Annotated in this window: 98 protein-coding genes, 2 pseudogenes and 2 riboswitches; of the genes and pseudogenes, 61 read left to right on the top strand and 39 right to left on the bottom strand. The window is 34.5% G+C overall.

The window, feature by feature from the left end:
• The 4 genes from AC4NPH_RS27025 to AC4NPH_RS27010 form a co-directional block, all read left to right on the top strand.
• Nucleotides 1-279 (top strand): hypothetical protein (locus AC4NPH_RS27025; protein WP_491939291.1); only part of this gene is annotated, 279 nt, incomplete at its 5' end.
• 119 nt (nucleotides 280-398) lie between these two features.
• Complete coding sequence (locus tag AC4NPH_RS27020) at nucleotides 399-1214, top strand: hypothetical protein (protein ID WP_098197711.1); 816 nt, start codon at nucleotides 399-401, stop codon at nucleotides 1212-1214.
• Nucleotides 1215-1230: 16 nt separating this feature from the next.
• Nucleotides 1231-1422 (top strand): hypothetical protein, encoded by a 192-nt coding sequence (locus AC4NPH_RS27015; RefSeq protein ID WP_098197710.1) that lies wholly within the window; start codon nucleotides 1231-1233, stop codon nucleotides 1420-1422.
• Between the two features lie 562 nt (nucleotides 1423-1984).
• On the top strand, nucleotides 1985-2839 hold the full coding sequence (locus AC4NPH_RS27010; protein WP_098315209.1) for an Rpn family recombination-promoting nuclease/putative transposase: 855 nt from the start codon (nucleotides 1985-1987) through the stop codon (nucleotides 2837-2839).
• Between the two features lie 45 nt (nucleotides 2840-2884).
• On the opposite strand, the gene AC4NPH_RS27005 is transcribed toward AC4NPH_RS27010, so the two are convergent.
• Nucleotides 2885-3361 (bottom strand): hypothetical protein, encoded by a 477-nt coding sequence (locus AC4NPH_RS27005; RefSeq protein ID WP_491939289.1) that lies wholly within the window; start codon nucleotides 3359-3361, stop codon nucleotides 2885-2887.
• A gap of 489 nt (nucleotides 3362-3850) precedes the next feature.
• Nucleotides 3851-5254: an amino acid permease gene (locus AC4NPH_RS27000; protein WP_098315211.1), complete on the bottom strand. Its 1404-nt coding sequence runs from the start codon at nucleotides 5252-5254 to the stop codon at nucleotides 3851-3853.
• A gap of 433 nt (nucleotides 5255-5687) precedes the next feature.
• Nucleotides 5688-5794: riboswitch (glycine riboswitch) on the top strand.
• Between the two features lie 2 nt (nucleotides 5795-5796).
• A riboswitch (glycine riboswitch) is annotated at nucleotides 5797-5915 on the top strand.
• A 95-nt stretch (nucleotides 5916-6010) separates the two neighbouring features.
• On the opposite strand from AC4NPH_RS27000, the gene glyA reads away from it, so the two are divergent.
• The 9 genes from glyA to AC4NPH_RS26955 all read left to right on the top strand — a co-directional run bounded on the left by glyA (nucleotide 6011) and on the right by AC4NPH_RS26955 (nucleotide 15060).
• The gene (gene glyA, locus AC4NPH_RS26995) at nucleotides 6011-7261 is read left to right on the top strand and encodes a serine hydroxymethyltransferase (RefSeq protein WP_491939288.1); all 1251 of its coding nucleotides are present in this window, start codon (nucleotides 6011-6013) and stop codon (nucleotides 7259-7261) included.
• Between the two features lie 12 nt (nucleotides 7262-7273).
• A complete protein-coding gene (locus AC4NPH_RS26990; RefSeq protein WP_491939287.1) occupies nucleotides 7274-7789 on the top strand; it encodes a serine dehydratase beta chain in 516 nt (171 codons plus the stop codon).
• Nucleotides 7789-8670, top strand: coding sequence for an L-serine ammonia-lyase, iron-sulfur-dependent, subunit alpha (sdaAA, locus tag AC4NPH_RS26985; protein ID WP_491939294.1), 882 nt, complete (start codon nucleotides 7789-7791; stop codon nucleotides 8668-8670). The genes AC4NPH_RS26990 and sdaAA overlap by 1 nt, the downstream gene beginning before the upstream one ends.
• 14 nt (nucleotides 8671-8684) lie before the next feature.
• Complete coding sequence (gene gcvT / locus AC4NPH_RS26980; RefSeq protein WP_098315214.1) at nucleotides 8685-9800, top strand: glycine cleavage system aminomethyltransferase GcvT; 1116 nt, start codon at nucleotides 8685-8687, stop codon at nucleotides 9798-9800.
• 159 nt (nucleotides 9801-9959) lie between these two features.
• Nucleotides 9960-10355, top strand: coding sequence for a glycine cleavage system protein GcvH (gcvH, locus tag AC4NPH_RS26975; protein ID WP_098315215.1), 396 nt, complete (start codon nucleotides 9960-9962; stop codon nucleotides 10353-10355).
• Between the two features lies 1 nt (nucleotide 10356).
• Entirely contained in the window at nucleotides 10357-11709 is a 1353-nt protein-coding gene (gene gcvPA, locus AC4NPH_RS26970) for an aminomethyl-transferring glycine dehydrogenase subunit GcvPA (RefSeq protein ID WP_098315216.1), read from the top strand.
• A complete protein-coding gene (gcvPB, locus tag AC4NPH_RS26965) occupies nucleotides 11702-13186 on the top strand; it encodes an aminomethyl-transferring glycine dehydrogenase subunit GcvPB (RefSeq protein WP_098315217.1) in 1485 nt (494 codons plus the stop codon). The genes gcvPA and gcvPB overlap by 8 nt, the downstream gene beginning before the upstream one ends.
• A 233-nt stretch (nucleotides 13187-13419) precedes the next feature.
• Nucleotides 13420-13725: an iron-sulfur cluster biosynthesis family protein gene (locus AC4NPH_RS26960; RefSeq protein WP_098315218.1), complete on the top strand. Its 306-nt coding sequence runs from the start codon at nucleotides 13420-13422 to the stop codon at nucleotides 13723-13725.
• A gap of 342 nt (nucleotides 13726-14067) precedes the next feature.
• Nucleotides 14068-15060, top strand: a complete 993-nt coding sequence (locus tag AC4NPH_RS26955) for an NAD(P)/FAD-dependent oxidoreductase (RefSeq protein WP_098315220.1) — start codon at nucleotides 14068-14070, stop codon at nucleotides 15058-15060.
• 511 nt (nucleotides 15061-15571) lie between these two features.
• Here AC4NPH_RS26955 and AC4NPH_RS26950 read toward each other — a convergent pair.
• From AC4NPH_RS26950 to AC4NPH_RS26935, 4 genes are all read right to left on the bottom strand, one after another.
• Complete coding sequence (locus AC4NPH_RS26950; protein ID WP_257141736.1) at nucleotides 15572-17134, bottom strand: BCCT family transporter; 1563 nt, start codon at nucleotides 17132-17134, stop codon at nucleotides 15572-15574.
• Between the two features lie 513 nt (nucleotides 17135-17647).
• The gene (locus AC4NPH_RS26945) at nucleotides 17648-18802 is read right to left on the bottom strand and encodes an aromatic ring-hydroxylating oxygenase subunit alpha (RefSeq protein ID WP_098315221.1); all 1155 of its coding nucleotides are present in this window, start codon (nucleotides 18800-18802) and stop codon (nucleotides 17648-17650) included.
• Nucleotides 18803-18888: 86 nt separating this feature from the next.
• Nucleotides 18889-20040, bottom strand: coding sequence for an N-methyl-L-tryptophan oxidase (gene solA / locus AC4NPH_RS26940; RefSeq protein ID WP_098315222.1), 1152 nt, complete (start codon nucleotides 20038-20040; stop codon nucleotides 18889-18891).
• 31 nt (nucleotides 20041-20071) lie between these two features.
• Nucleotides 20072-22498 carry a GcvT family protein gene (locus AC4NPH_RS26935; protein ID WP_491939285.1) on the bottom strand — a complete coding sequence of 809 codons (2427 nt, stop codon included), beginning with the start codon at nucleotides 22496-22498 and terminating at the stop codon, nucleotides 20072-20074.
• A gap of 575 nt (nucleotides 22499-23073) precedes the next feature.
• Between AC4NPH_RS26935 and AC4NPH_RS26930 the strand changes: the two genes are divergently transcribed.
• The 3 genes from AC4NPH_RS26930 to AC4NPH_RS26920 are packed head-to-tail and all read left to right on the top strand — an operon-like array spanning nucleotide 23074 to nucleotide 25333.
• Nucleotides 23074-23958 (top strand): carbon-nitrogen hydrolase family protein, encoded by an 885-nt coding sequence (locus AC4NPH_RS26930; RefSeq protein WP_098315224.1) that lies wholly within the window; start codon nucleotides 23074-23076, stop codon nucleotides 23956-23958.
• Between the two features lie 12 nt (nucleotides 23959-23970).
• Nucleotides 23971-24705 carry a GNAT family N-acetyltransferase gene (locus AC4NPH_RS26925; RefSeq protein ID WP_491939284.1) on the top strand — a complete coding sequence of 245 codons (735 nt, stop codon included), beginning with the start codon at nucleotides 23971-23973 and terminating at the stop codon, nucleotides 24703-24705.
• Nucleotides 24662-25333, top strand: a complete 672-nt coding sequence (locus AC4NPH_RS26920; RefSeq protein ID WP_491939283.1) for a GNAT family N-acetyltransferase — start codon at nucleotides 24662-24664, stop codon at nucleotides 25331-25333. Before AC4NPH_RS26925 ends, AC4NPH_RS26920 begins: the two co-directional genes overlap by 44 nt.
• 805 nt (nucleotides 25334-26138) lie before the next feature.
• Here AC4NPH_RS26920 and trxB read toward each other — a convergent pair.
• The 7 genes from trxB to zwf all read right to left on the bottom strand — a co-directional run bounded on the left by trxB (nucleotide 26139) and on the right by zwf (nucleotide 32508).
• Complete coding sequence (gene trxB / locus AC4NPH_RS26915; RefSeq protein WP_098315227.1) at nucleotides 26139-27089, bottom strand: thioredoxin-disulfide reductase; 951 nt, start codon at nucleotides 27087-27089, stop codon at nucleotides 26139-26141.
• 44 nt (nucleotides 27090-27133) lie between these two features.
• The gene (gene trxA, locus AC4NPH_RS26910) at nucleotides 27134-27451 is read right to left on the bottom strand and encodes a thioredoxin (protein ID WP_179879721.1); all 318 of its coding nucleotides are present in this window, start codon (nucleotides 27449-27451) and stop codon (nucleotides 27134-27136) included.
• A gap of 148 nt (nucleotides 27452-27599) precedes the next feature.
• Complete coding sequence (locus AC4NPH_RS26905; protein ID WP_098315229.1) at nucleotides 27600-28142, bottom strand: peroxiredoxin; 543 nt, start codon at nucleotides 28140-28142, stop codon at nucleotides 27600-27602.
• A gap of 124 nt (nucleotides 28143-28266) precedes the next feature.
• Nucleotides 28267-28512: a hypothetical protein gene (locus AC4NPH_RS26900; RefSeq protein ID WP_098315230.1), complete on the bottom strand. Its 246-nt coding sequence runs from the start codon at nucleotides 28510-28512 to the stop codon at nucleotides 28267-28269.
• A 43-nt stretch (nucleotides 28513-28555) separates the two neighbouring features.
• Nucleotides 28556-29893 carry a glucose-6-phosphate isomerase gene (locus tag AC4NPH_RS26895; protein WP_098315231.1) on the bottom strand — a complete coding sequence of 446 codons (1338 nt, stop codon included), beginning with the start codon at nucleotides 29891-29893 and terminating at the stop codon, nucleotides 28556-28558.
• Nucleotides 29894-30018: 125 nt separating this feature from the next.
• Complete coding sequence (gnd, locus tag AC4NPH_RS26890; protein WP_098315232.1) at nucleotides 30019-30927, bottom strand: phosphogluconate dehydrogenase (NAD(+)-dependent, decarboxylating); 909 nt, start codon at nucleotides 30925-30927, stop codon at nucleotides 30019-30021.
• 135 nt (nucleotides 30928-31062) lie between these two features.
• Nucleotides 31063-32508, bottom strand: coding sequence for a glucose-6-phosphate dehydrogenase (zwf, locus tag AC4NPH_RS26885; RefSeq protein ID WP_491939293.1), 1446 nt, complete (start codon nucleotides 32506-32508; stop codon nucleotides 31063-31065).
• 245 nt (nucleotides 32509-32753) lie between these two features.
• Here zwf and hxlR point away from each other — a divergent pair, with 245 nt between their 5' ends.
• The 3 genes from hxlR (at nucleotide 32754) to hxlB (ending at nucleotide 34798) form a co-directional block, all read left to right on the top strand.
• A complete protein-coding gene (hxlR, locus tag AC4NPH_RS26880; protein WP_098315234.1) occupies nucleotides 32754-33116 on the top strand; it encodes a transcriptional activator HxlR in 363 nt (120 codons plus the stop codon).
• Nucleotides 33117-33582: 466 nt separating this feature from the next.
• On the top strand, nucleotides 33583-34224 hold the full coding sequence (hxlA, locus tag AC4NPH_RS26875) for a 3-hexulose-6-phosphate synthase (RefSeq protein WP_491939282.1): 642 nt from the start codon (nucleotides 33583-33585) through the stop codon (nucleotides 34222-34224).
• Nucleotides 34225-34240: 16 nt separating this feature from the next.
• On the top strand, nucleotides 34241-34798 hold the full coding sequence (hxlB, locus tag AC4NPH_RS26870; protein ID WP_098315239.1) for a 6-phospho-3-hexuloisomerase: 558 nt from the start codon (nucleotides 34241-34243) through the stop codon (nucleotides 34796-34798).
• A gap of 178 nt (nucleotides 34799-34976) precedes the next feature.
• On the opposite strand, the gene AC4NPH_RS26865 is transcribed toward hxlB, so the two are convergent.
• Complete coding sequence (locus AC4NPH_RS26865; RefSeq protein WP_098315236.1) at nucleotides 34977-35174, bottom strand: IDEAL domain-containing protein; 198 nt, start codon at nucleotides 35172-35174, stop codon at nucleotides 34977-34979.
• Between the two features lie 1168 nt (nucleotides 35175-36342).
• Between AC4NPH_RS26865 and AC4NPH_RS26860 the strand changes: the two genes are divergently transcribed.
• The 3 genes from AC4NPH_RS26860 to AC4NPH_RS26850 all read left to right on the top strand — a co-directional run bounded on the left by AC4NPH_RS26860 (nucleotide 36343) and on the right by AC4NPH_RS26850 (nucleotide 39508).
• Entirely contained in the window at nucleotides 36343-36540 is a 198-nt protein-coding gene (locus tag AC4NPH_RS26860) for an IDEAL domain-containing protein (protein WP_029325294.1), read from the top strand.
• A 672-nt stretch (nucleotides 36541-37212) separates the two neighbouring features.
• Nucleotides 37213-38313: a spore germination protein gene (locus tag AC4NPH_RS26855; RefSeq protein ID WP_491939281.1), complete on the top strand. Its 1101-nt coding sequence runs from the start codon at nucleotides 37213-37215 to the stop codon at nucleotides 38311-38313.
• Nucleotides 38297-39508: a Ger(x)C family spore germination protein gene (locus tag AC4NPH_RS26850; RefSeq protein WP_098197767.1), complete on the top strand. Its 1212-nt coding sequence runs from the start codon at nucleotides 38297-38299 to the stop codon at nucleotides 39506-39508. Before AC4NPH_RS26855 ends, AC4NPH_RS26850 begins: the two co-directional genes overlap by 17 nt.
• A gap of 95 nt (nucleotides 39509-39603) precedes the next feature.
• Here the strand turns inward: AC4NPH_RS26850 and AC4NPH_RS26845 are convergent, their stop codons facing one another.
• The 4 genes from AC4NPH_RS26845 to aimA all read right to left on the bottom strand — a co-directional run bounded on the left by AC4NPH_RS26845 (nucleotide 39604) and on the right by aimA (nucleotide 43563).
• The gene (locus tag AC4NPH_RS26845; RefSeq protein WP_029325297.1) at nucleotides 39604-39876 is read right to left on the bottom strand and encodes an HU family DNA-binding protein; all 273 of its coding nucleotides are present in this window, start codon (nucleotides 39874-39876) and stop codon (nucleotides 39604-39606) included.
• A 144-nt stretch (nucleotides 39877-40020) separates the two neighbouring features.
• Nucleotides 40021-41367, bottom strand: coding sequence for a branched-chain amino acid transport system II carrier protein (brnQ, locus tag AC4NPH_RS26840; protein WP_491939279.1), 1347 nt, complete (start codon nucleotides 41365-41367; stop codon nucleotides 40021-40023).
• 284 nt (nucleotides 41368-41651) lie between these two features.
• Entirely contained in the window at nucleotides 41652-41879 is a 228-nt protein-coding gene (locus tag AC4NPH_RS26835) for a hypothetical protein (protein ID WP_097813550.1), read from the bottom strand.
• 49 nt (nucleotides 41880-41928) lie between these two features.
• Nucleotides 41929-43563: a glutamate/serine transporter AimA gene (gene aimA, locus AC4NPH_RS26830; RefSeq protein ID WP_029325300.1), complete on the bottom strand. Its 1635-nt coding sequence runs from the start codon at nucleotides 43561-43563 to the stop codon at nucleotides 41929-41931.
• 643 nt (nucleotides 43564-44206) lie between these two features.
• Here aimA and AC4NPH_RS26825 point away from each other — a divergent pair.
• The 3 genes from AC4NPH_RS26825 to AC4NPH_RS26815 all read left to right on the top strand — a co-directional run bounded on the left by AC4NPH_RS26825 (nucleotide 44207) and on the right by AC4NPH_RS26815 (nucleotide 45435).
• Nucleotides 44207-44491: an AbrB/MazE/SpoVT family DNA-binding domain-containing protein gene (locus tag AC4NPH_RS26825; protein ID WP_035439552.1), complete on the top strand. Its 285-nt coding sequence runs from the start codon at nucleotides 44207-44209 to the stop codon at nucleotides 44489-44491.
• Nucleotides 44492-44596: 105 nt separating this feature from the next.
• Entirely contained in the window at nucleotides 44597-44788 is a 192-nt protein-coding gene (locus AC4NPH_RS26820) for a hypothetical protein (protein WP_240530908.1), read from the top strand.
• A 236-nt stretch (nucleotides 44789-45024) separates the two neighbouring features.
• Nucleotides 45025-45435 carry a PCYCGC motif-containing (lipo)protein gene (locus AC4NPH_RS26815; protein ID WP_098197770.1) on the top strand — a complete coding sequence of 137 codons (411 nt, stop codon included), beginning with the start codon at nucleotides 45025-45027 and terminating at the stop codon, nucleotides 45433-45435.
• Between the two features lie 132 nt (nucleotides 45436-45567).
• On the opposite strand, the gene AC4NPH_RS26810 is transcribed toward AC4NPH_RS26815, so the two are convergent.
• Nucleotides 45568-46749, bottom strand: coding sequence for a YhgE/Pip domain-containing protein (locus tag AC4NPH_RS26810; RefSeq protein ID WP_098197771.1), 1182 nt, complete (start codon nucleotides 46747-46749; stop codon nucleotides 45568-45570).
• Nucleotides 46750-46938: 189 nt separating this feature from the next.
• On the opposite strand from AC4NPH_RS26810, the gene AC4NPH_RS26805 reads away from it, so the two are divergent.
• The 11 genes from AC4NPH_RS26805 (at nucleotide 46939) to AC4NPH_RS26755 (ending at nucleotide 56940) form a co-directional block, all read left to right on the top strand.
• Nucleotides 46939-47547 (top strand): TetR/AcrR family transcriptional regulator, encoded by a 609-nt coding sequence (locus AC4NPH_RS26805; RefSeq protein ID WP_053488337.1) that lies wholly within the window; start codon nucleotides 46939-46941, stop codon nucleotides 47545-47547.
• Nucleotides 47548-48334: 787 nt separating this feature from the next.
• On the top strand, nucleotides 48335-48667 hold the full coding sequence (locus tag AC4NPH_RS26800) for a carboxymuconolactone decarboxylase family protein (protein WP_043980830.1): 333 nt from the start codon (nucleotides 48335-48337) through the stop codon (nucleotides 48665-48667).
• 40 nt (nucleotides 48668-48707) lie between these two features.
• On the top strand, nucleotides 48708-50477 hold the full coding sequence (locus AC4NPH_RS26795; RefSeq protein WP_097813553.1) for a fatty acyl-AMP ligase: 1770 nt from the start codon (nucleotides 48708-48710) through the stop codon (nucleotides 50475-50477).
• Between the two features lie 81 nt (nucleotides 50478-50558).
• Nucleotides 50559-51596 (top strand): flavin-containing monooxygenase, encoded by a 1038-nt coding sequence (locus tag AC4NPH_RS26790; protein ID WP_335447915.1) that lies wholly within the window; start codon nucleotides 50559-50561, stop codon nucleotides 51594-51596.
• Nucleotides 51597-51629: 33 nt separating this feature from the next.
• Nucleotides 51630-51896 (top strand): acyl carrier protein, encoded by a 267-nt coding sequence (locus tag AC4NPH_RS26785; RefSeq protein ID WP_098197774.1) that lies wholly within the window; start codon nucleotides 51630-51632, stop codon nucleotides 51894-51896.
• Nucleotides 51893-53062, top strand: coding sequence for a LuxE/PaaK family acyltransferase (locus tag AC4NPH_RS26780; RefSeq protein WP_491939277.1), 1170 nt, complete (start codon nucleotides 51893-51895; stop codon nucleotides 53060-53062). Before AC4NPH_RS26785 ends, AC4NPH_RS26780 begins: the two co-directional genes overlap by 4 nt.
• A 1-nt stretch (nucleotide 53063) precedes the next feature.
• Nucleotides 53064-53468 carry an iron-sulfur cluster assembly scaffold protein gene (locus AC4NPH_RS26775; protein WP_098197776.1) on the top strand — a complete coding sequence of 135 codons (405 nt, stop codon included), beginning with the start codon at nucleotides 53064-53066 and terminating at the stop codon, nucleotides 53466-53468.
• A 2-nt stretch (nucleotides 53469-53470) separates the two neighbouring features.
• Nucleotides 53471-54640, top strand: a complete 1170-nt coding sequence (locus tag AC4NPH_RS26770) for a cysteine desulfurase family protein (protein ID WP_098197777.1) — start codon at nucleotides 53471-53473, stop codon at nucleotides 54638-54640.
• A 44-nt stretch (nucleotides 54641-54684) separates the two neighbouring features.
• Nucleotides 54685-55155, top strand: coding sequence for a DinB family protein (locus tag AC4NPH_RS26765; RefSeq protein WP_098792900.1), 471 nt, complete (start codon nucleotides 54685-54687; stop codon nucleotides 55153-55155).
• Nucleotides 55156-55308: 153 nt separating this feature from the next.
• On the top strand, nucleotides 55309-55638 hold the full coding sequence (locus AC4NPH_RS26760) for a nucleoside triphosphate pyrophosphohydrolase (protein ID WP_098197779.1): 330 nt from the start codon (nucleotides 55309-55311) through the stop codon (nucleotides 55636-55638).
• Between the two features lie 468 nt (nucleotides 55639-56106).
• A complete protein-coding gene (locus AC4NPH_RS26755; protein WP_308334444.1) occupies nucleotides 56107-56940 on the top strand; it encodes a DUF8832 domain-containing protein in 834 nt (277 codons plus the stop codon).
• 310 nt (nucleotides 56941-57250) lie between these two features.
• On the opposite strand, the gene AC4NPH_RS26750 is transcribed toward AC4NPH_RS26755, so the two are convergent.
• Nucleotides 57251-58495 carry a glutamate-5-semialdehyde dehydrogenase gene (locus AC4NPH_RS26750; RefSeq protein ID WP_335447418.1) on the bottom strand — a complete coding sequence of 415 codons (1245 nt, stop codon included), beginning with the start codon at nucleotides 58493-58495 and terminating at the stop codon, nucleotides 57251-57253.
• 565 nt (nucleotides 58496-59060) lie between these two features.
• On the opposite strand from AC4NPH_RS26750, the gene AC4NPH_RS26745 reads away from it, so the two are divergent.
• The 13 genes and pseudogenes from AC4NPH_RS26745 to AC4NPH_RS26685 all read left to right on the top strand — a co-directional run bounded on the left by AC4NPH_RS26745 (nucleotide 59061) and on the right by AC4NPH_RS26685 (nucleotide 76606).
• Entirely contained in the window at nucleotides 59061-59657 is a 597-nt protein-coding gene (locus AC4NPH_RS26745) for a TetR/AcrR family transcriptional regulator (RefSeq protein ID WP_097812952.1), read from the top strand.
• 540 nt (nucleotides 59658-60197) lie between these two features.
• The gene (locus AC4NPH_RS26740) at nucleotides 60198-61439 is read left to right on the top strand and encodes an SCP2 sterol-binding domain-containing protein (protein WP_335483234.1); all 1242 of its coding nucleotides are present in this window, start codon (nucleotides 60198-60200) and stop codon (nucleotides 61437-61439) included.
• Nucleotides 61440-61679: 240 nt separating this feature from the next.
• Nucleotides 61680-62834 carry a YhgE/Pip domain-containing protein gene (locus AC4NPH_RS26735; protein WP_098197640.1) on the top strand — a complete coding sequence of 385 codons (1155 nt, stop codon included), beginning with the start codon at nucleotides 61680-61682 and terminating at the stop codon, nucleotides 62832-62834.
• Nucleotides 62835-62953: 119 nt separating this feature from the next.
• Nucleotides 62954-63670 (top strand): annotated as a pseudogene (locus AC4NPH_RS26730) (SDR family NAD(P)-dependent oxidoreductase); the annotation flags it as partial.
• A gap of 270 nt (nucleotides 63671-63940) precedes the next feature.
• Nucleotides 63941-65176 carry a beta-ketoacyl-ACP synthase II gene (fabF, locus tag AC4NPH_RS26725; protein ID WP_097812948.1) on the top strand — a complete coding sequence of 412 codons (1236 nt, stop codon included), beginning with the start codon at nucleotides 63941-63943 and terminating at the stop codon, nucleotides 65174-65176.
• Nucleotides 65177-66258: 1082 nt separating this feature from the next.
• Nucleotides 66259-67290, top strand: a complete 1032-nt coding sequence (locus tag AC4NPH_RS26720) for a LacI family DNA-binding transcriptional regulator (RefSeq protein ID WP_098197637.1) — start codon at nucleotides 66259-66261, stop codon at nucleotides 67288-67290.
• A gap of 336 nt (nucleotides 67291-67626) precedes the next feature.
• Nucleotides 67627-68418, top strand: a complete 792-nt coding sequence (locus AC4NPH_RS26715; protein WP_176533045.1) for an SDR family NAD(P)-dependent oxidoreductase — start codon at nucleotides 67627-67629, stop codon at nucleotides 68416-68418.
• Between the two features lie 19 nt (nucleotides 68419-68437).
• The gene (locus AC4NPH_RS26710; protein ID WP_098580539.1) at nucleotides 68438-69406 is read left to right on the top strand and encodes a sugar phosphate isomerase/epimerase family protein; all 969 of its coding nucleotides are present in this window, start codon (nucleotides 68438-68440) and stop codon (nucleotides 69404-69406) included.
• Nucleotides 69407-69463: 57 nt separating this feature from the next.
• A complete protein-coding gene (locus AC4NPH_RS26705; RefSeq protein ID WP_097812944.1) occupies nucleotides 69464-70894 on the top strand; it encodes a sugar porter family MFS transporter in 1431 nt (476 codons plus the stop codon).
• A 517-nt stretch (nucleotides 70895-71411) separates the two neighbouring features.
• Complete coding sequence (locus AC4NPH_RS26700) at nucleotides 71412-72419, top strand: LacI family DNA-binding transcriptional regulator (protein ID WP_335460096.1); 1008 nt, start codon at nucleotides 71412-71414, stop codon at nucleotides 72417-72419.
• A 782-nt stretch (nucleotides 72420-73201) separates the two neighbouring features.
• Entirely contained in the window at nucleotides 73202-74221 is a 1020-nt protein-coding gene (locus tag AC4NPH_RS26695) for a Gfo/Idh/MocA family oxidoreductase (RefSeq protein WP_098197634.1), read from the top strand.
• A 146-nt stretch (nucleotides 74222-74367) separates the two neighbouring features.
• Complete coding sequence (locus AC4NPH_RS26690; protein ID WP_098197633.1) at nucleotides 74368-75210, top strand: sugar phosphate isomerase/epimerase family protein; 843 nt, start codon at nucleotides 74368-74370, stop codon at nucleotides 75208-75210.
• Between the two features lie 52 nt (nucleotides 75211-75262).
• Nucleotides 75263-76606, top strand: coding sequence for a sugar porter family MFS transporter (locus tag AC4NPH_RS26685; RefSeq protein WP_335448486.1), 1344 nt, complete (start codon nucleotides 75263-75265; stop codon nucleotides 76604-76606).
• Between the two features lie 243 nt (nucleotides 76607-76849).
• Here AC4NPH_RS26685 and AC4NPH_RS26680 read toward each other — a convergent pair whose 3' ends face one another.
• Nucleotides 76850-77272: a MaoC family dehydratase gene (locus tag AC4NPH_RS26680; protein ID WP_098197631.1), complete on the bottom strand. Its 423-nt coding sequence runs from the start codon at nucleotides 77270-77272 to the stop codon at nucleotides 76850-76852.
• 441 nt (nucleotides 77273-77713) lie between these two features.
• Nucleotides 77714-77857: a hypothetical protein gene (locus tag AC4NPH_RS26675; RefSeq protein ID WP_016766111.1), complete on the bottom strand. Its 144-nt coding sequence runs from the start codon at nucleotides 77855-77857 to the stop codon at nucleotides 77714-77716.
• A gap of 427 nt (nucleotides 77858-78284) precedes the next feature.
• Here AC4NPH_RS26675 and AC4NPH_RS26670 point away from each other — a divergent pair, with 427 nt between their 5' ends.
• The 3 genes from AC4NPH_RS26670 (at nucleotide 78285) to AC4NPH_RS26660 (ending at nucleotide 82897) form a co-directional block, all read left to right on the top strand.
• Entirely contained in the window at nucleotides 78285-79220 is a 936-nt protein-coding gene (locus tag AC4NPH_RS26670) for a bifunctional helix-turn-helix transcriptional regulator/GNAT family N-acetyltransferase (RefSeq protein WP_057237712.1), read from the top strand.
• A gap of 1001 nt (nucleotides 79221-80221) precedes the next feature.
• On the top strand, nucleotides 80222-81448 hold the full coding sequence (locus AC4NPH_RS26665) for a Ger(x)C family spore germination protein (protein ID WP_491939273.1): 1227 nt from the start codon (nucleotides 80222-80224) through the stop codon (nucleotides 81446-81448).
• Nucleotides 81449-82390: 942 nt separating this feature from the next.
• On the top strand, nucleotides 82391-82897 hold the full coding sequence (locus AC4NPH_RS26660) for a DUF3189 family protein (protein ID WP_097813453.1): 507 nt from the start codon (nucleotides 82391-82393) through the stop codon (nucleotides 82895-82897).
• 361 nt (nucleotides 82898-83258) lie between these two features.
• Here the strand turns inward: AC4NPH_RS26660 and AC4NPH_RS26655 are convergent, their stop codons facing one another.
• From AC4NPH_RS26655 to AC4NPH_RS26640, 4 genes are all read right to left on the bottom strand, one after another.
• On the bottom strand, nucleotides 83259-83726 hold the full coding sequence (locus AC4NPH_RS26655) for a YsnF/AvaK domain-containing protein (RefSeq protein ID WP_097813452.1): 468 nt from the start codon (nucleotides 83724-83726) through the stop codon (nucleotides 83259-83261).
• Between the two features lie 165 nt (nucleotides 83727-83891).
• On the bottom strand, nucleotides 83892-84344 hold the full coding sequence (locus tag AC4NPH_RS26650) for a YsnF/AvaK domain-containing protein (protein WP_097813451.1): 453 nt from the start codon (nucleotides 84342-84344) through the stop codon (nucleotides 83892-83894).
• Between the two features lie 304 nt (nucleotides 84345-84648).
• The gene (locus AC4NPH_RS26645; RefSeq protein ID WP_097813450.1) at nucleotides 84649-85170 is read right to left on the bottom strand and encodes an undecaprenyl-diphosphatase; all 522 of its coding nucleotides are present in this window, start codon (nucleotides 85168-85170) and stop codon (nucleotides 84649-84651) included.
• Nucleotides 85171-85397: 227 nt separating this feature from the next.
• Nucleotides 85398-85949 carry a YhcN/YlaJ family sporulation lipoprotein gene (locus AC4NPH_RS26640; RefSeq protein WP_098197201.1) on the bottom strand — a complete coding sequence of 184 codons (552 nt, stop codon included), beginning with the start codon at nucleotides 85947-85949 and terminating at the stop codon, nucleotides 85398-85400.
• A 193-nt stretch (nucleotides 85950-86142) separates the two neighbouring features.
• On the opposite strand from AC4NPH_RS26640, the gene AC4NPH_RS26635 reads away from it, so the two are divergent.
• The 3 genes from AC4NPH_RS26635 (at nucleotide 86143) to AC4NPH_RS26625 (ending at nucleotide 87418) form a co-directional block, all read left to right on the top strand.
• Nucleotides 86143-86358: a hypothetical protein gene (locus tag AC4NPH_RS26635; protein ID WP_098197200.1), complete on the top strand. Its 216-nt coding sequence runs from the start codon at nucleotides 86143-86145 to the stop codon at nucleotides 86356-86358.
• Nucleotides 86359-86606: 248 nt separating this feature from the next.
• The gene (locus AC4NPH_RS26630) at nucleotides 86607-86816 is read left to right on the top strand and encodes a cold-shock protein (RefSeq protein ID WP_097813447.1); all 210 of its coding nucleotides are present in this window, start codon (nucleotides 86607-86609) and stop codon (nucleotides 86814-86816) included.
• A gap of 329 nt (nucleotides 86817-87145) precedes the next feature.
• Nucleotides 87146-87418 (top strand): AbrB/MazE/SpoVT family DNA-binding domain-containing protein, encoded by a 273-nt coding sequence (locus AC4NPH_RS26625; protein WP_097813446.1) that lies wholly within the window; start codon nucleotides 87146-87148, stop codon nucleotides 87416-87418.
• 528 nt (nucleotides 87419-87946) lie between these two features.
• On the opposite strand, the gene AC4NPH_RS26620 is transcribed toward AC4NPH_RS26625, so the two are convergent.
• The 6 genes from AC4NPH_RS26620 to AC4NPH_RS26595 all read right to left on the bottom strand — a co-directional run bounded on the left by AC4NPH_RS26620 (nucleotide 87947) and on the right by AC4NPH_RS26595 (nucleotide 92982).
• Complete coding sequence (locus tag AC4NPH_RS26620; RefSeq protein WP_491939270.1) at nucleotides 87947-88351, bottom strand: hypothetical protein; 405 nt, start codon at nucleotides 88349-88351, stop codon at nucleotides 87947-87949.
• 243 nt (nucleotides 88352-88594) lie between these two features.
• Complete coding sequence (locus tag AC4NPH_RS26615) at nucleotides 88595-89071, bottom strand: hypothetical protein (protein WP_097812887.1); 477 nt, start codon at nucleotides 89069-89071, stop codon at nucleotides 88595-88597.
• A gap of 971 nt (nucleotides 89072-90042) precedes the next feature.
• Nucleotides 90043-91194, bottom strand: coding sequence for a suppressor of fused domain protein (locus AC4NPH_RS26610; RefSeq protein ID WP_098197199.1), 1152 nt, complete (start codon nucleotides 91192-91194; stop codon nucleotides 90043-90045).
• Nucleotides 91195-91224: 30 nt separating this feature from the next.
• The gene (locus AC4NPH_RS26605; RefSeq protein WP_098197198.1) at nucleotides 91225-91692 is read right to left on the bottom strand and encodes a DUF6985 domain-containing protein; all 468 of its coding nucleotides are present in this window, start codon (nucleotides 91690-91692) and stop codon (nucleotides 91225-91227) included.
• 359 nt (nucleotides 91693-92051) lie between these two features.
• Nucleotides 92052-92501: a YrhA family protein gene (locus tag AC4NPH_RS26600; RefSeq protein WP_491939269.1), complete on the bottom strand. Its 450-nt coding sequence runs from the start codon at nucleotides 92499-92501 to the stop codon at nucleotides 92052-92054.
• A gap of 259 nt (nucleotides 92502-92760) precedes the next feature.
• A complete protein-coding gene (locus AC4NPH_RS26595) occupies nucleotides 92761-92982 on the bottom strand; it encodes a hypothetical protein (protein WP_098197197.1) in 222 nt (73 codons plus the stop codon).
• Nucleotides 92983-93120: 138 nt separating this feature from the next.
• Here AC4NPH_RS26595 and AC4NPH_RS26590 point away from each other — a divergent pair, with 138 nt between their 5' ends.
• From AC4NPH_RS26590 to AC4NPH_RS26575, 4 genes are all read left to right on the top strand, one after another.
• A complete protein-coding gene (locus tag AC4NPH_RS26590) occupies nucleotides 93121-94386 on the top strand; it encodes a Y-family DNA polymerase (RefSeq protein WP_335483328.1) in 1266 nt (421 codons plus the stop codon).
• A 13-nt stretch (nucleotides 94387-94399) separates the two neighbouring features.
• Nucleotides 94400-94732 (top strand): YolD-like family protein, encoded by a 333-nt coding sequence (locus tag AC4NPH_RS26585; protein WP_491939268.1) that lies wholly within the window; start codon nucleotides 94400-94402, stop codon nucleotides 94730-94732.
• A 51-nt stretch (nucleotides 94733-94783) separates the two neighbouring features.
• Nucleotides 94784-94933, top strand: coding sequence for a hypothetical protein (locus tag AC4NPH_RS26580; RefSeq protein WP_170959627.1), 150 nt, complete (start codon nucleotides 94784-94786; stop codon nucleotides 94931-94933).
• A gap of 73 nt (nucleotides 94934-95006) precedes the next feature.
• The gene (locus tag AC4NPH_RS26575; RefSeq protein WP_491939292.1) at nucleotides 95007-95183 is read left to right on the top strand and encodes a DUF8096 family protein; all 177 of its coding nucleotides are present in this window, start codon (nucleotides 95007-95009) and stop codon (nucleotides 95181-95183) included.
• A gap of 278 nt (nucleotides 95184-95461) precedes the next feature.
• Here AC4NPH_RS26575 and AC4NPH_RS26570 read toward each other — a convergent pair whose 3' ends face one another.
• From AC4NPH_RS26570 to AC4NPH_RS26545, 6 genes are all read right to left on the bottom strand, one after another.
• A complete protein-coding gene (locus AC4NPH_RS26570) occupies nucleotides 95462-96283 on the bottom strand; it encodes a pyruvate, water dikinase regulatory protein (RefSeq protein ID WP_097812917.1) in 822 nt (273 codons plus the stop codon).
• A gap of 616 nt (nucleotides 96284-96899) precedes the next feature.
• Nucleotides 96900-98162, bottom strand: coding sequence for a ribulose-bisphosphate carboxylase large subunit family protein (locus AC4NPH_RS26565; protein ID WP_097812916.1), 1263 nt, complete (start codon nucleotides 98160-98162; stop codon nucleotides 96900-96902).
• Between the two features lie 21 nt (nucleotides 98163-98183).
• Nucleotides 98184-99596, bottom strand: a complete 1413-nt coding sequence (locus AC4NPH_RS26560) for a four-carbon acid sugar kinase family protein (RefSeq protein ID WP_491939267.1) — start codon at nucleotides 99594-99596, stop codon at nucleotides 98184-98186.
• Nucleotides 99597-99760: 164 nt separating this feature from the next.
• The gene (locus AC4NPH_RS26555) at nucleotides 99761-100552 is read right to left on the bottom strand and encodes a FadR/GntR family transcriptional regulator (RefSeq protein ID WP_491939266.1); all 792 of its coding nucleotides are present in this window, start codon (nucleotides 100550-100552) and stop codon (nucleotides 99761-99763) included.
• A gap of 86 nt (nucleotides 100553-100638) precedes the next feature.
• Nucleotides 100639-101619 (bottom strand): 2-keto-3-deoxygluconate permease, encoded by a 981-nt coding sequence (locus AC4NPH_RS26550; RefSeq protein ID WP_025751483.1) that lies wholly within the window; start codon nucleotides 101617-101619, stop codon nucleotides 100639-100641.
• 263 nt (nucleotides 101620-101882) lie between these two features.
• Complete coding sequence (locus tag AC4NPH_RS26545) at nucleotides 101883-102959, bottom strand: zinc-dependent alcohol dehydrogenase (RefSeq protein ID WP_491939265.1); 1077 nt, start codon at nucleotides 102957-102959, stop codon at nucleotides 101883-101885.
• A gap of 502 nt (nucleotides 102960-103461) precedes the next feature.
• On the opposite strand from AC4NPH_RS26545, the gene AC4NPH_RS26540 reads away from it, so the two are divergent.
• Nucleotides 103462-103920 (top strand): DinB/UmuC family translesion DNA polymerase, encoded by a 459-nt coding sequence (locus AC4NPH_RS26540; protein ID WP_491939264.1) that lies wholly within the window; start codon nucleotides 103462-103464, stop codon nucleotides 103918-103920.
• Nucleotides 103921-104328: 408 nt separating this feature from the next.
• On the opposite strand, the gene AC4NPH_RS26535 is transcribed toward AC4NPH_RS26540, so the two are convergent.
• Nucleotides 104329-104514, bottom strand: a complete 186-nt coding sequence (locus tag AC4NPH_RS26535; RefSeq protein ID WP_097812912.1) for a hypothetical protein — start codon at nucleotides 104512-104514, stop codon at nucleotides 104329-104331.
• A 407-nt stretch (nucleotides 104515-104921) separates the two neighbouring features.
• On the opposite strand from AC4NPH_RS26535, the pseudogene AC4NPH_RS26530 reads away from it, so the two are divergent.
• Nucleotides 104922-105028 (top strand): annotated as a pseudogene (locus tag AC4NPH_RS26530) (cell wall hydrolase); the annotation flags it as partial.

Below are 105028 nucleotides of genomic sequence, written 5' to 3'. Positions count from 1 at the left end.
TTCTTCTTTTCATTTAAAAATGAAACTCCATTTTATGACTTGCATAGCAAGATAGCACATTCAAATATACGTTTTTTAAAAAGTGAATTTCCGTTTAAACCACATGTCACTTTATGTACTAGATCTTCTATAACGGAAGCAGAGATGAAGAAATTACTTGCAATCAAACTAGATGAAGAATTTATAATTGATACTCTATCAGTCTGTTCTCTTGAAGTATCCAATAATAAAATAAAGGACCATTTGCTTTATAAGGTTAAATTAAATGGGTACCTATAATGTGTTTTATGTTAACTAATATACTTTCCTGAATTTTCTAACAAAATATACATTATTTACATTTAAATGTAAATGATGTATATTTTTTATTGTTATAGTAAAATATAGGGGGAAGTAATATGCTTAAAAAGATTACTAGTTTAACAGTAAGTGGTGCTTTAGGAGTAAGTTTATTATTTGGTATTGGTTCATCGGCATCTGCTGAGGAACAAAATGATGGTAAGATAAGTGTAGAAAATAGGGAAGAAAACTTAGTTAATTATTTAAAAGATGTTCCAGAGAAAACAGATATTAATAGTGCTATAGATAATTATCTTGAAGAGCATCCTGTTGAATTGAAAGTAACTAATACTGAAGAAGCTGATAATACTTCTTTAGATAATGTTGAAGATGTTCCTGAGTATATTGATGAACAAATTGATGAAGGAAATTTTAGAGCTTACGACGTTAATGATGATACTCAATTAATCTTCACAGATAGCGATACTTTCTTTGTTTCAGAAACTGAGGAAGGTACTGAAGAACCGGCTAGTGATTCAGAACTTACTTCTTCTAATACTTTAATGATGGCTGCAGCAGCTACTTCTTCTAAGAAAAAGCATGTTTATAATTCTTATACAGCTAAAAACTGGACAGGCTTAACTTTATGGAAAGCATATGTTTCTGGCTGGTTTACTTACAACGGTACTAAAGTAACTGCTAAAGAAGATTATAGTTACCTTAAAAGAGGAAACGTAAGTGTTTGGAATATAAGCATGCTTAAAAGTGGAGGCAAGAGTATATCAACTAAAACTGCAGAGCTGTATGTTCAAGGAAATGCATCATGGGGATACTATATCGCTGGACAAGGTATTACAATGCAAGAGAAATTTGTAAAAGTATATTTAAGAGGTGACAGTAAAGGGAATGTTTATAAGTATAGAACTATAAAATAAATTGGAGGTGATTTAATTGAAAAAAACAATTCTATGGTTTTTAATACCAATTGTTATCGTTTTATTATTCTCATCCACTCAGTTTATGACACCAGTTACAATTAAGGAAATTAGTTTAATGATTATTGGATCAATTGCTTTAGGAAGTTTCATAGGAGCAGTTTTATATGGCTTAAACAAATTTTTTCAAAAGTTGACAACAAACTAACTAAAAGCCCTTTGAAGTAATAGTAATAAGAAAAACTTCAAAGGGCTTTTTTAGTTTGTATAAAATAGAAACGCATAAATTTAAATAGAATAAAAGAACAACTTTAAGTTGATTTAAATTACCTTAAGGCAATTACTTTGTTTTTAACGAGTAAAGTTATGTCCTTGATCCTTGAATCTATTTATAGTTGTACTTCTTACCCGTCTCAATTGGTGTCTTTGTTGTGCTTGTTCTTCATTATATTCTTATCAGAGTAATTTCAATTAAAAATAAATAATTATTATATTTTATGAACAAAAGTAAATGTATAAACTGCGTTATAAAAAATAAAGTTTATATATTTACTTTAACTGACGACAAATAGAACCTTTTTCTACAATACGTTATTCTTGAGAATTAGTTCTGATCTGATATAAATCATTTGATGAAAGTAAGGAGAATAGCTTCGTTTTAGTCTAGTCCTGTTACTATGAATTAGATTGACAGTAAAACGCATTGCATAGGAATAAGAGAACGCTCATGATATAATAAGAAGAAAGAAGATGAAATGACGGAGGACGTTATGACAAAACGATTAGATTTACGTGTTGATTTTGCTTTCAAGTCCCTTTTTGGGACCCATGGAAATGAGTCAATTTTAGCTGCCTTTTTAAATGCTGCTCTCCGTTTTCCAGATGAGAAAAAGATTTATAAGGTTCAGTTACTGGATCCTCATTTCAATAAAGAAAATCAAGAAGATAAACGTTCGATCTTAGATGTACATGCGCAACTTGAGGATGGAAGCCGTGTAAATATTGAGATTCAACTTAATAATAAACATGATATGGAAAAACGAACACTCTATTACTGGTCCAAAATGTATAGTAGCCAAATGAAAGAAGGCATGGACTACGGGGAACTTTGTAAAACCATTACCATTAATATTGTGAATTTCCGTTATTTATCACATATGCATGATTATCATTCCACTTTTCAATTATATGAACGAGAACAGAAATTACTTTTAACCGATATGCTGGAAATTCATTTTATGGAGCTACCTAAGTTATTAATTAAGTGGCGTAACAAAGAGGTAGATCCTCGAGAAGATCAACTGGTAAGATGGTTACTGTTACTGGAGGCATCGGAAGACGAAGAAATCACTCAGGTATTGGAGGAGATTGCGATGCAAGAAGATCAAGTATTAAAAAAAGCGATGGATGAATGGGAACGTGTAAGTCAGGATCCTGAAGTGCTATTAGCATATGAAGCTCGAAGAAAAGCGTTATTAGATGAAAAATCTGCATTAAAAAGAGCTGAAAAAAAAGGTATTATAAAGGTAGCTCTAGGGATGATTCAAAAAGGAATAGATGAAGAGACTATTATCGAACTAACAGGACTTACAAAAGAAGAAATACAAGAACTTCGTCGACAATAAGTGGAAAGAAATAAAAAGAGCATTGTTATTAGTACAATGCTCTTTTTATTTCTTTCCTGTTAATAACCTGTTTTCTAGCTTTAATACCCATTTATAATATCCTAACGCAATAAGTAGAAGTACAGGATCAATGATAGCTGAATACCATAAATTCCACCAACCATAGTGGAAGTATCCCCAAGGTTCGGGAATTAATGTAATCATTTCATAAAGCAAAATGGCTACCATCCAAAAGATAAAATAGCAACCCTTGTGAATGATTGACATTTTAAAAGGATACCAATTAAGAAATATCATATTAGCAGGTGGGAGTAATACAGTATGAGTAAGAACTCCCCTCCAATCTGCGTTTTCTGTAAAATACCAATAGGCATGATATTTGAGATCTATAAAGACATCAAACATATGTTGAAAAGCAATTGTAAACATCCAAATATGAAGAATTTGATTTGCTGTTAGTCTTTTATTTGTTTTAAATGCAATAAAATTAAATACAATAATGGCAATAGCAAGGCCTATCATGGTTTTTTCCTTTTTGATTAAATATACCATATTATTCTAAATAATGAAATTAAAAACTATTAATGAATTTTATTGCTTTAGGTCTTCCTATCCTAAAAACAATTTATGTAAATATTAAATTACCTTTAATCAGTAACAAAAATTAGTCGTTTTTGTTACTGATAACTCAAAAGTACAAGGAAGCTCTGAAATCCTTAATCCCTTTACAGTGATTTATCAAGGATATAATACATAATCTATGATTAAGGCTGTCTAATGTAAATAATCTAAAAACGTATACCTTGACGGACTTTTATTGGTTCTTGTAATACTTATTATGTTAACTTCGCTTGTATCTCATATACAGCCGAAAAAACCATTGCTCCTGAACAATGGTTTTTTCGGCTTACACTTGGTTTTATACGGAATGATGATTCACAACCATCTTGAGTAGTTTGCTCTGGTTACAATGTTTTAATTCATATAAATGTAGCAAGGTTTATCTTCATACTATTTAACCTCAGGTATATCATCCTCAACAGTGTTAGTATGAATCATTTTTTGTCTTGTAAATTTTGCTTTAACTACATAGAGAATGACTACAACAATTACACTAAATATACTCAATACTAATTGGGATCGGGTCTCAGAGTTAAAGCCCATAGTTCCAATGATCATAGTGATTGCAATAATTGATGCGATGGTGATATAAGGATAACCCCACATGCGAAATTTAAGAAGATGAGGCGTTTCATTTTCAATCTTTCTACGAAGAATTAACTGGGAAATGGAGATCAGTAAGTATACAAAGAGAGCAATTGCCCCTGAAGAATTTAATAAGAATTGAAACACTGTATCCGGTGATATAAAAGACATAATTACGGATAAAAAACCGAATACTGTACATGTAAGAATAGCTTTTAAGGGAACTCCTCGTTTCGTAACATTAAGCATCCATTTCGGGGCATCTCCTTTAGCACTTAAAGCGAATAACATCCGAGATGCAGTGTACACCCCTGAGTTTAAACAAGAGAGTACTGCTGTGACAACGACTAGATTCATAATTATGTCGGCACCGGGAATACCAATGACTTTAAGAGCGCTAACGTAGGGGTTTTTAAGGGATACAGCATCGTTCCATGGAATAATAGTTACAATTAAAAAGACAGAACCTACATAGAATAGTAATATACGGACGATAACTGAGTTTACGGACTTTACTACGGCCTTTTCCGATTCATCTGATTCTGCTGCAGCAATAGTTACAATTTCAGAACCAACAAAGGAAAAAATAATTGTGGCTATAGCGACGAAGACTGCACCTGTACCAACTGGTACAAACCCACTATGCATCGTTAAATTAGAGAAATTCATTGTGGTACCTGGTAATAGACCTAAAATGTACGCTCCACCGATAAAAAGAAATAAAGTGATTGTAACAACTTTAATCAGGGAAAACCAATATTCAAACTCACCATAAGCTTTAACAGAGAGGAGATTAGTCAATGTTAATGCCGACAAAAGAATTAGATTCAATACCCAGAGTGGAGTATCAGAGAATATCCAATCTTTTAATATTGTAGCACCTGCAATTGCTTCTACAGCAATAACGATAACCCAGAAATACCAATATAGCCAACCAACTGTGAAACCGGCCCAGTTCCCAAGGGCTTCTCGAGCGTAATCTGAAAATGAACCTAAACTAGGCTTTGCTACAACCATTTCCCCTAGCATTCTCATAATAAGAATAACTAATGTTCCAGCCATTAGAGCCGTCAAGACTGCTGCTGGTCCAGTAGCTTGAATGATAGCGCCACTGCCGACGAACAAGCCAGCCCCAATGGAACCTCCAAACGCAATCATCATCATATGACGCATTCGAAGAGTTTTCTTTAATGATTCTTTCTGATTCATATGAAATAACTCCTTAATATAAATTGGTAATGTTTCGTTGTTCCACTTTACTCAGATAGTAAGTTTTCCCACATCCAATTACATCAGCTCCGACGATAACTACGTTCTTTTTTATAACTGCAAATTCAACTCCTTCTTGTCAACTAAGTATTAAATTTGTGCTGGTGGACTTATTATATTTATAATTTTCTGTTTTTTTAAAGGTTTTTGTGAGGTTTTATGACATATTTTTCTTTATGGTTAGAATAAAGCTTTATTTTTTCTTAAGGTATACTTTTAGTTACTATGTGTTATAAAAGTGCTTACTTTTTTTTATCTAAATTCTAATTCATAATAAATTTATATCAAACAAACTCTCTTTACCGTAATAAATTAAAAATTTATAGATTATTCTCTATTATTTCAAATTGTCAAATTAACTGTATATAAGCGAATGATGATTGTGGGAGAGACCGAAGAAAATCAATTCGGCACCGAAGGAGCAACCCCCAAAAAATCCTTGGGGTATAAACTCTCAGGTAAAAAGACTGCAATTGGACGCACCTCTGGAGAGAGCTGCAAAGCCACCAAAGGGGAACTCTTTTACATGAAACATTTTAAGAAATCATTTTCTTAAAATGTTTCATGTAAAAGGTAATCTCTCAGGTAAAAGGGACAGAGGAAGGGTAAGATCAATATCTTGCCTTTCCTCTGTCTTTTTTGTTGGGGAAGGTAAGGAAACGTAAAATTTTGAAAAAATCAAAGGAGGATATAACGATGAGTCTAAGAAACTATGATCGCGATATTTATATTGCTATCGAAAATGAAAAAACACGACAACTAAACACATTAGAGTTAATCGCATCAGAGAACTTTGTGAGTAATGAAGTAATGGAGGCAATGGGATCCGTGTTCACTAATAAGTATGCAGAAGGTTATCCGGGAAAGCGTTACTATGGCGGTTGCGAGTTTGTTGACGTGGCAGAACAATCAGCTATGGAGCGCCTCACCAAGCTGTTTGGTGCCAAGTATGCAAATATTCAACCACATTCGGGTGCCCAAGCCAATCTCGCTGTTTTTTATGCATTGCTACAGCCTGGTGATAAAGTGATGGGGATGAATCTCTCGCATGGCGGTCACTTAACTCATGGCAGCCCTGTCAGCATTTCAGGAAAATGGTTTGAAATCGTATCTTATGGTGTAAGAGAAGATACTCACTTGATTGACTATGACGAACTAGAAATAATTGCAAAAAAAGAAAAACCAAAATTGATTATTGCAGGAGCAAGTGCTTATCCAAGAACCATTGATTTTGCACGCTTTAGGAAAATTGCTGATCGAGTCGGGGCAAAATTCATGGTAGACATGGCTCATATTGCAGGGCTTGTTGCAACAGGCCTCCATCCATCACCAATCCCCTATGCAGATGTAGTGACGAGTACCACACATAAAACATTACGTGGACCGCGCGGTGGCATTATTTTGACTAATGATGAGGAAATGATCAAAAAAATTAATAAAGCTGTATTTCCTGGTATCCAAGGTGGACCCCTCATGCATGTTATTGCAGCAAAAGCAGTTTCTTTCAAAGAAGCCTTGCAATCAGATTTTAAAGAATACGCAAAACAAATTATTAAAAATGCGGAAGTATTGAGTGAAACATTAAAGAAAGAAGGAGCAACTCTGGTCTCCGGCGGAACCGATAATCATATTGTCCTCTTAGATGTACGTCCGTGGGACTTAACTGGAAAAGAAGCAGAGAAACTACTAGAGAAATCAGGAATTACGGTTAATAAAAATACAATTCCTTACGACCCTGAAAGCCCATTTGTGACAAGTGGAATACGCATGGGAACAGCAGCCTTAACAACACGAGGTATGAAGCAAAAAGAGATGGTTAAAATTGGTAAAATAATTGCATCTGTTCTTAAGAGTAAAGGAGATTCAACCATTCTTGAACAAGCAAAAGAAACAACAAAAGCGATTTGTGATGGGTATCCATTATTTCAACAGCCAATCACTATATAAGAAAGGGGCCTCATGATGGAATTTCAAAGTTGTTTTGACATTATTGGTCCAATCATGGTAGGACCATCTAGTTCTCATACGGCTGGTGTTGTATTGATTGGGAAGTTCATTCATGAATTGATAGGTGGACGCCCGAAAGAAGCAACGATTATTCTCTATGATTCTTTTTCCGAAACACACCAAGGTCATGGAACAGATAAAGCCCTTCTTGGGGGATTGCTTGGAATGGATACAGATGATTCACGGATTAAACATTCAATCGAGATGACCTTACAATACGGACTGTCCTATGAATTTCAGCTTGAAGACAGTTGTCCATATTTTGAACATCCGAACACAACAATTGTTACAGTAAAACGAGGAAATTGTGTGGCAAAAGTAGGTGGAGCATCACTTGGCGGCGGTTTATCTAAAATCTTTATGATTAACGAAGCAATGGTAGATATTCGTCTAAGCGCTGATGTTGACTTTACAGCTCTTGTGAGTCGTTATCAGTCAAGAAAGAAATCATTGGTGAGTCTATTATGATGAAAATTCAGTCCATGACAGAGCTTGTTCAGGTTTGTGAGAGTGAAGGAAAAACAATTGGTGAAATAATGTTGATGATGGAAGCAAAAAATTCAGGAAAAGGAGAAGAAACCATTATCGGCATGATGGAAGAGCGATTGATTAAAATGAAGGAAGCCGTTGATAGAGGAATAAAAGATGGATCAACTGCACCAAGTGGTATTTCTGGTGGCGATGCTGTAAGAATGTATGGCTACGTAAATCAGGGTAAATCGCTGTCGGGACATTATATAAGCAATGCGATGACTTTCTCATTAGCCACGTCTGAAAGCAATGCTCGAATGGGGATCATTGTGGCTACCCCAACAGCTGGAGCTGCTGGCATTTTACCTGGAGTATTGTTTTCCCTTCATAAAAATGATGGCACTCCCTATAAGGATTTAGTTATGGGCTTGTTTACGGCCAGCATGCTTGGTTATGTGATTGCCAACGGTTCCTTTATTTCAGGAGCCGCGGGAGGTTGCCAGGCAGAGGTTGGTTCAGCGACAGCCATGGCAGCTGGAACAATCGTGGAATTAAAAGGAGGAACTCCTAAACAGGCAGTGAATGCCACAGCTATTGCTATGAAATCACTATTAGGCCTAGTATGCGATCCAGTCGCAGGACTAGTTGAGGTGCCTTGTATTAAGCGAAATGTTATTGGCACATCGATTGCTTTCTCAGCTGCTGATTTATCCCTTTCCGGTATTGAAAGCCGCATTCCATGCGATGAAGTCATTGAAGCGATGTATAAGGTCGGAAAAGATATGCCTAGGACCCTTCGGGAAACCGCACTTGGGGGTCTTGCAATGACCCCAACAGGTAAAAAGGTAAAAGAACAGTTGTTTCATAAGAAACCTTAATTGGAGGTGTGTCAATGAGTACAAATACATTATTAAAGAGAACGTCGCTTTTTGAAACATATAAAAAATACGGTGCAAAGGTCATTGATTTTGGGGGCTGGGAACTTCCAGTCCAGTTTTCCAGCATTTTAGAAGAGCATGAAGCTGTCCGAAAGAAAGCAGGACTCTTTGATGTTTCTCATATGGGAGAGGTGCTGGTTACGGGGAGAAGTGCAGAAAGCTATATTAACTACCTTGTAACAAACGATGTAACAAAACTTAGTATCAATCAAGCCCTATATACAGCTATGTGTTATCCAGACGGCGGTACGGTCGATGACTTACTTGTTTACAAGTTGGCTAATGAAAAATATTTACTTGTGATTAACGCGGCAAATATTAAAAAAGATATCGAGTGGATGGAGAAACACGTAAGAGGAGAAGTGAAGCTTCAGAATGTTTCAGGTGACATTGCGCAGCTTGCTATACAGGGTCCAACGGCAGAAGTCATCTTACAAAAGTTAACGGAAATAGACCTAAAGAAAATTAGTTTTTTCCATTTTGCTCAACATGTCAATTTGGATGGGATTACAGACGTTCTTGTATCACGTACAGGTTACACAGGAGAGGACGGATTTGAACTTTATTTAACAACAGATAAGGCAGAAGCTCTTTGGGAGAAGCTTCTGAAAGTGGGAAAGGAACATGGGTTAAAACCATGTGGACTTGGTGCACGTGACACTCTTCGTTTTGAAGCGAGGCTTGCATTATATGGTCAAGAGCTCACAAGTGATATCAGCCCACTTGAAGCAGGAATCGGTTTTGCTGTTAAAACGAACAAAGAAAGTCATTTTATCGGCAAAGACATTCTTACAGCTCAAAGAGAAAGAGGCTTAACACGAAAATTGGTAGGGATTGAAGTAAAAGGAAGGGGTATTCCTCGTCATGGTTACAAAGTGTTTTCATCGAAAGGAGAAGAAATTGGTTGTATTACATCTGGAACCCATTCCCCGTCTTTAAAGAAAGGCTTAGGTCTTGCGCTCGTATCAGTAGAGTATGCTGAGTTGGGTACGCAACTAAAAGTTGAAGTTCGCAAAAAAATGATTGATGCCATTGTGGTGAAAACACCATTCTATAAAAAAGATTTATGACATTTTTAATAGAGTTATAACGATAATCGTTTGCTGATAGGAAAATATCAGTCATCTCTTTAAAGTACAACAGATTAATAAGTACGTTATAAGTGAAGTTTTTCTATTAATTTTCAAACTATAAAAATATTAAAAACAAAGATGAAGGGAAGAAAAACAATGACAAATGCAACAGCCAATTTATTATACAGCGAGGAACATGAGTGGGTACTACAATTAGACGAAAATCGTGTGCGAATTGGAATCTCTGATTATGCTCAAAAGCAGTTGGGGGATATTGTATTTGTTGAAAACCCGGTAGTGAACGATGAAATAACAGCTAATGAATCAATGGGAACAATCGAATCAGTTAAAGCCGTTTCTGAACTTTATGCTCCAGTATCAGGATCAGTTACTCGTGTAAACGAGGAATTAAACGATACTCCTGAGGCCATTAATAAAAATCCGTATAAGGAAGGTTGGTTAATAGAAGTGGAAATATCTAATCCAGAAGAGTTAGAGTTGCTTTTAAATCAAGATGAGTATGAAGCGTTTATCGACGAAGGAGAGGAATAACATGACAAACACTTATAGATATCTTCCTGATACGAAACAAGATCAAGAGGAGATGCTTGCTTTTTTAAATATGTCTTCCATAGATGAGTTATTTGAAGACATTCCATCTGATATTCGTTTAGCTGGTGAGTTAAATATTCCGAAAGCCATTCCTGAACCACTTCTTTTGAAAAAAATGCAGAGGCTTGCTTCACAAAATAAAAATGCTAACTACTACCCGACTTTTCTTGGTGCGGGTACATACGATCACTACATTCCCAGTTTGGTGAATCATATGATTTCACGTTCTGAATTTTACACGGCTTATACACCTTATCAGCCGGAAATCAGTCAAGGTGAGTTACAAGCTATTTTTGAATTTCAAACAATGGTTTGTGAGCTGACGGGAATGGATGTGGCCAATTCTTCTATGTATGATGGCTTTACATCTCTTGCAGAAGCTGCATCACTTGCGGTTGCATCAACAAGACGCTCAAAAGTACTTGTATCAAGGGCCGTTCATCCTGAATCACGTGCTATCTTAAATACGGTAGCTGACGGACAAGGGTATACGGTGAAAGAAGTAAATCTTGCTGCTGATGTGACAGACCTAGAAAATCTGCAAGAACAAATTGAACAGGATACTGCCGCCATTATTGTTCAATACCCAAACTTCTTTGGTTCTATTGAAGATTTAGCAGAGATAAAGAAAATTGCGGAGACAACAGGAGCGCTTTTCATCGTCAGTGCCAACCCACTGTCACTAGCACTTCTGCAAGCACCAGGGAAACTCGGAGCAGATATTGTGGTTGGTGATATGCAGCCATTAGGAATACCGATGGCCTTTGGAGGTCCGCACTGCGGTTATTTTTCAGTTCATAAAAAATTTATGCGTAAAGTACCGGGACGCATTGTGGGACAAACGACAGATGACCAAGGAAAACGTGGGTTTGTATTAACCCTGCAAGCACGTGAGCAGCATATTCGCCGTGATAAAGCGTCATCAAATATTTGTTCTAATCAGGCATTAAACGCTCTTGCATCTGCTGTCTGCATGACCGCACTTGGAAAGCAAGGAATTTGTCATATGGCACAACTAAATGTTGAAAAAGCCGATTACATGGCAAATTCTCTTCAAAAGAAAGGCTTTATTGTTAAGAATGAAGCACCATTCTTTAATGAATTTGTGGTGGAACTTCCTTGTCCGATTAAGGAGGTCAACGCTAAATTGCTTGAGGAAGGAATCATTGGAGGATTTGACTTAGAAAGTGATTACGGTTTTAACAATCAAATGCTCATTGCGGTGACCGAACAGCGTACAAAAGAAGAAATTGATCAATTTGTAGAAGTATTGGAGGCGGTTGTAAATGGTTGAATACAATGAGTTAATCTTTGAAATCAGTCGTCCAGGGCGTGTCGGTTCAAACTTGCCGGAAAGTGACGTAGAAGGTATTTATTTACATGATAAATTTCCGAAACATTTGATTCGTGATTTGCCAGCAGATCTTCCTGAAGTATCAGAGCTTCAGCTTGTGCGCCATTACACAGCACTTTCAAATAAAAACCACGGGATTGATAATGGGTTCTATCCACTTGGATCTTGTACAATGAAATACAATCCGAAAATTAACGAAGATGTGGCACGTTTCGAGGGTTTTAGCCGCATTCATCCGTATCAGCCAGCTGATACAGTACAGGGCGCACTAGAGCTTTTATATGAATTGCAGGGAGAATTAGCTGAGATTACAGGCATGGATGCTGTAACGTTACAGCCTTCTGCGGGGGCTCAAGGAGAATGGACCGGTTTAATGATGGTGAAGGCTTATTTTGAACACAAAGGAGAAAAAAGAACGAAGGTACTGGTTCCGGACTCAGCGCATGGTACAAATCCTGCCAGCGCTACTGTCGCTGGTTTTAAAACGGTCACCATTCCATCCAATGAAAATGGTTTGGTGGACTTAAAAGAATTAAAGAAGCATGTTGATGATGATACAGCTGCATTGATGCTAACAAATCCTAATACACTTGGGTTGTTTGAAAAAGAAATTTTGGAAATTGCCAAAGTTGTTCATGAAGCAGGCGGAATATTGTACTACGATGGCGCGAATGCTAATGCCATTTTAGGTAAAACAACACCAGGTAAAATGGGATTTGACATCGTGCATTTAAATCTTCATAAGACGTTTACAACACCTCATGGTGGAGGGGGACCTGGAGCTGGCCCAGTTGGTGTAAAAAAGAAGCTCATGCCATATTTACCAGTGCCACGCATTGAAAAAGACGGTGAGAAATATGTGTTGAACTCTAATCAACCATTGTCTATCGGCCGTGTAAAAGGGTATTATGGAAACTTTGGTATTTTAGTTCGTGCATACACGTATATTCGCACAATGGGACCTGAAGGATTGCGTCAAGTATCCGAGGGGGCAGTGCTTCATGCGAATTACCTTCGTAAAAAGCTTGAGCCGTACTTTGATGCCCCATATTCCCAAATTTGTAAGCATGAATTCGTGTTATCCGGATCTAGACAGAAAAAGCTGGGTGTAAGAACACTTGATATGGCCAAACGTCTTCTTGATTTCGGCTATCACCCACCGACTATCTATTTCCCTTTAAATGTAGAGGAATGTTTAATGATTGAACCGACAGAAACCGAATCGAAAGAAACACTCGATGCTTTTGCAGATGCGATGATTCAAATTGCAAAAGAAGTAGAAGACACCCCAGACGCCATTTTAAATGCACCTCATACAACAATAATTGGTCGACTCGATGAAGTACAGGCAGCTAGGCAACCAATATTACGATATATTAAAGAGACAGAGTTAGAAAAAGAAATAATAAAATTATAAGCTACTTGATTATTAAACATTTAATATCAGAAATTGAGGTGAAAAAAGCCTTATTTTATTTCTAGTAGTTTCAATAAATTAGAATTCAAAGTAGATAAAACTATCGTAAATATGATAGCTTTAATCAAATTTTATATTTCATTTGTAAAGGTGAGAGTGCTTAACCAATCAACTATTCATCTATGTAAGTTAGAATAGATTAAATTTAAATATAAGAGAAAGGAGAAAGAGCAATGCTTCTCAAATTAACAGAAGCAGCTTTCAGACAATTAGAAACAATGGAGTTACAGAAAGGGCAAACTCCTCGTATTGAAGCTGATATAACTGGAGGATGCGGGATATCTATCAAATTTACGCTTGTAATCGATGAACCAAGGCGAAACGATATACTTTTAACATATGAAAGTTTTCAAATTCATATAGATCAGTTTACAAAAAGGTATTTAGACGAAGAGATTAAGATTGATTATAGGGATAAAGAAGGTTTTCTTGTTGGAGAAAGTTTCGCATCAAATGCATGTGCTTTTGAATTCAATTAATTGAGTATATAAAATTTAAGTTCGCGAATTATCACTCTAAAGAACAGGAGAAGATTATGAACGGGTCAAACCTTGTATCCCATATCAATAACAATGTATTGGCTATCCTTTGGATATGGCTTTTCCTTAAAAGTAAGGGGGAGAATAGTTTAAGAATTGGACATATCATGTTGCTTATTTTTGCATTTATTATACTAGCTAATTCAATGTATAAGGTTTTCGTAGTATTTATTAGGATCTTTTAATTAAATCTAATTTTGTAGTAATAAATGAGTCGCTAGCACTAGATGCTTTCTTTAAAGGTGTAAAAATAAAGACAATGTATATTTAGAGGTGATAAACATGACAAATGAGAAGGATATTTATGATATTACAATCATTGGGGGAGGCCCAACAGGTTTATTTACAGCTTTTTATGGAGGAATGAGGCAGGCAAGAGTTAAAATTATTGAAAGTCTGCCTCAACTAGGTGGCCAGCTCACAGCTCTATATCCGGAAAAATATATTTATGATATCGCTGGATTTCCAAAAATTAGAGCACAAGAATTGGTTTCTAACTTAAAAAAACAGATGGAACCATTTGATCCTACAATTTGTTTACAAGAATCCGTAGAACAACTAGAAAAACACATCGACGGAACTTTTAAATTAACAACTAATTCTAATGTTCATTACTCTAAAACGGTTATTATTACAGCTGGAAATGGAGCCTTTCAGCCTCGAGAGTTAGACGTTAAAAAAGCTCACCCATTTAAAGAGTCAAATCTTCATTATTTTGTGGAAGATATAAAAAAGTTTGCTGGAAAAAAAGTTGTTATTTTTGGTGGAGGGGATTCGGCTGTTGACTGGGCGCTTATGCTAGAACCTATTGCTCAACAAGTGACATTAGTACATCGTCGTGATAAATTTCGTGCCCATGAACATAGTGTAGGGAATCTACTAAAATCCTCAGTTGAGATTAAAACCCCTTATGTCCCTTCTCAACTTATAGGGGAACAAGTCATTACTCAAGTAGTACTTGAGCATGCAAAAAATGGACAGAAAGAAGTATTGGATATAGACGATGTTATTGTAAATTATGGATTTATCTCCTCGCTAGGTCCTGTTAAAGAATGGGGTCTTGAAATTGAGAAAAACTCTATTGTAGTCAACTCTAAACAAGAGACCAATATTCCAGGTATTTATGCAGCTGGAGACATTTGCACTTACGAAGGAAAAGTGAAATTGATTGTGGCAGGGTTTGGAGAAGGTCCAACAGCCGTTAATAATGCTAAGACATATATAAATCCAAAAGAGAGAGTCCAACCTCTCCATAGTACCTCCTTATTTAGTTAATAAATGAATAAAATAAAAGAATAATAGATTTAAGGGGAAGATACTTCTTAGAATCCTAAATCTATTATTCTTTTAAGTCACTAACTTATGAAGCTCACGCAAGTACATGGTGGATAAGCTTCTTATCTATCGTTATGATGATTCCGGAGTTGGAAACGTAAAAAGAGCCAAGTCTTTTGAAAAAAGTACTTGGCTAGTTAGTTTACTTATACAAAGATTAGAGGTATGTTTGTAGTTTGTTGACTTAAAATGATATCGTACTCTTTCTTCTAGCTGAGTCTCTTATATCTTACTAAATTCATAATACTTAAATATTTCATTCCCCTCCAGTATTTTACATATATAAAACGAGCTTAAGTTATATTCAGGTATCAGATGGTGGTATGATAATATTCCCTAAACCTTCATTTCCATAATTATCATAAAAATTGATAGAACAGAAGTATGACTGTATCCAATTATTAAGAAGTATTCCAGGTATTTTGAGCATGTTATTAGGGAATCAAATTGGCTACAAGGATACTCTTTTTTCTTTTCTATTATCAAGTTTCAAATTATCCTTATACTCTGTATTACTCCTCATTTCAGCGTATTCATTCTTCAATTCCTTCAATAATGACCAGCATACAAATATTAAAATAAGGGCTAATGGAAATGCAGCTATAAGAGAAGCAGTTTGAAGTATATTCAAGCCACCAATTAGAAGTAAAACAGCTGCAGCTATTGATTGAATAAGACCCCAAGTAATTTTAATTTTAGTAGATGGATTTAGCTTTCCTCCTTCACTAATCATACCTAATACAAAAGTTGACGTATCAGCAACTGTGATATAATAAATGATAACAACTACAAACCCGATGAAGCTTAACATAGAACTTGCAGGCAGATAATCAAAGAAATTAAAAATAGATAAATCTATATTGGAAGTGATTTGTTTTGCTAATTCGCGATGACCTAGATTTTCAATAATATGGAGGGCTGATCCTCCAAAAATAGAAAACCAAGCACATGTACCAATTGTAGGAACGATTAGAACCCCAATTATAAATTCACGAATGGTTCTTCCTTTAGAAATTCTTGCAATAAACATACCTACGAAAGGGCACCACGCAATCCACCAGGCCCAATAAAATAAAGTCCAATTTCCAATCCATTTACTGTCACTGAAGGGTGCAAGCTGTAAGCTCATATTAATATAATCATTTAAATAACTTCCTACTGAATTAGAAAAGATTTTAAAAATTTCGAAAGTGGGACCGAGTAATAAAACTAGTAGCATAATCATAAAGGATAAGAGAATGGCTGCATTAGATAAATACTGAATTCCTTTTTCTAATCCAGTATTTATAGAGATGATAAATAAAACTGTTCCTACTCCAATGACGGAAAGTTGTAGGGAGACTGTATTGGGGATATTTAACAATACGTGAAAACCTGCTGAGATTTGCAGAGCCCCTAGGCCCAAAGATGTTGCAATTCCGAATACAGTAGCAACTACTGAAAAGATATCAATGGTCTTTCCTATTGGGCCATTGATTCGATCCTTAAGAATAGGATAGAAGAGGGAACTAATTGTGGCAGGTAGACCTTTTTTCACCTGAAAATAAGCAAGTGCTAAGCTAATAACAGCATAAATGGCCCAGGGTTGTAACCCCCAATGAAAAAAGGAATATTTCATCGCCATGTTAGCTGATTCAGCTGTATAACCCTCGCCATGTGGAGGATTCACATAATGAGTAACGGGCTCAGCCACTCCCCAATAAATAATGCCTACACCCATTCCAGCACCAAATAGCATAGCAAGCCAAGAACCTGTTTTAAATTCTGGTTTCTCATTTTCTTTTCCTATTCTAATATTTCCATATTTCGAAAATAATAAGTAGACTGAAAAGGCTACTAAAAAAAAGGTAATGTCCATGTAGACCCAGCCTAAATTATTAATAATTAAATTATAAATGGAAGTTGTAACTTTCGTGAAATTCTTTGTGAAAACTCCTCCCCAAACGATAAAAGTAACGGTTAAAAAGATTGATATATAAAATACACTATGTCTACCCAATATTTTATTCAGCATGGCTACTAAGTTCTCCTTTCCTATTTTTGGATCAATATTGCCTCTACTATCATAACTGCTCTTATTTGATCAAAAAGGTATGAATAAACGATACCTAAAGTAGTTACTACGATATAGAAAAGAGTTGAGTTCGGAAACTAGAAGAAGAGATAGTATGACCATCGCAACTTTTTATAATTCCAAACTAACAATAAGAAATAAACCTCGAACATATAGAATTACATATTTTTAATAAGTTAGCTTGTTGGATCTTATAAATTCATTTAAAAATTGATTTTCCCTTTCCAAACATCCCGATTAAAACAAAGTAATTGGTATTAAAAATAGAACATGCTATGTTTTACCCTGTATTTATCCTAAAGCCTTTCAACTAAATATTTTTAAATATAGTTAATACGAATAATAACTTTTCTAAACCAGATACCATATCAAAAATTTCCTCTTCCTTACTTTTCTCAGTATAAAGGAAGAGAAAATTTCGATATGTAGAGCATGGCAAGTAAATTTTATTTATTACTCAACTTTCATTTTCATACCTATGGCTTCTAGTACATAATTATAAAAATGAGAAACGTGCTGTTCAATTGGTACTAGGATACCACCTTCCTTATAAGCTTTTGAGCCCATATTTTCTTGGCACCACTCACAAGCCTCAAAATCTTGGAGATTTACGCGGTGAAACAATTCTACGGCATCTCTTGGATCAAACTCCGGTTTAGCCATTTCTTCTGGATCAAATAACCATTCACAAATTACTTTTGATTTCTCTGCACTAATAGGAATAATTCGATGAATAATAACATGATCTGGTGTTAGATTGATAAATACAAGTGGAAGAATGGTCATTCCAAAATATGTTCGATCATCCTCCGGAAGCAGACCTTTTAACATCGGACGACTACCTTTACCGTTGATTGAAAAAGCTTCTAGTGTATCATCAAATTTAGCTCCAATACCAACAGAATTTTGCGTCCCAACTCCTGAACGGAATTCTGGAAGAGCAGCTGTAAGTTCAGGGTGAATAGAAGAACAATGGTAACATTCTTGGAAATTCTCTACAATAAGTTTCCAGTTTGCCTCTACCTCATAATCTTTACGATGTGCTACCTCTAAATTTTGAATTTCGTATCTTGAAAAGGTATTAAGCTCTCCAAATCGTTCAAGAATTTGTGTGTCTAAGCTTTCTTCAATTGATAAAGGATTTTCAGATAAGTTTATCCAAATCATTCCATGCCAAACTTCAAGATGAACAGAATCCAGTCCATAGTTTTCGTTATGAACCAATTCTTCTCGACAATGACTTGTATTAGGTACTCCAATTAAAGAACCATCCAAACTATAACTCCATGAATGATAAGGGCAGCGAATAGCGCCTGTTTTTCCAGATGAAGCACTACAAAGTTTGGCCCCTCGATGACGACACACATTTAAGAAAGCTCGTAGGACGGAATCCTTCCCTCTAACAATTAAGATATTTTCATCTTCCACTCTTGTTGTGATATATTGACCTGGCTTGGCTACCTCATATGCAAAGCCAACCAAAATCCATGACTTAGAAATAATGTGTTCTTTTTCTAGGTTGAAAATTGTTGGAGATGTATACAATTCACCCTTTAATGTAGACTTAATTTTTCCTTTATCGTTTATAATACTGTGATCCATTACCATATATATATTCCTCCTTTATCCTGTGGAAAAATTTCAAATAGAACATCCTAAAGATTTTGTAAATAAATCGATATCTTAATGAAAATTTACTGATAGACAAAACGTTTCGGACTAAACAAATCAATTGGATGATTTGTTTCTCCTTTCATCACTAAATCTGCTAAAATCTCTCCTACTACACTTGCAAATTTAAATCCATGCCCTGAGAATCCAGCTGCAACAGCTACTTGTGGATGATTCGGATGGAGTGAAACAACAAAATGTTCATCCGGTGTATTTGTATACATACAAGTTTTCCCTTGTAAGAATCGACCATTTAGCTGAGGAATACCGTTGGCTAGATATTCTCGCATCATTTCTACTTCATCTTCATATATATTTCGGTCAATGTTTTCTGGGGTACATAATTTCCCCTTCCGGAAAAAGGCAACTTTTGCTCCCTCAGCACGTAACCCATGAGAAGGGAAACCATATAATTGCACATTATCATCTGCTTCCCATATATAAATGGGATGTTTTCCTACACGGAAAGGTTCTATGCCTTGAGTTGGCTCAAAAAACATCTGTATATGACGTTCTACTTGTAAGTTTACTCCTAATTCTTTTAATAGCTGTGGTGCCCAAGCTCCCGCAGAAATAATAATTTTTCCAGCTTCATATGTTCCGTTAGATGTCACAACGCGTACACCCTCACCAGAAGGATGTGCTTCCCACGATTGAACTCCTTCAAAGAAACGAAGATCAGCCCCGTGCTTTTCTGCTTGAAGAAGATGGCTATATACACTTAATTCAGGTCTGACAAATCCAGCTTTTTCTTCATATAAGGCTATTGTGTGAGGTAAAGGATTAAACGTAGGGAAACGTTTAAAAATATCATTTGCATCCAAAACATCATAAGAAAGGTTCCATTTTTGAGAGCTTTCGATACTGCCAGATACCGTTAAGCTTTCTGGTGATCCTAGCATTAAGCCCCCTGTAATCGTAAGAATCTCTTCTCCACTTTCTCGCTCAATCTCATTCCATAACTCATATGCACGAAGCAGTAGTGGCACATATGCAGGATCTTCAAAGTAAGACTGTCGAATAATGCGTGAGCCACCGTGACTGGATCCTTGGTCGTGAGCTGGACCAAATTGTTCAAGGCCAAGCACTCGCTGGCCTCTCTTTGCCAATTGATAAGCAGCTGTGCTACCCATTGCTCCTAAACCAATGATAATGACATCATAGTGTGTTGACATAATTATTCCTCCTAGATTTTTCAATTAATAGTTAAACAACAACAGTTGAGTTTTTCATAACTTGCGCTTTATATTTTTCTCCAAAATATTCAATATCGAAAGTGGTATTTTCGTTGACAGCTTCAGGCAATAATAACGCGTATACAATCCCTTTTCCTAGGCTGTATGAATATCCAGCACTTGTCACAAAGCCGACTACTTTTTCTTTATCAAATACCGGTTCGTATCCCATTACAACCATGGTCGGATCATCAATTATTAATGTCATCAAGTGTAATTTAGGTCCATTTTCTTTACGGGCCATTAGTGCCTCTCTTCCGATAAAAGTAGATTTATTAAAGTCAACCATATGGTTAAGTCCGATTTCATATGGGTCATGTTCACTCCAGAAATCTTTAGTACTTCTTAACGCGAATGACTCAATTCGAAGAGCTTCAAGGGCACGATCACCTGCAGCGATGAGTTTATAAGGACGCCCTGCTTCAAATAGTAAATCCCATAATTGCAACCCTTGATCATTATTTGTTGATAACTCCCAGCTATCCATTCCAGCATAAGAACTGTAGACAGCTAGAACTGAAATATTACCAATTAATAGTTCCTTAGCCCTTTGGTTCACCCATTTATTTTCTACAAAAAAGTCAGAAGCAAGAGATTCTAGCATTTCCTTCGCTTTAGAACCTATAACACGTAAGCTGCACGTTTTTTCTGTAACATCTTGAATGACAACCTGACTAGATGCCGACAATTGTTTTTGAATCCAGCTAGCTTCTACTGATCCTGTACAAAGAACATGAAAATTAGAAGCCGACTTACGAATAACCCTTATCTCATCTTTTATTCCAGCTAATTCATGTAACATTAACGTATTCATTACATGCCCAATTGGGATATCGATATTGCTTGTCGTTAATTGTTGCAAAAGCTCAACTGCTCCATCCCCTTTAATTTCCAGACGTTTTTTTGTCGCTGTTACATCATAAAGGGCAATGTGTTGGCGTGTGTGCAATTGTTCAGCTTCGACAATTGGTGACCAATATTTGGATGACCAACCCTCTCTTTTTAAAATTATTTTTTCATATACTTTTACTAAAGGATCATTAGCTTCATACCATTGTGGTTGCTCCCATCCAGCTTTTTCGTTGAAATAAGCTCCCAATGTTTTTTGACGCGTATAGAATGGACTTATACGCATATTGCGTGATGTTTCTGGTGGCATGAATGGATGATGAATATCGTATACTTTTTCGTAATTCTCAATAGATCTTGGTTTGTAGTAAGCTGGACTTTGTGCATACGTATCAAAACGGTTAATATCGCATAACTCTAAATCAATGGTCGGTGCTCCATTAACTATCCATTCAGCCATTTGCTTAGCTACACCTGCAGAATGAGTAACCCATATTGCTTCTGCCACCCAGAATCCACGAACTTTTTGTGACTCTCCAAGCAATGGCATTCCATCAGGTGTGAATGAAAAAATTCCATTTATCCCTTTTTTTATTCCTGCTTGTTTTAATGATGGAATAAATTCAATAGCATCTTGCCAAGGTTTTTCAAAATCTTCTGGTGTGAACGGCTTTACGGATGGCATATCTTTCGCTTCACCATACTTCGTAATTTCATTAAGTTCAACGGGAAACGGACGATGTTGATATGAGCCAATACCTAAACCATTGAATACTTGGCGAAAATATATAGAACTATCTTGTTGACGAATAAGTGGCATGGATACTTCTTGTTCTTCTTCAGCTAATTCCTCCAAATTATTTGTAAATACGTATTGATGTGCCATTGGCTGAAGAGGTATGGTTACACCTACCATCTCTCCAATACGTGGACCCCAGAAACCAGCACAGCATATAATTAAATCAGCTTCAAATCTTCCAGCACTCGTTTCTACTGCTCTTGCTTGGCCATCCACTACTTCTATATTCGTGACTTCTGTATGTCCATAAAATTTAGTACCACAAGACTTAGAAAAACTAGTCATCTCTTCAACAGCACGAAGTGGCTTAGCGATTCCATCTGAAGGAACATAAAGTCCTCCATAAATACCATCTTTATTGATTAACGAACTTTTTTGCAAACACTCCTCCGGTGAGAGAACATATGCATCTATTCCCCATGAACCGGCTACTCCAGCTTTTCTTTTTAAGTCTTCTAAACGATCTGGTGTATGTGCAACTTCAAGGCTACCGACCGAATAGAAAGAGGGATGTGCATCTGTACTTAATGCTTTAAAGGCCTCAACCGTTTGCGATGCTAAGGTTGTAAGTACTTTTGAAAAACTAACTTGAAATACAAGACCTGGGGCATGAGATGTTGATCCACCTGTTTCAAATAGTGGTCCCTGTTCAATTACCGTGACGTCGCGTTGTCCCATTTTGTTTAAATAATAAGCTGTACTACATCCAACTACACCAGCTCCGATGATAACCACTTTCTTTTGTTTCATAACTCCAAGTCCAACTCCTTCTCGTTAACTAAATGTTAAATCTTGTCGATGGAGTTATTATATTTCCAATCTTCAGAAAAAAGAAAATAATTTGTCAGGAGATATAACATAGAATTTTTTTGGCATATTTATCTTATAATGTTCGAGAAAATGAAATTATTATTTTCTTATTCGTCTAAGATCAAAGGTAATCAAACTAAACTACGAACTTTTAGGATAAAGGCTGTATAGAAAAGATTAATATTATATTTAGTGTTTACTTAAAGTCAGTCTTATATCTACTAGAAAAATTAAAGAAAACATGTCGTGGAAAATCATTCAAAGAGTTAAATTAAAATAAATTACTGCTATTATACGAAATTTTTTACAGTATACTTATATACACTATATGTTTTGAAAGTGCGTACTTTTTTTTCTTTAAATTTTAACTCATAATGACTTTATATTAATCAAACTAACTTTATTTAAAGAATGAAAATCCATTTGATTTTGTAAAGATTCTAAAAGTAACAGAGGTTCAAAAACATACAAATTGAGATATAAATATTACTTCAATAGAAAAGAAGGAGAAAACTATGAAACTAAGAGTCTCGGCAGTTCAATATCATCTTCATACAATACAATCCTTTGAGGAATTTGCTTATCAAGTAGAGCATTATGTAAAAACCGCGGAGGAATTTGGAGCAGAATTTATTATGTTTCCTGAATTTTTCACTACACAGCTTATGTCTATTGGAGACTATCAAGGAAATGCTTTGACAATTCATGATTTACCTGATTTTACTGACCAGTATCGTTCATTGTTTATAAATTTAGCTATCAAATCAAATACACACATTATTGCAGGTACTCATGTTGTGCGAAAAGATAGCAAGCTATATAATGTAGCTCACTTATTTTATCCGGATGGAAGGGTTGCAGAGCAGGCAAAACTGCATCTGACACCAACAGAGATAGAGGAGTGGAATATGGCACCTGGTGAAGATTTACAGGTATTTGAGACTAGCAAGGGTACTATTGCAATGTTGACTTGTTATGATATAGAGTTTCCCGAGATTGTTCGGATGGCAAGAGCTAAAGGTGCTGATATAATTTTCTGTCCTTCTTGTACTGATGATCGACATGGATTTCATCGTGTTCGTTATACAAGCCATGCAAGAGCAATTGAAAATCAAATTTATGTAGTGAATTCCGGTACAGTCGGTTCTCTACCTACTGTAGATTTCATGCGAGCTAATTTTGGTCAAGCTGCAGTTATCACACCCAACGATATACCATTTCCTCCTCAAGGTCTTTTGGTGGAAGGAGAAATTAATCAAGATATGATTGTCACAACTGATTTGAATTTAGAACTGTTATACCAGGTTCGGGAAAGTGGATCTGTTACGACATGGAGAGATCGAAGAACAGATCTTTATCCAGATTGGGAAGCTATAAAAGAGATTCCTACACGTTTATGAGGAGGCATGACTGTGTATCATAAGGAGTTTTTTGTCTTTGATCAGGGCCGGCCAATTCCGGTGTTAATCAGAAATTATGAACAAAAGGACTTTCTGGATTTAATTCGCATTCAGCAAGAATGTTTTCCTCCACCATTTCCTTCTGAATTATGGTGGAATCCACAACAACTATCTAACCATGTTTCTCTCTTTCCGGAGGGAGCTCTATGTGTAGAAGTAAATGGAGAAATTGCAGGCTCAATGACTGGATTGCTTGTTGATTTTGACTTGGATAATCCTGATCATACATGGGAGGAAATTACAAGTGATGGCTACATTCAAAATCACAGACCAGACGGAAATACATTATATGTTGTTGACATTAGTATAAGCCCTACTTTTCGAAAACTAGGTTTGGGAAAATGGTTAATGTTTTCTATGTATGATTTAGTCATCCACAAAGGCCTTGAACGCTTATTAGGCGGTGGAAGAATGCCTGGATACCATAGATATAGTAATAAAATGACACCTGAACAATACATAGAATCTATTCTACGTGGTGAATTAAAAGATCCGGTTATTACATTTCTACTTCACTGCGGTCGAAATCCAATTAAAGTAGTAGCAAACTATTTAGAAGATAAAGATTCTTGTAATTACAGTACGCTGATGGAATGGAAAAATCCATTTTATCAAAACCTTCAAGATAAGGAGTTGGTTAAAGATGGAATATCATCGAATAACAAACATAGAAGATCCTTACTTTAAACAAATGCACCAATTAATGCAACAAGTATTTCCTTCAGAAGAAGTATTGGAATTCAATTTTTGGAAAGAGCCTTTAGAAGATACAGGAATACGTGTATTTGTTGCTGTTAAAAATAGTAAAGTAGTAGGGGCCACAGAATATCGATATTATGAAGATTTTAATGTAGCAATGACAGACTTCACGATTATTGGCAAAGATGGGCTTGGTGTGGGAACATTTTTAGCCCAAAAAAGATTATCTGATTTAAATACGTTAGCTTCTGCTAACGGAAAGAGGCTGCATGGTATTTTTGCTGAAATCTATGATCCTTATAAAGTAGAACAATATGAATTTGGTGGTATTAAGTCGATGAACCCTTATGTTCGTCGGGAAGTCTTATCTCATCTTGGTTATAAACGTCTTGATTTCCCTTATGTTCATCCATCGTGGAAAAATGATGGCGAAGCTGTATCTGGCCTTGATTTGTGTTTTCTTCTTATTGATCAAAGGGAGGAGAAATTAAATAGTAATCTTATTATACAATTTTTGAGACGTTATTATTCTGTCTTATCAAATAAACCAAAGCATTGGAAAGAAATGATTAAGAATTTAGAAAAGGAAAAATCTATAGCATTATTACCTATTTAATATATTGGGTATTTTTGTAAATACAGTTCAAGAATTATTAGAGAATGATCGTTTATATTTCGGAAACTCGTCAAAAAAAGAGGCTGCTTCTACTATGAAATTATCCTTTTTTGACGAGTTTCTTCCATAATATAGCGTGACTTTATCAAGAAACAAAGATAGATTTCTCTAATAAACATTAAAAAGCTTTTTTGCCCTCTCTCCCTAGAATTAATACAACTTCTCATGGAGTTGTATTTTTGTGTATTTAGGCAAGACTTGATTTAAAAATAATTAAACTCCTAAGTTACCTGATGCATTGTTCCTCATAAAACAGCAACTCCTTTATTTTTTCTCTTTTAAGTAACATTCTCATTCTGTTTAATATCTTAATAAAAAAACGGTGCATATATAATTTCTATGCATCGGTTTTATTTTTTTAGAGTTTAACAATCTTACATATTCTCTGAATGAGTAAGCCCAATCCTTTAACTATAGGGATTAAAGTGGAATCAAATGTGGTATGTAGACAATTAAAAGTCTCTAAAATGATATAGTATGAGGTTTTATAGGCCTTCATGCCACGCACAAACCATATATGTCATCGAGTATTATAACGCTATATACATTGGATACAGAGGGATGAGGGGGTACAATCATTTTGAAGACTATTCAAAACATTAATACACAGAGAACTCCTAAACAGTCAAGATCCCCACTGGTTCAACCATGGGGAGTCTCAAACTTGTAAAATATTATAAGAAAAATTAGTAATTAGCTTTTTTAAAATGTTAGTTGTGATGTTTTGAATCTATAGCATATTAACTTACACGTAAGATAAATCATTTCCCTTTTCCTGTAAATTCTCTACGTAATATTGAGCTTCAAGTGCTGCAATACAACCATCTCCGGTAGCAGCTACAACCTGTCTGACTGCATTTTTTCTAATATCTCCTACTGCAAAAATTCCTTTGATAGCAGTCTTCATTCTATTATCAGTGATAATCCATCCCTCCTCATCTGTAATTTTTAAAGTTTTTACAAATTCTGAAACAGGATCCATACCAATATATTCAAAAATACCGTCTGCTTGAAACTCTTTTGTTTCTCCCGTTTTTACATTTTCAAGAAGAACAGTACTAACTTTATTTTCTCCTCTAATTTCATTTACTATTGTATTGTACATTACCTCAATCTTTTCATTTTTAAGCATACGGTCTATTAAAATAGGTTGTGCTCTGAATTGATCTCGACGATGCAGAACAGTTACTTTTTTGGCGAATCTTGTCAAGAAAACAGATTCTTCTACCGCAGAGTCACCTCCACCTACTACAACAAGTTCTTTATCTTTGAAGAATGCTCCATCACAAACTGCACACCAGGAAACACCACGACCAGAAAATTCTTCTTCCCCAGGTATATTTAATTTTTTGTATTTAGTACCCGTAGATATAATGATTGATTTAGATTTATATACGCCACTCTCAGTGTATACGGCTTTAATATCTCCTTCAATTGCAATACTCTTTACATTAGCTTGCTCATATTCTGCACCAAATTTTAGAGAATGTTCAAATATATTTTGAGCTAATTCCGGACCACTTATATGTGAGTAGCTAGGAAAATTCTCGATTTCTGCTGTATTTTGGAGCTGTCCACCTGGAACTCCTCTCTCTAGGATTAAAGTTTTTAGGTTTGCCCTTGATGTATAAATAGCAGATGTCATACCTCCAGGTCCTGCACCAATAATAATTACATCATAGATAACTTCCTTCATTTCAATCCCTCTCTCAGTGAATTAGAGTATTTGATTTATCTAATTTACATATATTGAGAAATTAAATCCTTTAATTTCTCCTCTGTAGAAAATCCTAGACTCTTTTTAACAACTGTTCCGTCTCTAAAGATTAAAACAGTAGGAACACTCATAATATCGTGTAGTTGAGCTAATTCACTATTTTCATCTATATCAACATCTCCAAATGTTACATTTTTCATATTATTAGATAAGTTATTTAACACTGGAGCTATCATCTTACACGGTCCACACCAAGAGGCACCAAATTTAATGACCGATACTTTATTAGAAGATGTAACCTCTTCAAAATTAGCTTTATTTACTGTAAGAACATTTGACATTATAATTTCCTCCTTCATAATTCCTAATTCATATTTAACATTAATCTAACTAATATATATATTGAAAAACTACTAATAACAAACAGGAGATTGTTATTAGTAGCTTCCTTCGTCTAATTTTTGATATAGATTTCTAAGTAATTATAGCTTATAAAGTTTTTTGACCTGGTTTCCAATTTGCCGGGCATAAACCACCAGTCTGTAAAGCTTGAAGTACTCGCAACGTTTCATTTACATCTCGACCAATGTTGTTATGAAATACAACCTGATACATAATTTCTCCCATAGGATTAATAATAAATAATCCACGAAGTGCAATCCCTTCTTCTTCAATCAATACACCATATTCTCGAGATACCGCATGATTTGTATCGGCTGCTAAAGAATAGTTTAGATCTCCTAAACCATTCTTTTTTCGATCGGTATTAATCCAAGCAAGGTGGGTATGTATGGTATCCGTAGAAACCCCAATGACTACCGCATCCAAATCTTGAAATTCATCATAGCGATCAGACATAGCTGTAATTTCAGTTGGACATACGAATGTAAAATCCATTGGATAGAAAAACAGTACTGTCCACTTATCATTTCTCATGTTTTCTTCCAAACTAACCTTGTCAAACTCCTTGTTGGTCATTACTGCATCCATTACAAAACGGGGTGCTTGCTTTCCTACCATACGTTGTGTCATTTTATATTACCTCCATATAGTGTAAATTAATTAAATTTAAAACTAATTATCTATTAGCATTTTTTATTACATGTTTATACTAAAACTACTTTACTTAGGTTATTATTCATTCTTTTAGCTATTGTTAATAAAGAGGACGTTGAGTTTCTCTTTCAATAAGCTTTAAGCAGGACATAGACTCAATCTGATTACGATGAATAAAAGATACGGCCTCTTTTTCAACAATAAAAAAACCATCTTTAAAGTTTTTATTTTCAAATATTGAAAGTAAAGGGTAACTATCTTTTATAGTTTCAAGCTCCTTATAAGATATTTGGGTGCCTTCTATAATATCTTTTGTTTTTGTTGTTATACGCATATACTCATTCATAAAAACTATTTTAAACACCTCCCTAAAACAATTAGAAAAATTTTTATCTAGTTAATCTCTTCATAAGAACATCCTTTTCTCTTTCAAAACCAGGCTTATCAAGTAATGCAAACATATTCTTTTTGTATGCTTCAACTCCTGGTTGATTAAAAGGGTTTACACCTAACAATAGACCACTAATTCCACAAGCCTTCTCAAAGAAGTAAACCATTTCTCCAAATGTAAATGCATTTAGTTGATCTAATTCAATAATTAGATTAGGGACTCCTCCATCTACATGGGCTAATACAGTTCCCAGAAAAGCTTTCTTATTGACTTCATCCATTGTTTTTCCAGCCAAGAAGTTTAACCCATCAATATCAGAGGGATCTTCTTGAATAGTAAGATCAATTTGAGGTTTTTTAATTTGCATGACTGTTTCAATTAAATCACGGCGTCCTTCTTGCACATATTGCCCCATAGAATGCAAGTCTGTTGTAAAATCCACAGAAGAAGGGAAAAGACCTTTTTGATCTTTACCTTCACTCTCTCCAAATAACTGTTTCCACCATTCAGATACGTAGTGAAGAGAAGGTTCGTAGTTCACTAACAATTCAATTGACTTCCCTTTACGGTAAAGTGCATTTCGAACAGCTGCGTATTGATAGCATTCATTCGTTAAAAGATCAGGATTATTATACTTACGAGCTGCTGTAGCTGCTCCCTCCAACATTTGATCAATATTAATTCCAGCAGTAGCAATAGGTAAAAGGCCTACTGCAGTCAGAACAGAATATCTTCCGCCTACATTATCCGGAATAACAAAAGTTTCATATCCTTCCTCATCCGCAAGTTTTTTTAATGCACCTTTTGCTTGGTCAGTAGTTGCATAAATACGCTTTCTCGCCTCTTCTTTTCCATACTTCTTTTCCATGTGGTTACGGAAGATACGGAAAGCAACAGCAGGCTCTGTTGTGGTACCTGATTTAGAAATTACATTAATGGAGATATCTTTCCCCTCTAATAACTCCATCAGGTGAGTCACATATGTAGCACTAATATTGTGACCCGCAAAGTATATCTGCGTGGAATTATACATTTGGTTATGGAAAGTATGTGACAATGCTTCTATAGCAGCTCTTGCACCTAAGTAAGAGCCGCCGATGCCAATAACAATTAAAGCCTCTGAATTATTACGAATTCGCTCAGCAGCTTTTTTAATTCTTGTGAATTCCCTTCTATTATATTCTTGGGGCAAATCCACCCAACCAAGAAAATCAGCACCTGGTCCCTTTTTTTCATGGAGCATATTATGTGCTACTTCTACAAATTCACTTAAATTATCTACTTCATCTTCCTCCATAAATGGTCTTGCATTTGAATAATTAAAAGAAATTGTCATCGTACCTTTTCCTTTCTGTACAAATATTTCTTACAATTCTTTTTTTATATCTTCTTCTAATCCCATTCTAAGGGAGAAGTTATCCCATATTTGTAAGTATAAAAGACTTTCAACCTATCAATTTATCAATTTGTAACCTTCTTATTTTTTTCTATAGCGTGGCCACCGAATTCATTACGTAGGGCTGCTACTACTTTTCCTGTAAAAGTATCATTCTCTAATGAGCGATAACGCATCAATAAAGACATGGCTATAACTGGGGCAGCAGATTGGAGCTCTAAAGCTGTCTCAACTGTCCACTTTCCTTCGCCAGAAGAATTCATAATTCCCTTAACCTCCTCTAGATTTGCATCTTTTGAAAATGCACGTTCTGTCAAATCCATAAGCCAGGAACGAATAACCGAACCATTATTCCAAACTCTAGCTACGCTTTTATAGTCAAAATTAAATTGACTCTTTTCTAATATTTCAAATCCTTCTCCAATTGCAGCCATCATTCCGTATTCAATCCCGTTATGAATCATTTTTAGAAAATGACCACTTCCTGCTTCTCCAGCATACAAATATCCTTTTTCTACTGCAGTATCTTGAAAAATTGGTTTAACAATTTCCCAAGTTTCAGGGTCTCCTCCAACCATATAGCAGGCTCCATTACGAGCACCTTCGATTCCCCCAGAGGTTCCAACATCCATAAAACTTATTCCAACTTTCTTTAAATGATTGTATCTCCGTATGGAGTCTTTGTAATGTGAATTTCCTGCCTCAATTATAATGTCTCCATGGTTTAAAAATGGTGTTAAGTCATTAATTACTGAATCAACTACTGTATGGGGAACCATAATCCAAAGTACTCTTGGCTGCTCTAGTGATTTTACAAGATCTACTAAATCGTACACACCATTACAGCCATATTGTTCAATTTCTTTGACAGCATTATTATTTAGATCGAAAGCGACTACCTCGTGTTTATGATCAATAAGGTTTCGAGCTAAATTTAATCCCATTTTCCCTAGCCCGACTAATCCGATTTTCATATTGAATATCTCCTTAAAATAAGTTTATAAGACAAGTACTTGTTAGATAATTTACGTTTAATCATTAGATTTTGAAAGTTTTTCGCGTTAAATAACCTAGTAAGCAATTATAAATTATTATTCTTCAGTTCTTATTTACCACCATTTGAAGCCATCATGTATCAATAACTGGTCAGAAGCATCTGGTCCCATGGAACCTGCTCTATATAAATGAAGAGGCAGATCATTATCTTTAAAAGCCTCTAAAATTGGTTGCACCCATTTCCACGACAATTCGACCTCTTTCCAGCTAGCAAAAAAAGTAGCATCGCCTCTTAAAACATCGAATAGGAGGAGCTCATAAGCTTCAGGTACCTCTTCCTGGTTAGAAGAAACTTTTGTGAAAACTGGCTCAATTTTATTATTTAATGAATTTCTGCTATTTAATTGCAATGAAATACCTTCATTTGGCCCAATTTCAATTACTAAAAGATTAGGATCTAGTTCCTTATTTTCAATATCGTATAAACTCTTTAACGGATCCTTAAACTCTATTACAATACGTGTGCTTTTTTCTTTCATTCTTTTTCCTGTACGAATATAGAAAGGCACATTGCTCCAAAAATAATCATCTACCCATAGACGAGCTGCAACAAAAGTATCATTTAGCGAGCAAGGTTTTATTCCAGGCTCTTCTTTGTATCCAACAACTGATTTTCTATATATTTCACCTGAACTATATTGCCCTCGCACGATGTTTAAATCTATTGTTTCTTTCTTTAACGGACGAAGATGCTCCATGATTTTTATTTTCTCTTTACGGACTTGTTTGGCATTACTTGATTTTGGAAGATGCATAGCTGTCATCATAAGTAGCTGTAACATATGATTTTGAAACATGTCTCTAATTGCACCTGATTGATCATAATAACTCGCTCGTTCCTCGACACCAACAGTTTCACTAGCAGTGATCTGAATATTGGAAATATAATTATTATTCCATAACACTTGAAGGATAGGGTTAGCAAATGTTATAGTCTCTAAGTTTTGCACCATCGGTTTTCCAAGGTAATGATCAATGCGATAAATTTCTTCTTCCTCAAAGGTTTTCATTAGTTTTTCATTTAACTCTTGAGCTGATAATAGATCATGTCCAAATGGTTTTTCGATTATAAGACGTTTCCATCCTTTTGAGGAGCCTAATCCACTTTTGTTTATATTCGATGTAATCATGTCAATATGTTCAGGGGCAACAGATAAGTAAAATAAACGATTTTCAGGAATATCTAATTCTTTTTCTCTTTGTTCAATTATATTAAGTAATTCTTCATAAGACGCATCATTAGTTACATCCAATGTAGTATAGCGAAATGCCTGAAGGAATTTTTCTAATTTTGTATTGTCGCTCTCTAAGCGTCGAGAAAATATTTTTAATGACGCTTCTATATGTGCTCGAAATGTGCTATCAGACCAAGATCTCCTTCCTAAACCAATAATTGAATAGGATTTAGGTAATTTCCCATCCAAGAATAAATTATATAAAGCAGGGAAAATTTTTCTTTTAGCTAAATCGCCTGTTGCCCCAAACAAGATAAATGTCATAGAATCTAGTTTTAGCTTACTCAATACATTAGATTCTTTTTCTTCTAAAGAAATGCTACTTGATATAGCTAAGTTGTTCATTTGTGCTCCTCCTTTACTTTTAATTACTTAATCTAGTATCTTTAAACTATCGCTTTTATGGATTTGAGTATAACAGGTAAAATTTTGAGTTAAAAGTACACACTTTTTTTTCATATAGTGTGTAAAAGTATACTAATAACTAGACAAAATAGGAGGAAAAAGAAGTGGGACATCTTTTCAAAAAAACATTTAATTGTGAAAAGGAATTAACACTAACAGTTATCGGGGGAAAATGGAAAATGCTTATTTTATGGCATTTAGGAAAAGAGGGAACAAAACGATTTGGTGAACTAAAGTCTCTAATGCCCGGTATAACCCAAAGAATGTTAGTAAGTCAATTAAGAGAATTAGAAGAAGATCTTATTGTAAATCGTAAAGTCTATCCAGTTGTTCCACCAAAGGTGGAATATTCATTGACTGAACATGGAAAAAGCTTAATGCCAATTCTGGAGTCTATGTATGAATGGGGAAAAGCTTATATGGAGACTATTCAGATTAAAAGAGAATCGACTATTTCTAAGAAGTAGATATCTATTTTTGCCACTTTGAAAGCTGAAAGTAATTTATCTTATAGTAAGATACCAAAAAGACAGAATATAAAAAATATTTTAATTTAAGTTATAAAAACACATGTAATAAGTTTGAAATTTATTACATGTGTTTTTCTATTTTTATACATGAAACTAAATCTAAAAGATTTGTCAATTTTTAAAGTAGTATTACTTTAATTTATAATATTTTAATCCTTACATGGGACTATAACTATAAATATTCAAAGACAATCCTCCAGTTAATAAAATTCATCAAATTGCTTAATTGTAGAGTTTCTTTTACTTAAAATCATTAAGTATACTTTTTCCCACTATATGTTATTTATATTACTTAATGTTTTGATACTTACTATATGTGTTAAAAGTGCGTACTTTTTTTTTTAGGAATTAGATTTTACAATAGGTCTATCTTCAAAAAATTATATTAAGGAGTGAAGTATTCATGAAACTTCAATTAGCATTAGATCTTGTGAACATTCCGGAAGCAAAGAAAGTAGTAAGTGAGGTTCAGGAACATATAGATATCGTAGAAATCGGCACTCCAGTTGTCATTAATGAAGGACTTAAGGCAGTAAAAGAAATCAAAGAAGCATTTCCATCTTTGAAAGTTTTAGCTGACTTAAAAATTATGGATGCAGGTGCCTATGAAGTAATGAAAGCTTCTGAAGCTGGTGCTGATATTATCACAATTCTTGGAGCTACTGATGATTCAACTATAAAAGGTGCAGTGGAAGAAGCTCAAAAACAAGGAACACAAATTCTTGTAGATATGATTAATGTAAAGAATCTTGAGCAGCGCGCTAAAGAGGTAGATGCACTTGGAGTTGATTATATCTGTGTACATACAGGATATGACCTTCAAGCAGAAGGAGAAACGCCTTTTGAACAACTTCAAACAATTAAACGTGTTGTTAAAAATGCAAAAACAGCAGTAGCAGGTGGTATCAAATTAAATACACTTCCAGAAGTAGTTCAATCGCAACCTGATCTTGTAATTGTAGGTGGCGGTATTACTGGTGAGGAAGATAAAAATAGTGTTGCAGGTGAAATGAAAAAATTAGTTAAACAAGTAACACTTGTATAAAGATATGATTAAAACAATGCAAACTACTGAATACTTAGCTGAAATTATAAAAGAGCTAAGTCAAACTACTAGCCTTATAGCAGATTATGAAGCTGAAAAGTTAGTAGATAGTATTATTAATTCAAAGAAAATCTTCCTGGCTGGTGCAGGGCGTTCAGGATTTATGGCTAAATCCTTTACAATGCGTATGATGCATATGGGTTTAGATGCTTATGTAGTGGGTGAAACTGTCACACCTAATTTAGAAGAGAATGACCTTTTAATTATTGGTTCTGGTTCAGGAGAAACAAAAAGTTTAGTTTCTATGGCCCAAAAAGCTAAGGATATAGGTGCAACAGTAGCCAGTGTTACAATTTCCCCTGAGTCAACAATCGGAAAATTATCTGATATTACAGTTAAATTACCTGGTTCACCTAAAGATAAGGAAGAAAGTCAATACAAAACTATCCAGCCTATGGCATCGTTATTTGAGCAAACTCTCTTGCTGTTTTTTGATGCTATTATATTGAGGTTTATGGAGAAAAAAGAATTGAGCTCAGACAAAATGTTTAGTAGACATGCTAATCTTGAGTAAAAAGATATACTGTTGTAATTTTGAATTGTTTCTGGATATACTTATCCTGTGAAGTAATTCTGTTCATATACTGATAAGTTAAAAAGTTGAACTAATGATCACATAAAACTAAGAAGCCTTTGCTTTAATAAGCAAAGGCTTCTTTTTGACGAGTTTCTTCTATTATATAGTACTTTTATCAAGATAAAGATTTAAGTTGCTCTGTTAAACGTAAAAAAGCTTCTTTATCTTTATTTTTTAAGGAATGGTTAATTTCCTTAAGGATTTTCCTTTTTTTAAAGTCCTTTATAACTTGATCCAAAAACAATTCAGCCAACATTTCATCTGATATACTTTGTTCAACTCCGTTTATTTCATTTGATACATTATTTTCCATAAAAAATCAACCCCTTTATCTTTTCTCTCTTGCAAACAGTATTCCCTTTTGCCCTTTTTTTATGCAAGGTTGATAGATGAAGTGAGACATAGAATAATATGTAATATGCGTAATTACGCTCCTATATTCTTTTTAGATATTTTTCATATGTCTTCAATTAGCTGAAAAAAGATAAAAATTAAATCATGAAGATTAATGTTTTATTATCTATACTTAGCGACAACAAATAAACATTTTCAACTTTTAATATATATCAATCTATCTTCTCTTTAACTCCAAAGAAATTTTCGTATTCATAATAACTTAAAAGAAAATTTATAATTATTTAGCTTAAAAGAGTTTTTATTAACGTAATCTTTATTAAAGATAAAGAATAAATTAATTTTATATATAGATGTAAATGTATAAACTCTTTTATAAAAATTAAAGTTTTACTATTTACTTTAATTGACGACAAATATGGGCTTTTTCTACAAAATAAGTAATGATTAAACTATTTTTTAATGAAATACGTTAAGCGTTACTCTTATTAGTAACATTAAATTGCATTTATACAAATTAGTGCTACAGGTTTCATTTTTTATATCATATTCCATGAAATTTTATGTTTCATACGTGTAAAAAGAAAAACTGCGTATTTGTCGTCAATTTGAGTAAATAATAAAACTATTATTTTTATAAGTTAGTTTATACATTTACTCCTTTATATAAAATAAAACAATTATGTATTTAAAGTTGAAAATATTTTAATAAAAATATATAAACATTAAGTGTTTTAGGATTTTATGTGCAAGTTAGAAGAGATAAATCGATTTTCTAAAAGGAAAGTAGAAGATAGATTGGTATATGATAAAAGGCGAAAGTCTCTATTTTCCGTAAATAAGTGTAATTAATAAAACATTAATCTTTAAAAGCTAATTTTTATCCTTTCTCTAATAAATAAAATTAATTGTTAATCACCATTATTTCTCATTAATCAATTAGTTATTAATTATGTGGTCATATCTTTTTTATCTAATTGAAGAAATATGAAAAATATCTAAAAGGAATATAGGAACGTAATCATGCATATTACTCTATATCTCACTTCATCTATCAACCTTGCATAAAAAAACGGTAAAAGGGAATACTGTTTGCAAAAGAGAAAAGATAAAGGGGTTGACGTTTTATGGAAAATAATGTACTTAACGGAATGGAGAGAGTTGATCCAAATTTACGTGATGAAATGTTGGCTGAATTGTTTTTGGACGAAATGATGAATGACTTCAAAAGAAGTAAAATCCTCGAGGAAATCGATCATTCCTTAAAGAATAAAGATAAAGAAGCTTTTTTACATTTAACAGAGAAATTAAAATCTGTATCTTAATAAAAACAATATAATATAGAAGAAACTCGTCAAAAGAAGCCTTTGCTCAACATGAGCAAAGGCTTCTTTTCATAAATTTCTCCTATATTCAAATCAGATTAACTTCCCTTTGCATAAGAAATAAAGAGAAGAATAATACTACCTGGTAAATAAAAGAATTTCCCATGGAGTAAATAACGATATTTTAAGGGTGTTTGTGTCTAGACCCTCCTTAATATAAAGATAAATAGGGTGATTAGTATGTGGAAATCAATGGTTTCCTATCTTCCAGAGTGGCAAGTTTTTGTGCAAGCGTTAATGGCATTTTTCATCCCATATATAATCTCCAGATTGTTTAATTGGACTCGTACTTCAGAGGAAGAGTGATGAAAATGAAAACAAACAAGGATCTGTATCTAAAAATTTAGCTAATCCATTTACACGTGATTTCAATTCAAATGTAAAGGAAGTTAGAAAAGAAATTGGTCATAACTCTGACGTTCATTTTAGGGAGTTTATTATAGGACGTACCGGCATTCGAGCATCATTGTCTTAGTTGAAGGACTATCAGATAAAGATCTTATTGATAAACATATTTTGTCATCATTGATGACTGATTCTTCAGCAGAATCCCAATTGAAACAGCCTTACGAAAAGGGTAGCTTATGATGAAAGGAAGTGAACTGTGGGTAAATGATCAATTCAAACGATCGTATTACGACACCTCAAGCAACTGTGGTTGTTATCAATTTTATACTTGGAACAGGAATTCTTACCTTGCCCCGAACAGTTGCGGAACAAGTAAAAACACCAGATGTTTGGTTAAGTGTTATTTTAGGCGGAATATTTGCCATGATAGCAGGAGTAATTATGGTGAAATTAAGTCAACACTTCCCTGAAAAAACCTTTTATCAATACAGCCAAGAAATTGTAGGGAAATGGATGGGCAAGTTATTTAGTTTCTTCATAATAGGTTATTTTTTAGTACTTGGTGGGTTTCATGCTCGTTCATTGGCAGAAGTAACAGGATATCTATTGCTGGAAGGAACCCCTAAATGGGCTATTATTATGCCCTTTATGTGGGCAAGTCTCTACCTAATCAGAGGAGGGATAAATCCAATTGCTCGTCTATTTGAGATTATATTACCTATTACGGTTATTCTTTTTTTACTTGTTGCCTTTATGAGTATCAAAATATTTGAAGTAGACAATCTGCGCCCAGTACTAGGTTCAGGTGTCACACCGGTGCTAAAAGGCATAAAAACAACTGCTCTTGCATTCACGGGTCCTGAAATCATGTTAATCATTTTAGCTTTTATGAAAGAACCACACAAAGCAGGAAAAGCTGTACTAGTTGGAATTACTATTCCTTTATTTATTTATGTGATTACTGTTGTAATGGTGATCGGAGCGTTCTCAGTGGATGGAGTGGTTACGAGAACGTGGCCTACGCTTGATTTAATAAGAAGTTATGAATTAACTGGGTTAATATTTGAACGCTTTGATTCCTTGCTGCTGGTGGTATGGATTATGCAAATGTTTACTTCTTTTACTGTTAACCATTACGCTGCTTCATTAGGACTATCTCAACTTTTCCAAAAGAACATTCATCCATTTATGTATGGCGTGCTTCCCGTTATTTATCTTATTTCCATGATCCCCAAAAACATCAATGATGTATTTAAAGTAGGGGATATGGTTGGCAACGCTGCCTTGGTTTTATTTGGCTTTGTGCCGTTGCTTCTTCTCATCATTTCAAAAGTAAAGGGGAGAAAGTATGAAACAAACCTCTAATCACGTACAGTTCTTATTGGTTTTACTTTCTGTTTTTTTGCTCGTTCCTCTGGCGGGCTGCTGGAGTAGTCATGAAATTGATGAAAGAAGTTTAGGGGTAGGTGTGGCGCTTGATAAGGGGAAGGAGTCCATGATTGAAAAAGAATTTGATGAACAAGGAGGGGGATATGCGAGAAAGAACCTAATTACGTCAACCTATCAACTTATCACCCCACAAGTGGCAAGTTCAACCACTAAACAAGGAGGTCCTCAACAGAAATCTTATGTGAATGTGTCTGAAACAGGAGATTCTGCTTTTCAAATGCTTCGTGAATTATCTTTAAGAAGTGATACTCCTTTAACTAGTCCCCATATGAAAGTGATGGTTATCGGTGAGGCCCTTGCACGATCGTATAGTTTGGAACAATTAGTGGATCAAAGTCTTCGTGACAATGATTTTAGACCAAGTTGTCTGATGTTTATTAGTAAAGGGAGAGCAAGCGACACACTCGAATCAAAAACAGCAGGAGTGATCCCAGCATTTCGTTTGTCTGCAATGGTGGAAAATGCCTATCGAACAACGAGAATTTTACCTCCTATGTCGCTTATTAAACTAGAGAGCCAGATCCAATCAGGGTCTAGTTTTCTGTTGCAAAATGTAGTATCAGCAAATGGAGAAATCAAATTTGCGGGTGCAGGTATAATTAAAGGAAAAACAAACAAAATGATTGGTTTTTTGAATGAGGAAGAACTGGATGGTCTGACTTGGATCATAGGTAAAGGAAAAGGTGGCCTAGTAAAAGACTTTGATAAAAATACGGGTCAGCTGGTCGTATATGAAATAGAGTCTATGAAAAGTCACATTCAACCCCATGTGAAAGGAAATAATATCTCTTTTGATGTACACATTGAATCAGTGGGAAGGCTATCTGAAAGTTGGATGACCTCAGGGGGCACTTTTAACAATCAATTTTTGCAGAACGCACAAAAAACTTCAGAAAAAAAAGTAAAGCATCTGGTAAGAAACGTACTAGAAAAAATGCAAAAAGAATATCAAGTCGATGTTGCGGGTTTCGGAAATCGATTGAGAATTAAGCATCCTAGAGTATGGATGAGGGTTAAAGAGAATTGGGATCAAACATTTAGTGGAGTTCCGATTAACTACGATGTGAAATTAATGATTAAAGATTATGGAGCGTCAGGATCAACGAAGTAAGCTTTCAAGTTTAACTTTGCTTATTTTGATGTCAAAAATGAAAGAAAGCTCCAAGGAATAACCTTGAAGCTTTCTGAAAAGTATTCATCCTATACTCATTTAAGAGCTTCTTTTAATTCTTTTCCGGGTTTGAACGCAGGAACTTTTGAAGCTGGAATCGTCATTTCTTCACCAGTTTGGGGATTACGCCCGGTACGAGCTGCACGTTCACGTACTTCAAATGTGCCGAATCCAATCAATTGAATTTTTTCTTCATTAGCAAGTGTATTAGAAATCTTTTCAAACAATGCATCTACAGCTTTTTTAGTATCTTGTTTCGTTAGTTCTGATTTTGTTGCAACTGCATCGATTAATTCAGCTTTTTTCATATGTAAATACCTCATTTCTTACTGCATATATAGTATGTATATGTAGAACATATCACAGTCTTTATAAAATGTTCAAACATAAGCACTCATTTGATGATTTTCTCCTATTTTCAAATGGATATAACCTTTACATCAGAATATTTATTATTTATTCAGTCTAGATGACCTGTAATTAAGAAGGATTTTTACTTGTACTATGCTAAAACCTATTAATCCCCCAATAATAGCTGGAACAATCCACCCTAGTCCTAATTTGTACATAGGGAGAACTCTAATAAAGAAACTATTAATAGATGAAATGTGAATACCACCCGTATTTAATCCATCAAATAGACTAATAATAAATGTCAAAAGTAAGCTCCCTTGATAAACTTCAGTTTTTCCTTTAAATAAAGGATGAAAAAAAGTTAAGAATATCAATACAATAGCTAATGGATAAATAGCTGTCAATAGAGGTATAGAAATAGCAATTAACTGCGTTAACCCGATGTTAGCAACGATTGCACTAAAACCACATAGACTAATAGCAAGTATTTTATAAGGTACCTTTGGAAATAGTTTATGAAAGAATGAAGAACAAGAAGCAACAAGTCCTACACTAGTTGTTAAACAAGCTACAGTAATCATTAATCCTAATAATATTCCACCGTAAGCTCCAAAATAATAATTCGAGACTTTTACCAAAACAGTACCTCCGTTATCTAAGTGTCCAAGTTTTTCTACACTTGAAGCACCCATGTAAGAAAGAGCCGTATAAATGGTTATTAGGATAATCGCAGCAATTCCTGTTGCTTTTGCACAAATAGTCATAATGTGTTTTTTTGTTTTTGCGCCTTTTTCTTTAATAGCATTAATAATAATAATTCCAAAAACAAAAGCTGCAAGAGCATCCATTGTTAAATAACCTTCCTGAAATCCCTTGAAAAATGAGTGAATTTTATAGTTCTTCGTAGGTGCCTGGAAATCCCCAATCGGATGAATAAAAGCCATCACTACAAGCATTCCAATAAATGTTAACTTAATAGGTGTTAGGAATTTTCCGATAATATTGATAGTTTTAACAGGATTTAGTGAGAAAAAGCATGTGATGCTAAAAAAGATGATGGTGAAAATAAATAAAGGTATGTGGTCTAGATCTTCCGCCAAAAAAGGTTTGACGCCTATCTCAAAAGAAACGGTTCCTGCTCTTGGTATGGAAAATAAAGGACCAATCGCTAAATAAAGTACGGTTGTAAACACAAGAGCAAACACAGGGTGTACGCGACTCGCTAGTGACTGTACATCATCTTTCCCCGAAAAACCAAATGCTAACACACCAAGTAACGGTAAACCAACTCCGGTTACTAAAAATCCGGCATTAGCTGACCAAATATTTATTCCTGCTAATTGACCAAGCATTGGTGGGAAAATTAAATTCCCTGCCCCGAAGAATAGAGCAAATAACATTAAACCAATAACTACTATAAATGAAAATGGCACTTTATCCGACATATAAAACCTCCATAAAATAACAACTTTCACTATTGTTATATAAATGAAACAAGAGACCGAAAGAATGTACAGTGTTTTTTAGAAAACTTTTCGGCCTTTTCATGTTTTGACTTCTCGTGGCATTACGATAGATAGGAATTCGACTCTTCCTATAGCCCTCGAACATATGAGAAAAGAGAAAAAAGATGCCCTAGGCATCTAATAAGACAAGTAAAATATCTAAATAACATCGTCAAAAGAAGCTTTTGCTGTTGTAAGCAAATTCCCTTTTGGAAGAGTTTCTTCTATTCTAAATTATGTTCATGAGATGGGATGGACTTAAATCTTAAAATCTTTACATTTTGAATGAACACTCTTTCTTTTGTAGATATATCCAATTTAGCTAACCTTACAATTTCATCTGGATCATTAATGGATTGCATGACTATGGAATTATTAATTATTTTATTATTTTTTAATATAGAATAGTCTACCGTAAAGGTTTTTAACTTTCCTACCTTATTTTTCAACATAACATCTATCTCCATATACTTATAAAATACTTGTATTAGAAACCAATTTTTATACAGCTTTTTCTTTATCTAATTGAGATTTTATTGTTCTCTCCCTTAATCTCATTTCTTCATTTACTTTGGTGGCTTCCTTGAGGTATTCTGTTTTAAATCCACTCTTTACAGCCCAAACATAAAAAACAAGAGACAAACATGTAATGATAAGCATGTCCCAACCGTATCGAATAACATTTATTCCACCAAACTTTTCACTTCCTAAATATGAAATAACCATCATACATAATAAGTAAGTAACCATCCAAAGTCCAGCTAGGAAGTTCTTCTGGAACCCCTTCCATTTCAACTTTGCTTGATAATAAAAGTAAATAGGAAGACCCATCATAATAATGAATAACACCTGTCCTGTAAGTGGCCACCTCGCCCAGTACAGAGTTAATGACGCAAATATAAAACCTAATGGCGCAATAATACTTAATCCCTTTAGATGTAATGGTCTGTACAACTCTTTCCCCGTTCTTCTTAACGTCATGGCTGTAACAGGCCCGGTAATATAAGAGATTAATGTCGCAACTGAAATAATTTCAGCTAATACACCCCAACCTCTGAATAGAAATAAGAAAATGAATGATACGGCTAAATTGAAAAACATTGCTTGACGTGGCACACCATAAATAGGGTGCAATTTCCCTAAAACACCAGGTAAATATTTATTCTTTTCCATACCGTATATCATACGAGATGTGGTAGCAGTATAGGTTATTCCTGTTCCAGAAGGAGAAACAAATGCATCAGCGTACAATACAATAACAAGCCAGTTAATACTTAAAGCAATAGCCAAATCAGCAAATGGAGAGTTGAAATTAAGGTGACTCCATCCATGAACAACCATAGAAGGGTCAACTGCTCCAATAAACGCAACCTGTAATAAGATATAAATAACGGTAGCAATTAGAATCGATCCTACTACAGCTAATGGAATAGAACGCCCAGGATTCTTTGCTTCTCCAGCCATATTAATAGGGCTTTGAAAACCATTAAATGCAAATACAATACCGGACGTTGCTACCGCCGTTAGTACGCTTGCCCAACCATTTGGCGCGATGCCTTCTCCAGACGTAAAATTTCCACTATGAAAACCGGCAAATAAAAGTGATCCAATTGTTAAGCCAGGAATCACTATCTTAAAGATTGTGATGAGTGAATTTGCTTTGGAAAAGAGACTTACTGTCCAATAATTTAGTAAGAAATAAATAAGTAATAAAACAGAAGCAATGCCTAATCCAGGTAAAGTAAGCGTGCCATTTTTCACTAAACTACTTGTCCACTTTGCCCATTCCCAGGGCCAAGAACTCATGTATTGTACAGAGGCAACAGCTTCAACTGGGATAACAGATACAATAGCAATCCAGTTTGCCCAAGCAGCAATAAATCCAAGAAACGATCCGTGAGAGTATTGTGTATATTTAACCATACCTCCTGCTTCCGGAAACATAGATCCAAGCTCGCTGTAAGAAAGTCCAATAAATAAAATAACAATCATACCGATAATCCAGGAAATAATAGCAGCAGGTCCAGCAATTTGAGCTGCTCTCCATGCCCCGAATAGCCAACCTGAACCAATGATTGAACCTAGTCCAACCATTGTTAAAGAAAAAGTTCCCATCCTACGCTGTAAATGATTCATTTTTTTAACCTCTCTCATATAAGTTGTAGTAATTATAGCAAGACTATTACATCCTCCGAAGTCCCTTTCTTTGTAAGGGAAGGATTATAGTAGATATCGTAGTCTGCTTAGCTTCAAAAGGAGTTGATACATCAGCGTAACTTGAAGAGATAGTGACACTCCTTTAAGTCATTAATAAGGATACAATGAGAGCAATTTTTTTCTGTAGTTAGTTTATAAATATCTTCAATCCATTGAAGTAGAATTAAGAAAAGATAAACTATTATTAAACGCTTTCATTTTTCCCCAGCGAAATCGTATCTTTAATTTATAATAGGAACTATATAATCATACAGAAAACGACAAAAATTATAAATTTTCTAAATTATTTTTTTGTGAATGATTCGATAAGTAAGAAGTGCGTATCCTCCATTATTTATATATAGAAACATTTAATGTTATCATATATGGATTTAAATACTTTTTTACATATAAATAATTTAATGGATATTATTGGCTGATTTTATGTAGATTTTTGTTTAATTCTGTAGTTTGTATCATAAAATGAGGCTTAATAAATCTTTGTTATTAGTTTAAATTCATATATTACTTTTATTAAAAGAAAATAAACAAGAAAAAGATAATTTAAATTAGGAGTGAGAAAATGAAAAAAATAGGGCTGATTAAAGGTCTGGGTAAATTTGGACGTGTCACATTCCCTAGTGAACTACGACGAACCTTAGGGATAAAAGGCAGTGAGAGTTATGTGGAGATGTCTATAGAAAATGAAGCAATAATTATCGAAAAATGTGGTGAAAGTAAACCCTGTGCTATCACTGGTAAGGTAAGTGATAAAAATAAAGTATATATAGGTAATATCGTGCTAAGCTCAGAAGGAGAAAAGATTTTATTACAACAATTAATTGATATAGAAAAAACGATTGAGTGACCATTCTTTCATAATGTCATTACTGATATTACATTTGGTATAACCGATATACACCAATTAATTTCTGTGTTCGTAGCCACCATTTTACACCAGGTTCCAGAGTGCATGGCAATCATGACTGTTCTTTCTGTAGCAAAAGTACCTCAATTATCCTTTTTACTAATTGTAGCCTTCTTATCTTTATCCTTAGGTGGGAGTTTATTAATTGGAGAAAGCGTACAAGCCTCCTCACTTAAATTACAAGCTTTATCGACTGGGGGGACCGATCGGTACATTGTCCTTGGTTATCTTTCATAAAGTAATAGGCCAGGCTGTAACTCATTTTAGACTTCTACATGTATGGATGCTTATAGGTTTAGGAGTATTAATTATTTACGTTTATCAGTATTCACTTTCACTATTTCATGGTCATTAAAGGGATTTTATTATTAGTTGTTTTAAAAACGACAAGAATGATGGATATACCTTGTAGGTCAAACTTTTCCTTACTATTATAGGATTAGTTGCATAAAAAGTCTTTAGTCGTATTAATCATGCTAATAGTAAGCATAGTTTCTACAGCCTGTTCAAGTTCAAATACAAGCGAAGAAACAGCTAGTAATGAGGTTTTACCTGAATTTTTGAAGGATAAACCAGAAGAGGTGCAAACCATTTACGCGAATGCTGCCCAAAATAAAGAGCTACTAGAGAATATTCGATACTACTGTGGCTGTGGTGAATCGACAGGGGATAAAAATAACTATGATTGCTTTATCCATGAGAATAAAAGAGATGGAAAGGTAGTATGGGATGACCATGGAACAAAATGTGGTGTTTGTCTCGAAATAGCAGCTCAATCCGTTCCTGATTTGGAATCTGGCAAATCAATTAAACAAATTCGTCAATCAATTGATGAAAAATATAAAAGTGGTTATGCAAAACCAACACCAACTCCTGAAGTTTAAGGTCAAGTATAGGCTTTTAGCTTACATGTAATTAAAAAGATATCAAAAGATTGCTTAAAACAAATAGGACCTTGAGAAGAGTAAGTTATATATCTTGCTCTTCTCAAGGTCTTTTTTATTAATACATAAAAATTACTTTTCTACAGCTACCATTGTTTTTTCTTTACTTGTTGTTTTGAGTATAGAGAGCGACATGATTATAAATGAAGCCACACCTATCATTCCTAGAACAAATAAATAGCTTTCAATATCATGCCCTCCAAAGTAGAAGATATTACGTAGACCTTCTACACTATATTTAAAAGGAACCCATGAATAAAACCAATCTTGAGTTACTCTAGGTAGAAACTCTGGAGGTAAATTTAATACCGGAATTGAGAAGAGAAAAAGTAAGATGAATAATGGAACTCCTACTAATCCTAACCAATTTAAAATAGCATTTTGAAGTAAATAAAACATAAATGCAGTAAAGAGTAAAAATAAGAATGTTGTCTGGAAGTCAGATATATTAACGTTTAATACATTATCGGTAAATAAAAGGACTGTAGAAGCAATGGCGGTTGCAAATAGTAGTCCTGCAACTAATTGAGCTAAAACAGATCGGATACTTATACGGCCATTTGTAACCTTCTTCATAATAACAAAATGAATAACAGAACTAATAATGACTGCGATCCATATTATTTGTGTAAATAATACAGGGGCATTTCCATTGGCTGTATGATCTCCAACTTCGTTAACTGTTTCATTCTTCACAAGTAAAGGGCTGCTCAAAAGTTTCGCTTGCGAAGGAGTAATAGTAGCTTTATTAGTCTCTAACTGAGTAAAAACAGTATCCTGAATTTGACCATTTATTTTAGAAAGCAATTGATCGATAACCTGCTTTGTTGTATTAGCAGCCGTGTAATGCATTCCTTGATTAATAATTACCTCTACTTCTGGCTTTTGAGGTGAAGGAGATTGAAGTGACAAAATTTGTTGAGACATATTCTCTGGAATCACAATCGTTGCATAGTATTTCTTTTCATTCATTGCACTGATAGCATCTTCTCTTGTGTCAATCACTGACCATTTAAAGGGAATATCTTTATTATCTAGTAACGCTTCTTTATATTGCTCTCCAGCATTTAGTTTTGTGTTATTAGGCAGTTTAGCACCTTTATCATTTACCACCAATGCAACAGGCAAGTCCTTCGGAGTGGGATTAACAATTGATCCTATGAAAGCAATACTAAAAATCATAACGACAATGATAATTCCTAGTAAGCTCCCCCAAAATCTTTTTTGTGAAAAAAAACTCTTAAATACGCACACGTAATCTCCCTCCTGAACATCTTGTTTTCATTGACAGGGCGTTGCATAAGAAACGCCTTGTTATATACAATGTAATTATATTCCTTATTCTCACATACTCAATAATCAATATTGCGCTATTTGTTATATATACAACACATGAGTCCTGAGTGTTAATTAAAAATGAAATCATAGACAGGTGATGAGAAAATGTTAAAGAAAACAGATTTGCGTGTTATTCGAACACGAAAAATGATTAAAGAATCGTTTATTGATTTAATTCAAGAGAAAGGCTATGAATCTATTACCATTAGGGATATTGCAGACAATGCATTAATTAACAGGGCTACCTTTTATCTTCACTATGTAGATAAGCAAGATTTGGTGGATAAACTAATTGACGAAGTTTTTGAGGAACTAACAGATATTATTAACCCTTGTATATACATTCAAAAGAAAAGGGTGAAAATATCACAGTTTCAATCAATGATTGAAGCTATATTCACAAATATTTTCCACCATGCTACTTTTTATCAAATTATGTTAAGTGAAAAAGGGGTACATGGATTTAATCGCAAAATGCAAGGGGTTATTCTAGAGAAATTCAGAAAAGAATTCGCCACAATAAATTTACAAGAACAAAAATTTTCAACTCCTCCAGAATTATTAATACATTTCATTTCTTCAGCATTGATTGGTACTGTAGAATGGTGGGTTAATAATGATTTAGTCTACTCTCCTAAACATATGGCAGTGCAGTTAGTTAGCTTAATTACAATTGGTCCATTACAGTCTTCAGGTTTTGAAATTGAAGCATAAGATAAAATTCAACTTGTAAAGAGTTCCAAACTTACTTCAATAAGCAATTTTAAAAACAGCAGCTTCACCTAGGCTTTTATAAAAAATGGGATTATATCTAGGATAACTTCCAGAAAAGATCTTGAATGCAGATAGATATAATCCCTCACACTATCATCCTCATCTTTTACTTTCATTTCCAAATGTAAATTTCATTCTTTTTTTAAAAATTTTTTGTACCATTCTTATTTGGTAAAAATGGTAGCGCTGTCATATGTTTTAACATTCAAAAAACCGTTTGAGTGTTATAGAAACATATTATACATAGTGAATATCTCACTTCTAAATAAAGATTCATCAGCTCTAAAAAAACATCTAAACTTTCTTATATCTTATAGTCCTCTTATCTTTTATAAAAATTCCTAAAAATACTTGCTGAAATGAGCCTCACTTTGATTTTATTAATATAATTTCAAGCATAATATTGTACTTATCCTAGTGGATAAATAGCCTTTATTTCACCTCCTAAAAGTCTTGTAAAATAGTTATTAAATTATTCTTAAATTTCAAGTAAAGTGATTGACAACCCAAAATATTGTTTGTAGAATCCATTTGTAGCTACACTTTTTACAAATAGAGGTAATTATAGGTTAATTTTCTTCTATTCCAGTGTAGTAAAATATTACCATTACGAAAAAGAGGTGGAAAAGTCATCCGATGATTGAATAATTTTTTATTATTTTAAAGTAGTTTGTTTTACTCTTTATGATAGTTACTTATATTTAAACAATGAGGGGAGAAATATAAGATGTCAGACGATACTTTATATAAAAAATCATACTTAAATAGATTAGGTGAATTAAAGGAAAGATCGCCAAAAGTTGCAGCAAAATTTATGCAGTTTGAACATGAAGTCTTTAATACGGGTACGATTCCTCCTAAAACAAAAGAGTTGATCGCTATTGCTGTGGCTCATACAACAGGATGTCCATATTGCATTGAAGCTCATGTAGCTAAGTATAAAAAACTAGGTGGAACTATGGATGAGATTTTAGAAGCCGTGACTGTAGCAGCTGCACTTAAAGCTGGGGCTGCAATTAGTCATAGTGTAAATGCCATTAATGCCTTTGAAAGAGAGTAGAACTTTTGATTTTAGAACACTAAAAAGAGGTGTAAATCGCATGGAAAAGTTGATAGACAATCCTACTATTCCAAGTAGTAATTATTCTTCAATGATAGACTTGTTATCACATAAAGCGATAATACATCCTGAAAAAGTAGTCTACACATTTTTATCTAATGATAACCAAGATGAAACTAATATTACCTATCAAGAACTTCATATGTATGCTAAGCAAATCGCTGCTTACCTACAACATTTAGGTTTAGAAGGGCAACGAGCTCTTTTAATGTATCCATCGGGGATAGACTATATTAAAGCCTTTCTAGGATGTATCTATGCGAATGTAATACCCGTACCTGTGTACCCTCCCGGGTTAAGTCGAAATATGGAACGTTTAAAAGCAATTATGGATGATGCAGCTACTAATATCATTTTGACAACTACTCAACTGCATTCAAAAATAAGTTTTCATTTCTCAGATGAACTTTCAAATATGAATCTAAAGTGGATTCCGATTGACGATATATCTCATGATTATCAGGATCAGTGGTCACAACCAAAGGTAGATAAAGAATCTTTAGCTTTTTTACAATATACTTCAGGATCTACATCTTCTCCTAAAGGAGTAATGGTCACTCACGGTAATATTTTGCATAATGAAGCCATGATTAAAGCAGCTTGTCAGCATAACGAGGATACAGTCATGCTCGGATGGCTACCAATGTATCATGATATGGGGTTAATAGGTAACATTCTACAGCCACTATATCTTGGAGCTAAATGTGTATTTATGTCGCCAATGGATTTTTTACAAAAACCTTTTCGATGGCTAAGTGCTATTTCAAAGTACAAAGCAACTATTAGTGGTGGACCCAATTTTGCTTATGACTTATGTCTAAAAAAGATTACAGATGAACAAAAGATGCAGCTTGATTTGAGTAGTTGGGAAGTTGCTTTTAATGGGGCTGAACCCGTCCGTTATGAAACTATTCAAAAGTTCGCACAGGCTTTTAAAGATTGTGGTTTTAAACTAAATCAATTTTTTCCGTGCTACGGTATGGCTGAGGCAACTTTATTTATAACAGGTAATGAAAAATTAACAAAGCCTGTCTCCAAAGGCTTTTGCAAAGAAAGTCTTCTAGAAAATAAAGCTATAGAGCGACCTATAAATTCTGAAGATTCAGTTAAATTAGTTGGTTGCGGTATGACTTGGCTTGATCAGAAGGTAGAAATTGTTAATATTGATTCCTTATCCAAGTGTGCATCAAATGAAATAGGTGAAATTTGGGTTAAAGGAGACAGTATAGCAAAAGGATATTTTGGTCGGGAACAAGAAACAAATTATGCGTTTAATAATACAGTGAAAGACACAAACGAAAATGGCTTTTTAAGAACTGGTGATTTAGGGTTCTTTCATGAAGGCCAGCTTTTTGTAACAGGTAGACTAAAAGATATCATTGTATTGAGAGGGAAAAACCATTACCCACAAGATATTGAATTAACTGTGGAAAAAGCAGATCAAGCTATTATTTCAGGAGCCAGCGCTGCGTTTTCTGTCGATATTAATGGGGAAGAAAAGTTGATTATAGTTGCTGAAATTGAACGTAAATATAGGTCTAGACCACACAAAGAAAGAGAATTAAAAGGTTATTTAGACAATGTTTTAAGGAACATCCGTCAACAAGTAATGGAGGAACATGAAGTTCAGCCATACGCTATTTACCTTTTAAAGACTAGCAGTATACCAAAAACATCTAGTGGGAAAATTCAAAGACGTGCTTGTAAAAATGCGTATTTAAATAATGGCTTAGAGGTTTGGCATAGTTAATATTATTCTTCTCCCTCTGCTCTTAATAAATTCATCCTACTAAGCATAAGGTAATTACTATTGTTGAAGGAGGGATGTTAGATGGAGAATTCATATAATACGATTGTAGTTGGTGCTGGGCAGGCAGGACTAGCTATGGGCTATTATTTAAAACAAAAATCTATTTCATTTTTAATAATAGATTCTAGTAGTAGAGTGGGGGACTCTTGGCGTCATCGTTACGATTCTTTAACCTTGTTTACACCTAGATCTCATAGTGCTCTACCGGGAATGAATGTAGAAGGGTCACCACATGGTTACCCTAACAAAGATGAGATTGCGGATTATTTGGAAAACTACAGTCGTCATTATGATCTTCCAGTCCAACTGAATACATCAGTTATTAATCTATTTAAAGAAAATAAGAAGTTTCACCTCGTTACTAGTAAAGGAAATTATATAGCGAAAAATATAATTATTGCTACAGGTCCTTTTCAAAAACCTTTTGTACCAGATATTGAGAAAGATGTTTCTAAGGACATTTTTCAAATTCATGCAGCTAATTATAAAAATCCAACTCAATTAAAGGAAGGAACGACTTTAGTAGTAGGTGCTGGTAATTCAGGGGTGCAGATTGCAACGGAGTTAGCTGAAAGCAGAGAAGTTTATCTATCTGTAGGTAAACGAATGAAATTCCTACCTTATACATTACTAAATAGGAGTATTTTTTGGTGGTTCCAAGTGCTTGGAGTATCAAAAGCAACTATCCATTCAAAATTGGGGCAGTTTATGAAAAAAAATGATCCAATTATAGGGAAAGAGTTAAAACCACTACTAAGTAGAGGTGCTGTTAAAAAGGTTTCAAAAGTTTCAAAGGCAGACGGTAAGAGTATAATTTGTCAAAATGGCGAGAAGGTCCAACCAGAGAACATCATCTGGGCCACTGGTTACCACAATGATTACGAATGGATTGAAGTCACTAATATAATTGATAAAAACAATAATGTGATTCATGATCGAGGCATAACAAAAGAAAAGGGTCTTTATTTTCTAGGGTTATCATGGCAATACCGACGAGGTTCCGCCTTATTATTAGGGGTTGGAGAAGACGCCAAATTCTTGGCAAATCATATAACTTAATTGATATGAAAAGTTTTAGTGGGGGTCCTAACTATGGAAAACGATAAGATTTTTATGATGATAAGAGAGTCTATTTTAGTTTTTTCACCTTTAAAAGAAACGGATATTAAAATAGATAGCAATTTGTCCGGAGATTTATCACTGGATTCAACTGATCGCCTAGAACTTGTTTTAGATTTAGAGAAAAAGTTAGATATTAGTATTCCAACTGAGGACTATGGATGGTGTAAAACGATTGAGGACGTTGTGTTGTTAGTAAAACAAATACAAGCTCAGAACACTAAGGAGGCTATTAAATGAACTTATCTACTCAGTTAAAAGAACTAGGATTATCCCCATTAAATACATTAGTCGGCAGTGCTCATAACCTTTATAAAATGCCTTTTGATACAGTAAATGAATATAAAGGTAGCGTTATCGCAGATAACTTTAACTATCATTATGAAAACAACGAATTTTATCGTGATTTATGTAAGAAGAAAAACATTAGTCCTCAGGATATAAAGGGTTTTAATGATTTAGCAAAAATCCCTTTAATTCCAGTTCAAACATTTAAACAATGCGATTCTCATCTTTTTATGACATCGAAATTAAACGAAGTTGAATTCGAAATGAGAAGTACAGGGACAAGTGGTATTCCTAGTGTATCTCGTCGTGATCGTTTAACGATGGATAGTGCATTTGATAGTGTTGTAACCACCTATAGAGAGTTCTTTAAATTCTCCAGAGGGATGGGATTATTCCTTTTTCCACCAACTGAAGAAATGCCTGAAATGGGGATGGTAAAAGCACTGAACGTTTTTGCTGGTTTATTAGATGGTAGTGTTAATTTAGTAAAGAAAATAACATTCAACCCCGAAAAAGCTGTAGAAGTCTTACAAAGGTGGGATGGAAAGCATACTAGACATATAGTAGGTCCTCCATTTTTAGTATATAGATTAATTAAATATTGTATGGATCGAAATATTAAACTTAATTTAGAAAAGAATAGCTTTATTATTACGCTTGGGGGATGGAAAAGGTTCACTGGGGAAGAAATTCCACGAGCAGAATTCAATGAGCTTTGCCATGAATACTTAGGTGTTCAATCATACAATGTAAGGGATATGTATGGATTAGTAGAAGCTAATATGCTTGCAGTAGAATGCCATAAACAAGAAAAACATATTCCACCATGGGTCCACGTTTCTATGCGTAACCCACACAATGTCTTAGAAGAAGTTGAATATGGAGAAAGAGGCGTTATTGCTATTTATGATCCAACTTCTATTTCTTATCCTGGCTTCATTCTGACAGAAGATGTTGGCTATTTAAGAAAAGATACATCTTGCGAATGTGGTCGTAATGGACAGACGTTAGTATATATTTCAAGGATGCCAGGCGTAGAAGTAGGTTGTTGTGCAATTAACCTTGAAAAGTTTATCGAAGAAAAAGAAAAAGGCATGGCTATCAAAGGAGGAATTTAAAATGTTCAATGATATAATCTGTGACCATTTTATGAATCCTAGGAATATTGGTGAACTTACAGATGCGGACTATGTGATCGAAATTAGTAATCCTATTTGTGGTGATACAGTACACATGTATTTAAAGTTAAACCAAGAGGTTATCTCGGATGTGGCTTATAGAGCTTATGGATGCTCTACGTCTATTGCTACAGCAAGTATTGTTTCAGAAAAAATAGTTAGTATGTCTAAAGCTGAAATTTCGTCTATTACACGCAATGATGTTGTTGATTGGTTAGGTGAGTTAGAACCTTCACAGCTTCACTGCGTTGATATCGCTTTAAATATTCTAAATCAGTGCGTAAATCCAACAAAAAAGAAATTTGAACAGAAAGAATTTCTGGTTGAAGGGGAAGGTGCATTTTAACAATGCATACACCTATTTATTTTGACTATAATGCTACTACTCCTATTGATCCAAGAGTGTTAGAAGGTATGTTACCGTATCTTCAAAATCATTTTGGAAATCCGTCGAGTACTTATTCTATAGGGTATCGCGCTAAAGAGGCCATTGAAATAGCACGTAAAGATATAGCTAATCTTATTGGTGTTGAGGATGGTAATATATTTTTCACAAGTGGTGGATCTGAGGCAAATTCCACTATATTAAAGGGCATAGCAGCTAAAAACTCAAAGAAGAAGCATATTATTACAAGTTCAATTGAACATCCAGCTATCTTAAAAACGTGTGATTACTTAAGAAAGCATCATGGATTTCAAATTACCACAATACCTGTTAATTCGGCTGGTATTGTGGATGTTAATGATATCGAAAGAGCTATAACTAGCCAAACTGTTCTTGTTACAGTCATGATAGTAAATAATGAAATTGGGACTATACAGCCTATAAAAGAAATAGGTAACCTGTGTAAAAAGCACAATATTCATTTCCATTGCGATGCAGTGCAGGCAGTTGGGAAAATAACAGTTAATTTAAAGGAACTTCCAATTGATAGTTTATCCATGTCAGCACATAAAATTTATGGACCTAAGGGAGTAGGATGTTTATATTTACGTGAAGGTGTGAATATTCCTCCTCTTATCCTTGGAGGATCTCAAGAATTTGGTATGCGTTCTGGAACAGAAAATGTAGCAGGTATTGTCGGTTTTGGGATTGCTGCAAAAATAGTTCAAGAAGATCTATACTTAAATTTTACAAAGACAGAGTACCTACGTGACTTATTCTTAACTAATCTTCAAGCAGAAATTGAGGATTGTTTAATAAACGGAGACATACATGCTAATGTTCCCTCCACGATAAACATTCAATTTTCTGGAATTAGAGGAGAATCTTTAGCCAGTATGTTAAATGAATTAGGTATTTGTGTATCTATTGCTTCCGCATGTAGCTCTACGTCATCAAAACTTTCACATGTATTAAAAGCAATCGGAAAGACAGATGACGAGATTAGAAGCTCAATTCGTATAAGTATAGGAGTACTAACCACTGAAGATGAAATAAATCAGCTAGTTAGACATTTAAAGCATTCTGTTGTGAGATTACGTTCTTTCTCACCTAAATATCAAATACCTGTATAGGAATATTAGAGTGAAAAATAATGATTGTAAGGTAGTGAGACTATATGAATGAATTAGTATTTAAGCAGTTTAAAGTGGCAAAGGATTACTTTATAAGAAATGTAGAATCTATTTCTAAAGAAGTAGCGAATGTTCAGCCAGATGGTTTTAACAATACAATTCATTGGCATGTTGGTCATGTATTAACATTCACTGAGCAATTAATGTTTGGCTTTCCAGAAAAAACGACTTACCTTCCAGCAAACTATATCGAATTGTTTGGTAATGGTACAAAACCAGATGATTGGAAGGATAAGGTGCCTAGCTTAGACGAATTGATTATTCAGCTCAAGGATCAGTCCATTCGTCTTCAGCAAATTCCAAATGAACAATTAAAGGCAACACTTCAAAAACCATTTATGGGATTTGAAACTTTTGAAGAATTAGCAGGTTTGGCCGTATTACATGAATCCAATCATTTAGGCCATATTCAAGCAATGAAACGTGTTGTGGAATATGAAAATGTAAAAAACTAATCAATATATATACAGATGAAAAATACCTTCTAACAGTTTATATTAATAAGCTCTAAACAAAAACAAGCGTTTGTTTTCAAAGGCTTGTTTTTGTTTAGATAGTTCTGCTGCGTCTGTATAGTAAACATTCTAATTATAAGGGAGATAAGATAAATGACCATTTACAATAAACTAATTAGAGACCGCATACCCGAAATTATCCAAGAATCCGAAGGCGAGTGTGTGGTTGAAGTTTTAACAGAACAGGATTATTTAAAAGAACTTCAAAGGAAAAGTCAGGAAGAATTAAATGAGTATTTAGCAGCTTCTAACTCAAATGAGGCTATAGAAGAACTTGCAGATTTATTAGAAGTAATCTATGGATTAACAAAGTGTCATGGATTTTCCATCGAAGATTTAGAGAGAGTTAGACAACATAAAGCTGATAAAAGAGGAGTCTTTGATAAAAAATTATTTCTAGTGGAAGTTCGTAAGAATGAGTAAATTTAATTTCGTTAACGTTGTGAAACAGTATCAAATATACTGTCGGTAGAAGTATAGTTTATAGTCATTTTACACACCTTTCTAGTTATGTAATTGTATCTAATTCACTAATGTTATCCAAATAAACCTATTTAATTGATTATATTTCCATATTTAACAGTCGGCATTTATTTAATAAAATAATTTTTGACGAACCCTATAAGCATTATATAATATTTATACTTTGGGATTTTTTATGAAAGCTCACTTAAAAGGCATGCGTATTAATACGCATGCCTTTTAAGATTTCTTATTTTTATTAAACACAATTTATTATAAGTAAGTTTACGTAATTACTTATCGGTTGTTATTTAATTCTGTGTTTGAGTATAGAGGCTATACTTGTATGGATAGGTCTGCATAGTTTCTCCACATCTATTTGGTATAAATAGTGGACAGCAGTACTTAATACAATGAAAGGGTGTAGATATGAAAAAGTTACTATTTATCGTGGTATCTCTCTTAACTATGATTGCTTTGTTTGCATGTAATAAGGATTCTGAATATAAGCAGATAAAACAAGATATGGCAAACATGAACCATAATGATTCTTCAAAAGAAAAACAACAAGTCGCAGTACAAACCGATTGGAAGTTTAAACAGTCTCCTCAGACTAATACAACCAACCAGTTAACAATCAAAATCAAAGATAATAAAGGGAAGCCTATTTCCGAATTTGAGGTGAATCACGAAAAGAAAATGCATCTGATTGTTGCAAGCAAAGACTTGTCAAAATATCAACACATCCATCCTACTTATAAGGGAAAAGGTGTGTTCACAGTACCTGTTACGTTTACTCAGGGAGGATCATTTCAGTTAATTGCTGACTTTGTACCGAAAGGACAATCGGATACAGTTCAAATGCATACGGTTTCTGTTAAAGGAAATACACCAGCTCCTGTTAGCCTTACACCTGATAAGACATTGGTAAAAACTGCGAATGGGAATCAAGTGTCTCTTAAAATAGATAGCCAGCTAAAAGCGAATCAGGAAACTATGCTAAATTTTCATTTTGAAGACGCTAAAACCAAACAGCCTATTCAGGATTTACAACCATACCTTGGAGCTGTAGGACACGTTGTCATTCTAAATCAAGACGCAACAAAATATCTGCACGTACACCCGATGGATGAAAAGGTAAAAGGATCTAATGCTATGTTCCATACAACATTTCCTTCACCTGGCATCTATAAAATTTGGGGAGAGTTTCAGCGCAGTAACAAAGTCTTTATAGTTCCATTCGTAGTGGAAGTTAGTAAATAACTAAAAAAGAATCTATCTCTGTGAGTTATTCGTCAATCATTCTTTCTGTATAAACCACTTCAGATAAATTAGATCAGCCAAAATACATGTTCAGTTACCATAATGTGCCTTATCGGAAATTATTTAAGGAATTAATAAGATAAATAAAAGGCGGTTAGAAATAGTTCTTAGCTGCCTTTTATCTATTAAAAAATGCCTTTTGAATTATCATTATCCTTAAGGAAACAATAGAATATCTTTTTTAAATAGTTTATGTTTATATATTCTGTGGAAAAACTGGCAATACATATTTCTCTTTATAAACTTCTAGTTACCGAGTTTGCCCGTTTCCGTAAATAATGTATTTCGTAGTTGTTAATTCTTTCAATCCCATCGGGCCCCTAGCATGTATTTTTTGAGTACTAATACCAATCTCAGCTCCAAACCCGAACTCTTCTCCATCAGTAAAGCGAGTCGATGCATTAACATACACAGCTGATGAATTCACAAGTTTTAGAAAGTGTTGAGCATGATTATAATTGTTTGTGATAATCGCTTCTGAATGGCTTGAGCTATAGTTATTAATATGTGAAATAGCTTCATCAATATCTTCTACCACTTTAATAGCTAAGACGTAGTCTAAGAATTCTTGTTTCCAGTCCTCTTCTGTTGCCAATTTTATATTTGGACAGATTTCAGCAACCCTTTCATCTCCACGTATCTCAACATTTTCTTCAATTAATGCTTGAAAGATGATTGGCAAGAATTTCTCAGCTGTATTTTTATGTATAAGCACTTTTTCAACTGCATTGCATGCAGAAGGACGAGACGTTTTTGCATTAATAATAATGGATTTCGCCATTTCAATATTACAAGATTCATCTACATAAATGTGACAGTTACCAGTACCAGTTTCAATTACTGGTACTGTTGCATTCTTCACGACGTTCTGAATTAACCCTGAACCTCCACGAGGAATAAGCACATCTACATATTCATTAAGTTGCATTAATGATATGGCGGTTTCACGTCGAGTATCTTCAATTAGTTGAAGAGCGCCTGACGGTAAATTTGCATCAGAAATAGCTTTTGATAATATATTTACAATAGCTATATTAGAGTATATTGCTTCACTGCCACCTCGTAATATAGCTGCATTACCAGATTTTAAACACAATCCGGCTGCATCACAAGTTACATTTGGACGAGCTTCATAAATGATTCCTATAACTCCTAATGGCACGCTTTGCTGTCCAATTTGTAAACCATTTGGACGTACAGACATATTCTTTATTTCACCAATAGGATCTGGTAAAGTAGCGACTTGTCGTAAACCGTTTGCCATTTCCTCAATACGATTTTCATTTAACAATAGACGATCTAACATTGTTTTTGATGTTCCATTTTCCAAAGCATTGTTTAAATCTATTTGATTTGCCTTTAAGATATATTCCTTATATGTAAGTAAATAATCAGCCATTTTAAATAGAGCATCTTGTTTACATTTACTACTTATATTTGCTAGGATGTGGGATGCCTGTTTTGCTTGTTTTCCCTTTATCTGTAATTCAGTCAATGTGATATAGTCCCCTTTAACCAAAAATTTTTAATTTTATAATATTTATGCATGTATTCATACAAATTAAGCTTATTGTAAGAGTATATATAACTAAAATCAGTCTTACTTATTAGGATTGCTAATATAAAATTACCTATTTCCATAGGATATGAAGTAGTACATATTGGACAGGTATTAAACTCTAAAAAGAAGTTTGGATTTATTAACTTGCTTCACTCTTTGTACAGCTTTGCCTAGAAGAAAATGAATACAGATATCGTAGTTTTTAATGAATATATCACCACCTTTAGCTGTGATTTTTTGATTAGAAAAAATATAGCGTATCCAAAATCTCTTGCATACAAGTGATTTTGTAGAATCATTAGAGGCCTGGCATGTCTTCTTTCATGTATTAATTAGTACCTGCTCCTTTAATGTCACTGCGTTTAGACAAACTTGCTTCCTTTTTATATGCCTATTATTTCTTGTACTTTACAAAGATACTACCTAATTGTACAATAAAAAAAGACCGAACGGTCTTATTATTTTTGTAAACCTTTTTTAAACGGAGGCAAATAGATTTATGGTTAATCGCAAGGGAGAACAGACTAAAGCCCTAATCTTAGAAAAAGCATCAAAAATTTTTAATAGCAAAGGATATAGGGCATCTTCTATATCGGACATCATGCACGAGACTGGTCTTCGAAAAGGAGGGATTTATAACCATTTTGAAAATAAAGAGGAAATAATGCTGAGCGCTTTTTCCTTTTCCATTGACATGATGAGACATCTTTTCTCTGAAGCAATGGCAGGCAAACAAGGATGCCTGGAACGTCTTCTTTCCATTGTTTCCGTATTCGAGGAGATTGCTGAAAAGAAATTGTTTCCTGGAGGTTGCCCGATTATGAATGCTGCCATTGAGGCGGATGACGCAGACCCATTGCTTCAAGAAAAAGCCCGTGAAGCAATGGATAGCTTGCTCGGAATGGTTCGTAATCTCGTTCAGGAAGGCATAAAGAAGGGTGAGGTTAAACAAGGAGTGGATCCCGAGTTTGTGGCGACTGTGTTTATCTCCACGTTGGAGGGGGCGCTAGCACTTAGCAAACTTTACGAGAACCAAGAGTACATGAAAAGAGCTGTGCATCATCTTAGATCGTTTCTTAATCAGACCTGTTCCTAACAGTCTAAAAAAAGAAGCCAACAATGGCTTTTTTTTAGACCTAAAAAAGACCTTTCGGTCTCTTTTGTTGCCTATAATACTTAGAACGATTCTACAAAATCTGATAAGGGTTCTGTCGTAGTTGATATCCCCTGATCATCCATGAGCAAGAGGAAAGAAACTTTAAGTCTTGACCGTTCCAATAAGCTTTCCGTACAAGTTCTGTCACCCTTAGTAGAAAGTTTTACAATGGTGTACTTTGTGATGCTACTAATACAGCGATCAATATAGCCTACGCATCTACCTTCAGTGAAGGGGGCGACATTCACAACGCTAGAACTAAAAATCAATTTTACGAATTCAGTATGGAATGCACGACTTAAAATGATTGGGCAGGGCATTAAACAGAGTAGTACTGACAGGTGAGTGTTAAATTGAATGACTAAGGAGTTGAGTGCCATGAAAAAGATGACAATAAATGATCACCCTTCTGTAAAACAATATTATAAGAAAAAGGAAACTATGCAGGGAACCGAAGGCAGGCACATAGATACACAATGGTTGCGGAATTTATGTCTATATGCAGGAGTCGACGATGTTGGATTCGTCTCTATTGACCGAAACGAACTTGGGGACCAACGAGCAGAAATTTTGAATCTTTTTCCTGAAGCTAGGACGCTTATTAGTTTCGTCTGCAAAATGAACCGCGAGCCCTTGCGTTCAACGGCTCGATCCATTGCAAATACGGAATTTCATCATGTTGTCGATAACGTAACGCATATCGGACATGAAATCGTGAAAAAGCTTGAAGAACAAGGTATCAAAGCATTGAATCCGCCAGCAGGATTCCCGATGGAACAGGAAAGCACCGGAAACCCATGGGTCATTTCACATAAACCAATTGCGGTTGCGGCTGGACTCGGACAAATGGGCATCCATAGAAATGTCATTCATCCCAAGTTCGGCAACTTTATTTTGTTAGGTACAATTCTTACAAATGCAGATATGACTTCGCAAAGTCAGCCCATTGATTATAATCCGTGTTTAGAGTGTAAATTGTGCGTAGCTGCCTGTCCAGTAGGAGCCATTGGCGCTGATGGTCATTTCAATTTCTCCGCCTGTTATACGCACAACTATAGAGAATTTTCCGGTGGCTTCACCGATTGGGTGGAGAAGATTACCGACAGCAAAAATTCTAAAGCATACAAGGACAAAGTAAATGATGCAGAAACAGCATCTATGTGGCAGAGCCTTTCTTTTGGAGCTAGCTATAAAGCAGCCTACTGCTTGTCTGTTTGTCCTGCCGGAGAAGATGTAATTGGTGAGTTTCTTGAAGATCGTAAGACATTTTTGAAAGATGTGGTCAAACCACTGCAGGATAAAAGCGAAATGGTGTATGTAGTACCGAACTCCGACGCTGAGGATCATGTAAAAAAACGTTTTCCTCATAAACAAGTTCGGCCGGTGAGCAACGGTTTACGATCGAAATCAATCAAAGCGTTTTTACAAGTGCTTCCTCATATGTTTCAGAGAAATCAAGCAAAAGATTTAGCTGCTACCTATCATTTTACATTTACTGGGGAAGAAAATGCTCAAGCAACGGTTATCATTCAGAACAAGACTCTTACTGTGAAAAAGGGACATATCGGGAATCCAGATTTCCAACTTATTGCAGACAGTCAAACATGGATTCGGCTGATGGCCAAAGAAACAGGGGTGTTATCAGCAGTCATGTCAGGTAAAATTCGCACAAAAGGGCCATTAAAGCTGTTCAAGGCTTTCAGCAGGTGCTTTCCGTCATAAAAGAGGAGAAGATTTTATTAAAAAGTGGAAAATAACCTAATCATTTTGTTAGGTTCAATACATTATTTCTTTACCGATACAGTCCATAGAAAAATCTCTTAAAAAACTTCCCTCCCTGCAAAAGGGGGTAGTTTTACTAGGTTCTTATAATGTATGAAATCCATATTAACAATGTCAATATACACAACGTTAATATGGATTTTAAAAAAAGCATAAGTAAATGCAAGGAGAATTGTTGAAATGAAAAATTTATATTTATCCTTATTAAAAACAAGGAGCGTCATTATTGGTTTAATAACTGCAATTATATTTCAAATATTATTTAGCATTATCTGGATTACAGGATATGATCATGTTACTGATCGCATCGATCAATTTAAAATTATTATTGTAAATGAAGACTCTAAAATAGGGGCACAAGTAGCAAATAATTTAGAAGAAAACTTAAAATTTAAAATTACTCAGTCTTCAGTCTTAAAAAGTGCAATGGATAAGCTAGATGATCGTAAAGTTCAAATGGTAATCTATATCCCAGAAGATTTTAGTTCTACGCTTCAAAATAATGAAAAAAAGGCGAAAATTATCTACTCTTTAAACGAATCAAATCCAAGCATGTTAAAAAGTGTAATGCAAACTGTTGAGCAAAAAGTAACTAGTACGATTAATAAGGAGTCGGTAAAGTCGGGCTTACAAATTACTTTTGAGCAACTGCATGTACCTTCTAATCAAGCTATTGGATTGTCTCAAGGGCTATCAGAACGTATACATCCAGTTGTTAACAATATTAATAAAGTTTCAAATTTTTCAAGATTGATGGTCCCTATGATGTTAGTAATGGCATCCTTTACAGGTTCAATGCTATTTATCATGGAAATGAACAAAGCTGCTAAAGCTTTCAAGACTTTATACAATCGTTGGCAAAGGTTTGGTGCAAGTGCTTTTTTAATTATTACGGCTACCATCCTGATTTCTACCATTGGATCTATTATGGTTTATGTAATGGGCGTACATTCTCATCAAGGGTTTATAACAATGTGGTATTTTCAAATGATGTATGTACTAACATTTCTATTCCTAGCCCAGGTTCCATTTTTTATTGTGGGTGATGCAGGTGGATGGGTAAATATTGCTATGTTATCTATTCAACTGTTATCATCTGGTTCAACTATACCAAGGGAGTTATTGTCAAATTTTTATCAAAATGCAAGTAACTTTCTACCAGCAACTTATGCAGTGGAGGGGATCATGAAACTGGTTACCGGAGGTCCATCCATTTCTCATGAGATAATTATGCTTTGTAAAATTTTAATAGGAATTATCGTCATTACATTAATACTAGTGGCTCTACAACGGGAAAATAAAAAAGAAAAAAGTTCAAACTTAACAAACGTATAAAAATGGTTTTTATAAACTTTCAAAGACGGAAAAATATCAAAAAAAGAGGTACAAACAATCAACATCCAAGTTGAACAAATTAATTTCCAGGGTGAAAAACTTGGAGTTGTCGAACTTTCGTCAAGGATAGATACAACATGGTACTGGTAGCGCGAAGTGAGGGCAAGCTCGAGGAGCTTGCGAAGGAATATCGGGAAGGATATGGTGTGCAAGTGACGGTCTATGCCAAGGATGTCTCGTTACCTGGCGTGGCAGAAGAAATTGCCTCGGATCTTAAAAAGAAAGGGATTACTGTCGACTATCTCGTCAATAATGCGGGATTTGGTTTGTATGGGGAATTTTTAGAGACGCAGTTGGAACAAGAAATGAATATGATTGATGTCAATATCAAGGCTTTAACTATTATGACAAAGGTGTTCTTGCCAGATATGGTTAAACGATGCCGAGGGGGTGTGATGAATGTGGCTTCGGTAGGAGCTTTTTATCCGGGACCTCTAATGTCAGTTTACTTCGCGACGAAGGCGTACGTGCTTTCGTTCACCGAAGCTTTGGAGAACGAACTAAGTGGCACAGCTGTTACTGTGACAGCACTTTGTCCGGGCCCGACAGCAACCGACTTCACTAGTCGTGCAGAATTGGGATCTTCGAAGCTGTATAAAAGTGGTGTCATGAAGGTCGAGGAGGTGGCGGACGAAGCGTATCGCGATTTCTTACGCGGAAAGACGTTAATTGTTCCAGGGACTGTCCACCGTTTCATAACATCCCTGCCGAGGTTGCTACCTCGCAAGGTGATGGCTCGTTTGATTAGAGAACGTACAGCGCGAGTCGAGCAATGACCAAATGGAGGTGCTAGAAAAGCTAGCAACGTTCCTTCCTCGAATCATGTATAGAAGAGGACGGTTTATCTAGACTAGGTTATTCGATACATTCTTATTGTCAAGACAATACTACATTCAATACGTTTAGTGCATTTTACTAAGTTAAGATATCCAATATTTATAACGTAGGAGTAGGTAGAAAATTTCTCATCAATGCAATGCCAGCAATACTTGTCAGTAGAGATTTAATTGTATGTAAAAAAGAAGGTTAGAGGAGGAGTGTTTTTGATGTCACGAAGAGTTGTAGTCACAGGATATGGAGTCGTTTCACCGTTAGGAAATACGGTTCAAGCGTTCTGGGAGAATATTAAAGAAGGCAAGTCAGGTATCAAAAAAATTAAGTCTGATGACTTTAATAATATCAACACCCAAATTGCAGGTTATATTACCGACTTTGATGGAGAGCAATATCTCGATAAAAAAGAATTAGGAAAATATGACTTATTTGTACAATATGCTATTGCTGCTGCTCAACAAGCTTTAGAACAGGCGAATCTAGATTTACAAAGGTTGAATAAGGAGCGATTAGGGGTTTATATTGGTTCCGGTATTGGAGGAATTAATACTACATTAGATAATCATAAGGCTTTAATTGAAAGAGGACCAAGAAAAGTTTCTCCATTTATGGTTCCTATGATGATTAGTAATATGGCCTCAGGAATTATTTCTATAAAAACAGGTTTTAAGGGACCTAGCTTTTCACCTGTTTCTGCTTGCGCAACAGGAAATCAAGCAATTGGTGAGGCTTTTTTAAATATTCGACACGGATATTCTGATGGCATATTAGCTGGAGGGACTGAGGCTCCTATTAATCCACTGGCTTTTGCTGGGTTCTCAAGAATGAGAGCAATGTCCACTTTTAATGAATTTCCAGAAAAGGCAAGTCGCCCATTTGACAGAGGTCGTGATGGCTTTGTTATGTCTGAAGGAGCAGGTGTTCTATTCTTGGAAGAGTATGAACACGCAAGAGAACGAGGAGCAACAATTTTAGGAGAAATCGTAGGCTATGGTTCCACAACAGATGCCTATCATATAACTTCCCCTGATTATACCGGAGCCGCAAATGCCATGAGATTGGCTTTAGACATGGGGAATATAAAACCCACTGAAGTGGATTATATAAATGCACATGGGACAAGCACCCCTGAAGGAGATAAATCAGAGACTAAAGCGATTAAAAGTGTTTTTGGTGCTCATGCTTATAACTTAAAGGTAAGTTCCACGAAATCAATGACTGGACATCTTTTTGGGGCAGCTGGTGGGATTGAGGCTGTAATAACCCTCAGAAGTATTATGGAAAATATAGTTCCTCCTACCATTAATTATGAAAAATTGGACGAGGAATGTGATTTAGATTATACGCCAAATTATGCAATTAAGACAAAGATAAACTATGCTATTTCTAATGGCTTTGGCTTTGGCGGACATAATGCTGTGTTGTTATTTAAAAAGTTGTCAATATAGATAAAAATGTAGTAAAAGGACTAATTGATAGGTTAAATATTAGTTTAACGTTTAATTCTTAACTATCTCGGGATTTGTTCAAATAAAAGGAGCAGTACATTAACAATACTGCTCCTTTTGATGTAATTTATTGTCGGCGAAGTTTTTGGATTTCTTCTTTTTTAATATTAGTTAACATAAAACCTTTATCGTTAGAAACAACAAGCCTAATTTTTTAAATTAGGCTTGTTGTTTCATAATTATTTACTTCTATTACTGAGACATTGTCCACGTTTTAATGGTGAATGTTTCGTTTTCAATGACTTTGTTTGAACTAGTCCCAATGTGTAATAATGAAGACAACAAATTAAAAGGAGGAAACCAAGATGACAAAAATGGTTGCATTCATCGCTAACGCAAAGGATACTTACAGAACAGCAATTATAAAAGTAAAAGCGAAGTAAAGGGTGGCTTTAATTGAAAATCTATGTTGAATATCAAACTGATCCACTAACCGGTTCTCAAAGATGAAAAAGAGAATCGGTTTTTTGGTTTTAATTTAGCTTCAAACTATTAAGGTTCCATTTTCCATCTCCGTAACTCTTCAGACGTTGTTTTAAGTGTTTGACAAATAAATTCTCTTCAGTTACTAAGACATTCATAATAGTGTTAAATAATTTAAATCAAATAGTTAGCCTATAATTTGTAAAGGAAAGTAATTTATAGTCCTTTAATATAAAGGGGAATAGAATAAAAACAGCAAGAATAACCGTGATTGAATACGTACTTACTTATTAATAAGTATAAAAAAGTCCAAACCATTGTTGACTAAATAGTTAGAATATTATAGAATTTAATAAAGTAATTACGCATACGTATGCGTAAGATAAAAAAGAAATACAAGTATATTATGAAAAAGATTTAAAGCGCTAGTGCAATTAATAACTGCTGTTTTTATGTTAAGAGAGCTTCATATTTATTATCTAAAAGGAAACATTAATCGAGAACCACGATTGACCAAACTGTCTGAATATTATAAAATGCAATAAAGAAACCACGCATGCGTATGCGTAGAATAAAGAAAGAAGAGGCATGAGGTTACTATGACGATTACCACAAAAGATATTGCGGAAATAGCGAATGTAAGTCAATCTACAGTATCGAGATGTTTAAATGATAGCCCAATGATTCCAGAGAAAACAAAGAAAAGGATATTAAAAATTGCAGAAGAACACGGTTTTCAATTTAATGCTCATGCAAGAAGTTTAAGCGCTAATAAAACGTATACTATTGGCGTAATTCTTCCAAAAAGTTTGTTTGATTTTGAGGGAGAAATGCACTTCAGGTCATGGCAGAATGAATTAATAGAGAGTTTAGAACAAATGGAATTTGACGTAATTGTTTCTTTTTTCGAGAATAGATTTACAAAACAAAATAATATTAAACGACTTATTGCTGCGAAAAAAGTAGATGGTCTCATTATTTTAGAACCAACCTTAGATGATGAAACAATTAATGTCTTGGAAAAAACCGATGTGCCCTTTATTTTTTGTAAGTACATTCCACATTATTATAAAACGAGAGATGTAGATTTTGTATGTGTTGATCAATTTAAGGGAGGATATATAGCCGCCGACCATTTAATAAAACAGGGACACAAAAATATAATGTGTATTTCGGCAAATCGCGCAGGCGGTGAGTTTGAACTAAGGACCGAAGGGTTTAAAGCAGCCTTCCATGATCATAATCTCCAATATAATGATAGTACTTTATTTTATGGAGATACAACATTTGAATCAGGTTATAAGATAATAAAGGATAATATGAAAACGTTAGGAGATATTACAGCTATCTTTGCTCAAAATGATTTAATGGCATTGGGAGCAATATCTGCTTTAAAGGAATGTGGTATTAACGTTCCAAAAGATATTGCGGTTATAGGGTTCGATGATATCGAATTATGCACTTTTTATAAGCCTTATCTTACTACTGTGCATCAGCCTACTAAGGAAATTGCTGCGCTAACATGTAAGCGTTTAATTGAGAAATTAAACTCTAAAGAGGAATCTTTGAAGCAAAAACTCGAGATTAGTCCAACTTTGGTAATTAGAGAATCATGTGGAATAAGTTCTTAAAATTATTCCACTTTCTATATATTTTATGAACATTTACGCATACGCTTGCGTAAAAACGTAACTTATTGAAGTAGTACATATAAAATGGTGATATCAAAGAATATTCTATTTAATATAATATATTTTAATGTTGAATTGTAAGCGTTTAATTAAAGATTTAAACTCACAGATTGAATGAAAACCAAAAATATGATGAGACCTGCTTATGTTAATTAGAGAATCGTGTGAAATAATTCCTTGAAATTATTTCACCTTCTATATTTTTTTTTACGCATTTACGCAAGCGTATGCGTAAAATAAATAATAAATCATATCAACTAAAAGAGGATGGGGAAAATGGAGAAATATTTAGAAGGAAAGACGTGTATTGTTACAGGAGCTGCAAGGGGAATAGGAAAAGCATTGGCTCTCAAATATGCTGAAAAAGGGGCTAATATCGTACTTATAGATTTAAATAAGGAAAATGTTGAAGCAACCGCAAAAGAAATAGCAGAAGGATTAGGTGTAACAGTACTACCACTCGTAGTAGATGTGACTTCCTCAAAGGAGATTAATGCTGCCTTACAGGAGATTGAGTCTCAATTTACAAAAATTGACGTCCTAGCACATTGTGCTGGTATTTCTACTTCAAGATTAATTTTGGATATAGAAGAAGAAGAGTGGGAGAGAGTGTTTAATGTGAATCTAAAATCTCTTTATCTACTAAGTAAGGGCGTTGCAAAAAACATGATTAAAAATAAGGTTGAAAACGGAAAAATTGTTTCTATTTCTTCACAGGCTTCAAAAATTGGAGAGCTTGGAAACGGGGCATATTGTGCATCAAAAGCAGGAGTTAATTCATTAACCCAAGTACTTGCTCTGGAATTAGCACAGTACGGCATTACAGTTAACGCGGTTTGTCCTGGATTTGTAGATACTGAAATGTTACGAGATGTATTACAAAAAAGAAGTGTAATTGAAGGAAAGGCACCTGAGGAATATGAAATGATGTTAACAAACCAAGTACCGTTAGGGAAATTAGCGTTACCTGAAGAAATAGCAGAGTTTATGTTGTTTTTAAGTAGTGAGAAAGCAAATTATATTACAGGTACTTCGATGACTATTGCTGGTGGTAAAACATTAATTTAAATAAAAAGGGGTTTTTACTATGCGTATGAGTTTAGTTACAGATTGTTTAGGATTTATGTCTTTTGATGAAATGGCAGATACTGCCGTATCTTTAGGTTATGAAACTCTAGAATTTGCTTGCGGTAATTGGTCTAAGGCACCGCATATCGATTTGGACGTCTTAATAGAGAGTTCCATTCAACGCGAAAAGTTTATAAACGCTTTAAAAAGTAGAGGACTTTCAATTGAGGCTTTGAATTGTTCCGGTAATCAGTTAGCTCCAAATGAAGAAGGACGGGAACATCAAATAGTGGTAGAAAAAACATTTAAGCTTGCAGAACTATTAGGGGTAAAAAATATAAACATGATGTCTGGTCTTCCAGGAGGAGGGCCAGCAGATAAAACTCCCAACTGGATAACAACAAGCTGGCCACCAATCAATTTAGAAATTTTAAATTGGCAATGGAATGAAGTAGCACTCCCGTATTGGGAAAAAACAGTAAAAGAAGCAAAAGAATATGGTATTGAGAAAATTGCTTTAGAGAATCATGGATCACAATTAGTTTATAATCCTGAAACACTATTCAAACTAAGAAACCATGTAGGAGATATGATTGGAATAAACTTTGATCCTAGTCATCTTTTCTGGATGGGGGGCGACCCTATTGTAACTTTGAGAACCTTAGGATCAGCTATATACCATGTTCATGCCAAAGATACACGCATTGAAAGAGGAATCGTTGAATCCCATGGAGTGTTAGATACAAAAACCATTGACGAGTTTTCCACACGTTCATGGAATTATGTTGCACTAGGTCATGGTCATGAAGTGAGCTGGTGGAAGGAATTCTTCTCAGTTCTCAGTATGATTGGTTATGACGGACCAGTAAGTCTAGAAATGGAAGATTTAACAATGGACCCACTTACTGCTTTGAAAATGTCGACCCACGTATTAAAGGAAGCTTTGCCTAAAGATTTTGATGAAAAAAGATATGTTACGTCTTATTGAAAAAGATTTTACTCGTTTTCCCTTATTAAAGATTAATAAACGCAAAGGGGTATAAAAATGAATAAACAGGTTAATCAAAATCACCTTTCATTTCTGAGTACGATTGTTTTAATATCGACATTTGGAGGCCTTCTCTTTGGTTATGATACAGGAGTTATTAATGGGGCTTTGCCTTATATGTCAGACGATTTTAATCTGAATTCATTTACAGAAGGTCTCATCACCAGTGTTCTTCTTCTGGGTGCCGCGATAGGCGCTGTGTTTGGTGGTCGTCTATCGGATGGTATTGGACGTCGTAAAAGTATCTTTTTCCTTGCCGTTTTATTCTTTATCTCTACTATCGGTTGTACTCTTTCACCAAATGTAACCATGATGATCATCTCTCGTTTTTTACTAGGTATAGCTGTAGGTGGAGCATCCGTAACCGTTCCAACATTTCTAGCTGAAATGTCGCCCTCTGACAGAAGGGGGCGGATGGTTACTCGTAATGAGTTAATGATAGTAGGTGGACAATTCTTGGCCTTTGTCTTCAATGCTATCCTTGGTAATCTATTTGGTCACATTGGGGTTTGGCGCTACATGTTATCAATCGCAGCAGTTCCAGCAATTGTTTTGTTCTTTGGAATGATGAAAGTACCAGAAAGCCCCCGTTGGCTTGTAAGTAAGGGGAGAAACGAGGAAGCATTACGTGTTCTTCAAAAGATACGTACAGAGGAGGAAGCAAAGGCTGAACTTAAGGAAATTGAAACTGCTTTATCTGAAGAAGTTGAACTAGAAGAAGCATCTTTTAAAGATCTAGCTATTCCATGGGTACGGCGTGTTGTATTTATTGGTATTGCTATTGCCATTGTTACACAAGCTACTGGGGTAAACTCAATCATGTATTATGGAACTGAAATCCTCAGACAAGCAGGATTTGCAACATCCGCAGCATTAATTGGAAATATTGCAAATGGTGTTATTTCGGTATTAGCCACTATTGTTGGGATTTGGCTGCTTGGTAAGGTTGGGCGTCGACCTATGATGTTGACAGGCCTAGCAGGTACAACTCTGACCTTGCTACTCATTGGGATACTTTCATTTGTAGTTGGATCATCTACTATACTTCCCTATATAATGTTAGCGTTAACAGTCACATTCCTTGCCTTTATGCAAGGAGCGATTGGACCAGTATTGTGGGTTTCATTATCTGAAATCTTTCCATTACGCTTAAGAGGATTCGGCATGGGAATCAGCGTGTTTTTCCTTTGGATAACGAACTTTATCATAGGTTTGTTGTTCCCTATTATGCTAGATAAAATGGGTTTATCAGTAACATTCTTTGTTTTTGCAGTGGTAGGGTGTGTATCCATATTCTTAATGGCGAAATTCCTTCCTGAAACCAAAGGCCGTACACTTGAAGAAATCGAAACTTCTTTCCGTACCTATTATGATAAAGGGGAAGGTAAATATGTTGGCTCCAATCAGTCAGAAGCTCAAATAAAATAAATGTAAAATTCATATGTTAGTAACCATGCGGCTATGCCAACTTTCTAAGAGTTGGTTTAGAACCAATTTCCTTGTATAAATACAGAAACACAAGGATGCTGTAAAATTCCAAACAACAAAGAAAACGCTTACTATTTTTATTGTTTGAAATATCGTTTTATTCTGTTGAAATCTACCTCACTGAAGCCTCGAGGTAGATTTTTATTTATTGTGAAAAAATTAATATTATGGTCAAGCGTGCTATATGACTACTTTACATAATGTTTTTATGTTAACTTAGTAAGAACTATAGATTAAGAAAAAATGTGGTAACAAACAGTGTTGTTGATGTAATAAAGTCTTATGAATCATATGGTAATGAAAAATTCCCTGTACAATAAGTTTAGTGGTATAGTGCTACTATTATTGCTTACTTAACTTTTTAAACACTTTCATCTTTATTTTGCAACCATTTAACCTATAATTAAAATAGGTTAGAATAAATGTATAAGGTGCTAGGAGAAAAGAGGGAAAGGGAATGAAACCAACCATATATGATGTAGCAAAGGAAGCTGGAGTATCCATTTCAACCGTTTCTAAAGTATTAAATAATACGGGGAGTATTGCAGAGAAAACCAGAAAAAAGGTTAGGGATACCATGCATCAGTTAGACTATCAACCTAGTGTGGTAGCATCCGTCAAAAAGCGTATTCAAACTATTGGGCTTTTAATACCTAATATTGCAAATCCTTTCATGGCAGAAATAGCAAGGGGTATTGAAAATCATGTTAAGAAATTCGGTTTTAGTTTGATGATTTGTAGTACGGACAATGATTTAAAAAATGAAATCGAATACATTTCTATATTAAAGCAAAAGTACATAGATGGTATTATAATTGCTACAGGGTTAAAAGAGGATAAAGCTATCAAGGAGCTGCTTAAGGCTGAGATTCCGGTTGCATTACTTTCTAGAGATGTATCTTCGCTTGCTGTGGATGCAGTATTAGTAGATGATTTTCTAGGAGGGTATGAGGCTACAGAATACTTGATAAGCTTAGGACATAAAAGAATTGCAATGATTACTGAAGACATTAAGTTTCCGACGATAGGTGCAAGGTTTGAGGGATATAAGCAAGCTCTCGAGAAAGCAGGATTGCCATATGATGAAAGTTTAGTGTCTCTCAATAATACTTCACTTGATGAAGGAAAGCAGTCTACACGTGAACTTCTACATTTGTCTATTCCCCCGACAGCTATTTTTGCCTCAACCGAATTTCTTGCGATTGGAGCAATACAAGGTGCACGTGAATTTAAAATAAAAGTTCCGCAAGATCTATCAATTATTGGCTTTGACGACACTGTCCTTTCGACAATTTGTGATCCTCCTTTAACTACAATAGCTCAACCTATTCATGAAATGAGTAAGAAGGTTGTTGAACTATTAATCCAAGAGATTGAAAACTCAAAGGAAACGAAGCAACGAGTCGTTTTATCTCCAAAATTAGTAGTCCGTGCATCTACTTCTCATAATAAAACGAATACATGAATGTAGATAAGATAATTAAACCTTTTAGTAATTAATACCGTTATTAAAGTTAGATATTTAGGTATTGAACAATTAATTTTCAGGAGTAAAAAAGCTGCACAGCTTGTTTTGAAGCTATGTGGCTTTTTTTTGCTATCTTTTTCAAAGTAAAGAAAATCAATAATCCTAAATCATAAGAACCTTACATAATATCCATAGCGAATTTAGCTTATTTAAGATAGCCTTGTGTTTCGTTACCGTAACTAACAACGTATTGATCTATTCATTATATGGCTTTATGCTTATATAAATTCTTTCATTTACATAGGTAAGATATTGCTATTTTTTCTATGTGATAAAGTCCACCTTATATCTGAAATATAGTTACCTATGGGCAGTCTATTTAGAGCTTTCCTATTAACGTTATTAATTTATTATGATAATTCTTATTGATTTTAAGAAAACACAAAAAGGAAAGAGCTTTCCTTAGTTCTAGGAATGTCGAAATTTAGTTTACTAATACTTACAAGAAACTTAGAGTTGGTTTGCTATTTTTAGAACGCTTAAAAAAGCTATATGATCTAAAAATTCAGGTGAAAGAGGAAATTATATGTATTATTTAAATTTTTAAAAAATTATTGACAATAAAAAAACTAGAGGATAAACTCAATAACAAGGAAAGAGCTTTCCTTAATTGTTAGCTTTGCAAATTCTAAAAGGGTTGATTAACCCAAAAATGAAAGCGCTATAAAAAGAAGCTACAAGAGGAAGTTAACTTTATTTAATCTAGAGGGGGAAAAAAGATGAAAGAAATTAGAATTGGTCTGGTTGGTGCAGGACGTATGGGGAGTTTTCATGGAAGAACAGTTGCTCATAAAATCCATGGAGCAAAGCTTAACGCAATTGCTGATCCAGTTTCAGGAGCTGCTGAAAGACTTGCGAAAGAACTGGGAGTATTAAAGGCATATACAGATCCAAAGGAAATGTTCCAAGATCCACATATTGACGCAGTAGTTATTGCAGCTCCTGCCCGTTCACATGCAGATCTCGTTGTTGCTGCTGCTAATGCCGGGAAAGCAGTTTTCTGTGAAAAACCAATGGCGATTACCCTAGAAGAAGCAGATAAAGCCATATTGGCAGCTCAGAACGCAAACGTTCCCTTACAAGTTGGCTTTAACCGTCGTTTTGCTTCAGATTTTAGAGCTGCTTATAACAATATTGTGGAAGGTAGGATCGGCACTCCACAGTTATTGAGATCTTTGACGCGTGATCCAGGATTGGGGGATCCGACCCCAATTCCAGAATGGACAATATTCTTAGAAACGCTAATCCATGATTTTGATACATTACTCTATTTAAATCCAGGTGCAGAACCAATTGAAGTTTATGCAGTAGCTGATGCACTTGTACGTCCAGATTTTAAAGATAAAGGTCTCCTTGATACTGCAGTTGTTAACATCCGTTTTGATAACGGAGCAATTGCAACAGCTGAAGCAAATTTCCAAGCAGTTTATGGATATGATGTTCGCGGTGAAGTATTTGGTTCAGCCGGTATGGTAATAGCTGGAGGTGTTCAACAAACAAATATGATTCGCTACACTTCAGAAGGAATAAGTAGGGATACATATCGAAGAGACACTGAATTATTGCACGATGCTTACGTGGCAGAACTCACTTCTTTTGTAGAATGTGTGCGTAATGGAAGTACTCCATATGTAACAGGTAACGATGCTCGCAGAGCTCTTTCTATTGCACTTGCTTGTATTGAATCTGTTAAGACAAATGCACCAGTCAAAATTAAGGGAAGTGTACAGTTGATTTAATTAAACTATCTTCATTATAAAATCATTATTTTATTTGACCTAAAAAGAAAGCGATATCATTAATGCCTGGATTCTTCTTTTTAGGTTTAACTTTCTAAAATTCAGCACTTCTAAAATAAATTAAATGTATAAAAAGGAGAATAAACATGAAATTTTCAATTTGTAGTTGGACGTTTGGAGATATTCCTTTACAAAAGACAATGGAGTTTGTAGCAAAAACCGGATATGACGCAATAGAAATTAGAGCTGCAGTAGACGATTATAAATGGCGCGATATTAAACAATTAGCGAAAAATTTAAATCTGGAAATAAGTGGTTTGACAGGTGATACTGGTTGGCCAAACGAAGAACAAGATTTAGCCAATCGAAGCGAAGATAACCGAAAAAAAGCAGTCTCATACTTTGAAAGGCAAATCGAAGCTGTTAAAGAGGTAGGAGCAGAATATTTAGTTGTTTGTCCCTCTGCTGTTGGAAAAACGGCTCCGATAGGCGCGGAGGGAGAGGACTGGAAATGGGCGATTGACTCTGTACAAAAATTAACGAAAAAAGCAGAGGAATTAGATATTACTCTTGTAATAGAACCTTTAAACAGATATGAGAGTTGCATTGTTAATACAGGAGCCGATGCTACAAAATTTGTGAAAGAAGTTAATCACCCTAAAGTGAAAATGTTGTTGGATTCCTACCATATGAACATTGAAGAGCGAGATCTTGAATTTCCCTTTTTAGATGCACAGGATAACCTGCACATTCTTCATGTAGCTGATAGCAATCGAAGAAGTATGGGGCGTGGACTCATCGACTTTAAGCCATTTATCTCCGGGATAAAAAGGATAAACTTTGACGGATATGTTGTAGTAGAAGCAACAGCTCCCGGTCCAAATCCTTTTCAAGCGAATAAAGGAGCCAACATGAATAAGATTTATACGTTTGCTGAAGAAAGTTTATCGTTCTTACAAAATAACTTCATACCTGTAAAACAACTCTAAATAGTATTTCTTTGCTAAAAAAGATTCAACTAAAGGGGCGGATGGGTGGACCATGAATAAACAAAAAATGTATAGGTGGGTAATTTATTGTTTTGGTGCTTTAGGTGGGCTTTTATTTGGTTATGATACAGGGGTTATTTCAGGTGCTCTTCTTTTTATAAAGAAAGACATGGGGCTAACACCTTTTCTTGAGGGGTTAGTGGTAAGTGGCGTTTTAATTGGGGCCCTTATAGGCGCAGCTTTTAGTGGACCTGTAGCCGATAAATATGGAAGAAAGAAAACAATCATTATCCTAGGTGTACTCTTTACGATTGGCGCAATTGGAACAGCTATTTCTCCTAATGTACATACTTTAATTGCGTTTCGTATTGAACTGGGAATAGCAGTTGGAGGAGCTTCAGGTATTGTTCCTCTATACTTAGCTGAAATGGCTCCAGCAAATATTCGCGGTAAGGTCTCTTCATTAAACACGATTATGAATGCTCTTGGCATTTTTATGGCCTACCTTGTAAATTACATGTTTGCGGCTTCAGAAAATTGGCATTGGATGCTAGGATTAGCCGTTATTCCCTCTATTTTACTGATGCTAGGAATGTTCTTTATGCCCGAAAGCCCAAGATGGCTTTGGCAGAATGTAGGTGAAGATGAAGCACGTAAAGTGTTATCTCTAACAAGGTATGCACACCAAGTAGAAGAAGAAATAAGAAGTATTATGCAGGTAAAGGCTGAAAAAAAGGTAAACTTAAAGCTGCTCTTTGCACCTGGGTTACGTTCTATTTTATTTATTGGAATCGGCATTGCCGTATTTCAACAGATCATTGGAACCAATACAATTATCTACTATACACCAACGATTCTAAGTACAGCTGGATTCGGTTCCACAGCAGCGATTGCAGGAACAATAGGTATTGGAGTTTTTAATATTTTGTTTACGATTCTTGGAATGCTCCTTATTGATAAAATTGGCCGTAAAAAGCTATTGTTAATTGGAAACATTGGTATGACAATTGCGCTGGGTACGCTTGGGGTTGGAATGGTATGGGTTGAAGTGCCGGTGTGGTTGTTACTTACTTGCCTTTCCTTGTTTATTGTTGCATATTCAGCAAGTTGGGGTATGGTCGTATGGGTCATTCTTGGTGAAATTTTCCCTATGAATGTGCGTGGCGTAGCAATGGGTGTAGCAAGTACAGCTTTATGGCTTTCAAATATCGTCATCTCCATGTCATTCCCAGTACTTGTAGAGGCTGTTGGAGTAGGAGTCCTTTTCTTAACATATGCAGTTATTGGAATTTTTGCTTTCCTCTTTGTTATGAAATATGTTCCTGAGACAAAAGGTCGAACGTTAGAAGAAATTGAACTAGAAATAGCATTTAAAAATAAACAAGCTGTTAGCTAATATAGGTTGATTTCCTACCAGAAACAGTTTAAAAAATTAATAAGAGAATTTAAATTATGAGTAAAAATAAGTCACTCCTTTTTATAAGATGTGACTTATTTTTGTATTTATAAATTCCATTATGATAACTGATTGTGGAGAGAATAGACTATCCTACAAACCAAGTTATTTTTGAGTGAAAAGCATTTATAGTAAGAAAACCCAAAAAAGTACTTGGAGACCTTCACCGATTTCAATGAGATTTTATTTTTTAATCAGTACGGACAACTCACCTTCAAATACTTTTTGCTCTTTATTATAAGTAGATAATAAGACAGTAAGGATTCCCGTTTCCCTTTTTTTCGTTTCTTTATCAATAACTTTGACAATAGTATGCAATTCATCTCCTGGATAAACGGGTTTTATAAATTTGATATTATTCATCTCTGTTCCAGCAATAACATCTTCCCCATACATACCTTGTTCAATCCAAAGCTTAAATGAAAGCGCCATTGTATGTATTCCAGAAGCAATAATTCCATTAAATCTCCCTTGTTTCGCTTTTTTCTCATTTAAATGCATATATTGAGGGTCAAATTCCTTCGCAAATCTCATAATATCTTCTTTTGTTAATTTAAAACAATTGGTTTCAAATACTTGTCCAATTGTAAACTCATCTAGCTTCATTAATACACCTCTTATTTAAAAATCAATTGCTGTACCTGTCAATATTAGTGTAGTATTACTTCCTTAGCAAGTTAAAAGAAAGATGAGCGATTTAAATATTCTATTATAATTCCAGTAGTATAACAAAGCGTTAAAATAATTTCATTAGCTCAAAAAAAAACCTTAACTTTATTTCTTTAACCTTTGAAGCAGAATTAAATAGAAAAAAGAGAAGGGCAAGCCCTTCTCTTTTTTACTGAAGACAGTCGTTTTTTCTGATTTAGGGTATATACCTAATACAAAATTAGTTACCATAAAACGTATTATAAGAAGCCCAATTCTTTATATATAAAGAATTGGGCTTCTATTTTTATCAAAAAAATGATTAATATGTTTAATTTAGCAGCAAAGATTAAATTGATTCGGTTTGGTTAGTTAAATAAGAATATGCACCAATCATTATCATGTTAGTAGGATATCATTTAATAAAGCTAGTTCTACGCTGAAAGGATCATTAATTTTTCTAAGTTCACAATAACCAGAACTATAAATATGAATAATCTTAAATCTTGTACCACGATACAAAACCTCTTTATTAATTGACATACCTTCCCTCCAGATTCATTATCATAGTCTATTCAACATATTAATCATTTTTCTTATTCAAAATACATCTGGAATAAAATTAAATTACTTTTCCCTTTTTTATATATTTCAAAACATAAATTCAAATAAAATTTAAAATACACTCGACTATATACATATTTTTAACTGCCTTGAGCAAACTACACAAGACGCCGTGAGGCATCTACGGACTTTCTTATTCGAATTTTACAAAGAAAACTTCCTTAAAGCATTGGGGGAGTTTTTCTGTTTTTACGCTGTATATGATATACATTTGTAGTTGACATAATGTGCGTTATAGGCAATCGTTTATTAAGAAAAATAATATAGTTGACTTTAACAACTATTAAAGTTTACACTTTAAATATAATTGCTAAAGTCAACTATATTTAAAGGAGGCAGTTTTAATATGATAGAATCGAATAGTGAAAGTATATCTGAGTTTAGACAATTTAATCGTTTTTATACCAATGTTCTTGGTTTACTGAATCAACAAATATATGATAGTCCGTTTTCATTAACAGAAACACGCATTTTATTTGAGATTAACAGTAAAAACAATTGTACGGCTAAATTATTGCAAGAAGAATTAGCTTTAGATCGTGGTTATGTGAGTAGGATCTTAAAACGTTTTGATGAACAAAATATGATTTATAAAGAAAAATCGGAAGAAGATGGTCGCACTTATTTTATCCATCTAACTGAAAAGGCAAAAAACATTTACTATGATTTAGAAGATAAAGCTAATGAGCAGGTTAGATTTTTCCTGAGAAATTTAGATAGTAATAAACAGCAAACTCTGATTAAATCAATGAATAAAATTGAAGAAATACTGTCACAACAAATTAACCCAAAAGAATTCGACGTTTACATAAAAGGAGATTTTAATCCTGAAGATAAAAAAGAGCTTATTATTGAAAAACAAAAAGCTTTTTATACAGATAACTATGGATTTGATGCGACATTTCTAGACTATCTCCATGAAACCTTTGATGCAGAAATAGAAAAAGTTTGGATTGCAGAAAATCATGGAGAATTTGCAGGCTCCATAGGACTAGTAAAAGAAAATGAGAAAACTGCTATATTAAGGTGGTTTATCGTTGAAGATAACACACGTGGAAAAGGAGTAGGTACACGATTAATTCAATCACTACTTGATTACTGTAAAGAGCAACAATATGAACGTGTCATTTTATGGACTATAAGTAGCTTACCTACAGCAAGACGATTATATAAAAAATTCGGGTTCGAAATTGCTGAAACGAAAGAGGAACAATTATTGTGGGGACAAAAACTTATCGAAGAACGATGGGATTTAGAATTAAGACAAGCAAATTCTCTCTAAAAATCATTATAAAATGAATAACAAATAACTCCTTGAGCAAACTACTCAAGATACGTTACTGAAAAAACTCCTGACCAACGACAGGAGTTTTTCTCTTTTTAATCTGTATACTCTATACAATCTTAGTTAACATAATCACAATTATCGGAAACAACATGATAAAAGGCTCTATTTCTTCTATGATAAGGAGCTTTCTATTTGTGAATCTATACTTTTAGAAATAGGGAGAAGTATACGTAATATTGAACGATACATTCCTAATCTATAACTAATTACATTTAAGTTCAAAAGCATTCCGAGTAGAGAAAAAAAGGAAAAAATCATTTAATAATTTTTTTGAAATAGGACTATGAGAAATTATCTTTTTTTACTATAATCTATCTGTATGATGGTACTATGCAATTTTTCCACTTAATCGATGTAATGCAGATCATTTTTTAATCTTTATTTTTATGATTACATCTAAACCAAATTAAATATAAACTGAAGGAGCGTAAATAACCCTTGGTATTCACAATTATTTATGAATTTTTATCCTCGCTACTAATAAAGCCTGAATCAAAAATTAAAAAACGCGTTAGTTAGTCTAACAATTCATATAGGAAAGATAAAGCCCATCAACTTAGGTCGATGGGCTTTTTTATTTATTTCATACCATGTTACCCCCACCATCTTCTTCTCTTTCTGCTAGTAGGGCGTAGAAGCATTTTTGTTCAGTTTTACATAATAGTTCAATATGTGGTTAAAATATCCAAAAAAGCACTGGAAGTATGTCTTTATCCTTTAAAAATCCAAACATAAGAAAGAATCGATACTTTGATGCTACAAACCAATGTATTCATTAGAAAATATACGGCGTTCACCATGAACGAATCTTAACATCATTAAACAGGAAACAGTTCAGATTTCGTCGTTCGTCAAGTGAAAGTGGGTAGAAGTTGTGGTGTTAAAGGATTCATTTTTTATGCGTTCAAACAAAGACCTCGAAGAAGGTGACAAGAATGAAACGTAAAGGGGCTTTTTTTTTACTGCTGATGACGATGATGGTCTTGCTCACCAGTTGTTGGAGTAAAAAAGAGTTAACGGACCTTGCTATTGTATCAGCCATGGGTGTCGATAAAACGAAAGAGGGGAGATATCATCTAACACTCCAAATTATTAATCCAGGGAACGTGGCTGGTATACAAGGAGGGGGAGGCGGTACTCAAAGCCCTCCTATTACCATTTACTCGGCTTCCGGTGATAATATAGTCGAAGCAAGTAGACGGGCTTCAGGCAGCATTTCTCGACGATTGTATTATGCTCATACAAACTTGCTCGTAGTTGGAGAAAAAATGGCCACAGAAGAAGGGCTTGATACCTTAATCGATGCCCTAGATCGGGATCCAGAATTTCGGAATACTTCTTCTCTCGTGATTGCGAATCATTCGTCCGCAGCTGATCTTGTTAAAACGTTAACACCAGTTGATAAGATCCCTGCCAATAAAGTACTAAAAACTTTAGAATTTACGGAAAGAAAATGGGGAGAGAATGTAAAAACATCACTCCAAGAGGTGATGAAAAGCCTTGAGTCTCCTGGAAGAGGAGCCGTCGTATCAGGATTTCGCCTAGTTGGAAATGCACAGCAAGCACAAAAGCTGGATAACCTTCAAGAGAGTGCACCTGCAGCAACGCTTGGAGCTTCCGGAATTGCTGTTTTAAAAAAGGGGAAATTAGTGGATTGGTTGTATGGAAAACCAGCAAGAGGAACGGTATGGATTCTCGACAAAATCCAAGGAACGGATATTAATATTGATTGGGAAGGGAAAAAAGAAGCGATTGCCTATCAAACTGTACGCCAAAAAACAAGTGTGTCAGCTCAAGTGAAGAATGGTCAACCTCATATTTCTGTTCACACGCGTGTTGAAGGAGATCTCGGTGAAATGGAGGTACCTGTTGATATCGCCAATCCAAAGGTCATTACAAAAATCGAACAATCTCTGAGAAAAGAAATTAAAAAAGAGCTAAAGACAGCTATTGAACGTGCGCAAAAAAACAAAACGGATATCTTGGGGTTTGGCGAAGTGGTTCACCGTACTAGGCCAAATCAATTTAAGAAATTAAAAAAGGAATGGAACGATGTGTACTTTCCAAAGTTAGATGTAGATATTACAGTGGAAGCCTATATACGTCGCGCTGGCTTACGAAACAAGTCATTTCTTTCAGGGATAAAAGAGAATCAAAAGTGATAATAAGAAATAGCATGATTGTAGCTCCAATCTATAATCAGTTGCTTTTTCTTATTCTTTCCCAATCTACCAAAGTATAAAAAGAAAACTTCTAAAGACGTGTTTACTTTAAGTTTTTTTGTATGTAAATAAATTTTGATATCTTGAGCAAACTACTCAAGATGTATAAAATCATCACGACTAACTTCGAATTACGTCACGAAAAAACCTACCTCTTTTGACTGGGAAGAGATAGGTTTTTTCTGTTTTCAGCCTGTATATGGTATGCATCTGTAGTTACCATAATGCGCCTTATCGGAACAAAAAAGCTCTTCTAGCTTATATAAATATGCCATGAAGAGCTTTTTTTCTTAGGATATATCCAATAACTTACAAATTATATATAATCAGGAATAAAATAAAGTTATGGAGATGATGATTTGAAGATAAAAATTTTAGGGACGCTTGCGTACTTAGTTAGTACATTTTTCTTTTATGAAATAGGACATGTATTTAACATTAGTTGGTTGATGCTACATAATATTTCTTATTATCCTAATGGTTCTCTATCTCAAGTATCAGGATCGATAATGCCGTTTCTACTTTCATTGCCTATCTATTTATTGACAGTGAAAAAACTCAAAACAAGAGGTATATGAGTTGTATATCATATACAGAGCTCCCTCTATAAATTGAGTAATATCAAGGGTTTATAGGGGGGGATAACATGATCAGAATCCTTTTATTAAGGGTTTTTTCTTGTTTATAAGTTTATAACTTTAGACACTTATAAAGGTGTGTTTAACAAGAATATTTCTAAAAAACACCTTACTATTAAATAAAACTAAGGATTTTAAAAATTTTAATACATACCTTCCTTAGCATGGAACACGTTTCTGAATGAACGCTCGTATAAGTGGTGATAATGGGTGTAAATAGATAAAAATAATAAGGGATGATACGGTGATTTATATCTATAATGATTATGGTGGAACACATACCACTTCTATGGCAGCAGCTTATCATTTAAAAAAATTACCTACTGATCGAAAGCTAACCAAAGAAGAAATATTGAATATTGACTATTTTAATAAGTTAACTCAATCTGATATGGGAAAAATCATTTTTCATGGGGAAGATGAGGACGGAAATTCAGTTTATACAATTGGTCGGAAATCCTCAAAGCTTGTTGTTCCGGCTTTAAAAAACTTAAGCATATTGTTGCAGGATAAATGTAAAGTTCATGAAAAAATCATTTTTTCTAATACCTCACCAACTGTTCCATTTGCCATGACAATGGGAGGATTCTTGTCTAGGGAGCTAAAAATTGACTTCATCGGTTTACCATTATTAGTTATTGGTGCCAAACAATGTTGTCATGATATTCTTCGATTGGTTGAACACACGAAACAAATAGGGAAATCAACGAATACAAAGGTAATTGTATTAGAAAATAAACGGTTTAAGTAACACTGAAATGCCCTCGGATTTCTTTAAATTCCTACACATAATGTAACCTATATATATTTAATGAAGGAAGGATGGTTTATGAAGTAGCTCCATCCTTCTTTGATGGTATTCTTAATCCACTCAATGCACATATGAATAGCTCATTCGTTCAAACGTGTACGTAATTTCCTACGGCTTTGAAATAAAGTCACGATGTTTATAAAAAAGATACGAAGTTTTAAATAAAGATTGCCCGTGTAGTAGGTAAGGTTCATAGTAGTTTGGCTGTCTGAGCCTTTTTAAACCAGAACTAAGTATAAGTATACTTTCTTTGGGTATCATCTTATTAACAGTTTTGAATATTTTTTTAAGTGTATGCTGATTACTTTTCTGTATTCCTATCTACTACTTCAGGGTTGCCGGTCGTTTCTATATGCACTTTTTCTTTTTTTAAGGTCTTTGTAATAGGCTTAGTTTCTTGGAATTGACGTTTATAAATTGCAACATCTTCTAGAACTGTTGGATGTTTGATGACTTCGATACGCTCTTCACTAATAGGTATCCGAATAATTTCTGTATGTTCACCCGTTTGATCTGTATTTTCTGCATCTAAAACTTTTTTCTCAATTATCAGTTCCTCATGGATCACAGGTATGGTAATGGTTTTCTCCTCCGTAAAAATCTCTTTGTGTATGGCTACCTCTCCTGTTTTTATCCATTTTTTAGAGATGTCTAACTTCTCCTCATGAAGTTGGAGCTTTGCACTATTGTCAGTATCATAAATAACTTGTTCTGAAACTTTGCGATCATTCGTATTGGAGTCATATTTGGCAATTTTGTTCTTTGACATATTTTAGCCTCCATAGTTACTGTAATAAATATAAGTTAGTTTTTTTCTATTTAAGACAATATAAAAAGAGGGTGTAAAGTCATCATTTAAAATACTCCCCAAAAAATACCTCCCAAATCGTTCTTACGATTTGGGAAGTGTTTTTCGGTTTGATTTATATCTTTTTTAATCGATAGGAGAAGCTGTATCGTCGGAAGCTATATTAACGTGACCAGTTGTATCAACATGAGCTTCTTCCCTTTTTAAGGTTTCTTCTACATGTTGCGTTTCTTCTACATTGCGCTTGTAAGCTGAAACTTCACCTGTTGTTACAGTGTGTTTGCTTACTTGAACCTGTTCCTCACTGACTGGAATGTGAATGGTTTCTTCATCACTAATAGATGAATTGCTGAGTTCGTTGTCGATAGCTCTTCTCTCAATAACAACTTCCTCATGGGTAACAGGAACGTCAACCGTTTGTTGCTCTTCTATAACTTCTTTTTGCAAGGTTACCTCCCCTGCGGCTATTTTATTTTTAGTGATATCTAATTCCTCTTTATGAAGACGAAGCTTTTCATTTTCATGATTATTTTGTGCTTTCTCATTCTCATCTGCAAAGAGTCCAAAAAAATTGTTCATACATTTCCCTCCATTTTTATTTGTTTTATCTATTATTGAATCTACTCACCATTGTTTGTACAGTTGCGGGTGTCATCTTATTTCCATGTCTTCGTCGCATTCCATTAGTCGTAACAGCCCCAACTCCTAAACCCAATAATGAAAACATCATGCCTCTATTATTACGTCCAAAATTAAATGAGGACGTTAATCAATGTAAGTTATTCATTATGTGAATACCCCATCGATAGTTATTTGGAAGAAAATGATCTTCCAACGTCTTTATTCTGTGACAAACTTACTTATCTATACCGGGAAAATGATACTACTTTATTTTCTGATTCATCCTCTTTAAAAGACATACAGCTTTGTCAACGATAATGCTCGTTAAGCTACCAGTGAAAGCACTTCGAACAATATCAGAAGGATAATGATGTCCTACCCAAATCCTTGAGAATCCGGTTAATAAGGACAGCCCTAACATCACTGATCCAAGAATACGTTTATGGAGAAAAATAGAAGTGGATACTGCAAACGTTAGTAACGTATGTTTACTTAAAAATGAAGAATCCATCTTTGAAGGAATGAGTATGCCAGCACGGAGCTTCATAAATGGACGAGGCTTAAAATAAAAACATTTCATTAACGTGTGAATAAATAACGTAAATGCCACAGATATAACAGCATATAATGTCACTTTTTTTTGAGAACCGTTTCGAAACCACATAACGATCAATATAAATATGAATACATAACGAACTTTTTTTGAAATCAATATCATTAACGTATCGAATGAAGAATAACGACCAGCGAGCTGATTGATTGCTCTAAATATTTTATAATCCATATCCAATTTCTCCTTGCTTTTCAGATGTATGTACCATGTCCTCCTGAACGAGGTACCCATTATATGAATGGTGTTTTTACGTTAACAAAAAAAGTTGAACGTAAAATATTTGTTAGGATATTGTATGTATTAGAGAAAGAAACACATACAAAACCTCCTTAATTTATAAGGAGGTTTCTTTTTTCTAGAACATACTAAATTGACTTGTTATGTTCAATCACTCTAATTTAACGAGCGTTAGGGAATACTCTTTTAACGGTTTCAGTAAAATCTTCAAATAGGCCATTTCTTGTCGCACCTTCATTAATTCGATTTCCGTACTCTTCCATACGATTCACAAAATCAGGATCGGATGACACATACACATTTCGAATATCCTTATCTGTAGCTTTTACTTGATCTGAAATCTTCTTTTTTAAACGGTCGGTTACTTCTCCATTTGCTTCATTCTTTAAAACAACAGCCACGTATGCATTTTCGTTTGTAACAATCACATTTGCAGTGTCTACTTCATTTAATTTAGCAATACGATCCGCAGCTTTATCAGCTACTTCTAATCGTGTCTGATTATTATTATCTACATTATTATTTTGAACACCGTCGGGTTGAAATCCCACGTCTCGTAGATCATTGTTGTCACGATTATTTTGAGCTTTTTGTTCAGACGGTTCTTCAGTTGGGTCAGGCTCAGATTCATCTTTTTTATCATTACAACCAAAAAGAAAACCTACTGATAAAATAACTGATAAGAGTCCCAGTACATATTTTTTTGTCTTCATTCCTTTTTCACTCCTTCTAATAGTCATATATGTATTAAGGTTTACATTGTTGTCAAAATAATTACAGGGAATAATTTGAAAATCCAAGTAATGATAGAATCATTTTCCCAGTATATATACGTAGCATCGGCGAAAAATAAAGATGTTGAAAGAGAGCTTTCTTTCAAACACTTATCAAAGAGGGATTTGCATAATGAATAATGTACAGCAGCTAACTTCTTTATTTAAGGTTAATGGTCTATTTGAAAAGAAAAATAATAACAGAGGCATGCTACTGTCACTTTTGAGCATAGGAATTGGGACTTTAGTGATTTGGATAGTAAGAGGAAATGGAAATAAACCAGGGGCACCAACCATGCAGACAATGACGAATAGAAGCAACATGAGAAACGGTTTATCAAAGCAATAAAAACTGTATTTTCCATAGTATATTTTGCATACAATTGAGTTATGGGTGATTATTAAAGGCTTTAGGCAGTTTTTACTGCCTAAAGCCTTTAATAATCAAAAAGAATAAACAACAATTACTTAATTTTATAGATTTGAAAACCATACTTAATAACAAAGACATAAGCCCATTTTCCCCACTAATTCCCTCAATGTATTACAAATATTATACAATATAAAAAGACTAATAATTTAGGGGGGGAAGATTATATGGGAAGAAAAAATGGAACAATCAAGTCGTACAGTTTTAATAAAGGGTATGGTTTTATTACAACAGAGGATGAAACTGAGCTTTTTGTTTCTTATCGCTCTATTGAAGGGAATGGTTATCCAGTCCTGAGAGAAGGTCAAAAGGTTTCTTTTGATGTAGAAACAGGTCAAAATGGGCTAGAAGCAGTACGTGTACGGGTCCTAGACTAATATCCTAAGGTCATCTGTTATTTAAAAGGCAACAAGTTATTCCGTTGCCTTATTTGTACTTTATAAAGCTGTTATGCAATTATTAGATAAACAATCACTACAAAATAACTTGAATATGTTATATATCTAATTAATACATCAGGTTAAAATGAGAAAAATGAGTGATTTAATAATTTCCATAATAATTCTTCCATGCAACCTTTATTTCTAACCTTATCATAGTGAAATATCCTCCCTCACCTAAAATGTAATATATTACTAATGAAAACAATAAAAAGCATATTGTACACTTAATGGGTATGTAAGTAATATTTTATGGAGGTTTTAAAATGAAAGCTACTGGCATCGTTAGGAAACTAGACAACCTGGGAAGAGTAGTCTTACCCATCGAACTAAGAAGAACATTAAATATTAAAAAGAACGAACCTGTTGAGATTTTTGTAGATAATGAGAACATTGTATTGAAAAAATATTCACCTGATTTAGCTTGTAAAGTGACAGGTGAAGTTTCTGAAGATAATCTAATCTTGGCAAAAGGAAAAGTAATTCTAAGCCGTGAGGGAGTAAAGCAACTGCTTAGAGAGTTAGAAGTAAAGTTATAATTCAAAACTGTAAAGTATCTTCTATGATAAAAGGGGTGCGAAAACAATGGTTTTATTAATGAGATTGTTGTTTTCTTCTTTATGCAGCTCTTTATACATCCTTGATATTACTGGTTTTTCCCAAGATCCAGGTGGAAGGAGAATGCATAAAAAGTCTGCGTTTTATACATATGCTTGTACGGAAAAAAGTGGTATTTATCGGAAAATTGCGATAATATTTATTTGAGCTATCTTTCCGTTACTTTTTATACGTTCGAACCCTGTGAAAAAGCTATCTCGCTTCCACTGCCGAGGTAGCTTTTTCTTTTGTTAACGATAATAATTACTTTAACATCTTTTAATAGATTTAAATATCTTATCCATAAAAGTATACATTTTTAGTTACCATAATGTGATTTACAGGAATCTATAAAATAAAAGAGAAGAACATATTCGTGATCTTCTCTTTTTCTAATTTAAATAAATTCATTATGTAACATTTCAAAGAATATCTATATCCTTTCTATTTTTAGGTGTTTTTTTAGTCTTTTAATACCTAAAATTTACTTCATTCATTAATCTATTTAAAGCTATTTTTAAAATTTCATATTCCGTATACTCTTGTTTAGAAGATATGTATCTCTGACCTTTTTCCATCAACAACTTTCTAATTTGATTACACAAATCAATTTCAGCTTTCAAAAGTTTTATTTCCTTTTTGATTTCCATTTGTTGATGCACAAAAACAACTCCTTTTTCTTTTTGAATGTATAAAAATATTCTATGCTGAAGATAAAGGTCCTTCATTTTTAAGTTTATTTTTTGTATAAAAGAGTAAACTTCAGTAGCTTTTTCTATTTTAATCTGTATATCATATGCATGTTTGATTAACATAATCAATCTTTCCGGAACACAACCCAAAAAAGAACCCTTGTCACAGAACGGTTCTGCCAAGGGTTCTTTTTCCGGAGTATGCAGCTTTTTATACATCCTTGATTTATTAACGTTTTTCAGATAGACGTTTTAGAAATAGATGAATAAAAAGTGCACCTTTTATTCATATGCTAGTACACCTAAAAAATAGTCCTTATGGCAAAAATATGCTAATATTTACTTGCGGTTATATTTTGGTACTTTATAATTGTAATTCCTGACAAAAAGCTACTTCGCTTACCATACCGAGGTAGCTTTTTATTTTTATTTCTTTGCTGTTAATAACTTGTTTTCTAACTTTAATACCCATTTATAATACCCTAATGCAATAAGTAGAAGTACTGGATCAATGATAGCTGAATACCATAAATTCCACCAACCATAGTGAAAGTATCCCCAAGGTTCGGGAAGTAAGGTAATCATTTCATAAAGCAAAATGGCGACCATCCAAAAGATAAGGTAGCGAACCTTGTGAATAATTGGCATTTTAAAAGGATACCAATTAAGAAATATCATATTAGCAGGCGGGAGTAATACAGTATGAGTAAGCACTCCCCTCCAATCTGCATTTTCTGTAAAATACCAATAGGCATGATATTTTAAATCTATAAAGACATCGAACATATGTTGAAAAGCAATTGTAAATATCCAAATATGAAGAATTTGATTTGCTGTCAGTCTTTTATTTGTTTTAAACGCAATAAAATTAAATACAATAATGGCAATAGCAAGTCCTATCATGTTTTTTTCCTTTTTAATCAAATATACCACATAATGTTAAATCAGGAAATTACAAGTGTGTTTTTGATTTGCTTCTCCTGTATCTTCCTATTCTAAAGACAATCTATGTAAAAATATTTCTATATTAAATATCTTTAGTCAGTAACGAAAACGACCATTTTTGTTACTGCCAATCCAAAAGTACAATGAGTCTCAGCCCCCCTACTATTGTTGTAACAAAAATAAATGACATTGTTATTTGTAAAATTATATTTATTTTGGTGTTTTTGTTATATTGATTCATTGAGGATACAATACATACTCTATAGTTAAGGCTTTCCAATGTAGATAGTCTGTAAAGGTATACGTTTACGAACTTTTATTTTGAATACGAAATCTATCATTTTTATCGTCCGTTTATATTTGAAAATCAATTGCGAACGTCTTTTGTAATTCATGCACTTTTACGAACGTTTTTATTCCATTGGCGGGTACATTCCAGCATAATCATTAATTTGTTTATAATATGTATTACCATACAGAAGGATTAATGATTGAATCCTAACACTTTTTCTTGGTGGACGGCGCTATTATAGACGCCTCTTTTTTTGAAAAACTGGTTTATAATTGACTAAGCGCGGATATATATAAATTAGCCGATCTGTTTTTAGCAATCCAAGCTAAGTCGAAAACCCATACCAATACATTTACGAAAGAGGCCATCGATTAAGATGGTCTTTTTCATACGTTTATTAGGTTCTTTTTATTCTCCCTCAGCTTCATGGTCAAAAAATACAACAACTGGTTCAAATTGACCCTTTCTATAATCAAAGCATATCAAATTTCCATAGAAACAAAAAACTGCATGAGGATTCGCTGTATAGTTAAGTAGAATCCTCATGCAGTTATAAAAAATACATTTTCTATTTTCGACATAATTAATGATATGTAAGGGGGGAAAAGAATCTCGGCCCATGTACTATCTACAAGTGTTATTGCATACCAACATTTATCCGATGTATGTCCAAAACATCTGAAATTCCTTTCTCACTCATTCTTTCCAGCAGATACTCATACCCTTTTTCCAATACGAGATTTCTCTCTTCTTCATAGATAGGAACGAGTGTATAAATATTTATGTCTTCCCCTTTAGTATGAACGTTATTCAGTCCGGATTCTTGGGGACGGCATATCATTATGCATGATAACTTTGTGTTTGATGCAAATGGCTGAGGAGGTTCTCCATTTGGAAGAATAACCCCTTCCTCAAGCCACCCATCATAAAGATGTGGAATATGAGCGACTTTCCTTAACCACCCAAGAGGCCAATAATGATTTCGGTCTTTCATATTGTCCTTTTCAACTATCCAACTTGAAGGCAATTTTAGTAACAACTCTGCATACTTAAACATACTTTCCTCATCTAAATAATCCATAGGTTCATCACTCATACCGGTAGTTACAAGAGTGACAAAGTCTTTATTCATTGACGGAGGGATTATGTGAATAGTAACTGATACTCTACTACCTGGAACAATTTCACTTACAGTATTTTCAATAGGGCCAAAATGCTTCGTAATATGATTTAAAATCTCAACATGACGGTCCTGATCATTATGATTTGTTGTAGTTACATCCTTAGAGAGCCCTCTCTGACTTTCTAACAACTTAACAATTTCTTTTTGTCCTTGTTCCTTTGCAATAGTCAATGCGTCTACCTCTCTCATAAATTCACTACTATATGTAACATTCGTATCTATGCCACTTTCAATTAATTGTTCTGCAATATCAGCATGACCATTACTAATTGCACCAAACAATGGATTTCTTTCTGGATTGCTTACATCCATATCAGCTCCACAAGATAATAAATACCTTACTATATCAATATGACCTGCAGAAGCAGCTTCGTTCAATGCTCCACCACCATACACTCCTCCAAGTACATTAACATTTGCACCAAGTTCTATTAGTTTCTTAACAATGTCTAACTCTCCTCTAGAAGCTGCAACATGAAGCCACGTTCCAAAAGGGGTCATCATATTTAAACGTTCAGCATTAGAGCCAATTAACTCAACTATCTTTTCAATATCGCCTTTTTTTATAGCCGAACGAATTTCTTTTGCAATTTGTTTACTATCCATTCCTAATTACCTCCTAGCGAATAGTTCTACTTAAATTGCAACATCCTGGTAGCCTACTTCAATTACTTTTTCATTTAATAGACGAATGCCTAATCCATTTTCTATATCCCATGTACAATTAAATGTCATTCTAATATCTCGTCCTTCAAAAATATCCGCATATGGTACAACAATTCCATCGAAAGTTATCATGTCTAGTATTTGACCAGTTGTTTCAATTAAGGGATAATTTTCATTTAATCCACTATCATAGCCTAGTTCATTTTGCTTTTGTTTATAATAGTCTACTATTGATTGTAATAGACTTGGTTGTAAGTCATCCCAATTTTTTATGAATGATTGATATGCTGTATACTGATTTTCATCAAACTTGCCATCTTCTTCACTATCTATCATCAAAGCTATCTGAGTTTCTTTTCCAAAAAAACGAATAGTGGTATCCTTAATCCAACCATATTCATACTCAAGTTCCCCAAAAATTGGATCGTTTATAGTCATTTTAATTCTCCTTTTTATTCACTCGCTTTATGTGTTTACCTTTATCAATACGTGCTTCGTCATTCTCCTGTGCAAATATGGATCAAGTAATAAGAATTACTTAACCACTGAAACCAATCTCATAAGTCTGCTTAACACCCTGAAATATATGATTCAAATATTGGCTCATTTAATCGTAATAATGGTTAAAACATAAAAACCTTGAAAGGTGTATAGCCAATCAAAGTCATATTTTAACAATCATTTTCTTACTTTCATAAATATCATCGGGTAAAATTTCGTGATGGTTTGAACCAAATAAGTTCACCAATAAACTTTTGAGAACCACAAGAAAGATTTATACTAAGGATTTCATTTCATCACAAAAGAATTGTTTCAAATGCATCGCTCACCATGGAATCAAAACTTTCAAATGACTGAATTAAAGTTCCTGAGGGCTTGTCGAGTTCTACATATACACTCTCTTTTAGGTCATAACAATACCATGCTGTATCAGAATCTCCCAAAAATATATATTGCTTTTGCCAATCATTTTCATACCAAAGCTCGTTTGTTTCTATAAACCCATGGATATTTTCATCTACTTCCTTATCAAGTAGAACTTCATCAACACCGTAGATTACTAATCCATTAAAGTCTAACCCATTTATTATCTTTAAAAGTTCAATATATGACTTAGGTAATATAATGTTTCGTAATTTCTTCTGAATATTATGATTCATTGTTATAATTTCTGTATCTGATGCTGGATTTCTAAGCGAACTTCCATATTTCTCATTTTTTCCATTTATATCAATAAGTCTTTCCACTGTGGCATATCTACTCTTCCCTTCTTTTAAAAGGTTCTGGTGGGTAAAGATCATCCTCAAACATTGGCTAATTTATCGTTTTACTTTGTTTAGGAGCTAATCCTCTTGTTAGAGAGTTTTGTTCATTAGTAACTGCTTTATGATAAGGGGCATTCCCTCTTCAATCTTTATTTTCCTCTTAGTACCGCCTCTTAATGTAAAGATCCTCATTTGATACATTTTGTTACTTCTCCTTAAATAATAAATAGGATTTTTAAATTCAATTTCTCAAATAACCAATAATACCACCAAAGATTCCTATTGCAACTGAAATGGGAACAGCAGCTATTACCCCATAAGCAACCGCAAACCCTAATCCGTCTGCAAGTGATGGATCAGTTATGTGATTTCCTTGTATAGTAACCCAAATTAGTAAAGCACCAACCATTACACCAAAAGAAATAATAGTAGTCAGTAAAAATGCGCTGAAAGCTTTAATCATAGATTCCCCTTCGTTCTCATTCATATAGAGTATTTTTTCTTCTTATTGTAACAATAATCGGGAAAAGATTCCATTGAATAAAGAACGTTTGTTCGTATATAATAAAGAACAAACGTTCTTTATTGAGGAGTTATTCCAATGGATTATGGGCAGCTACCAAACAGAGTCATTATTTGCATAGACATGAAGAGTTTTTTTGCTTCGGTTTCCTCTGTCATACGGGGTTTAAATCCTTTAAAAACAAGGCTTGCGGTTGTAGGAGATGTCAAACGGTCGGGATCTGTTGTGTTAGCTGCCACACCCTTATTAAAGAAAGAAGGAATCAAAACAGGAAGTCGCCTCTTTGAAATTCCTAAAAGGAAAGATATCTATGTGGTGAATCCATCAATGGAAAGATATATCAAGGCTTCGAACTATATTTCTAGTTTGGTGTTACAGTATGTTGCTCCTGAAGACTTTCATGCGTATAGCATTGATGAGTTGTTTATTGATGCGACAGCTTCTTTGCATTTATTCGCTCGAACACCAGAGGATCTAGCTCATCGAATACTTAATGAAATCTATCGCAAAACAAGACTGACAGCTACCGCGGGAATCGGTCCTAATCTCTTACTGGCTAAAGTCAGCTTAGATCATGAAGCAAAGCACAGCCCAACAGGAGTTGCTTATTGGCGATATGAGGATATTCCCTTTAAGTTATGGTCGATTCATCCAATGAAGGATTTCTGGGGGATCTCGTCAGCTACAGAAAGACGCTTAAACCGTTTAGGCATCTATACCATAAAAGAACTCGCTCTTTCTTCTAAAGAGATGTTACAAAAGGAATTTGGCATCATGGGAGAGGAAATTCACCAACATGCGAATGGGATTGATTTTAGTCGAATTTCAGATGTGTACATACCTAGTTCCCGTTCCTTTGGGAAAAGTCAGATTCTCTTTCGAGATTATACAAGCCGAAAAGAAGTTGAATTATTACTATTGGAGCTATTGGACGATGTTTGTTTTCGTTTACGTATGCATCAAGTAGTGGCACAAACTATCCATTTATCGATTGGCTACAGCAAACAAACAGGTGGGGGCTTCTCGAGACAAAAGAAAATGGGGAGAGCTTCAAACTTAAGCCAAGATATTTTTCCGTATTGTTTAACGATTTTACATATGTATGATAGTGGCATGCCGATTCGCTCCATTGGCATTTCATTATCCAACACTAGTATTCAAGAAGAGGAGCAAATGAGCTTATTTGAGGATATCGATCAGCGTGAAAGAGCCTATGCTCTTGCCAAAACGATAGATGAAATTAGGCTGCGTTATGGGAAGAATAGTGTGCTACGGGCTTCAAGCTATCTGGATCACTCAACAGCTCGTTATCGAAATGGCTTACTTGGAGGCCATAAAGCTTAAGGAGGACAGAAACATGGAACATAGAGGAATGAAAAAATGGCGCCCTTTTGCTACAATGCCAGAGCAATACATAGGATTACAGGAAATAATAAATAAGCAAGTAGAAGTAGCTCAACCTGTTTTAACAGAGGAGCAAATGGAACAAATCAATTTCACCTTGATTGAAGCCTTACATACAAATCAACAAGTGTACCTTACATATTACAAGAAAGGCCAACGTATAACAGAGACAGGGTTTATTCAGTTTGTTGATTCTCTTGGGGATTTATTTATTTTCATTGATGACGTATTTGAGTTAAAGAATAAAATGAGATTAAGCGAGCTAATCGATGTTCGCTTGGCTTAGTTCCTAAAGAAATCGTGTACAGGAAGCATTTATTTGGGTGGAGGTACATTCATGTACAATTTTAGAGTATACACGTTACGTGACGGTTCGAAAAGAATCATTAAACTAAAAGAAGGAGAATCCTTTAAACAGGAACTCCAAAGAGCAGGTATACAAGAAACGCAAATTTTCCAGATGCAACTAGTGGAAAAGCCAGAGTAATTGTAACATAACCCTTTTATCTGGATGTAATTGTGGTAGTCTAAGAAAAGCCAAATAGAAAAGAGTGATTAACCTGGAAGAAACAAAGGGGCAAGAAATCGATTTTAACAAAGTGTGTGGCTACGCTGAATTTCCGGATAAAGTTAGTGGAAGATGCGACAACTGCAACTCAGCTTACTTCAAAAGCGCCGTAAAAGGTGGCGTTTTCTTACGTGAATGCCGCAACTGTGGCATGAAAAAGAGTATTTAGGCGGTATTTAGACTATATAGAAGAAACTCGTCAAAAAAAGCCTTTGCTTATTAAAGCAAAGGCTTTAGGATTATATTTGAGCTTGAAGGTTATTTGCAATATATTTTTCCATTTAAATTGGTATCCATTGTTCCTAGCATAGATATGACACTAGAACGGACGGATCCCCCCAAGACGGATTCCATGGAACAGGTAAACCAATTTGGGACATTCCGTTCAAGTTAAATCCTTACTGCCTTCCTTGCCATTTTCCTCTTTAAACATAAATAACAGCTTAATTATCCTATCCAGCTTCTCTCTTTTTTTAACATTTCTAAGATTAAATCTGCAGTCTCTTCTATTGCTTTGTTTGAAACATTAATCACTGGGCAATCAATACGCTTCATGATCTTCTCAGCATATTCTGATTCTTCAAGAATCCGAGTTAAATTTGCATAATTGGATTGAGATGTTAATCCCAAACCTTCTAATCGCTCTTTTCGGATTTCATTTAATTTATCAGGGGTAATGATTAAACCAACACATTTATTTTTTGGAATACTAAACAGTTCATCAGGAGGTGCAATTTCTGGAACCAAAGGCACATTTGCGACTTTAAATCTTTTGTAGGCTAAATACATAGAGAGAGGGGTCTTAGATGTTCTAGAAACACCAATCAATACAATATCGGCCCGTTTAATTCCATATATATCTTGGCCATTATCATACTTTACTGCGAATTCAACAGCCTCGACCCTTCGAAGATAATTATCGTCTAATTTCCTCAGTAATCCCGGTTGAAAGTTGGGCTCTTTATTAAATGTTTTACTAAAGGCATTCATTAGAGGATTCATTAAATCAATTGCTATAATTCTTTCTTCCCTCGCCTTTTGGTCGAGATACTGTTTTAAAGTTGAAATGACGATTGTATAAGCAATAATGGAATTATTATACCTTGCTACAGCCAAGATATTATTAATATCTTGAACATCTTCTACGTAGGAAATATTCTGGATTTCGATATCTTCCTCACTAAATTGAGTTAAAATTGCCTTTACCATCAACTCAGCTGTTTCCCCGGCTGAATCGGAAACTATATACACAATTTTCCTCTTACTCATATTAGGTCCCTCCATTCCTCTATTATTGATTGTGTGGCTACTTTGGCAGTACTTTATTTACCTACCGTTTGGTAACTTACAAGAGGAGCCTATGATATGTATAGAATTAGCCTAAAAACAGGAAACTAATTAACTCATAATCTGAATATTAATAGGATCTTGGACCCGATCACTTTAACAATTTAACTTACTAAAATATAATCAGGCACAACAATTTTACCCACATCATACAAGTAGCAGATATTAATGGAGAAATATAAGAGTTCTGCAAAATAGCAAAGAGGGGTAAGAACAAAAATATGCCCTTTTTCTGGTCAGATTAAAATTAACTTAATATAAGCTATTCAGTATAGCTTAATCAAAAAATTGTACTTGTTAGTAGTGAGGGTATGGTAAAATTTATTTAAAAGTCACTATTTAATGAGGAGGGCATTCGTGAGAGTGCCTTCCTATAAAGCATCCTATAGTTTAAGTACATTCTTTCACAATCTACTATTCAGGAAGCGTTTGAAAGAATCCTAAGTCATTGTTATTGTTGTCAAGTTTACTATATTGTAAAAGTCGGAGGAGTAATCCGACTTTTACAGATTGAAAAAATAATATATACTGTTATTTTTTATTTCCCAAATTTCTCAATGGCCTGTTTTAACTCAGTGTGAGTCTTGGCATATTCATTGATGGGTACACCAGAAACTGCTGCTTCCCACCCTTGAATCATGCTTTTAACTCCTGCTTCCAAGCCACTTGGATGTCCAAGGATGCCCCCGCCTGCTAAATGCATAACATCAATTGTTTCCATTGATGCATACGAATCTTGCGCAGTTCCTGCCCATTGACCAGAAGATAATACAGGCATCACAGTATAACCTCCAAACATCGGAGTTAAACAATCTTTTGCAGATTGAATAACGGATTCATTAGATTCATAGAATTTGCTGTCTATAGCATTACAATGTAAATGATCGACTCCAGCCAGGCGGCACAACTTTTGATAAGCCGTAAATTCCATACCTAACTGCGGACAACGAGTCATAGCTCCCCATTGGTTACGATGCCCATGAATTGGAACCTCGCTAAATTTCCTTAAATGTGCAACACCTGCCAGTCCTATACTATTGATACTCACCATTACACAATTTCCGCCAGCTTTTACGACGGTCTCATGATTACGTTCAAGTTGATCAATATCATCCGTGATATTAAACGCATACATTACCTTTTTACCAGTTTTATCTGCGACTCTCTCTATTTCTTCCATAGCAGCCTTTACACGATCTTTCAAAGGAGCATACGGAGGGTTAGCGTTCAGTTCATCATCTTTGATAAAATCTATTCCGGCCATTGCCAAATCTCTTACAACTATTCGTAAATCATCTGGTGTTAATCCAATACTAGGCTTTACAATTGTGCCTATGAGTGGACGATTGTATACGTTAGCTAATTTTCTCGTTCCTTCTATTCCAAATTTAGGACCAGGATACTTTTCCATAAATGCATTAGGCAACTCCAAGTCCATGAGTCTTAACCCACTAAATTCACGTAGCTCATACAGATTACCTGCTACAGTTGCCAATAAGTTTGGAATTGAAGGCCCAAAATTATGTAAGGGGAACGATAACACGACTTTCCCTCTATTATATGAAGTAGATTTATTGGATCCACCAGGCGGTTTGGATCCGGGTAAAGTGGGAGAAGGGACCTCCCCTAATTTTTCGATTGATACTACTTTCGCTGCAAATTGATCCTTAAGTTCTTCTGTTTCTCCAGGAACAGCGATAAACGTACCTGTAGATTGCTCACCCGCCATGACTTTTGCAGCATATTCTAGATCATACGGCGTCTCAATGTGATACATTGCAAAAACACGTTGTTGGTTCATATAATAACACTCCTACATAATTTAATATTTTAAGGTATTATAATTTAAAGATGGGGTATCAAATGAACTAGCTTCCTTGATCTTCACAAAAAATTCGGGGCTTCCCATCTGGCCACCTTTTAAGGCAATTTCAATATTATTCATAGTTTGATCTGATGAATAGCCGCAACACAAGGGAACACCTGGGTCAATCGGAAGAATCATTTCCAATGCGAACAGTTTCAATTCTTTTGTTACAAAACCTGAAGTGTCTCCTCCTGCAGCAATAATACGGCGGATATTTGTTTCTTTTATAATTTCCAATGCCCATTTACCTAGCTGACTGCCAATTAGCTCTCCGGATTCCCTTTTCTCTATTCCCATCTCATCAAAGAGCCTGTGAGTTTCAGCAATGGCAGGGTCTTCTGGTCCACGAGCTGTATATAAAATAACACTTTTATCATTTTTGATATGTTTAATTACCTTGTCCAATAAACCTTGTGGCAGTTCTTCTTTATTGATAATATCTTGGGGAGAAATTTGAATTCCCACGAAACCTGCAGCAATTGCAACTTCAATTTGCTTTTCGGTGATGGGTGAACAACTACCAGCTACAACAAGAACTTGATCAGAGGAAGGAACTTCTAATCGCTCTTTTTTGTTGTTTGCTACTTGTAACCCCTGCCGATTCCATTCAGTTGTTAATGCGTATTCAACGCCTGATGATCCGACAATGAACCGTAAACCTTCCTGACCTTTTTCCCACAATAGTCGTCCAACCTTTTCACAATGACTATCATCAATTCCATCAAAAAGAATGATATCATTGCTTAACGATAACTTTTGCTCATACACTTCCTTAACGTACCTATAATCCCCAGATAGTTCTACTAAATTCATCAAACCAATTTGTTTGGGTATTTGAAATTGCTTGTTTAAGTGAACTCTTAAATCTGATTCATTCATGGGTGTCATCGGGTGTTTTGACATAGTTGGGTGTCGATCCAACCGATAAACCGTATCATACATTCTCGCGAAGTGATTCCCAAACAATGTATATCTACCCAGTGGTGGTGTCGCAACAAAAATCGGCACTGTTTTTTGCGATTCTTCAGTGTAATCAAGCGCAATCTCAATCGCTTTTCCAATACTACCAACTTCCGGATTGGAATCAAATGTTGAACATGTTTTATAGTGAATCAAATCCGTCTTCAACTTAAATAATGACTCAAACACTGGTCGTAATTCTTGTTCCATTTCTTTAGGATCTTTAGCCCGACTAGTTCCTGGAATTCCAATACATTGAACATCATTAAATTTTTCCAACATCTCTAGTGAAGGTAGTTCCAAAAATAGGATTGTACGATAACCATTTGAAGATAGCGCTTCCATTGCATCTGTAGAACCAGTAAAATCATCTCCGTAAAAAGCAAGCAATAGATTATTCTCAGTCATTCTCACTCTTCCTTTCTATCCTTTTTTCTCCGGTTCTCCAAGAAGTTCTTTGTATAAACGGTCGTCAATTTTCACTGCATAATGTGATTTTTTTCACAAATTACTTGTTCCACTATTTTCCTAAAAATAGGATGATAATGAAACGTAGTTTATCCTCTAAAGTTTTAAAATGTATGATCTTCCTTGCTCGATATATTATCTGAATCCCTATTATTGATCCACTTCATCCATAACTTAAGTGACATTTGTATGCCGTAAATTCCTGTGTAAAGATCCTTTTTTTCCAGTGCCTCAATAAGGATCTTATGATTTTTAACTGTTGTTTCCTTGTCCTCACCCTTTACCTGGCCCATAGCGTAGTTTTCTAAAATCATTGGAGAAAAAATTTCAAATGCAAACAAATATATTTCTGCCATTAACTTATTTTTAGTTGAAGCTGCTAGAGCTTTATGAAATCTCAAGTCTAATTCATGAATTATTTTATAATCATCTGGGTTGGTTTCAATACATTCTAAAAAAGAATTACAAATGTTCTTTAAACCTTCTATATCTTCTTTGGTAGCATAAGTAATAGCTAATTTTATTACTGCTACTTCCATCTGCTCACGAAATTCAACTAGTTCTTTAAGTTGCATGTTATTTAGGATTATCTTAAACAATAGAGATTGAGAAAAAGAAATGTTCTCTGGTTCTGAAATATAGGTGCCATCGCCTCTTCTTATTTGGATAATATTAGTAGCTGCTAATATCTTTAATGCTTCTCGCACTGAACTTCTACTTACATCTAAAATTTCACTTAACTCACTTTCTGTAGGAATCTTATCATTAGGCTTTAATTCTTTATAAATGATTTTGTGTTTAATATAATCTGTTACCTTATCTACAGCTGTTTTTGCGTCTGAAATTTTTTCATTATTAACAGCAGCTGACATAATTAAATCCATTTCGTTATCCATTTTATTAATCACCTTTAATATTATTAATTTTAATCTTATTAAAAGCATTATATAGTAAATTGCCCTTCAAATATAGATTCAGATAGTCAGGCTCCAATGTTGTTAACGTTCTGTACTTTTCTTTTCTCAACTCGTTTTGCATACCAAACCGTTAGGGTGGGTGATAAAATGGCTGTAACAATAACTGCTGCTGATACCTGAAGTGTCGCGTTTGCAGCTACTTCATTATAAATAGGATTAACAGCTGCAAGGGATAATGGTACGGCAGCTGCGTTACCCGCGGTATTTGAAGCAGCTAACCCCCCTACACCGTCTCCACCTGTAATCCGATCTAACATAAATAGAGCAATTCCAGTAATTGCAACAACAGCTATACCTAAGATAATGCCAGATAATCCAGCTTTCATTACATTGGTTAAGTTAATTCCGGCCCCAATCGCTAAACCTAACATAGGGATAAAGACGTCCTCGCCTTTACTTAAAAACTCTCGCATTTTTTCGTCTAGATTTCCAAGGATCATTCCGACTGCTAGGGGAAGAAGCGTAAAGACAAATGCGGAAATTGGAAAACTAGCTAATCCAGCAATACCTAATATTAGCATCGTAAAGAAAGGCCCAGATTCAAGTGACATAATAGAATAAGCAGCTATATCCTCTTTTTTCTTTCCAAGTTGTCCCATAAGAGCCATATAAATAGCACCGTTTGTATCAGAAAAAGCAGCAACTATAGCTAAAGCAGATAGCCCTAAAAATAAGTTATTTTGATCAGGGAAAATAGATTTGATTAATAAAGCAATTACAAAAGTCGTGCCTATTTTACCCAACCATAAGGCTCCCCCTTTTTTTAACACATAACCTGTTGCATCGAATCGTATAGTTGCACCTAAACAAAGATAAAATCCACCTAGCAATGCTGTGGTGCCAGTTAATAGTCCCCCGGTAAACGAATGTGTAAATGCTTGCGATTCAAATGCTTCTGGAAAGAGTGTGCGAACTAAAGATCCTATAAATAAAGGAACAAGCATTAAGCCTGCAGGAATCTTATCGATTGCCTTTTTTATTTGCATAGTTTCAACTCCTGGTATTGTTTTAGAATCTGTTAAAACTCTTAACATCACAATTTGTGCAAATCTACTTATTAAACAATGTATACTAACATTGGTACAATTTTCTCGTTAACTCATTCCTATAAAAAAACCATTTTGAAACGCTTTCAAAATTCTGTTTATCTGAAACTATCTCTTCGATTACTAGTCTTATTGCTGCTAAACAATAGATTTTTCTATATTGATTCTAGGTAAATACACTATATCTTTAAGTTGGAAATTAATTAAATATTCCGTCTCTTTAAAAAACGATTTCTGTCCTTTAAGAACATAATTTTCCCTGCTCCTTTATTTACTTGTTCAAATGCCTCATCTACTTGGGAGAATGAATAACGATGTGTTACAACTTCAAGTATATCAATTTTTTTCGACTCAACTAAGGATGATAACTTCCACCATGTTTCCCAAATACGTCTTCCAAATAAACCCTTAATTGTAGCACCTTTTAAATTAATACTTTGTGTTATATTAATTGGGATAGGACCCCCAGGATGTCCTACAGTGACTACTCTTCCTTCTAAGCGAAGGTGATCAAATAAAGTTTCATATACTTTTGGTGAACCTGTCATCTCAAAAATGAAATCTACTCCACCTCTGCTAGACGTCATATCTTTAACAATTGCTGAAAGATCTTCTTTAAGTGAATTAACTCCAACAGCACCAAAGCTTTTGGCCATGTCTACTCTGTACGGGTCTATATCAACTCCTATAACTCTTGAAGCCCCACATGCCAGCAACATTTTTATAGCCAAAAGACCTATAGCACCACAGCCGAAGACGAGAGCAGTATCACCAGGTTGAATTTGAGATTCTTCCACTGCTCGCATGGCAACGCCGGCTGGTTCAAAAAGGGCACCTTCTTCGAAGGATACATTGTCGGGTAATTTAAATGCTACATTTTCCGGAGCAACTGCGTAGTCTGCAAAACACCCATCACAACTTGTTCCGTAAATGCCCATATTCATACAATTGTGGGCATTTCCTGTTTGACACTGAAAACACTCTTCACAAGGAATATGAGTTTCAAAAGCTACTCTTTCACCAACCTTTCTATTCTTAACTTCACTACCCACCTCAATAATCGTCCCAGAACATTCATGACCAACAGTAAAAGGAAATTTCACATTAAATTTCGACGCAAAATCTTTTGCAGATTGCCCCCACTTATTGTAGCTAATATCTGTTCCACATATAGCTGCTGCCTCTACTTCAATTAAGATCTCATGAGGTTTTGGTCTAGGCTTCTCTACTTCCATATAAGAGAAACCGTAATTTTCTCCTGTTTTTACAACCGCTTTCATTTTATGATACCTCCTTAGTTATATACATTTACTATTCAGAACTTTTAGTTTTTTTAACACGCGATAAGGTTAAGATGCGAACATAACATGTCTTTGAAGCAATATTAATTCCATCTAGCCAAATTGTGTTTAAAATAACCTTTAAATTTTATATATGCATGTCACTCTTCCCCCCATTTCTTGAATTTGTCTGATGTTTAAACTAGAAAACAGAATAAAAATATTTATTTAAAATCTATTCCACCACATATGTACTCAATTATTTGTCTGATGAAATATCTTAAATAGATTGTACAACATCCAGTTTAAGCACGTCAATGATAAAATTAGGTTGTTTTTAAACTAAAAATAGCATAATAGTTAATTCAACCCTTAAAATTCGTCTGATGTTTTTACAGAATGAATGATATAATCTCTGCTTTTAAGTAACCTTAATTTGTCTGATGTTTAGTTACGCTAAATTAAAATGGTACAAAAAGAATTTGGCATCCTGGATGAAGAGTTGCATCAACATGCGAATGGCATTGATTACAGTCGCATTTCTGATGTTTACATTCCTCGCTCTTGTTCCTTTGGAAAAAGTCAGATTCTATTTCGCGATTATACAAACCGAAAAGAAATAGAGTTATTGCTGTTAGAACTCTTGGATGATGTGTGCTTTCGCTTACGTATGCATCAAGTGGTAGCACAAACGGTTCATTTATCCATTGGCTACAACAAACAAACAGGTGGAGGCTTCTCTAGACAAAAGAAAATGGTGCGAGCTTCGAACTTAAGCCAAGATATTTTCCCTTATTGTTTAACCATTTTACATACGTTTGATAATGGTATGCCGATTCGCTCCATTGGGATTTCGTTATCCAATACTAGCATTGAAGAAGAGGAGCAAATGAGCTTATTTGAGGACATTGATCAGCGTGAAAGAGCCTATGCTCTTGCCAAAACGATTGATGAGATTTGAATGCGTTACGGAAAGAACAGTTTGCTGCGGGCTTCAAGCCATCTAGAGCATTCAACAGCTTGTTACCGAAATGGCTTAGTTGGAGGCCATAAAGCTTAAGGAGGACAGAAACATGGCACATAGAGGAATGAAAAAATGGCGCCCTTTTGCTACAATGCTAGAGCATACATAAGATTAAAGGAAATGATAAATAAGCAAGCATAAGTAGCTCAACCTGTTTTAACAGAAGCGCAAATGGTCAAAAAAAAGGTTATTTATAATTTCTCAACATTAAGAAAAAGCATTCCTCAAAAAGGAATGCTTTTTCAGTTTATAAAATTTTAATTTTATAAACTGAGATAACAACGGAAATGGCTGCTCCTTTATCATTCTTTTTAATATACTCTTTGCGTCTAGACTATTTATTCTTTATCCACTAACCCTTTCTTTTAAAAAACCTAGAAATCCATTTTGAACTTTGACTATATGATCACCTAACCAAATATTATTGACCCTGAAGTAATAACAATTCCTATCTTTTCTTAAAAACTTACTAACACTATAACCCTCTTTAATTAAATAGGCCTGAATTTCTTCTTCATGATCATTAAACATGACATTCCCTCCTATTCAAAATGGTTAAACCTTTCTTTTAACTAATTCCCATTTTATTCAAGAAGAAAACGGTATTCCTTATTATTCAAATATGTTAGGGCTATCTACGCTATTTAAGCTTTATAAAAAGAACAAACGATTGGGACAACTCCTGGTAGCTAAAAGCCTAGAACATCTTACCCCACTGTAGTAAGGGGTTCTTTTTTATTTTTCGATTGGACAGGTAAGCTTACTACGGTAGCCACTTAGTATCAAAAGAATAACTACTTCGTTTGGTAATCAGTATCTAGTTATTTAATGGGAATGCTTAAATATGCGCGATAATATGTAAAAACTAAGCATTGCTATCTTATAAACAATGACATCAATATAGGCTTTTTTTCATACTATATTTTGGGGGTGAGTAAATGGCAAGAGTAAGTTACCGAAGTGCAGATATTAACTTAATGGCAAGGATGATGCGAGCAGAAGCTGAAGGTGAAGGAAGACTAGGGATGTTATATGTCGGAAATGT

It is taken from the genome of Priestia sp. MDV22-iso46 (assembly GCF_058629175.1).
The sequence above is the reverse complement of the archived record's forward strand: the minus strand, read 5'-3'. Positions and strand labels throughout refer to the sequence as shown.

Bases quoted from the DNA above. Each gene is read 5' to 3' on its own strand.
- AC4NPH_RS27020 (WP_098197711.1), top strand. From the start codon at position 399: ATGCTTAAAAAGATTACTAGTTTAACAGTAAGTGGTGCTTTAGGAGTA.
- AC4NPH_RS27010 (WP_098315209.1), top strand. From the start codon at position 1,985: ATGACAAAACGATTAGATTTACGTGTTGATTTTGCTTTCAAGTCCCTT.
- AC4NPH_RS27005 (WP_491939289.1), bottom strand. From the start codon at position 3,361: ATGATAGGCCTTGCTATTGCCATTATTGTATTTAATTTTATTGCATTT.
- AC4NPH_RS27000 (WP_098315211.1), bottom strand. From the start codon at position 5,254: ATGAATCAGAAAGAATCATTAAAGAAAACTCTTCGAATGCGTCATATG.
- glyA (WP_491939288.1), top strand. From the start codon at position 6,011: ATGAGTCTAAGAAACTATGATCGCGATATTTATATTGCTATCGAAAAT.
- AC4NPH_RS26990 (WP_491939287.1), top strand. From the start codon at position 7,274: ATGATGGAATTTCAAAGTTGTTTTGACATTATTGGTCCAATCATGGTA.
- sdaAA (WP_491939294.1), top strand. From the start codon at position 7,789: ATGAAAATTCAGTCCATGACAGAGCTTGTTCAGGTTTGTGAGAGTGAA.
- gcvT (WP_098315214.1), top strand. From the start codon at position 8,685: ATGAGTACAAATACATTATTAAAGAGAACGTCGCTTTTTGAAACATAT.
- gcvH (WP_098315215.1), top strand. From the start codon at position 9,960: ATGACAAATGCAACAGCCAATTTATTATACAGCGAGGAACATGAGTGG.
- gcvPA (WP_098315216.1), top strand. From the start codon at position 10,357: ATGACAAACACTTATAGATATCTTCCTGATACGAAACAAGATCAAGAG.
- gcvPB (WP_098315217.1), top strand. From the start codon at position 11,702: ATGGTTGAATACAATGAGTTAATCTTTGAAATCAGTCGTCCAGGGCGT.
- AC4NPH_RS26960 (WP_098315218.1), top strand. From the start codon at position 13,420: ATGCTTCTCAAATTAACAGAAGCAGCTTTCAGACAATTAGAAACAATG.
- AC4NPH_RS26955 (WP_098315220.1), top strand. From the start codon at position 14,068: ATGACAAATGAGAAGGATATTTATGATATTACAATCATTGGGGGAGGC.
- AC4NPH_RS26950 (WP_257141736.1), bottom strand. From the start codon at position 17,134: ATGCTGAATAAAATATTGGGTAGACATAGTGTATTTTATATATCAATC.
- AC4NPH_RS26945 (WP_098315221.1), bottom strand. From the start codon at position 18,802: ATGGTAATGGATCACAGTATTATAAACGATAAAGGAAAAATTAAGTCT.
- solA (WP_098315222.1), bottom strand. From the start codon at position 20,040: ATGTCAACACACTATGATGTCATTATCATTGGTTTAGGAGCAATGGGT.
- AC4NPH_RS26935 (WP_491939285.1), bottom strand. From the start codon at position 22,498: ATGAAACAAAAGAAAGTGGTTATCATCGGAGCTGGTGTAGTTGGATGT.
- AC4NPH_RS26930 (WP_098315224.1), top strand. From the start codon at position 23,074: ATGAAACTAAGAGTCTCGGCAGTTCAATATCATCTTCATACAATACAA.
- AC4NPH_RS26920 (WP_491939283.1), top strand. From the start codon at position 24,662: ATGGAATATCATCGAATAACAAACATAGAAGATCCTTACTTTAAACAA.
- trxB (WP_098315227.1), bottom strand. From the start codon at position 27,089: ATGAAGGAAGTTATCTATGATGTAATTATTATTGGTGCAGGACCTGGA.
- trxA (WP_179879721.1), bottom strand. From the start codon at position 27,451: ATGTCAAATGTTCTTACAGTAAATAAAGCTAATTTTGAAGAGGTTACA.
- AC4NPH_RS26905 (WP_098315229.1), bottom strand. From the start codon at position 28,142: ATGACACAACGTATGGTAGGAAAGCAAGCACCCCGTTTTGTAATGGAT.
- AC4NPH_RS26900 (WP_098315230.1), bottom strand. From the start codon at position 28,512: ATGAATGAGTATATGCGTATAACAACAAAAACAAAAGATATTATAGAA.
- AC4NPH_RS26895 (WP_098315231.1), bottom strand. From the start codon at position 29,893: ATGACAATTTCTTTTAATTATTCAAATGCAAGACCATTTATGGAGGAA.
- gnd (WP_098315232.1), bottom strand. From the start codon at position 30,927: ATGAAAATCGGATTAGTCGGGCTAGGGAAAATGGGATTAAATTTAGCT.
- zwf (WP_491939293.1), bottom strand. From the start codon at position 32,508: ATGACATTTATCTTGTTTGGGGCAACAGGCGATTTAGCTAAAAGAAAA.
- hxlA (WP_491939282.1), top strand. From the start codon at position 33,583: ATGAAACTTCAATTAGCATTAGATCTTGTGAACATTCCGGAAGCAAAG.
- hxlB (WP_098315239.1), top strand. From the start codon at position 34,241: ATGCAAACTACTGAATACTTAGCTGAAATTATAAAAGAGCTAAGTCAA.
- AC4NPH_RS26865 (WP_098315236.1), bottom strand. From the start codon at position 35,174: ATGGAAAATAATGTATCAAATGAAATAAACGGAGTTGAACAAAGTATA.
- AC4NPH_RS26860 (WP_029325294.1), top strand. From the start codon at position 36,343: ATGGAAAATAATGTACTTAACGGAATGGAGAGAGTTGATCCAAATTTA.
- AC4NPH_RS26855 (WP_491939281.1), top strand. From the start codon at position 37,213: ATGATCAATTCAAACGATCGTATTACGACACCTCAAGCAACTGTGGTT.
- AC4NPH_RS26850 (WP_098197767.1), top strand. From the start codon at position 38,297: ATGAAACAAACCTCTAATCACGTACAGTTCTTATTGGTTTTACTTTCT.
- AC4NPH_RS26845 (WP_029325297.1), bottom strand. From the start codon at position 39,876: ATGAAAAAAGCTGAATTAATCGATGCAGTTGCAACAAAATCAGAACTA.
- brnQ (WP_491939279.1), bottom strand. From the start codon at position 41,367: ATGTCGGATAAAGTGCCATTTTCATTTATAGTAGTTATTGGTTTAATG.
- AC4NPH_RS26835 (WP_097813550.1), bottom strand. From the start codon at position 41,879: ATGTTGAAAAATAAGGTAGGAAAGTTAAAAACCTTTACGGTAGACTAT.
- aimA (WP_029325300.1), bottom strand. From the start codon at position 43,563: ATGAATCATTTACAGCGTAGGATGGGAACTTTTTCTTTAACAATGGTT.
- AC4NPH_RS26825 (WP_035439552.1), top strand. From the start codon at position 44,207: ATGAAAAAAATAGGGCTGATTAAAGGTCTGGGTAAATTTGGACGTGTC.
- AC4NPH_RS26820 (WP_240530908.1), top strand. From the start codon at position 44,597: ATGGCAATCATGACTGTTCTTTCTGTAGCAAAAGTACCTCAATTATCC.
- AC4NPH_RS26815 (WP_098197770.1), top strand. From the start codon at position 45,025: ATGCTAATAGTAAGCATAGTTTCTACAGCCTGTTCAAGTTCAAATACA.
- AC4NPH_RS26805 (WP_053488337.1), top strand. From the start codon at position 46,939: ATGTTAAAGAAAACAGATTTGCGTGTTATTCGAACACGAAAAATGATT.
- AC4NPH_RS26800 (WP_043980830.1), top strand. From the start codon at position 48,335: ATGTCAGACGATACTTTATATAAAAAATCATACTTAAATAGATTAGGT.
- AC4NPH_RS26795 (WP_097813553.1), top strand. From the start codon at position 48,708: ATGGAAAAGTTGATAGACAATCCTACTATTCCAAGTAGTAATTATTCT.
- AC4NPH_RS26790 (WP_335447915.1), top strand. From the start codon at position 50,559: ATGGAGAATTCATATAATACGATTGTAGTTGGTGCTGGGCAGGCAGGA.
- AC4NPH_RS26785 (WP_098197774.1), top strand. From the start codon at position 51,630: ATGGAAAACGATAAGATTTTTATGATGATAAGAGAGTCTATTTTAGTT.
- AC4NPH_RS26780 (WP_491939277.1), top strand. From the start codon at position 51,893: ATGAACTTATCTACTCAGTTAAAAGAACTAGGATTATCCCCATTAAAT.
- AC4NPH_RS26775 (WP_098197776.1), top strand. From the start codon at position 53,064: ATGTTCAATGATATAATCTGTGACCATTTTATGAATCCTAGGAATATT.
- AC4NPH_RS26770 (WP_098197777.1), top strand. From the start codon at position 53,471: ATGCATACACCTATTTATTTTGACTATAATGCTACTACTCCTATTGAT.
- AC4NPH_RS26765 (WP_098792900.1), top strand. From the start codon at position 54,685: ATGAATGAATTAGTATTTAAGCAGTTTAAAGTGGCAAAGGATTACTTT.
- AC4NPH_RS26760 (WP_098197779.1), top strand. From the start codon at position 55,309: ATGACCATTTACAATAAACTAATTAGAGACCGCATACCCGAAATTATC.
- AC4NPH_RS26755 (WP_308334444.1), top strand. From the start codon at position 56,107: ATGAAAAAGTTACTATTTATCGTGGTATCTCTCTTAACTATGATTGCT.
- AC4NPH_RS26745 (WP_097812952.1), top strand. From the start codon at position 59,061: ATGGTTAATCGCAAGGGAGAACAGACTAAAGCCCTAATCTTAGAAAAA.
- AC4NPH_RS26735 (WP_098197640.1), top strand. From the start codon at position 61,680: ATGAAAAATTTATATTTATCCTTATTAAAAACAAGGAGCGTCATTATT.
- fabF (WP_097812948.1), top strand. From the start codon at position 63,941: ATGTCACGAAGAGTTGTAGTCACAGGATATGGAGTCGTTTCACCGTTA.
- AC4NPH_RS26720 (WP_098197637.1), top strand. From the start codon at position 66,259: ATGACGATTACCACAAAAGATATTGCGGAAATAGCGAATGTAAGTCAA.
- AC4NPH_RS26715 (WP_176533045.1), top strand. From the start codon at position 67,627: ATGGAGAAATATTTAGAAGGAAAGACGTGTATTGTTACAGGAGCTGCA.
- AC4NPH_RS26710 (WP_098580539.1), top strand. From the start codon at position 68,438: ATGCGTATGAGTTTAGTTACAGATTGTTTAGGATTTATGTCTTTTGAT.
- AC4NPH_RS26705 (WP_097812944.1), top strand. From the start codon at position 69,464: ATGAATAAACAGGTTAATCAAAATCACCTTTCATTTCTGAGTACGATT.
- AC4NPH_RS26700 (WP_335460096.1), top strand. From the start codon at position 71,412: ATGAAACCAACCATATATGATGTAGCAAAGGAAGCTGGAGTATCCATT.
- AC4NPH_RS26695 (WP_098197634.1), top strand. From the start codon at position 73,202: ATGAAAGAAATTAGAATTGGTCTGGTTGGTGCAGGACGTATGGGGAGT.
- AC4NPH_RS26690 (WP_098197633.1), top strand. From the start codon at position 74,368: ATGAAATTTTCAATTTGTAGTTGGACGTTTGGAGATATTCCTTTACAA.
- AC4NPH_RS26685 (WP_335448486.1), top strand. From the start codon at position 75,263: ATGAATAAACAAAAAATGTATAGGTGGGTAATTTATTGTTTTGGTGCT.
- AC4NPH_RS26680 (WP_098197631.1), bottom strand. From the start codon at position 77,272: ATGAAGCTAGATGAGTTTACAATTGGACAAGTATTTGAAACCAATTGT.
- AC4NPH_RS26675 (WP_016766111.1), bottom strand. From the start codon at position 77,857: ATGTCAATTAATAAAGAGGTTTTGTATCGTGGTACAAGATTTAAGATT.
- AC4NPH_RS26670 (WP_057237712.1), top strand. From the start codon at position 78,285: ATGATAGAATCGAATAGTGAAAGTATATCTGAGTTTAGACAATTTAAT.
- AC4NPH_RS26665 (WP_491939273.1), top strand. From the start codon at position 80,222: ATGAAACGTAAAGGGGCTTTTTTTTTACTGCTGATGACGATGATGGTC.
- AC4NPH_RS26655 (WP_097813452.1), bottom strand. From the start codon at position 83,726: ATGTCAAAGAACAAAATTGCCAAATATGACTCCAATACGAATGATCGC.
- AC4NPH_RS26650 (WP_097813451.1), bottom strand. From the start codon at position 84,344: ATGAACAATTTTTTTGGACTCTTTGCAGATGAGAATGAGAAAGCACAA.
- AC4NPH_RS26645 (WP_097813450.1), bottom strand. From the start codon at position 85,170: ATGGATTATAAAATATTTAGAGCAATCAATCAGCTCGCTGGTCGTTAT.
- AC4NPH_RS26640 (WP_098197201.1), bottom strand. From the start codon at position 85,949: ATGAAGACAAAAAAATATGTACTGGGACTCTTATCAGTTATTTTATCA.
- AC4NPH_RS26635 (WP_098197200.1), top strand. From the start codon at position 86,143: ATGAATAATGTACAGCAGCTAACTTCTTTATTTAAGGTTAATGGTCTA.
- AC4NPH_RS26630 (WP_097813447.1), top strand. From the start codon at position 86,607: ATGGGAAGAAAAAATGGAACAATCAAGTCGTACAGTTTTAATAAAGGG.
- AC4NPH_RS26625 (WP_097813446.1), top strand. From the start codon at position 87,146: ATGAAAGCTACTGGCATCGTTAGGAAACTAGACAACCTGGGAAGAGTA.
- AC4NPH_RS26615 (WP_097812887.1), bottom strand. From the start codon at position 89,071: ATGATAGGACTTGCTATTGCCATTATTGTATTTAATTTTATTGCGTTT.
- AC4NPH_RS26610 (WP_098197199.1), bottom strand. From the start codon at position 91,194: ATGGATAGTAAACAAATTGCAAAAGAAATTCGTTCGGCTATAAAAAAA.
- AC4NPH_RS26605 (WP_098197198.1), bottom strand. From the start codon at position 91,692: ATGACTATAAACGATCCAATTTTTGGGGAACTTGAGTATGAATATGGT.
- AC4NPH_RS26595 (WP_098197197.1), bottom strand. From the start codon at position 92,982: ATGATTAAAGCTTTCAGCGCATTTTTACTGACTACTATTATTTCTTTT.
- AC4NPH_RS26590 (WP_335483328.1), top strand. From the start codon at position 93,121: ATGGATTATGGGCAGCTACCAAACAGAGTCATTATTTGCATAGACATG.
- AC4NPH_RS26585 (WP_491939268.1), top strand. From the start codon at position 94,400: ATGGAACATAGAGGAATGAAAAAATGGCGCCCTTTTGCTACAATGCCA.
- AC4NPH_RS26580 (WP_170959627.1), top strand. From the start codon at position 94,784: ATGTACAATTTTAGAGTATACACGTTACGTGACGGTTCGAAAAGAATC.
- AC4NPH_RS26570 (WP_097812917.1), bottom strand. From the start codon at position 96,283: ATGAGTAAGAGGAAAATTGTGTATATAGTTTCCGATTCAGCCGGGGAA.
- AC4NPH_RS26565 (WP_097812916.1), bottom strand. From the start codon at position 98,162: ATGAACCAACAACGTGTTTTTGCAATGTATCACATTGAGACGCCGTAT.
- AC4NPH_RS26560 (WP_491939267.1), bottom strand. From the start codon at position 99,596: ATGACTGAGAATAATCTATTGCTTGCTTTTTACGGAGATGATTTTACT.
- AC4NPH_RS26555 (WP_491939266.1), bottom strand. From the start codon at position 100,552: ATGGATAACGAAATGGATTTAATTATGTCAGCTGCTGTTAATAATGAA.
- AC4NPH_RS26550 (WP_025751483.1), bottom strand. From the start codon at position 101,619: ATGCAAATAAAAAAGGCAATCGATAAGATTCCTGCAGGCTTAATGCTT.
- AC4NPH_RS26545 (WP_491939265.1), bottom strand. From the start codon at position 102,959: ATGAAAGCGGTTGTAAAAACAGGAGAAAATTACGGTTTCTCTTATATG.
- AC4NPH_RS26535 (WP_097812912.1), bottom strand. From the start codon at position 104,514: ATGTTTAATGATCATGAAGAAGAAATTCAGGCCTATTTAATTAAAGAG.